The organism is Azospirillum sp. BE72, assembly GCF_031455875.1.
In the GTDB taxonomy this organism is placed as follows: domain Bacteria; phylum Pseudomonadota; class Alphaproteobacteria; order Azospirillales; family Azospirillaceae; genus Azospirillum.
The window spans coordinates 56364-168664 of the sequence record NZ_JAVDTO010000003.1; the positions used below are offsets into that span (position 1 = coordinate 56364).

Annotated in this window: 97 protein-coding genes and 3 tRNA genes (1 of these 100 only partly in view); 44 read left to right on the top strand and 56 right to left on the bottom strand. The window is 68.8% G+C overall.

Annotated features, from left to right (window positions below; all coding sequences use genetic code 11):
* Positions 1 to 47: 47 nt before the first annotated feature.
* From J2Y49_RS11800 to ftsE, 3 genes are read right to left on the bottom strand one after another with little or no spacing between them, the layout of a single operon-like run.
* Positions 48 to 686 (bottom strand): YdcF family protein, encoded by a 639-nt coding sequence (locus tag J2Y49_RS11800; RefSeq protein ID WP_310115037.1) that lies wholly within the window; start codon positions 684 to 686, stop codon positions 48 to 50.
* 13 nt (positions 687 to 699) lie between these two features.
* Positions 700 to 1593 carry a hypothetical protein gene (locus tag J2Y49_RS11805; protein WP_310115038.1) on the bottom strand — a complete coding sequence of 298 codons (894 nt, stop codon included), beginning with the start codon at positions 1591 to 1593 and terminating at the stop codon, positions 700 to 702.
* A gap of 4 nt (positions 1594 to 1597) precedes the next feature.
* The gene (ftsE, locus tag J2Y49_RS11810; protein WP_310115039.1) at positions 1598 to 2338 is read right to left on the bottom strand and encodes a cell division ATP-binding protein FtsE; all 741 of its coding nucleotides are present in this window, start codon (positions 2336 to 2338) and stop codon (positions 1598 to 1600) included.
* A 147-nt stretch (positions 2339 to 2485) separates the two neighbouring features.
* On the opposite strand from ftsE, the gene J2Y49_RS11815 reads away from it, so the two are divergent.
* From J2Y49_RS11815 to J2Y49_RS11830, 4 genes are all read left to right on the top strand, one after another.
* A complete protein-coding gene (locus J2Y49_RS11815; RefSeq protein ID WP_310115040.1) occupies positions 2486 to 3268 on the top strand; it encodes a lysophospholipid acyltransferase family protein in 783 nt (260 codons plus the stop codon).
* 129 nt (positions 3269 to 3397) lie between these two features.
* Positions 3398 to 5239 carry a DUF2491 family protein gene (locus tag J2Y49_RS11820; protein ID WP_310115041.1) on the top strand — a complete coding sequence of 614 codons (1842 nt, stop codon included), beginning with the start codon at positions 3398 to 3400 and terminating at the stop codon, positions 5237 to 5239.
* A gap of 25 nt (positions 5240 to 5264) precedes the next feature.
* Positions 5265 to 5690, top strand: coding sequence for a DUF350 domain-containing protein (locus J2Y49_RS11825; RefSeq protein ID WP_310115042.1), 426 nt, complete (start codon positions 5265 to 5267; stop codon positions 5688 to 5690).
* 118 nt (positions 5691 to 5808) lie between these two features.
* The gene (locus J2Y49_RS11830; RefSeq protein ID WP_310115043.1) at positions 5809 to 6579 is read left to right on the top strand and encodes a hypothetical protein; all 771 of its coding nucleotides are present in this window, start codon (positions 5809 to 5811) and stop codon (positions 6577 to 6579) included.
* A gap of 125 nt (positions 6580 to 6704) precedes the next feature.
* Here the strand turns inward: J2Y49_RS11830 and J2Y49_RS11835 are convergent, their stop codons facing one another.
* Positions 6705 to 7424, bottom strand: a complete 720-nt coding sequence (locus J2Y49_RS11835; protein ID WP_310115044.1) for a hypothetical protein — start codon at positions 7422 to 7424, stop codon at positions 6705 to 6707.
* 288 nt (positions 7425 to 7712) lie between these two features.
* Between J2Y49_RS11835 and J2Y49_RS11840 the strand changes: the two genes are divergently transcribed.
* Both J2Y49_RS11840 and J2Y49_RS11845 read left to right on the top strand, forming a co-directional pair.
* The gene (locus J2Y49_RS11840) at positions 7713 to 7955 is read left to right on the top strand and encodes a DUF4160 domain-containing protein (RefSeq protein ID WP_310115045.1); all 243 of its coding nucleotides are present in this window, start codon (positions 7713 to 7715) and stop codon (positions 7953 to 7955) included.
* Positions 7956 to 7969: 14 nt separating this feature from the next.
* The gene (locus tag J2Y49_RS11845) at positions 7970 to 8488 is read left to right on the top strand and encodes a DUF2442 domain-containing protein (protein WP_310115046.1); all 519 of its coding nucleotides are present in this window, start codon (positions 7970 to 7972) and stop codon (positions 8486 to 8488) included.
* 173 nt (positions 8489 to 8661) lie between these two features.
* Here the strand turns inward: J2Y49_RS11845 and J2Y49_RS11850 are convergent, their stop codons facing one another.
* Both J2Y49_RS11850 and J2Y49_RS11855 read right to left on the bottom strand, forming a co-directional pair.
* Positions 8662 to 10050, bottom strand: a complete 1389-nt coding sequence (locus J2Y49_RS11850) for a replication initiation protein (RefSeq protein ID WP_310115047.1) — start codon at positions 10048 to 10050, stop codon at positions 8662 to 8664.
* A 713-nt stretch (positions 10051 to 10763) separates the two neighbouring features.
* Positions 10764 to 11516, bottom strand: coding sequence for a TSUP family transporter (locus J2Y49_RS11855; protein ID WP_310115048.1), 753 nt, complete (start codon positions 11514 to 11516; stop codon positions 10764 to 10766).
* 118 nt (positions 11517 to 11634) lie between these two features.
* On the opposite strand from J2Y49_RS11855, the gene J2Y49_RS11860 reads away from it, so the two are divergent.
* The 3 genes from J2Y49_RS11860 to J2Y49_RS11870 all read left to right on the top strand — a co-directional run bounded on the left by J2Y49_RS11860 (position 11635) and on the right by J2Y49_RS11870 (position 14874).
* Positions 11635 to 12525 (top strand): LysR substrate-binding domain-containing protein, encoded by an 891-nt coding sequence (locus J2Y49_RS11860; protein WP_310115049.1) that lies wholly within the window; start codon positions 11635 to 11637, stop codon positions 12523 to 12525.
* Positions 12526 to 12654: 129 nt separating this feature from the next.
* Positions 12655 to 13878 carry an MFS transporter gene (locus J2Y49_RS11865; protein ID WP_310115050.1) on the top strand — a complete coding sequence of 408 codons (1224 nt, stop codon included), beginning with the start codon at positions 12655 to 12657 and terminating at the stop codon, positions 13876 to 13878.
* Positions 13879 to 13905: 27 nt separating this feature from the next.
* Positions 13906 to 14874: an aldo/keto reductase gene (locus J2Y49_RS11870; protein WP_310115051.1), complete on the top strand. Its 969-nt coding sequence runs from the start codon at positions 13906 to 13908 to the stop codon at positions 14872 to 14874.
* Positions 14875 to 14930: 56 nt separating this feature from the next.
* Here J2Y49_RS11870 and J2Y49_RS11875 read toward each other — a convergent pair whose 3' ends face one another.
* Together J2Y49_RS11875 and J2Y49_RS11880 are read right to left on the bottom strand one after the other, a co-directional pair.
* Entirely contained in the window at positions 14931 to 15125 is a 195-nt protein-coding gene (locus J2Y49_RS11875) for a hypothetical protein (RefSeq protein WP_310115052.1), read from the bottom strand.
* Positions 15126 to 15436: 311 nt separating this feature from the next.
* A complete protein-coding gene (locus tag J2Y49_RS11880) occupies positions 15437 to 17698 on the bottom strand; it encodes a carbohydrate-binding domain-containing protein (RefSeq protein ID WP_310115053.1) in 2262 nt (753 codons plus the stop codon).
* A gap of 410 nt (positions 17699 to 18108) precedes the next feature.
* Here J2Y49_RS11880 and J2Y49_RS11885 point away from each other — a divergent pair, with 410 nt between their 5' ends.
* Positions 18109 to 18594: a thioesterase family protein gene (locus tag J2Y49_RS11885; protein ID WP_310115054.1), complete on the top strand. Its 486-nt coding sequence runs from the start codon at positions 18109 to 18111 to the stop codon at positions 18592 to 18594.
* 80 nt (positions 18595 to 18674) lie between these two features.
* Positions 18675 to 19100, top strand: a complete 426-nt coding sequence (locus tag J2Y49_RS11890) for an Lrp/AsnC family transcriptional regulator (protein ID WP_149222766.1) — start codon at positions 18675 to 18677, stop codon at positions 19098 to 19100.
* 42 nt (positions 19101 to 19142) lie between these two features.
* Here the strand turns inward: J2Y49_RS11890 and pyk are convergent, their stop codons facing one another.
* Positions 19143 to 20567 carry a pyruvate kinase gene (pyk, locus tag J2Y49_RS11895; RefSeq protein WP_310115055.1) on the bottom strand — a complete coding sequence of 475 codons (1425 nt, stop codon included), beginning with the start codon at positions 20565 to 20567 and terminating at the stop codon, positions 19143 to 19145.
* Positions 20568 to 21415: 848 nt separating this feature from the next.
* Between pyk and J2Y49_RS11900 the strand changes: the two genes are divergently transcribed.
* Complete coding sequence (locus J2Y49_RS11900) at positions 21416 to 23836, top strand: cellulase family glycosylhydrolase (RefSeq protein ID WP_310115056.1); 2421 nt, start codon at positions 21416 to 21418, stop codon at positions 23834 to 23836.
* A 77-nt stretch (positions 23837 to 23913) separates the two neighbouring features.
* On the opposite strand, the gene J2Y49_RS11905 is transcribed toward J2Y49_RS11900, so the two are convergent.
* The 14 genes from J2Y49_RS11905 to J2Y49_RS11970 form a co-directional block, all read right to left on the bottom strand.
* Positions 23914 to 24684, bottom strand: coding sequence for a polysaccharide deacetylase family protein (locus J2Y49_RS11905; protein WP_310115057.1), 771 nt, complete (start codon positions 24682 to 24684; stop codon positions 23914 to 23916).
* Positions 24681 to 25826 (bottom strand): glycosyltransferase, encoded by a 1146-nt coding sequence (locus J2Y49_RS11910; protein WP_310115058.1) that lies wholly within the window; start codon positions 25824 to 25826, stop codon positions 24681 to 24683. The genes J2Y49_RS11905 and J2Y49_RS11910 overlap by 4 nt, the downstream gene beginning before the upstream one ends.
* Entirely contained in the window at positions 25823 to 26536 is a 714-nt protein-coding gene (locus tag J2Y49_RS11915; RefSeq protein ID WP_310115059.1) for a histidine phosphatase family protein, read from the bottom strand. Before J2Y49_RS11915 ends, J2Y49_RS11910 begins: the two co-directional genes overlap by 4 nt.
* On the bottom strand, positions 26533 to 27663 hold the full coding sequence (locus J2Y49_RS11920; protein WP_310115060.1) for a glycosyltransferase family 4 protein: 1131 nt from the start codon (positions 27661 to 27663) through the stop codon (positions 26533 to 26535). The genes J2Y49_RS11915 and J2Y49_RS11920 overlap by 4 nt, the downstream gene beginning before the upstream one ends.
* A complete protein-coding gene (locus tag J2Y49_RS11925; protein WP_310115061.1) occupies positions 27660 to 28970 on the bottom strand; it encodes a glycosyltransferase in 1311 nt (436 codons plus the stop codon). Before J2Y49_RS11925 ends, J2Y49_RS11920 begins: the two co-directional genes overlap by 4 nt.
* Positions 28967 to 30280, bottom strand: a complete 1314-nt coding sequence (locus J2Y49_RS11930) for a hypothetical protein (protein WP_310115062.1) — start codon at positions 30278 to 30280, stop codon at positions 28967 to 28969. The genes J2Y49_RS11925 and J2Y49_RS11930 overlap by 4 nt, the downstream gene beginning before the upstream one ends.
* Positions 30281 to 30548: 268 nt before the next feature.
* Positions 30549 to 31751: an ABC transporter permease gene (locus J2Y49_RS11935; RefSeq protein ID WP_310115063.1), complete on the bottom strand. Its 1203-nt coding sequence runs from the start codon at positions 31749 to 31751 to the stop codon at positions 30549 to 30551.
* Positions 31748 to 32779 (bottom strand): ABC transporter permease, encoded by a 1032-nt coding sequence (locus J2Y49_RS11940; protein WP_310115064.1) that lies wholly within the window; start codon positions 32777 to 32779, stop codon positions 31748 to 31750. The genes J2Y49_RS11935 and J2Y49_RS11940 overlap by 4 nt, the downstream gene beginning before the upstream one ends.
* A gap of 6 nt (positions 32780 to 32785) precedes the next feature.
* Complete coding sequence (locus J2Y49_RS11945; RefSeq protein ID WP_310115065.1) at positions 32786 to 34720, bottom strand: ABC transporter substrate-binding protein; 1935 nt, start codon at positions 34718 to 34720, stop codon at positions 32786 to 32788.
* A gap of 176 nt (positions 34721 to 34896) precedes the next feature.
* Positions 34897 to 36666, bottom strand: coding sequence for an ABC transporter ATP-binding protein (locus J2Y49_RS11950; RefSeq protein WP_310115066.1), 1770 nt, complete (start codon positions 36664 to 36666; stop codon positions 34897 to 34899).
* 270 nt (positions 36667 to 36936) lie between these two features.
* Positions 36937 to 40047, bottom strand: a complete 3111-nt coding sequence (locus J2Y49_RS11955; protein ID WP_310115067.1) for an ABC transporter transmembrane domain-containing protein — start codon at positions 40045 to 40047, stop codon at positions 36937 to 36939.
* A 169-nt stretch (positions 40048 to 40216) separates the two neighbouring features.
* A complete protein-coding gene (locus J2Y49_RS11960) occupies positions 40217 to 40714 on the bottom strand; it encodes a class I SAM-dependent methyltransferase (RefSeq protein ID WP_310115068.1) in 498 nt (165 codons plus the stop codon).
* 139 nt (positions 40715 to 40853) lie between these two features.
* On the bottom strand, positions 40854 to 42158 hold the full coding sequence (gene hmgA, locus J2Y49_RS11965; RefSeq protein ID WP_310115069.1) for a homogentisate 1,2-dioxygenase: 1305 nt from the start codon (positions 42156 to 42158) through the stop codon (positions 40854 to 40856).
* A 127-nt stretch (positions 42159 to 42285) separates the two neighbouring features.
* The gene (locus J2Y49_RS11970; RefSeq protein ID WP_310115070.1) at positions 42286 to 47697 is read right to left on the bottom strand and encodes a filamentous hemagglutinin N-terminal domain-containing protein; all 5412 of its coding nucleotides are present in this window, start codon (positions 47695 to 47697) and stop codon (positions 42286 to 42288) included.
* Between the two features lie 340 nt (positions 47698 to 48037).
* Between J2Y49_RS11970 and J2Y49_RS11975 the strand changes: the two genes are divergently transcribed.
* Both J2Y49_RS11975 and J2Y49_RS11980 read left to right on the top strand, forming a co-directional pair.
* On the top strand, positions 48038 to 48790 hold the full coding sequence (locus J2Y49_RS11975; protein ID WP_310115071.1) for a ParA family protein: 753 nt from the start codon (positions 48038 to 48040) through the stop codon (positions 48788 to 48790).
* A gap of 17 nt (positions 48791 to 48807) precedes the next feature.
* Positions 48808 to 49545, top strand: coding sequence for a DUF3102 domain-containing protein (locus tag J2Y49_RS11980; RefSeq protein WP_310115072.1), 738 nt, complete (start codon positions 48808 to 48810; stop codon positions 49543 to 49545).
* 21 nt (positions 49546 to 49566) lie between these two features.
* Here the strand turns inward: J2Y49_RS11980 and J2Y49_RS11985 are convergent, their stop codons facing one another.
* Positions 49567 to 50235, bottom strand: coding sequence for a hypothetical protein (locus J2Y49_RS11985; protein WP_310115073.1), 669 nt, complete (start codon positions 50233 to 50235; stop codon positions 49567 to 49569).
* Positions 50236 to 50500: 265 nt separating this feature from the next.
* Here J2Y49_RS11985 and J2Y49_RS11990 point away from each other — a divergent pair, with 265 nt between their 5' ends.
* On the top strand, positions 50501 to 51406 hold the full coding sequence (locus tag J2Y49_RS11990; RefSeq protein ID WP_310115074.1) for a LysR family transcriptional regulator: 906 nt from the start codon (positions 50501 to 50503) through the stop codon (positions 51404 to 51406).
* A gap of 1 nt (position 51407) precedes the next feature.
* Here J2Y49_RS11990 and mmsB read toward each other — a convergent pair whose 3' ends face one another.
* The 8 genes from mmsB to J2Y49_RS12030 form a co-directional block, all read right to left on the bottom strand.
* Positions 51408 to 52298 (bottom strand): 3-hydroxyisobutyrate dehydrogenase, encoded by an 891-nt coding sequence (gene mmsB / locus J2Y49_RS11995; RefSeq protein WP_310115075.1) that lies wholly within the window; start codon positions 52296 to 52298, stop codon positions 51408 to 51410.
* A gap of 36 nt (positions 52299 to 52334) precedes the next feature.
* Positions 52335 to 53480 carry an isobutyryl-CoA dehydrogenase gene (locus J2Y49_RS12000; RefSeq protein WP_310115076.1) on the bottom strand — a complete coding sequence of 382 codons (1146 nt, stop codon included), beginning with the start codon at positions 53478 to 53480 and terminating at the stop codon, positions 52335 to 52337.
* A gap of 184 nt (positions 53481 to 53664) precedes the next feature.
* Complete coding sequence (locus J2Y49_RS12005) at positions 53665 to 55164, bottom strand: CoA-acylating methylmalonate-semialdehyde dehydrogenase (protein WP_310115077.1); 1500 nt, start codon at positions 55162 to 55164, stop codon at positions 53665 to 53667.
* Positions 55165 to 55302: 138 nt separating this feature from the next.
* Positions 55303 to 56079: an arsenical resistance protein ArsH gene (gene arsH, locus J2Y49_RS12010; RefSeq protein WP_310115078.1), complete on the bottom strand. Its 777-nt coding sequence runs from the start codon at positions 56077 to 56079 to the stop codon at positions 55303 to 55305.
* Positions 56072 to 57103 carry an ACR3 family arsenite efflux transporter gene (gene arsB, locus J2Y49_RS12015; protein ID WP_310115518.1) on the bottom strand — a complete coding sequence of 344 codons (1032 nt, stop codon included), beginning with the start codon at positions 57101 to 57103 and terminating at the stop codon, positions 56072 to 56074. The genes arsH and arsB overlap by 8 nt, the downstream gene beginning before the upstream one ends.
* Positions 57104 to 57157: 54 nt before the next feature.
* Positions 57158 to 57592, bottom strand: a complete 435-nt coding sequence (arsC, locus tag J2Y49_RS12020; protein WP_310115079.1) for an arsenate reductase (glutaredoxin) — start codon at positions 57590 to 57592, stop codon at positions 57158 to 57160.
* Entirely contained in the window at positions 57589 to 58119 is a 531-nt protein-coding gene (locus tag J2Y49_RS12025; protein ID WP_310115080.1) for an arsenate reductase ArsC, read from the bottom strand. Before J2Y49_RS12025 ends, arsC begins: the two co-directional genes overlap by 4 nt.
* A 52-nt stretch (positions 58120 to 58171) precedes the next feature.
* Positions 58172 to 58522 (bottom strand): ArsR/SmtB family transcription factor, encoded by a 351-nt coding sequence (locus tag J2Y49_RS12030; protein ID WP_409017834.1) that lies wholly within the window; start codon positions 58520 to 58522, stop codon positions 58172 to 58174.
* A 210-nt stretch (positions 58523 to 58732) separates the two neighbouring features.
* On the opposite strand from J2Y49_RS12030, the gene J2Y49_RS12035 reads away from it, so the two are divergent.
* The gene (locus J2Y49_RS12035) at positions 58733 to 59818 is read left to right on the top strand and encodes an AAA family ATPase (protein WP_310115082.1); all 1086 of its coding nucleotides are present in this window, start codon (positions 58733 to 58735) and stop codon (positions 59816 to 59818) included.
* A 180-nt stretch (positions 59819 to 59998) separates the two neighbouring features.
* Positions 59999 to 61399, top strand: coding sequence for a M20/M25/M40 family metallo-hydrolase (locus J2Y49_RS12040; RefSeq protein WP_310115083.1), 1401 nt, complete (start codon positions 59999 to 60001; stop codon positions 61397 to 61399).
* 63 nt (positions 61400 to 61462) lie between these two features.
* On the opposite strand, the gene mgrA is transcribed toward J2Y49_RS12040, so the two are convergent.
* Positions 61463 to 62506 (bottom strand): L-glyceraldehyde 3-phosphate reductase, encoded by a 1044-nt coding sequence (gene mgrA / locus J2Y49_RS12045; protein ID WP_310115084.1) that lies wholly within the window; start codon positions 62504 to 62506, stop codon positions 61463 to 61465.
* A gap of 86 nt (positions 62507 to 62592) precedes the next feature.
* Positions 62593 to 63513, bottom strand: a complete 921-nt coding sequence (locus J2Y49_RS12050; protein WP_310115085.1) for a LysR family transcriptional regulator — start codon at positions 63511 to 63513, stop codon at positions 62593 to 62595.
* 143 nt (positions 63514 to 63656) lie between these two features.
* On the opposite strand from J2Y49_RS12050, the gene J2Y49_RS12055 reads away from it, so the two are divergent.
* The 6 genes from J2Y49_RS12055 (at position 63657) to J2Y49_RS12080 (ending at position 68376) form a co-directional block, all read left to right on the top strand.
* The gene (locus tag J2Y49_RS12055; RefSeq protein WP_310115086.1) at positions 63657 to 65072 is read left to right on the top strand and encodes an MFS transporter; all 1416 of its coding nucleotides are present in this window, start codon (positions 63657 to 63659) and stop codon (positions 65070 to 65072) included.
* A gap of 303 nt (positions 65073 to 65375) precedes the next feature.
* Positions 65376 to 65627 carry a DUF1127 domain-containing protein gene (locus J2Y49_RS12060; RefSeq protein ID WP_310115087.1) on the top strand — a complete coding sequence of 84 codons (252 nt, stop codon included), beginning with the start codon at positions 65376 to 65378 and terminating at the stop codon, positions 65625 to 65627.
* A 4-nt stretch (positions 65628 to 65631) separates the two neighbouring features.
* Positions 65632 to 66066, top strand: coding sequence for a GNAT family N-acetyltransferase (locus tag J2Y49_RS12065; protein WP_310115088.1), 435 nt, complete (start codon positions 65632 to 65634; stop codon positions 66064 to 66066).
* Between the two features lie 48 nt (positions 66067 to 66114).
* On the top strand, positions 66115 to 67131 hold the full coding sequence (locus J2Y49_RS12070) for a threo-3-hydroxy-L-aspartate ammonia-lyase (protein ID WP_310115089.1): 1017 nt from the start codon (positions 66115 to 66117) through the stop codon (positions 67129 to 67131).
* 75 nt (positions 67132 to 67206) lie between these two features.
* Complete coding sequence (locus tag J2Y49_RS12075; protein ID WP_310115090.1) at positions 67207 to 68013, top strand: PhzF family phenazine biosynthesis protein; 807 nt, start codon at positions 67207 to 67209, stop codon at positions 68011 to 68013.
* A gap of 18 nt (positions 68014 to 68031) precedes the next feature.
* A complete protein-coding gene (locus J2Y49_RS12080) occupies positions 68032 to 68376 on the top strand; it encodes a gamma-glutamylcyclotransferase family protein (RefSeq protein ID WP_310115091.1) in 345 nt (114 codons plus the stop codon).
* Between the two features lie 29 nt (positions 68377 to 68405).
* Here J2Y49_RS12080 and J2Y49_RS12085 read toward each other — a convergent pair whose 3' ends face one another.
* The 3 genes from J2Y49_RS12085 to J2Y49_RS12095 form a co-directional block, all read right to left on the bottom strand.
* The gene (locus J2Y49_RS12085) at positions 68406 to 68552 is read right to left on the bottom strand and encodes a hypothetical protein (RefSeq protein ID WP_310115092.1); all 147 of its coding nucleotides are present in this window, start codon (positions 68550 to 68552) and stop codon (positions 68406 to 68408) included.
* Between the two features lie 29 nt (positions 68553 to 68581).
* Positions 68582 to 69472: an RNA polymerase sigma factor RpoH gene (gene rpoH / locus J2Y49_RS12090; RefSeq protein ID WP_310115093.1), complete on the bottom strand. Its 891-nt coding sequence runs from the start codon at positions 69470 to 69472 to the stop codon at positions 68582 to 68584.
* Between the two features lie 163 nt (positions 69473 to 69635).
* Positions 69636 to 70676 carry an RluA family pseudouridine synthase gene (locus J2Y49_RS12095; protein WP_310115094.1) on the bottom strand — a complete coding sequence of 347 codons (1041 nt, stop codon included), beginning with the start codon at positions 70674 to 70676 and terminating at the stop codon, positions 69636 to 69638.
* 76 nt (positions 70677 to 70752) lie between these two features.
* On the opposite strand from J2Y49_RS12095, the gene J2Y49_RS12100 reads away from it, so the two are divergent.
* The 5 genes from J2Y49_RS12100 (at position 70753) to J2Y49_RS12120 (ending at position 72521) form a co-directional block, all read left to right on the top strand.
* Positions 70753 to 71085 (top strand): hypothetical protein, encoded by a 333-nt coding sequence (locus J2Y49_RS12100; protein ID WP_310115095.1) that lies wholly within the window; start codon positions 70753 to 70755, stop codon positions 71083 to 71085.
* 18 nt (positions 71086 to 71103) lie between these two features.
* Positions 71104 to 72138, top strand: a complete 1035-nt coding sequence (locus J2Y49_RS12105; RefSeq protein ID WP_310115096.1) for a low specificity L-threonine aldolase — start codon at positions 71104 to 71106, stop codon at positions 72136 to 72138.
* Positions 72139 to 72181: 43 nt separating this feature from the next.
* Positions 72182 to 72257: transfer RNA gene (locus tag J2Y49_RS12110), tRNA-Glu, on the top strand.
* Positions 72258 to 72324: 67 nt separating this feature from the next.
* Positions 72325 to 72400: transfer RNA gene (locus J2Y49_RS12115), tRNA-Glu, on the top strand.
* A gap of 45 nt (positions 72401 to 72445) precedes the next feature.
* Positions 72446 to 72521 (top strand) — tRNA-Glu (locus J2Y49_RS12120).
* 81 nt (positions 72522 to 72602) lie between these two features.
* Here the strand turns inward: J2Y49_RS12120 and J2Y49_RS12125 are convergent.
* Entirely contained in the window at positions 72603 to 73544 is a 942-nt protein-coding gene (locus J2Y49_RS12125) for a hypothetical protein (protein ID WP_310115097.1), read from the bottom strand.
* Positions 73545 to 73630: 86 nt separating this feature from the next.
* Between J2Y49_RS12125 and J2Y49_RS12130 the strand changes: the two genes are divergently transcribed.
* On the top strand, positions 73631 to 75091 hold the full coding sequence (locus tag J2Y49_RS12130) for a cytochrome P450 (protein ID WP_310115098.1): 1461 nt from the start codon (positions 73631 to 73633) through the stop codon (positions 75089 to 75091).
* Between the two features lie 4 nt (positions 75092 to 75095).
* Here the strand turns inward: J2Y49_RS12130 and J2Y49_RS12135 are convergent, their stop codons facing one another.
* Both J2Y49_RS12135 and J2Y49_RS12140 read right to left on the bottom strand, forming a co-directional pair.
* A complete protein-coding gene (locus tag J2Y49_RS12135; RefSeq protein ID WP_310115099.1) occupies positions 75096 to 76325 on the bottom strand; it encodes a class I SAM-dependent RNA methyltransferase in 1230 nt (409 codons plus the stop codon).
* A 178-nt stretch (positions 76326 to 76503) separates the two neighbouring features.
* Positions 76504 to 76896 (bottom strand): hypothetical protein, encoded by a 393-nt coding sequence (locus tag J2Y49_RS12140; RefSeq protein WP_310115100.1) that lies wholly within the window; start codon positions 76894 to 76896, stop codon positions 76504 to 76506.
* Positions 76897 to 77231: 335 nt separating this feature from the next.
* Between J2Y49_RS12140 and J2Y49_RS12145 the strand changes: the two genes are divergently transcribed.
* On the top strand, positions 77232 to 78020 hold the full coding sequence (locus J2Y49_RS12145; protein ID WP_310115101.1) for an SDR family oxidoreductase: 789 nt from the start codon (positions 77232 to 77234) through the stop codon (positions 78018 to 78020).
* Between the two features lie 238 nt (positions 78021 to 78258).
* Positions 78259 to 80307, top strand: coding sequence for a methyl-accepting chemotaxis protein (locus J2Y49_RS12150; protein ID WP_310115102.1), 2049 nt, complete (start codon positions 78259 to 78261; stop codon positions 80305 to 80307).
* A 40-nt stretch (positions 80308 to 80347) separates the two neighbouring features.
* On the opposite strand, the gene J2Y49_RS12155 is transcribed toward J2Y49_RS12150, so the two are convergent.
* Positions 80348 to 81412: a LacI family DNA-binding transcriptional regulator gene (locus J2Y49_RS12155; protein ID WP_310115103.1), complete on the bottom strand. Its 1065-nt coding sequence runs from the start codon at positions 81410 to 81412 to the stop codon at positions 80348 to 80350.
* A 347-nt stretch (positions 81413 to 81759) separates the two neighbouring features.
* Between J2Y49_RS12155 and J2Y49_RS12160 the strand changes: the two genes are divergently transcribed.
* From J2Y49_RS12160 to J2Y49_RS12180, 5 genes are all read left to right on the top strand, one after another.
* Positions 81760 to 82350 (top strand): gluconokinase, encoded by a 591-nt coding sequence (locus J2Y49_RS12160; RefSeq protein WP_310115104.1) that lies wholly within the window; start codon positions 81760 to 81762, stop codon positions 82348 to 82350.
* Complete coding sequence (locus J2Y49_RS12165) at positions 82347 to 82922, top strand: TRAP transporter small permease (RefSeq protein ID WP_310115105.1); 576 nt, start codon at positions 82347 to 82349, stop codon at positions 82920 to 82922. Before J2Y49_RS12160 ends, J2Y49_RS12165 begins: the two co-directional genes overlap by 4 nt.
* A gap of 34 nt (positions 82923 to 82956) precedes the next feature.
* A complete protein-coding gene (locus J2Y49_RS12170; protein ID WP_310115106.1) occupies positions 82957 to 84234 on the top strand; it encodes a TRAP transporter large permease subunit in 1278 nt (425 codons plus the stop codon).
* 65 nt (positions 84235 to 84299) lie between these two features.
* Positions 84300 to 85319, top strand: a complete 1020-nt coding sequence (locus J2Y49_RS12175; protein ID WP_310115107.1) for a TRAP transporter substrate-binding protein — start codon at positions 84300 to 84302, stop codon at positions 85317 to 85319.
* 326 nt (positions 85320 to 85645) lie between these two features.
* Complete coding sequence (locus J2Y49_RS12180) at positions 85646 to 87730, top strand: methyl-accepting chemotaxis protein (RefSeq protein ID WP_310115108.1); 2085 nt, start codon at positions 85646 to 85648, stop codon at positions 87728 to 87730.
* A gap of 157 nt (positions 87731 to 87887) precedes the next feature.
* On the opposite strand, the gene pcaG is transcribed toward J2Y49_RS12180, so the two are convergent.
* The 8 genes from pcaG to J2Y49_RS12220 all read right to left on the bottom strand — a co-directional run bounded on the left by pcaG (position 87888) and on the right by J2Y49_RS12220 (position 94858).
* Positions 87888 to 88445: a protocatechuate 3,4-dioxygenase subunit alpha gene (gene pcaG, locus J2Y49_RS12185; protein WP_310115109.1), complete on the bottom strand. Its 558-nt coding sequence runs from the start codon at positions 88443 to 88445 to the stop codon at positions 87888 to 87890.
* Between the two features lie 5 nt (positions 88446 to 88450).
* Positions 88451 to 89173 (bottom strand): protocatechuate 3,4-dioxygenase subunit beta, encoded by a 723-nt coding sequence (pcaH, locus tag J2Y49_RS12190; RefSeq protein ID WP_310115110.1) that lies wholly within the window; start codon positions 89171 to 89173, stop codon positions 88451 to 88453.
* A gap of 25 nt (positions 89174 to 89198) precedes the next feature.
* Positions 89199 to 90572, bottom strand: coding sequence for a 3-carboxy-cis,cis-muconate cycloisomerase (locus tag J2Y49_RS12195; protein ID WP_310115111.1), 1374 nt, complete (start codon positions 90570 to 90572; stop codon positions 89199 to 89201).
* Positions 90573 to 90591: 19 nt separating this feature from the next.
* Complete coding sequence (pcaC, locus tag J2Y49_RS12200; protein ID WP_310115519.1) at positions 90592 to 90990, bottom strand: 4-carboxymuconolactone decarboxylase; 399 nt, start codon at positions 90988 to 90990, stop codon at positions 90592 to 90594.
* Between the two features lie 14 nt (positions 90991 to 91004).
* Positions 91005 to 91802: a 3-oxoadipate enol-lactonase gene (gene pcaD, locus J2Y49_RS12205; protein WP_310115112.1), complete on the bottom strand. Its 798-nt coding sequence runs from the start codon at positions 91800 to 91802 to the stop codon at positions 91005 to 91007.
* A gap of 167 nt (positions 91803 to 91969) precedes the next feature.
* Positions 91970 to 93169: a 3-oxoadipyl-CoA thiolase gene (pcaF, locus tag J2Y49_RS12210; protein WP_310115113.1), complete on the bottom strand. Its 1200-nt coding sequence runs from the start codon at positions 93167 to 93169 to the stop codon at positions 91970 to 91972.
* A gap of 4 nt (positions 93170 to 93173) precedes the next feature.
* Positions 93174 to 93998: a CoA-transferase subunit beta gene (locus tag J2Y49_RS12215; protein ID WP_310115114.1), complete on the bottom strand. Its 825-nt coding sequence runs from the start codon at positions 93996 to 93998 to the stop codon at positions 93174 to 93176.
* Complete coding sequence (locus J2Y49_RS12220) at positions 93998 to 94858, bottom strand: CoA transferase subunit A (protein ID WP_310115115.1); 861 nt, start codon at positions 94856 to 94858, stop codon at positions 93998 to 94000. The genes J2Y49_RS12215 and J2Y49_RS12220 overlap by 1 nt, the downstream gene beginning before the upstream one ends.
* A gap of 340 nt (positions 94859 to 95198) precedes the next feature.
* Between J2Y49_RS12220 and J2Y49_RS12225 the strand changes: the two genes are divergently transcribed.
* From J2Y49_RS12225 to J2Y49_RS12245, 5 genes are all read left to right on the top strand, one after another.
* The gene (locus J2Y49_RS12225; RefSeq protein WP_310115116.1) at positions 95199 to 96383 is read left to right on the top strand and encodes an ABC transporter substrate-binding protein; all 1185 of its coding nucleotides are present in this window, start codon (positions 95199 to 95201) and stop codon (positions 96381 to 96383) included.
* Positions 96384 to 96584: 201 nt separating this feature from the next.
* Positions 96585 to 97454: a branched-chain amino acid ABC transporter permease gene (locus J2Y49_RS12230; protein ID WP_194912487.1), complete on the top strand. Its 870-nt coding sequence runs from the start codon at positions 96585 to 96587 to the stop codon at positions 97452 to 97454.
* Positions 97451 to 98473, top strand: a complete 1023-nt coding sequence (locus J2Y49_RS12235; protein ID WP_310115117.1) for a branched-chain amino acid ABC transporter permease — start codon at positions 97451 to 97453, stop codon at positions 98471 to 98473. The genes J2Y49_RS12230 and J2Y49_RS12235 overlap by 4 nt, the downstream gene beginning before the upstream one ends.
* On the top strand, positions 98470 to 99225 hold the full coding sequence (locus J2Y49_RS12240; RefSeq protein WP_310115118.1) for an ABC transporter ATP-binding protein: 756 nt from the start codon (positions 98470 to 98472) through the stop codon (positions 99223 to 99225). The genes J2Y49_RS12235 and J2Y49_RS12240 overlap by 4 nt, the downstream gene beginning before the upstream one ends.
* A complete protein-coding gene (locus tag J2Y49_RS12245) occupies positions 99215 to 99928 on the top strand; it encodes an ABC transporter ATP-binding protein (RefSeq protein WP_310115119.1) in 714 nt (237 codons plus the stop codon). The genes J2Y49_RS12240 and J2Y49_RS12245 overlap by 11 nt, the downstream gene beginning before the upstream one ends.
* Positions 99929 to 100103: 175 nt before the next feature.
* Here J2Y49_RS12245 and J2Y49_RS12250 read toward each other — a convergent pair whose 3' ends face one another.
* The 7 genes from J2Y49_RS12250 to J2Y49_RS12280 form a co-directional block, all read right to left on the bottom strand.
* The gene (locus J2Y49_RS12250; RefSeq protein ID WP_310115120.1) at positions 100104 to 101159 is read right to left on the bottom strand and encodes an amino acid ABC transporter substrate-binding protein; all 1056 of its coding nucleotides are present in this window, start codon (positions 101157 to 101159) and stop codon (positions 100104 to 100106) included.
* 53 nt (positions 101160 to 101212) lie between these two features.
* Positions 101213 to 103441: a HAMP domain-containing methyl-accepting chemotaxis protein gene (locus tag J2Y49_RS12255; protein ID WP_310115121.1), complete on the bottom strand. Its 2229-nt coding sequence runs from the start codon at positions 103439 to 103441 to the stop codon at positions 101213 to 101215.
* A 437-nt stretch (positions 103442 to 103878) separates the two neighbouring features.
* Positions 103879 to 104586 (bottom strand): response regulator, encoded by a 708-nt coding sequence (locus tag J2Y49_RS12260; RefSeq protein WP_310115122.1) that lies wholly within the window; start codon positions 104584 to 104586, stop codon positions 103879 to 103881.
* Between the two features lie 35 nt (positions 104587 to 104621).
* The gene (locus J2Y49_RS12265) at positions 104622 to 105365 is read right to left on the bottom strand and encodes an amino acid ABC transporter ATP-binding protein (protein WP_310115123.1); all 744 of its coding nucleotides are present in this window, start codon (positions 105363 to 105365) and stop codon (positions 104622 to 104624) included.
* A 22-nt stretch (positions 105366 to 105387) separates the two neighbouring features.
* Positions 105388 to 106551, bottom strand: a complete 1164-nt coding sequence (locus tag J2Y49_RS12270; protein WP_310115124.1) for an amino acid ABC transporter permease — start codon at positions 106549 to 106551, stop codon at positions 105388 to 105390.
* Entirely contained in the window at positions 106548 to 107705 is a 1158-nt protein-coding gene (locus J2Y49_RS12275) for an amino acid ABC transporter permease (protein ID WP_310115125.1), read from the bottom strand. The genes J2Y49_RS12270 and J2Y49_RS12275 overlap by 4 nt, the downstream gene beginning before the upstream one ends.
* A gap of 195 nt (positions 107706 to 107900) precedes the next feature.
* Positions 107901 to 108935 carry an amino acid ABC transporter substrate-binding protein gene (locus J2Y49_RS12280; protein ID WP_310115126.1) on the bottom strand — a complete coding sequence of 345 codons (1035 nt, stop codon included), beginning with the start codon at positions 108933 to 108935 and terminating at the stop codon, positions 107901 to 107903.
* Between the two features lie 309 nt (positions 108936 to 109244).
* Here J2Y49_RS12280 and J2Y49_RS12285 point away from each other — a divergent pair, with 309 nt between their 5' ends.
* From J2Y49_RS12285 to J2Y49_RS12295, 3 genes are all read left to right on the top strand, one after another.
* Positions 109245 to 110270 (top strand): DUF4118 domain-containing protein, encoded by a 1026-nt coding sequence (locus J2Y49_RS12285; RefSeq protein ID WP_310115127.1) that lies wholly within the window; start codon positions 109245 to 109247, stop codon positions 110268 to 110270.
* Positions 110271 to 110422: 152 nt separating this feature from the next.
* Positions 110423 to 111118 carry a hypothetical protein gene (locus tag J2Y49_RS12290; protein WP_310115128.1) on the top strand — a complete coding sequence of 232 codons (696 nt, stop codon included), beginning with the start codon at positions 110423 to 110425 and terminating at the stop codon, positions 111116 to 111118.
* Between the two features lie 400 nt (positions 111119 to 111518).
* Positions 111519 to 112301, top strand: the 5' portion of a protein-coding gene (locus tag J2Y49_RS12295) for an MFS transporter (protein WP_310115129.1). The gene runs 477 nt beyond the window's last position; only the first 783 of its 1260 coding nucleotides appear in the window; the start codon lies at positions 111519 to 111521; the stop codon falls past the right edge of the window.

Genomic DNA, 112301 nt, shown 5'->3' on the forward strand with positions numbered 1-112301 from the left:
GCAAGTCATTCTCATTCGCTGTTCTGGCTCAACTGCGGTTCCAGCCGTCAGCCCTTGACCGCCCGATGCACCATCCAGCGCAGGCCGACCACCAGCAGCTTGTTGTACTCGTTGATAAGCAGGTTCGCCGTGCCCGGCCACATCCACCACTCCTCCAGATGGACGGTGGGGGCGACGACAGGATGGGGCACGAGCTCCACGTCGGGCATCGCCATCGTCAGTTCCAGCAGGCTGCGGCGCATGTGGTAGTTGGCGGTCACCAGACGCAGCGACCGGAACCCCTGGTCGCGCATCCAGTCCGCCGTCTCATAGGCGTTGCCGATGGTGCTGTCCGCCGAATAGCCGAGCGTGATGCAGCATTCCATCTCGGTCGGGGAACGGCGGGACAGCTTCAGCAGTTCCTGCACGTCCACCCCGTCATAGACGCCGGACACGAACAGCTTCCTCGCCCGTCCGGCGGCCAGCAGCTCCAGCCCGGTCCCCAGCCGGTTGCTGCCGCCGGTCAGCACGACGATGGCATCGGTCGGCCTTTCGGCATCGGCGCCGGCGGGAGATGCGCGCGGCACGTCGGCGGCGTACCAGACCAGCCCGCCCAGCCAGAGGACGGCCGCCACCAGCGAGCCGGCCAGCAGATAGACCACCGCCCGCGCCACCACCCCGCCGCGCCGCCGGTGCACGGTTCTCATCGCGCCCCCCGGCTCACGGCATGGACTCCAGCGTGCGCAGCACGGTCCAGCGTGCGGTCGCCAACGCCAGCAGGGCCAGCATTCCCGGCACCAGAAGCAAAACCACCCACTGCCATGGCTGCAGCGACAGGTCGGCCAGCAGGCTGGCCCGCAGCCCCTGGGACGCCCGGTACAGCCCGTACAGTGTGCCGCCGGCCAGCAGCAGACCGATGGCGCCGCCGCGCAGGCTCAAGGACACCACATGCCGTTCGAACTGGCGGGACACATAGCGGTCGGTCGCACCCATCAGGTGCAGCAACTCCACCACCGGGCGGTGGATGGCCAGGCCGGTGCGCACGGCGAAGACCACAGTCATCACCGCCGCCGCCCCGATCAGCACCACCACCCCCAGGGCCGCCAGCCGCACCGCCCCGGCGAAGGAGCGCAGGTCGGCCAGCCACACCGCATGGTCGTCCAGCGTCGCCCCCGGCGCCGCCGACGTCAGGCGAAGCCGCAAGGCCGCGACGTCGACCGGCCCGTCGGCGGCGACGTCGATCAGCCGCGGCATCGGCAGCAGCGGGTCCGACGCCCCCGACCCCAGCCAGGGTTCCAGCAGCCGGGCGATCTCGCCGCCGCCCAGCACGGTGGCCGACCGGATTCCGGGGAAGGCGCGCAGGACGGTCACCGCCGCCTCCACCCGCTCATCCAGCGGCGCGACCGGAGCGCCCGGCATCGGCGCCACCTGGACGGTCAGCCCGCCGGCGAGGCCGCTGTCCCAGCGTTGCGCCATGTCCGACACCAGCATGGCGCCGGCCAGCGCCAGCGCCGCCAGGAAAGCCATCAGCGCGGTGATCCAGCCGAGGAAGCGCGAGGAAGGATCGACCGCCAGCGGCAGGTCGGAGCGGGGACGGACCGGACGAAGCGCCATGCCGCTACTCCCACCGCGACTCTTGCGGGCGCGTGTCGCCGGCACGGCTGTCGGACGCACGGCCATCATGAACCCGGCTTCCGCGCGCAGGCAGCACCATCAACCGGCCATTGTCGAGATGCAGGCGCGGGTGGTCGAAACGGCGGATCAGCGCCTCGTTGTGGGTGGCGATCACCACGGTGGTTCCCAGCTTGTACAGTTCCTCGAAAAGATAGAGCAGGCGCATGCCGATGCCGTCGTCGACGTTGCCGGTCGGCTCGTCGGCCAGCAGAAGCCGCGGCCGGTTGATGACCGAGCGCGCGATGGCCACCCGCTGCTTTTGCCCGCCCGACAGGGTGGACGGTTTGGCGTGCAGGTGGTTGCCCAGCCCCACCCAGCGCAGGATTTCGGTGCAGTGGGCAACCACGTCGACCTCCGGCGTGCCGGCCATGCGCAGCGGCAGCGCCACATTGTCCAGCGCCGACAGATGGTCGAGCAGCGCGAAGTCCTGGAACACGACGCCGATCTGGCGGCGCAGCTCCGGCAGGTCGCGGCGGGTCACCATCGCCATGTCGCGGCCGAACAGGGTGACCAGCCCGCGCGACGGCCGGTGGGCAAGATACATCAGCTTCAGCAGCGACGATTTGCCCGCCCCGCTGGCACCGGTCAGGAAATGGAAGGACCCCGGCAGCAGGGTGAAGCTGATGTCGCGCAGCACCTCCGCTTCCGTGCCGTACCGCAAGCCGACATTTTCGAAACGAATCACGGTCCCACCACAGCCACGACACCCCTCCACGTCCGGGACAATGCACCCGGCGGGGGGCGGAGTCCACCCCGCCCCGCGCCGCGGAACCATCTCCGCAACAGCGCTGAATACTTGAGAAGTCGGCGAAGACCTGACAAGTTGCCGGCCATGATCTGGATCCGGTCCCTTGCCTTCAACATCGCGTTCCACCTCTGGACCGCGCTGATGTGCTTCGCCCTGCTGTGGATGCTGCTGCTGCCGCGTCCGCAGATGGTCGCGGTTGTGAAATGGTATCTCAGCACCGTCGGCTGGCTGGAGCGAACGCTCGTCGGCATCCGCTACGAGGTGCGCGGGCGCGAGAACCTGCCCGACGGTCCCTTCCTGCTGGCGGCCAAGCACCAGTCGGCCTGGGAGACGATGAAGCTCCACCTTCTGTTGAAGGACCCGGCGATCATCCTGAAACGGGAGCTGATGTGGATCCCGATCTGGGGCTGGTACGCCGCCAAGGCGAAGATGATCCCGGTCGACCGCGGCGCCGGCGGGGCGGCGATCAAGTCGCTGATCCGCAATTCCCGCCCGGTGCGCGACGAAGGCCGGCCCATCGTGATCTTCCCGCAGGGAACCCGTGTCGCCCCCGGCACATACCGCCCCTACCGGATCGGCGTGGGCGTGCTCTATGACAGCCTGAAGATCCCCATCGTGCCGATGGCGCTGAACGCCGGCCTCTATTGGCCGCGCCACAGCTTCCTGAAGCGCCCCGGCACCGTGGTGGTGGAGTTCCTGCCGCCGATCCTCCCCGGCCGCCCGCGCGCCGAGGCGATGCGCGAGTTGGAGGAACAGCTGGAATCCGCCAGCGACCGCCTCGTCACCGCTGCCGGCGGCCCGCCCACCGTCCGCCCGCCGCTGGCCGAGCCGGAGCGGAACAAGCAGGCGGCGACCGCCGTCTCGTGACGCTTCGGCCGTAACCGGCGGGCCGCGGCGGTTAATCCCTTGAGCACCGTCGCGTATCTGCCTACGCTCGCGCAACGAATCGCCGGGAGGGCCGGTTGAACCGGCTCCGGATGACGCGCGAGAGGACGGATGACGCAGACCGCGAAGCCCCGGTGTCCCACCCGGTCGCTGGACCTCTGGAAACAGCGATGGCGCGCCGCCGCCGTCGCCCTTCTGATGACGGCACAGCCGCTGGCGGTCCCCGTCGGCGCCATCCTGACCGCCCCGGCGGCGCCTGCTCCGCTCGCCATCGCCGCCGCGGCGGCGGTCTCCGTGGCGCTCGCTCCGGACGAGGCCCACGCCCGCGCCGGTTCCCGCAGCAGCCGCTCCTCGTCCTCGGGCGGCTATTCCCGGCCGTCGCGCACCCCGTCCGTCGGCAGCAGCGGCGGCTATGCCCGCCCGTCCTCCCCGCGCACGCCCTCGACCGGAAGCAGCGGCGGCGGCTGGTTCTCCGGCGGCTCCTCCAGTTCCAGCGGCGGCTATGCCCGGCCGGGCAACAGCGCCCCCTCTGTCGCCGCCCCGCCGACCTCCGCCGGTGACCGAACCTTCAGCCAGCAGGGCTCGGCTGACGCGCTGAACCGCTACCGCACCCGCCAGGAGGCCGACCGTACGCCGCCGGCAGCACCACCGCCCGCCGCTTCCACCCAGGGGCGCACCAGCAGTTCCAGCAGCTCCGGCGGATCGGGCTGGGGCTGGGGATCGGGAGGCTCGTCCTACCGCACCCCGTCCACGCGCCCGGCGCCCGTCAATCCCTATGGCCGTTACGGCTGGAACCCGCCGCCCTACGCCTACAGCGCGCCGCGCCGCTTCGGCATCTGGGACGGGCTGTTCCTGTGGTTCATGCTCGACACGCTGACCCGGCCGGGCCACGCCGCCTTCTTCCACAACAACGCCGACGACCCCGGCTATCGCGAATGGCGGCAGGAGGCCGACCGGCTGGCCCGCGAAAACGCGGAGCTGCGTGGCAAGCTGGACCAGCTCGACCAGTCGGTCGCCGCCCAGTCCGGCACCCCGCGCGAGGCGGGACAGCTGCCGCCCGACGTGCCGGCGGAACTTGCCCGCGCCGACTCCTCCAGTTCGGTGGACAGCGCCAGCGCCGTGCAGGCGTCCCAACCATCCCAGGGCTCCGGCCGCGGCTTCTGGTGGTGGGGCATCCTGCTGCTCGGCGTGGCGGTGCTGTTCCTGCTGTGGCGCGCGCGGCGCCGGATGGACGCCCCGGCGGCGAAACCCAGCCCAGTCTCCAATGGCCCAGTCTCCAAGGGAGGATCGGACGTGCCCCTGTTCGGAACGCTCGGCAACTACGTGAACCAGAAGCTCGGCGGCAAGGCCTACAGCCCGTCGCTGTTCCGGCTGGGCATGGCGGTCACCATCGACCCCACCCCCTTCCTGCTGGCGGAGAGCGCCACCAAGGTGAAGGCGCCGGACACCGGCAGCGACCGGCTGGTGTCGATCGAGGCGGTCGGCACCGTCACCTCCGGCCCGGCCACCGTCTACCGGCTGCACCTGCCGGGAGGCGGCTTCTTCCAGATCCATCTCGGCCCCGACGGGCAGCCGGACGAATGCCGCTACTTCACGCCCATCGACAGCGTGGCGCCGTCCGACGAGGGCGAGTGGGGCTTCTGGCTGGACGATGCCGAGGGGATGATCGGCTGGCCGGAGTTCCAGACCAAGGACGGCAAACTCTATCCCCGCATCTGGCAGCCGGGCGTCAGCCGCATCCAACCCTTCACCCTCAGCGAGGCACGCCAGACCGTGCGCGGCACCGAGACGGTGGTCAGCCAGTCCATGCTGTACGGCGCCCCCACCGGTGCCGCAGCCCCCGCCCCCACCACCGAATACATCCTGGTGGAGGCGGTGGAGCGCTCCGGCCGCGCCTCCGTCGAGATCGCCGCCGGCATCGACGTGAACCCCGCCTCCCTCTCCCTGTCCTAACCCACACGACAAGAGTGCCGGCCCCATGGAAAGCACCTTCGGTTCCATCCTGACCGCGCTCGGCACCGGGCTTCCGGTGCTGCTGGTCCAGCTCGCCGTCACGCTGGCGCTGCTGGCGGTCGGCGTCGCCGTCTACACCCGCATCACCCCCTTCAACGAACGCCGGCTGGTGTCGGAAGGGAACGCCGCCGGCGGCCTGACGCTGGCCGGCTCCATCGTCGCGCTCGCCATCCCGCTGGCGGCGACGCTGGCGACCAGCGCCTTCCTGCTGGACATCCTGCTGTGGGGCGTGGTGGCGGTGATCCTGCAGCTGGTCGCCTTCGCGGTCGCGACCCTGCTGATCCGCGACCTGCGCGGCCAGATCGAATCCGGCAACGTCGCGTCGGCGGCGACCCTGGTCGGCGTCCAGCTGGGGGTGGCGCTGATCAACGCGGCGGCCATGGCCGGCTAAGCCAGCCCCCGAGAGGTAAGGATAAGGGGTCTGGTCGCCGGATCGTCCCCTCCCCATCTGTGCAGGCGAGGCGCCTTCCGGGGCGCCTCCAACAACCCTCATCGACAGGATTCAAGCCATGCTTGCCTTCATCCGCAACCTTATGGGTGTCAAGACCGACCAGGCCGTCCAGGGCGCCATGGAGGCGCTGGTGCGCTGGGATCCGAAATCCGCGACCGAGGCGGAACTGCGGACCATGGAGCAGCATCTGGACGGCCTGGGCCGGCAGGTGGCGGAAGCCCGCGCCATCTACGACCGCGAGCAGCGCGAAGCCGACGAGATCAAGGCGCTGTCGACCCAGCGCATGGCGGCGGCCGAACACCTGCAGCGCCAGATCGACGCCGAGACCGATCCCGCCCGCAAGGCCGGCCTGGAAAAGAGCCTGGAGACCATCGTCGCCATGCTGGAGGAGATGGCTCCGGAGATCGACCGCGAGGTCCGCGATGCGGTGGATGCCCGCGAGTTCCTGGAGATGCTGGAAAAGAACTATGCCGAGGCCGGCGCCAAGCTGAAGGCCGCCCGCGCCGAACTGACCCGCGCCCAGCGCGACATGGGCCGCGCCGACCAGCAGCGCGCCATGGCCGAGCGTCAGGCCGAAGCCGCCCGCCAGGCCGCCGGCCTCGCCGGCGCCACCAGCGGCCTGTCGGTCGCGCTGAAGGCGATGCAGGACACCGCCGCCAAGGATCTGGCCGCCGCCGAGGCGGCGAACGCCAAGGCCAAGCTGCTGCGCCCGTCGGCTCCGGAAAAGGACGACCCCAACATCGCCGCCGCCCTCGCCGCCGCGTCGGGCAAGACCTCGCCCACCAGCCTGTCGGACCGTCTGGCGGCGCTGAAGGCCAAGCAGGGCTGACGATTTGAGGGGATCGGCGGGGGAGACCCTGCCGATCCTTACCTCCTGGGGGAATGGAACAGCGTGGAACGGTTTCCGGCGGCTGTTCCATTCCGTCCGCTGGCCCGTCCGCTAACCTGTCCGCCTCACAGACGGCCGAAGGCGGCCTGTCCGCCCCGCCGTTCCAGCGCCGAGCCGAGGTTGGGATAGAGATCGTCGGGATTGAAGGTCCAGGGATAGACGCCCTTCGGTCCCTCCGATTCCGGGCGGGCGAGGATCGCGGCCACGGCGCGCGGATCGGGCGGCCTGCGCTCACGCAGGGCGCCGGGGATGTCGTCGTCGTCCAGTTCGGGGACGATGACGGCGGGAGCGTCCTCAAACGGGGGCGGCTGGGGGGTGGCGGAGTCGGCCGGTTGCCGGATTGCCGATTGCGGGGCCGGCCGCTGATCAGGCCGCTGGGCCGGTTGGTCTCCGAGCCCGTCGAGGAGGCCGAGCCGGTCGGCCAGCCAACGCACGGTCGACGGATCGCCGGAGGAGACCAGCCGTTCGATCTGCTCGACAACCAGGATGCGCAGCGAGGAGAGGCGCAGGTCGGCTTCCCGTTTCAGGGCCTGCCGTTCCCACCAGACCCTGTGACGGAAATCCTTGGATCCGTAATAGGCCCGCCACAGGGTGGTGCGGCTGCATCCCATGGCGCGGGCGACATAGAGAAAGCTGCTGCCGCGCGCCAGCATGCCGGCGGCCATGATCCATTGTTCCTCATGGAATTGCGAACCGGGGACCAGCGAGCCGTCGGCGGGCACCGGCGGTTCCTCCGCCCAGCAGGGGAAATGGTCGTCGGCGAGGGTACGGCTGTCGAGGGGCATGGCGTCGCTCCGCGGGGTGATGGGACGGGTGCGGAGAGGGTATAGGAAAATTGTCCCTTCATGGCGCGTTTTTGTGAAATCCGCTGCCAGCGATGCGTTGGGCTGTTGCGCTGGGACATAGCAGTCTCAGGATGAACATCCCCGACCAGCTGTTCCGGATCCGCGCCAGAGCGTGGCAAAACCTGTATTCATCGCGCGATCAATCACCGCTTTTGCAGCATCACACAAATTTTGTGTTTCCCATACCCAATATTTGGGGCAGATTTAGCCGTCACCGATGGGGGCACGATGGGGAAGCTGGCGACAATCGGAAAGGCGACAATCCGGGTCTTCGGCAACGACCACCTTCCCCCGCATTTCCACGTCAAGAGTACCGATTTCGAAGCCCTGGTCTCGATCGAGACCTTCGAGGTCATCGCCGGCGACCTGCCCACCGCCACCCGCAAGGAGGTCCAGACCTGGGCCGCCGCCAACAAGGACCGGCTGGTGAGCGAATGGAACGCCTGGAACCCCAACATCCCCTTCGCCTGAAAGGAGGCGCGCCCATGATCCCCCCCGTCCTGCCGCAAGGCCCCCGCCCAATCCCGCGGCTCGCCGCGGTGGTGCCGGCCGCGGGCGCCGTCCTGGCGCTGACCTGGGACGACGGCCGCGCCGACCGCGTCGACCTGACCGGCTGGCTGGAGTCCGGGCACCCCTATTTCCACCAGTTGCGCGACCCCACCGTCTTCGCCTCCGCCCACCTGGTCGACGCCACCACGGTGGAGTGGAACTGCGACGAGGATCTGGCCATCGACAGCATGCACTTGGCCCTGCTGGCCGAACAGCAACGCCCTTTCGGCCAGCCCGAGCTGATCGCTTGGCAGGATCGCCACGACTTGTCGAATCAGGAGGCGGCCGATCTGGTGGGGGTGCACGTCAACACCTGGTCGAACTGGCGCACCGGCGCCACCGCCGTGCCGGCGATGCTCGGCATCGTCTGCCGCGCCTTCAGCCGCGACCCGCTGCTGTTCGCCGCCCGGTACCGCCCCCGCCGGCCCGGCCGTCCGCCGGCAGCGGCTGAATAAGGGAGGGCATCCTGCCGGCGGTCGGCTTCGTCCGCCGTGATGCTGTAGCGAAAGGCGGAGATAGAGCGCGGCTCGATCCATGGTCATGTGCCCTGTGCAGCCGGATCGGCTATCGGCGAACCGGCGTCACGGCTGACCGACACTCCGCCTCTCCTGCAGCCACTCCCCAATCCTTACGTCTCGGGGGAGGCCACCTTCGCCGCCTTCGGCTTGCGGGCCGCGACCTCGAACGCCACGTCCTCGATCATCCCGGCGGTGAGCGAGGACAGGGCCGACTTCAGGCTCGGCCAGTGATTCATGCGGGCGGTGTCGGCAACGGCGGCGTTCCTGGCCTTCAGGACGAGGCGACGGCCACCCTGCGGCGCTTCCTCCACCCGGTCCGGCTCCAGTTCGGCCAGCAGCGGGGCGGGCACCTTGCCCTTCAGGGCGTGCAGGACGGCGGCCCACAGCGCCGTCACGTCGTCGGCATCGGGCAGCGGGCCGAGGTCGGCGAGGCCGGATTCCACCGGATCTGGGGGGGCGACGGTGTCGACCTTGCCGATGCGACGGGCGCGGCGGCCGGCGCTGTGGCGTTCGCGCTCCAGATAGGTCTCGGCCGCCTCCTCCTCGTCCTTGGCGTGGAAATCCAGCGTCACCGCCTCGATCTTGCGGCCTTTCCGCTTCATCTTGTCTTCCGGCATGCTGACACGGAAGGGGGCGAGTTGGTTCACCTCGGCGATGGCGCGGTCGATGGTGCGGGTGCGCAGGATGCCGAAGTCCTTGTAGGCGCCCTCCGGGACGTTCATCAGCTTGCGCAGCGTGTCGATGTCCAGTTCCAGCGACGGATAGTCCATCTGGTAGCGCTGCATGCCGATCTCGTAGAGCTTCAGCGCGTAGGTGCTGGTGACCTTGACCATCGCCGGCCCGGACAGCTTGGCCCACAGCTGGGACGAGCGTTGGATTTCCAGGAAGGCGTCGGTGAACTGGAAATGGATGTCGGCGGCGTCGCTGTCCTCCTCCTCCTCCGGCCGGACATAGCTGGAGAGGATGCGCAGCTCGGCGCGCGACCGGCGGCCGCGGAAGGGGCCGATGACCACCAGGCTGGAGTCGAAGATTTCCTTCAGCGCGTCGAAGATCCGCTCGTTGCCCTTGTGGTTGCCGCGCACCACGCGCTTGGGCATGCGGTAGAGCTTGTTGGCGAAGTTCTGGCTGCCGGCCAGATGGATCATGAAGTTCAGCATCTTCTGCGCCGGCAGCGACAGGCGCGTGCCATTGGCCGGATAGCTGTAGACCGCCTCCGCCGCCTTGATCAGATGCTTGTAGCCGTCGCGCTCGAAGGTGGCGCTGGCGACGCGGGCGGTCAGCCCGGCGACCGGGGCCGCGGATTCGGCGGCAACAGACGGCAGGGTGGCGGTGGCGCCGTCGCCGTCGATCACCGCGCCGCCGGCCAGATCCTCCGGCCCCAGCACGACAAGGCCGGGGGCTGCCTTTGCCGAACCGGCCGTAACGGGCGCAGCCGCGTCCGACGGGACGGACTCTTCCGCCACCGCACCGCGCGCCTTCCTGCGCCCCGTCCCCGCCATCGCCGTCCTCCGCCAGAATCGCGCGAGGCTAAATCAATCCTTACCCCAAAAACAAGTAAGGAAAGGGTCGCGGCGCAGAATCCTGTTCATCCTTACATCCTGGGGGCGGAACCCTTACGCCCCGGGGGGTGTGCGACTCGCCCCCACCCGGTAAGGCTGTTTCCCCCACCCTGTAAGGAAGATTCGATGCGACTCGCGGACTCCTCTGGCTTTTCACGCCGACGAATCCTCTTAAAAGGGAAAGGGAGTCGCGAACGCCTGCTAAGTGCCGGATCCGCCAACGCTTCCGAAGTGCGAATCTCACCCGAAGTCCCCCTCCGGCATCCTTACACGACCCGAATCGGCCCGACTCGATTCCGGAAAGTCTCCGTGTGGAGCGTACTCTATCCTTACTCCCTGGGGGCGTTCGGCCATTTTTGCTGTTCGGGGGTCTATGGACAAGCGCCATCCTTACGGCTTGGGGGCACACAGGGCCAGATCCGGGCCCCCGAGAGGTAAGGATCCGCAGATTCCGGAGATCCGCGGGGTCTTTTCCAGAGGCATGTAAGAATCCACAAGGGCTTGAGAGCCCCCAGGATGTAAGGAAGCCCCCCCCCAAGCCGTAAGGATCGAGAGACGGGCCGGTCGGTCGCGGGAGGCCGGGATCCAGCCCCCAGGCGGTAAGGATAGCGAATCACGGTAAAGTTAAATAGCTGATATAAAACAATTTTCCTTCAGTGAGCCGCCAGAAGGAACAGCCCCTGCCCCAGATAAACGCTGGCCGTGCCCATCACCAGATAGCGGCTCCACAGGCGGAACTGCGCGTCGCTCATGCGGTCCAGTACGCGGCGGGAGAGATTCGTGCCGAGCAGCGCCATGGCGACCGACATCAGGATCACCGTCGATTCCACGGTCCCATCCACGCCGCCGGCGACCAGCGGGGCGAAGTAAGCGATCTTCACCAGATGGCCGACCGACTGGATCGCCGCCTTGGTGGCCACCACGCTCTGCCGGGTCATGGCGCTGCGGATGAAGAAGACGTCCAGCAGCGGGCCGGAGATGCCGGCGACCAGCTGCACCCCCATGCACAGGAAGCCGCCCACGAGGCCATGCAGCGGCTTCTGGGCATCCAGGGCCCAGCGCGCGGGCACCGCCAGCGCAAGAAAGGGCGTCAGCCCCAGAATCAGCAGCGACACCGCCCGGTCCGGAATGGCGCCGACCAGGGCGAACAGCAACCCGGCCCCGGATCCGCCCAGCGCGAATCGCAGGATGACCGGCCAGACCACATGGTGCCGCCACAGCCATGCCCGCCAGCCGTTGGAGGCGAACTGGGTGACGCCATGCAGCAGCATCGCCGACGGAACCGGCAGCAGGATCAGCAGCAGGCCCATCAGCACCATGCCGCCTGCCATGCCGAACAGGCCCGACAGAAACGAGGTCACGAGAACGGTAAGGCCAAGCCCCACCATCAGCGGAAGCGTCAGCATGAATCGGTCCAAATGTGGGAGATCAGGCTGAAAATCTCGCACGCGCGCGGTTGCGCCGCAAACGGCATTGTTCGATGCTTAGCCTCAGGAAAAGTTTGGGTCAGGTAAGGATGGACCGATGCGCCGCCTCCCCTCGCTGAACGGCCTGCGCGCTTTCGAGGCGGCGGCCCGCCATGGCAGCTTCACCGCTGCGGCGGCGGAACTGCACGTCTCGCAGGCGGCGATCAGCCGGATGGTCAAGCTGCTGGAGGAGCGGCTGGGTTTTCCCCTGTTCGACAGAAGGGCGAACGCGCTGGTGCTGACCGAGCGCGGCCGGGCGCTTCAGCCGGCGCTGACCGAGGCGTTCGACGGCATCGCCCGGCGGGTGGAGCAGGTATCTTCGATGCGGGCCGGGCCGGTGCTGACGGTGGGCATGGGGGCGACGGTGGCGGTGCGCTGGCTGATCCCGCGCCTGTCCGGCTTCCACCTTGCCCATCCGGAGATCGAGGTACGGATCGCCACCGGCGGGGCAGGCGCGCCGATGAACCATGACTGGACCTGCGCCGTCCTGCTGGGCGACGGCCAATGGCCGGGCTACGAGGCGGAGCGGCTGTTCTCCTCTACCCTGCAGCCGGTCTGCGCGCCGCGGCTGGCGGCGGAACTGCGCCAGCCGGCGGATCTGGCAGGCGCCACCCTTTTGCATGTGTCCCATTGGGCGGAGGACTGGCCGCGCTGGCTCGCCGCCGCCGGGGTGGCGGAGTTGTCGTCCAAGGGGCCGTCGTCGAAGGGGCTGTCCTTCGGCAGTTATGCCATGACGCTGCAGGCGGCCATCGACGGCGTCGGGGTGGCGCTGGCGCCGCGGCTCTACATCCTGGACGATATCGCCGCCGGGCGCCTTGCCACGCCCTTCGGGCTGGCGGTGCCGATGGTCCATGCCTGGTACCTGGTCTATCGCGCCTCCCGCCGCGAGGATACCGGCTTCGCGCCCTTCCGCGACTGGCTCTATGCGCTGTGTGCCGAGGTGGAGTGAGCCCCTTTGTCCTTTTGGCGCATGGCCGGGCGGCACAATTCACCGATGCGTCGCCTGCGGGGGCCGACATAGGGTGGCTGCTGTTTTCCGTGTCCATTCCCAGCAGTCATGACCCTACAGGACCGCGCGATGCCGCCCACCGCTGTTCCCCATCCGGCTGAAGACGCCGCCCATCCGGCCCTGTCCCGTTCGCTCGTCATGCTGATGGCGCTGGCCTGCGGGGTGGTGGTCGCCAACATCTATTATGCCCAGCCGCTGGTCGGGCTGATCGGCCCGGCGGTCGGGCTGTCGCCGGAGACCGCAAGCCTCGTCGTCACCCTGACCCAGGTCGGCTATGGTGCCGGGCTGGTGCTGCTGGTCCCGCTGGGCGATCTGCTGGAGAACCGCCGGCTGGTGGTGGCGACTCTGTGCAGCACGGTGGCGGCGCTGCTGGTGGCGGCCGTCGCCCCCACCGCTTCGCTGTTCCTGGCGGCGGCCTTCCTGATCGGCGTCACCTCCGTCGCCGTGCAGATGCTGGTGCCGCTCGCCGCCCACATGGCGCCGGAGGCCTCGCGCGGGCAGGTGGTGGGCAATGTGATGAGCGGCCTGCTGCTGGGCATCCTGCTGGCCCGCCCGGTGTCGAGCCTGATCGCCGACAGTTTCGGCTGGCGGGCGGTGTTCGGCCTGTCGGCAGTGGCGATGGTCGGTTTCGCCGTGCTGCTGTGGCGCGTGCTGCCGCAGCGGCGGCCCAATGGGCAGTCCAGCTATGGCGCGCTGATCGGCTCGCTCGGGCGGCTGCTGGTGCGGACACCGGTGCTGCAGCGGCGGACCGTCTACCAGACCATGATGTTCGCCTCCTTCAGCCTCTATTGGACCTCCGTGCCGCTTCTGCTGGCCGGGGCGCCCTTCCATCTCAGCCAGCGGGGGATCGCGCTGTTCGCCCTGTCGGGTGCGGCGGGAGCGCTGGTTGCGCCGCTCGCCGGGCGGATCGCCGACCGCGGCTGGACCCGGCCGGCCACCGGCTTCGCCCTGGCGATGGCGGCCTTGTCCTTCTTCGTGGCGCGGGCCGGCGTGGGGGCCGGCGAAGGATCGATCGCCCTGCTGGTGCTGGCCGGGCTGCTGCTCGACATGGGCGTGCAGATGAACATGGTGCTGGGGCAGCGCGCGATCTATTCGCTGGGGGCGGAGACTCGCAGCCGGATGAACGCCATCTATATGGCGATCTTCTTCCTGGGCGGCGCGGCGGGTTCGGCGCTGGCCGGCTACGCCTTCGCCATCGGCGGGTGGGAGCCGGTGACCTGGATCGGCTTCGCCTTCCCCGCCATCGGCCTGCTGTTCTACCTGACCGAATTCCGTGGGCGGTCGGCCGCCTGACCGGTGATCTTCAAAGGAGACGATGCAATGGATCAACGTCAACTTGATCAACGTCCGCTAGGGCATAGCGGCCTGACGGTGTCCCCGCTCTGCTTCGGCGGCAACGTGTTCGGCTGGACCGCCGACGAGGCGACCTCCTTCCGGCTGCTCGACGCCTTCGTCGATGCCGGATTCAACTTCGTCGACACCGCCGATGTCTATTCGGCCTGGGCGCCCGGCAACCAGGGCGGCGAGTCCGAGACCATCATCGGCAACTGGATGAAGAGCCGCGGCAACCGCGACCGCATCGTGCTCGCGACCAAGGTCGGGTCGGAGATGGGGCCGGGCAAGAAGGGCCTGTCGCCGGCCTGGATCCGCACCGCGGTGGAGGATTCGCTGCGCCGTCTCCAGACCGACCGCATCGACCTCTACCAGTCCCACTGGGACGACCCGTCGACGCCGTTCGAGGACACGCTGGGCGCCTACAAGGAGCTGATCGACCAGGGCAAGGTCCGCGCCATCGGCGCCTCCAACCTGACGGCATCCCGCCTGCGCGAGGCGCTGGAGGTCAGCGCCCGCACCGGTCTGCCCCGCTACGAAACCCTGCAGCCGGAATACAACCTCTACAGCCGCGAGGGCTACGAGGCGGAGCTGGAGGGCATTTGCCGGGAGAACGGCCTCGGCGTCATCAATTACTATTCGCTGGCCGCCGGCTTCCTGACCGGCAAGTACCGCTCCACCGAGGATGCCGGCAAGAGCGCGCGCGGCAACGGGGTGGTGTCGAAATACCTGAACGACCGCGGCCGGACGATCCTGGCGGCGCTGGACGAGGTCGCCGGCCGGCATGGCGCGACGCCGGGACAGGTTGCCATCGCCTGGCTGATCGCACGCCCCGGCCTGACCGCCCCCATCGCGAGCGCGTCGAAGCCCGAACAGATGGGCGACCTGATCGCCGCGGCGACGCTGCGCCTGGATGCCGAGGACATCGGACGGCTGGACCGGGCGAGCGCTTGGTAGCACGGATCGGCCGGGCGAGACTAAGCGCGGAGCGAAAATCCCGTGCAGGGAGACCGTCAGCGGCGGACGACGCTGACCGAATGGGCTTTGGGAGCGGAGCGGCCGGTGCGGGCGGCGATGGCGGCACCCTGCAGCGGGCGCTGATTGCGGCGCTGCTGCGCCATCTCCACCTCACGGCGGAAATTGGGGCCGAGCGCCTCGTAGGCGGCCTTCAGATCCGGGTCCTGCATCCAGAATTCACGACGTTCCATGGTTTCCTCTTGAATTGGCTGGCCCTTGGCGGAACACCGAACAAGCCTGCGGCATGCCGCCCGTGTCGAACACGGTTCGGTGACGAGACATCCGATGCGTTTCACAGGATGACTCCCGATGCCCTTATTTCAAGGCGGGGGCGGCATGACGAAGTGACAGGTTGGGGTGGTGAGTCTTGACTTCAAGATCCCTCCGGCGTCAGGCCGGGTGACTTTTCAAAAGCCTTAACGTCCTGCCTACCCCAAGGTTCCAGCCAACCCTTCCCCGGCCGCGGGTTCTAGTACCCGCGTCCGGGGAAGGATCGAGAGGATCAGCCCAGCAGGCCGATATCGCCGTAGGAGATGTGGTCGAAGCCCAGCCCATAGACCGGCGAGTTCGCCGACAGGCTGAAATCGTCCGCACCCGGATTGACGAAGCCCGGGTTCAGGATCACGGAACCCTTGTCGTAGCCGGCGGCCTGCCAGTTCGACAGGGTGCCCCAGGCGCCGCTCGACATCACCTGCGGCCAGGCGTCGAACTCCTTCTCGGCGGTGTTCAGGCTGCTGTAGAAGTTGTTGTGGAGGTTGCCGACACCGGCCGGGCCGTAGATGTGGACGGCGGTGCCCTCGCGCACGTCGATGACGTTGCCGGAGATGTCGTTGCCGCTCATCACCTTGCCCTTCCAGCCGCCCCAGGCGACGTCCTGCTGGAGGCCGATCTGGGCGCCGCTGTTGCCGGCGATCACGTTCTCGGTGACCGTGTTGTTCCAGCCGCCATGCAGGAAGACGCCGCCGATGTTGTCATGGACGACGTTGCCCTTCACCGTGGCGCCGCTGGTCCAGTCGTCGAGATAGATGCCCCAGCTCGCCACCTGGCTCGACGGGTTGGTCGCCGTGGTGCCGGACACGTCGTTGTTGACGATGGTGTGACCGGTCAGGTCCTGCTGGCGGTTGATCAGGTAGATGCCGCCGCCGTCGTTCGATTCCAGGTTGGCGTCGATCACCTTGTTGAAGGCGATGGTCGCGCGGTAGGTCGCGTCGCTGCCGTCCGTCTGGACCGAGCCGACGGCGATGGCCTTCTCCGGCGAGTCTTCGATCTGGTTGTGGGTGATCTTGACGTCGGAGCTGCCGTTGACCCAGATCCCGGCGTCGCCGCGGTCGGCGGCGTTCGGATTCCTGATCAGGTTGTCGGACACCACCGTGGCATTGGAGCCGGCCTTGACGAAGACCGCCTCGGCGCCGGTGCGGTCGAACTGGTTGCCGACGACCTTGCTGTTGGCGCTGTTCTGCACCGTGATGCCGTAACCGCCGCCGGTAACGGTGTTGTTGGCGAAGGTCAGGCCGGCGGCGTTGTCGGCGAAGACATAGTGGCCGCTCGCGACGCCGTCGGTGAAGGTCAGGCCTTCGATGGTCACGTTCTTGGCGCCGCCGAGGCCGAACGACACGGACGCCTGCGCGCTGCCGTGGATCACCGCCTTCTCGTTGCCGTAGCCGGAGAAGGTCACGCCGGAGTCCTGGCCGTCCAGCCAGACCACGTTCTTCAGGTAATAGTCACCGCCGCGCACATAGGTCGTGTCGATGTTGGGATCGGCGCGCATCGCGGCCTGCGCCTTCTGCAGCGAGGCGAAGGGACCGTCGGTGCCGGCGGCGTTGGGAGCCGCCAGCTTGCCCGACCAGCTGTCGTTGCCGTTCTTGGCGACGTAGAAGCCGGGTTCGGTCGGCGACGGCACCGTGGGGGTGGGCGTCGGGGTGGGCGTCGGAGTGGGGGCCGGCGTCGGCGTGGTCGTGCCGGCCGGGAAGTCGGAGGCCGGGGCGTTCACCACCAGCGTGCCGTTCCACCACATCCCCTTCTGGCCGGCGATCACGTCCTTGCCGTCAAGCGCGCCCTTGTCATAGGAGACGGCGCTGCTGGTCGGGGCGTAGCTGTGGCCGTTGATGGAGATGCTGTTGACGTTCAGGCTGCGGTCCTGGCCGTTGACCACCGCGTCGTTGTCGTACTGGATCTGCACCTTGTGCGCCACACGGTCGGCGGCGTCGGTGGTGAAGGTGAAGTTCTTCGCGGTGGTGCCGGCGGTCCCCTCGCCGATCTGCTTGCCGTCGACCAGCACCTTGAAATGGGCGTTCACGCCGCCCGCCGGGGTGCCGGACGCGTTCACGACGATGGTGTCCTTGCCCCCGGTGCTTGCCACGGGTGCGGCGGCGACAGGGAAATAGCTCTTGTCGGCATTGACGACCAGCGTGCCGTTCCACCACATGTTCGACTGGCCGGCGACGACGTCCTTGCCGTCGAGCGCGCCCTTGTCATAGCTGACGATGCCGGCGGTCGGGGCGATCGTCTTGCCGCCGATGCTGATGCTGTTGACGGTCAGGCTGCGGTCCTGCCCGTTGATGACGGCGTCGTTGTCGTAGCGGATCTGCACCTTGTGCGCGGCGTCGGCCGTCAGCACGGGCGTGAAGACGAAATCCTTCGCCGTCGTGCCGGCGGTGCCCTCACCCACCTTCTGGCCGTCGACCAGCAGGGTGAAATGGGCGTTCACGCCGCCAGCGGCCTTGCCCTGGGCGTTCACGACGATCTTGGAAGCGGATGTGGCCATCGGTTCGGTGTCCTCGCCTGATGGGCCCGACGGCTCCTTCGCGGATCTGTCGGGCCTGATGTCCGTTTTGGGCCTGAACCCGGGATGTGCGCGGAGGATGGCGAGGTGCTGGGGGATCTTTGTGTGATGTTTGCCCTAAAAGTCACGGAATATGCGACAAATTGCGGGCAGTGACATTGAACGCGGATTCCCGGTATCGTAGTGATTGCACTGCAGCATTTCCGCAACAGCATGCGGAGCGAATATTGCGGCTTTCCCCTATTTCTGCAGGAAGCCGTTGAACGGAAGGTGCTTTTCCCGGATTGTTTGGGATAGACACAACTATTCGCCGCCGGAAGAGACGCGGCTACCGCAGCGGCCCGGCCACCCCATATGTCCGGAGCCTGAGCGGAACAAGGATTGATCGAGAGATGCACGAGTACAGCGAGCGGTCGCGCCGCACAGACGAGAACCCCGGCCCCCGGCCTCTGCCGCCGGGCTGCTTCCGGATGCAGCGGCCCATTCGCTTCTCCCACTGCGATCCCGCCGGAATCGTCTATTTCCCGGTCTATTTCGACATGTTCAACGGGACGGTGGAGGACTGGTTCACCCAGGGCCTGGACATCGACTATGCGACGATGATCCTGCAGCGGCGGCTGGGGCTGCCGATCGTGCATGCCGAATGCGATTTCGTGATTCCCAGCCGCATGGGCGACACCCTGACGCTGGGCGTCCTGCTGGAGCGGCTCGGCCGCAGTTCCGTCAAGCTGCGCATCAACGGCGAGCATGAGGGGCAGGTCCGGCTGTCGGGCAGCCTGACGCTGGTCACCACTTCGCTTGACGATTTCGCCGCGGTGCCGATCCCCGACGACATCCGCGCCGCGATGGAGCGCTATCAGGCGGGCTGCGAGGGGTAAGGGGGGCGTTTGCGTTTACCTCCCTCTCCCGGGGCGGGAGAGGGCTTTGCATGCGCCCTGCCCCCCTGTGACGGACTTCCATGGACGACCTCGACCGCCGGCTGATCGACCTGTTGACGGTGAACGCGCGCACCAGCACGGCGGCGCTGGGCCGGGCGCTGGGGCTGTCGCGCTCCACCGTGCAGGACCGCATCGCCCGGCTGGAGCGGCAGGGGGTGATCGCCGGCTATACGGTGAAGCTGGGCGACCCGGCGCCGCGCCGCGGCGTGTCGGCCCTGGTGATGATCAGCGTGAACGCCAAGCTGGCCGACCGCGCCGTCCACGCCCTGCGCAAGATGCCTGAGGTGATCCGGCTGCACAGCATCAGCGGCCAATACGACCTGTGCGCCACCGTCGGCACCGAAACCCATGACGCGATGGACGCGGCGCTCGACACCATCGGCCGCCTGCCGGGGGTGGAGCGGACGATGTCGTCGATCGTGCTGTCGACGAAGATGGAGCGGTAGAAGACGGCGGAGCGGCGGCAGTGCCACCGCTCCACAATGGCCTCAGGCCTTCCCTTCCATCTGGATGACGCGCAGGTTGTTGGTGGTGCCGGCCTGGGCGAAGGGGATGCCGGCGACGACCACCATGGTGCCGGTCTTGCCGGCGAACTCCTCCGCCCGCGCGGTGGCGATGGCGCGGTCGACCATCTCCTCGTAGGTGCGGATGTCGTCCGACAGGATGCTGTGGGCCCCCCACAGCAGGCAGAGCCGGCGCGACACCGCCTTGTCCGGGGTGATCGCCAGGATCGGCACCTCCGGCCGCTTGCGGGCGATGCGGGCCGCGGTGGTGCCGCTGGAGGTGAAGGCGACGATGGCCGAGGAATGCAGGCTGTTGGCCAGATCGGCGGCGGCGGCGGCCACGGCGTGGGGCGGGCTGTGCTCCTCGCCCGGATGGGTCGCCTGGATCAGCGAATGGTAGAGCTTGTGCTGCTCGGTGGAGCGGATGATGCGGTCCATCATCGTCACTGCTTCGACCGGATACTGGCCGGACGCCGATTCGGCCGACAGCATCACCGCGTCGGCGCCGTCATAGATGGCGGTCGCCACGTCCGACGCCTCGGCCCGCGTCGGGGTCGGGGCGGAGACCATCGAGTCCAGCATCTGCGTCGCGACGATCACCGGCTTCACCGCCAGACGGCAGGCGCGCACCAGCTCCTTCTGCCGGCCGGGCACGTCCTCGTGCGGGATTTCGACGCCGAGGTCGCCGCGCGCCACCATCACCGCGTCGGACAGGCGGATGATGTCGTCGATCCGGTCCAGCGCCTGCGGCTTCTCGATCTTCGCCATGATGCCGGCGCGGTCGCCGATCAGGCTGCGCCCCTCGATGATGTCGCCCGGCTTCTGGACGAAGGACATGGCGACCCAGTCCACCCCCAACTCCAGCCCGAAGGCGAGGTCGGCGCGGTCCTTGGCGGTCAGGGGCGACAGGTCGAGCACGGTGCCCGGCAGGTTGACGCCCTTGCGGTTGGAGATGGTGCCGCCGACGACGACACGGGCCTCGATCCAGTCGTCGCCCAGCTCAACCACCTCGACGCGGACCCGGCCGTCGTCGATCAGCAGGTGATGGCCCGGCATGATGGCGGCGAAGATTTCCGGGTGCGGCAGCGGGATGGAGCGCTTGTCGCCCTCGCTGCCCTGCAGGACGAAGCGGATCTGCTCGCCGGTGGCGACGGCGATCTTGCCGTCGCGGATGGTGCCGACGCGGATCTTCGGCCCCTGCAGGTCCTGCAGGATGCCGATGGGACGGCCGACCTCCGCCTCCAGTTCGCGGATGGCGCGGTGGACCTTGGCGTGGTCGTCGTGGGTGCCATGGCTGAAGTTCAGCCGGAAGGTGTCGACGCCGGCCAGGAACAGGGTCTTCAGCATCTCGGGCGAGTTGCTGGCCGGTCCGACGGTGGCGACGATCTTGGCGCGGCGATGACGGCGCATATGGTTCCGGCCGCGGGGGCCGTCCTCTGTTGGCTGGGCCGTCCGGTGCGCCGGCACAAGCGGCGGCCACCTTGGGAGGACGGCGGGGTGACTGGTCCGCAATGCAACAGCCGGGGCGGGCAACCGTTCGGGTGGCGCCTGACGACCGTTCGCGTGCCATACCAAGGTGTCGCCATTGCCGTCGAAAAGCAAGGCGGCTCACGGAGTTAGAGTTCTTCCAATCGTTCGTGGAGGTCCTCGATGGAGCCGATGGGGGCGGGACCGGCCTCTCCGGCCGGCACGTCGGCCGGCATGTCGGTCGGCGATGCGGCAGCCACATGAAGAAAAGGAATATAATCAGTGAACAAATCCCTTAACGCCTTGATTGTCGGCGGCTGAGTCCTCACAGATTTTAACTTTTTCGCATGGGATAAAGGCTGTTTGCAAAATTGTCTTACCCCTTTGGCTGTAATTCCGACCGCCCCATTTGGGACAATCAAGAGTACGGAGCGGTGAGTATATGTGGAGCACAATCGGCATAATCTCGGGAAAATTTTGAAATTATGATACACGCATGCGGAGATCGTGCCATGTGATCGCGTCTATGTCTTTCGAGATCATCTTTCCAAAATCAGAGAAGAGGAAGCATATATTGGCGCTATCAAAGGAAGACTGTTGTATGCGCCGGGAAGCTTGTGACCATGATGGGATATAGTTGCCGAACGTAGCCCATCCCCCTTGACCACCCCTGTGACCGGCCGAGCCAAATTTGCCACAAGCTTCGAGAAAACTTAACCGGATTTGGAAAGGTTTCGTTAACCATTGGAACGCCAGCATGGCTTCAACGAAACGGACATAGGATCGAAGTCATGATCACGACCACCACGCCGAGCAAGATCGTCGTCAACGCCTACGGCCAGTCCGCGGACGGTGTCGCGCCGAATTTCAAGCTGCTGGTGGATGGTCAGGAGGTCGGGACGGCCAATGCGGCGACCGCCTCGTCGAAGGCCTACAGCTTCACTGCCGACCTTGCGGCCAACACGGCGCACAGCGTCCAGGTCGTTTACGACAACGACACCGTGACCGGCGCAAATCGCGACCTCTACGTCCAGTCGATCGAGGTGAACGGCCACACGCTGCAGCCGACCGACGCCATCTACGAACGCTATGACGATGCTGCCCCGGCGCCGACCCAGGCCGGCCAGGAAGCCATGTGGTGGGACGGCGCGCTGACCTTCAGCACCCCCGCCAGCTACTACACCACGGCCCAGAGCGCCGCCCCGGCCGCTCCGACCACCGCCCCGGCCGCCCCGGCCGCCGGCATCGCGCAGAACGTCATCGCCGTGAATGCCGCCGGCACCGCCGCGGCCGGCGAGGGCGCGCACTTCACCGTGCTGGTCGACGGCAAGGAGATCGGCAAGGGGATCGCCGACAGCGCCGACCCCAAGGAATTCAAGTTCACCGCCGATCTGGCCCAGGGCGCGGCCCATTCGGTCGAGGTGAAGTACGACAACGACGCCATGGTCGACGGTGCCGACCGCAATCTGTACGTCCACAGCGTCAGCGTCGACGGCAAGTCCGTTGCGGCGACCGACGATGCCGTGTCGGTCCTGCGTGAAGCCGACGGTGCCGACCTCGGCGCCACCGCCGACCTCTATTGGAACGCCACGCTGACCGCGAAGCTGGATGCCAGCCACTTCAACGCCTCCACCGGCGATGCCGGCGGCGATACCGGCAGCAGCGACGGCGGCAGCACCGACGGCGGCAGCACCGACGGCGGCGGCACCGACAGCGGCAAGGGCGGCAGCGCGGGGGGCAACACGGGCGGCTCCACCGGCAACGGCAGCACGCCGTCGGTCAAGGTGGGCAACGTCACCGTCTCCGATCCGGGCATGGTGCAGAGCCAGAGCAGCGGGTCGATCAACGGCTTCCTGAGCACCAAGGGCAACCAGATCGTCGACGAAAGCGGCAACAACGTCCGCCTGACCGGCGTCAACTGGTTCGGCGGCGAAGGCTACAACTACGTGCCCGCCGGCCTGTGGGCCGACAGCTACCAGGGCCACATCGACAGCATGAAGGGCCTGGGCTTCAACGTCATCCGCCTGACCTGGGCGGACGACATGTTCGACAGCGAGGCCGTCACCAACGGCATCGACTATTCGAAGAACCCGGACCTGAAGGGCCTGACCCGGCTGGAGGTCTATGACAAGGTCATCGATTATGCCGGCAAGGTCGGCATGAAGGTGATCCTCGACCACCACCGCAACGACGGCGGCGCCGGCACCAACGAACACGGGCTGTGGTACACCGACAAGAACCCGGAATCGAAGGTCATCGAAAACTGGAAGATGCTGGCCAAGCACTATGCCGGCAACGAGGCGGTGGTCGGCGCCGACCTGCACAACGAGCCGAGCGTGTCCGCCACCTGGGGCGGCAACGCCGCCACCGACTGGGCCTCGGCCGCCGAGCGCATCGGCAACGCCATCCAGTCCGTCAACAAGGACTGGCTGATGCTGGTCGAAGGCACGGAGTGGAGCAGCACGCTGGCCGGCGTGAAGGATCGTCCCATCGAGTTCGACGTCCCGAACAAGCTGGTCTATTCGCCGCACGCCTACGGCCACAGCGTCGGCAACTTCAGCTGGCTGCAGGACTCCAACTTCCCCAACAACCTGCCGGCCCAGTACGACAGCATGTGGGGCTACATCTACAAGAACAACATCGCGCCCGTGCTGATCGGCGAGTTCGGCGGTCAGATGAACAGCGCCGCCGAGCAGACCTGGGCCAACGCCTTCGTCAAGTACATGAACGGCGACTGGGATCTGGACGGCAAGAGCGACCTGCCGGCCGGCCAGCAGGGCATGAACTGGACCTACTGGGCCTGGACGCCGGAATCGCATGACGTCGGCGGCCTGCTGCAGGACGACTACAAGACCATCGACTCGAGCAAGATGAACATCATCAAGGCGGGTCTGGCGTCCGGCACCGGCAGCTCCGGCACCGTGGCGGGCAGCGACGAGGCGGTCTTCACCGTGCAGCTGGCCAACGCGGTCACCACCGCAACCACCATCGACTATTCGACCGAGGACGGCACGGCCAAGGCCGGGTCGGACTACACCGCCGCCAGCGGCAGCCTGACCTTCCAGCCGGGCGAGACCACCAAGACCGTCACCGTCCACATCAACGGCGACAATTCCGGCAATGAAGGAACGGAGAACTTCCTGCTGAACCTGACCCACGGCAACACCAGCATCGGCGCCGCCACGGGCTACATCACCGACCTAGCGGCGTAAGCTCTCCCACGAGGACAGCACTGCAGCATGGGGCCGATCCACGTCGCCAAAGGCGCGGGTCGGCCCCCGTTGCGTTTTCAGGACTGGCACAATGTGCCGACAGCCGGCCATTCCAGCGCCGGATGGCCGGCCAGCCGGTCGAGCAGGCGGTCCAGCAGGTCCCAGATCGCCTGATCATGGACCCGATGGTGCGTCAGCAGGCCGATGGGCTCATGCGGGTCGCGCCGGCCCTCCCGCCGCTCGCGCAGTTCGCGGCACAGCGTGTCGAGCAAGGCGTCGAGCGGCACCGCCGAGCGGCTGCCGCGCCAGTCGATCAGGTCGAGGTGGGTGTTGATCCAGGCGATGCCACCCCGTTCCCGCGGCGGCGCGCCGAAGGCGGAGACGGCACGGTAGCCGGCGGCGGCCAGCCGGCCGGGCATGTCGGCGGCCATCCGGTTCCAGGGCGGGACGAACAGCGGGAAAAGCCGGTCGCCGAACAGGCCGCGCAGGGCGGACAGGCCGCGTTCGGCCTCCGCCTGCCGGATGTCGGCGGAGCGCTCCGGGCCGAATTCGCATTTCTTGGCTCCCGGGGCGGCATGGTCGGCATGAGCCCAACCATGGACCAGAACGGTCGCATCGGGCTGCTCCGCCAGCGCGTCGACGAGCGAGCGCTCGGCCTCCGCCGGGATGACGGCAAGGCCGAGCGGGATGCCGGACCGCGCGCAGCGGTTCAGCAGCCGGTCGAGCTGCGGGCTGGCGGCCACCGCGTCGTCGTCGCGCAGCCACAGGGCGCAGCGCCGGCCGAGACCGGTCCAGCGGGCCAGTTCGTCGTCCACCGCGCTCCAGTTCGTGGGGCTCCAGCCGCTCATGGTCTTTTCTCCGCCAGCATGGCCTCGACGATCTCCACGCTGCGCGCCGCTCCGGCCAGCGATGCCGGGTCGAGCGGCGGGATGCGCACGCCCAGGATGGACCGCAGGGCGTCTGCGAGGCTGTCGGGGGTGAGGTCCGCCTCGCGCAGCATGGCGATGCCGGGGCGGCGGGCCAGGATGGCGGCGCGGATGGTCTGCTCGACCTCCTTGCCGTCCTCGAACGGGCAGAAAACGCTGGGCACCCCCACCGTCAGGCAGTCGAGCGCGGTGTTGTAGCCGCAGCGCCCGACCGAGGCGGCTGCCCGGCCCAACAGGGCGCGGAAATCGGGGCGCACCGGCTCTACCACCAGCCGTTCCGCCGGGGCAATCGCGCGCAGCCTGTCGGCCAGCGCTGCGTCGCCCTTCGCCACCAGCAGGCGCCAGCGCTGCGGCAGGGCGGCGGATGCGGCGCAAAAGGCGGCGGCCTCGAAGACCGGGCGGCCGACCGGGCCGCCGCCTGCCGTGACCAGGATCTCGCCCTGCCCGTCCGCTCCGCCATCGGCAGCGGCCGGCGGCGGGACAGCGAAGCCGGTGTAGCGCAGCAGCGGACGCATCGCCGGGGTCAGCGGCCAACTGTCCTCCAGCGGCACCACGGCGGGGTCGGAATGGACCAGCACGCCATCGTAGAAGCCGAGCAGGCGGCGCTCCGTCTCCGCCACCCGCGCCGGCTTGGAGGGCGGGGCCAGGATGTCGCGGACGGAGGCGAGCGTCAGCGGCGGGGCCGGCAGGCTGCGGGCGCTCTCCAGCAGGGCGTCGAACTCGGCGGCGAGCGCGCGGCGGCCGAACGGGAACAGTTCGGTGAGCAGCACGTCGGGGCGGAGGCTGTCGAGCAGGCCGGTCAGCATCGCCCGCCTTGCGGCAAAGGTTTCGGCATCGGCGGGACGCCCGCCGGCGGTCAGCAGCGTGGCGAAATCGGCGCCGTCGCTCGCCAGAGCCGGCAGTTGGTGCAGGGTGGCTCCGCCGCTGCCGAGATGGGGGGCCGGGCGCCCGCCGCTGACGACATCGACGCTCCAGCCGCGGGCGGCGAAGGCCTCCGCCAGGGCCAGCGCGCGGCTGAGATGACCGGTGCCGAGAAGGTGGGTGACGGCGATCAGGAGCTTCACGACAGGCGCTCCCCCTCGCGGTTGCCGGTCGGGCGCAGGGTGCCGTCATTGGCGAGCGTCATGGTGTAGAGGCGGTCGCGCTTCACCGGCACCGGCGGCGGTCCGCGGAAGTCCCAGCCCCAGGCGAGCGCCAGGGCGACGCGCATCACGCCGATGTGGGTGACGACGAGGTGGGGGGGATGGTTGGCGTCGGAAACGTTCTGAAACTCCTTCTCCCCCCCGGGGAGAAGGTTGGGATGAGGGGGTTCGGCGGAGCCGAAGAGATCCTCGCCGTGCGTCCCCCTCACCCTAACCCTCTCCCCGGGGGGGAGAGGGGATTTCAGCCATCCCGTCAGGCGCTCGCGCACGTCGGCCGGGCTTTCGCCGCCGGGTGGGCGGAAGTCCCAGCCCCAACCTTCGATGTCGCGATAGCCGCTGTCGGGATCGGCGCGCAGGTCGTGGCCGCGCTGGCCTTCCCAGGCGCCCCAGTCCATTTCGATCAGGCGGGAATCGGTTCGGACGGGGCGGCCCTTGCCGAGGAGGCTTGCGGTTTCGACGGCGCGCGAGAGGGGGCTGGCGTGCAGGGTGGCGTCGCGCCAAGCCTCGGGCAAGGTCAGGTCGGCGAGGCGGGCGCGGCCTTCGGGGTCGAGGGGGATGTCGGTGCGGCCCTGGATGCGGCCTTCACGGTTCCAGGCGGTGACGCCGTGGCGCAGGAAGGCGAGGCGGATCATGCCGGCACCTGTTTGGGCAGCGCGGTCAGCAGGCCGCGCAGACGCGCGGCGGCCGCGGTCAGGCCGTGATGCGCCTCGACGTAAGCGCGGGCGGTTCGGCCGAGGGATCGCAGGGCTGGCAGATCGGCCAGAAGCTGGGCCAGCGCGGCGGCGAAGTCCTGTGGCATCGGGCCGGTCAGCCGTCCGCCGACGCCGTCGCGGATGACGGTGCCGGTGCCGGCATTGTCGATGGCGAGCACGGGGAGCCCATGGGCCTGCGCCTCCAGATAGACCATGCCGAAGGCCTCGTTCAGGCCGGGCCAGACCAGCAGGTCGGCAGCGCGGTAATGGCCGGCGAGATCCGCGGAAGCGCTGGCGCCGAGGAGCCGCACGCGCGGACCGAAGGGGGCGAACAGGGCCGACACCTCCGCCGCCGCCGGGCCGTCGCCGACGATGTCGAGCGCCCAGGGATGGGCGGCGACGATGCCGAGGGACTCGGCCAGCAGCCGGTAGGAGGCGAGCTTGTCGCCCGGCCGCATCATGGCGACGGTCAGCAGGCGGGGCGGCGAGCCCGGCGCCCTGCGGTCGGCGGTGTTTGGTTCCGGGGTGGGCGGCAGGTCGAGGAAGGGAGCCAGCATCGCCACGCGCTGGCCGGGCGGGCCATAGGCCTCCACCGCCTGGCGGTCGCGGGCGCTGACGCAGAGCACGAGGTCCGCCGCCTCGATGGCGGCTTCGGCGGCGGCGGCGAAAGCGGCCCAGGGGCCGGTCAGGCGCTTGCGGGCGCGGGTCGCCTCCACGACGACATAGGGGATGCCAAGGCTGCGGGCGATGTGCGGCCCGATCAGGTCGGGCGCCTTGTAATAGACATGGTAGCTCAGCCACAGCGACGGACGCCGTTCCGGTGCAGCGGCGTAGAGGGACAGCAGGCGCTCGCGCTCGGCGCCGGCGGCGGCCTGAAGATGTGCCTGTAGCGCGGCATCGCCGCTGCCGTCATAGACGCGCAGGCTGCTCGCCACCTCCACCGGGCCGGTCGCCTCCAGCGCGCGCAGGATCAGCCGCGCCATCTGGCGGTCGCCGGAGGGGATTGGGTGGTCGACCGGCTTCAGCGGGGCATGGAAGGCGATGCGCGGCAGGGATGGGGCGCTCACGCCGCGGCCTCCTCCAGCCGGCGGACGAGGCGGTCGATGCCGGCGGTCATGCCGAACTCGGCGCGCAGGCGGTCATGGGCGGCATCGCCCAGCCGCAGGCGCAGCGCCGGGCCGGTGGCCAGCCGTTCCAGCGCGGCGGCGATGGCGGGCGGGGTGCCGTCGGTCAGCAGGCCGTGGGTGCCGTCGGCGATGAATTCGGGGATGGCCGACACTGCGGTGGACAGGATGGCAAGGCGCTGGCTCGCCGCCTCCATCAGCACGTTGGGCAGGCCGTCGCGGTCGCCGTCGCCGGCCACCACGCTGGTCAGCACGAACAGGTCGGCGCGGCGCAGCGCCTCGATCACCGTCGCCTGGTCCTGCGCGCCGCGCCAATCGATGCGGTCCGACAGCCCCAGACGGTCGGCCTGCGCGCGCAGAGACTGCTTCAGGTCGCCGGAGCCGATATGGACCAGCCGCCAGTGCAGATCGTCCGGCAGCGTCGCCAGGGCGTCGAGCAGCCGGTCGTAGCCCTTCTTCTCCACCAGCCGGCCGACCGACAGGATCTCCACGGCGCGGTCGGGGGCGGAGCCGTCGCGATCCAGTGCATCCGTGCGGTCCGGCGGGGCGGGAAAGCGGCCGAGGTCCAGCCCGTGATAGACGAGGTCGATGCGCGCGGGATCGGCCGCCAGCCCGCGCAGATGCGCCGCCCCCACTGCGGTGCAGGTGACGCCGAAGCGGGCGTCGGCCAGCTTTTCGCGCTTCTCCCACTCCGGCGTGGTCCAGATATCCTTGGCGTGGGCGGAAAAGCCCCAGCCGATGCCGCGGATCGCCGCGGCATAGCGTCCGACCGAAGCCGGGGTGTGCAGGAAATGGACGTAGACGAAGGGGACATCCGCCGGCAGCTCCGCCGCCAGCACCAGCGCCTGCCCGAAGCGGCGGCCCCGGTTGGCGGTGCGGTCGCGCCCCAGGTCGCGCAGCCAGCCCAGCGCCGTGCGGGCCAGCCCGGCCGGATGGCGGAGGATCAGCCGGCCGAGCGCGCGCAGCACCCGCCGCGGCTCGTCGCGCAGATATTCCGGCAGGTAATGGACCGGTGCGGTGATGCGGTCGTGCAGGGCGTGGCGGCGGCTGTCGGTGGGATGGCGCAGCGACCAGATCGCCAGATCGACGCCGCGCTCCTGCAGGGCGAGGATTTCCTGCGCTATGAAGGTTTCCGACAGGCGGGGGTATCCCTTCACCACCACGGCGATCTTCAACGGCGAACGGGTCGGCACGGCATTCGGAAGCACGCCGGACGGCGCGCGGCCGTCCTTCTCCACTCCATTGGTCATGCGCGCTTGCCCATCGCCGCGCGGGACAGGCGTTGCGCCGCCCGGCGGATCGGGGTGACGGGGGTGGCGCGGGCCGCCACCGAGTCCGCCTCCAGCACCTCGCGCGTCAACTCGACGATGCGGTCCAGCCCGCCGAGCAGGCCCGGCAGCGGGCTGGCGGAGGGCGGCGGCTGGGCGGGCAGCGCGCGGATGGCGTCGGCCATCGCCCGCGGGTCGCCGCAGTCGCGGTCGCTGTCCAGCGTGCGCAGCAGGCCCAGCGCTTCCGCCGCCTCGGCCCGGATGCGCTGTTCCAGCCGCGGGCGGGTGCGCGGGGCCAGGACCGACGGCTTGTCGAAGGACAGGATCTCGCAGAAGGTGTTGTAGCCGCCCATCGCCACCACGCCGACGGCGCCGGCATAGAGGTCTTCCATGCGGGAATGGAAGTTGATGGTCTGCACCCTGCCCTTCAGCCGGCGGATGCGGGTGGCGAACTCCTGGCGGCGGGCATCCTCCAGGAAGGGGCCGTAGACGATCAGGGCGTTGGGGGCGAGATCCGGATCGCTCTCGTAGGCGGCGATGGTCCAGTCGACCAGGGCCGCCCCGTCGCCGCCGCCGCCGGGCGTCACCAGCACATAGGGCGCCGCCATCAGGCTGTCCCCGGCCTGGGCGGCACCGCCGCCCTCCGACGGCTCCCGCCGCAGGTAGCCGGTGTAGCGCACCCGCGCCGCCACCTCCGGCGGCAGGTCGAGGCCGTCGAGCGGACGGTAGACCTGCGGCAGGCCGTAGACCCAGAGCTGGTCGTAATAGCGCTCCACGGCGGCCACCGCCTCCTTGCGCTCCCACTCCGGCTGCAGCGCCTCGGGCGCGTCCAGCACGTCGCGCAGGCCCAGCACCACGCGGGTGTTGCCGCCGGCCCGCATCTCCTCCAGCGCCGGCAGGAATTCGCCGTGCAGGCCGGTCGGCTCCTTGTCGACGATGGCCAGCGTCGGGCGGAAGGCGCGGGCGGTGGCGCGGATGATCTCCGCCCGGATGGCGGCGGTCTCCTCGATCGGCAGGCCCAGGTTGCGGGCGGTGTAGCCGCCGTCCGGCTGCTTCACCACGCCCGGCAGGCGCACATGGTCGACCCGCTCCGGGAAATCGAAGCGGCCGGCGACGGGCGAACCGGTGAGAATCAGCGCGGAGGCGTCGGGAAAGGCCGACACCAGGGCTTGGGCAATCGTCCGCGATCGCCGCAGATGCCCCAGCCCGAAGGTGTCGTGGCTGTACAGCAGGATGCGCGGCGATGTCCGGTCGGGGTGGATGGACCGAAAGGGGGCCAGGGGCTGGTGCATGCTCGGACACTCCGCTTCAGCAAGGAGTCGGAACCGAAAAGCCGTAGCAGATCAAATCGTTATGCTCGTCTGAGGACCGGCTTGGCCCCGTTGGTTGCGCGTCTGGTCCAGATGCCGGCGGCAGCGCTCCAGCCTGGATAGAACCCCTCACATGGATTTCGCCGCGCATCAAGCCGACTTCCGGCCGAGCGGCGACAACCCACCTATGCGGTATGACATAGGAATAACGGCGGCGCCTGAGGCGTCCCGCGGCCGCCGGGGAAAGGGCTCAATCGCCATGATACGGATCCAGGGCGTCACGCAGTCCGTCGCCGAAGAAGTTGAAGGACAAGACTACCAGGATCACCGGCAGCATCGGCAATGACACCCATGGATAGGTTTCCACGGCCATCAAATTCTGGGCGTCGTTCAGCATCACCCCCCAGCTGGTCGCCGGCGGGCGCAGGCCCAGCCCCAGGAAGGACAGCGCCGTCTCGCCCAGGATCATCGCGGGAATCGACAGGGTGGCGCTGGCCAGAAGATGGCTGGCGAAGTTTGGCAGCAGGTGGCGGCGGATGATCCGCGCCGGGCTTGCCCCCATCAGCTCCGCCGCCATGACGAAATCCTCCTCGCGCAGCGCCAGGAAGCGGGAGCGCACGGCGCGGGCCAGCGACGGCCAGTCGAGCAGGCCGAGGATGACGGAGATGCAGAGGAACACCGTCACCGGGCTCCATTGCGCCGGCACCGCGGCGGAGAGCGCCAGCCACAGCGGCAGCTCCGGCAGGGATTTCAGGATTTCCGACAGGCGCTGCACCCCGGCATCGATCCAGCCGCCGAAATACCCCGCCATGCCGCCCAGCGTGACGCCGATGGCGAAGGACACGGCGATGCCCAGCAGGCCGACGGTCAGCGACAGCTGCGCCCCGATGGCCAGCCGCGACAGCATGTCCCGGCCCAGCCGGTCGGTGCCCAGCAGATGCAGCGTCGCCCCCGGCGGCGGGCAGACCAGCCGCATCTGCATCTCCACCAGCCCCAGGAAGCGGTAGGGCTTGCCGGGGCAGAAGAACGCCAGCGGCATCGGCCGGCTTTCGTCCGCCTCGTAGCGCCAGCGATAGTCCTTCAGATCGGGCTGTCCGGTGGTCGGGTAGACGAAGGGGCCGATGAAGCGGCCCTCGTGGAACAGGTGGACGCCCTGAGGCGGGGCGTAGAGATGTTCCACGTCGCGTTCGTTGGCGCCGTAGGGAACCAGGAAATCGACGAAGGGCAGGCTGAGATAGGACAGCCCGAGGAACAGCGCGCCCAGCACCGCCAGCCGGTGGCGCAGGAACCGCCGCAGCATCAGCCGCCCGGTCGAGGCGCCCGGATCGAAGCGGGTCGCCGGTCCGTCCGGCGCCGCCGGATCGGGATAGGGCCGGCTGTCGACGTAATGGTCCCAGCCGCCGTTCTTGCCAGGGTCTTCGGCGCCCGGATCTTTCATATCCGGGCCCTTCATGATTGCGCCTTCCTTGCCTTGCCCAGCCTGATGCGGGGATCGAGCAGCGCCAGCGCGATGTCGGAGATCAGCATGCCGACCAGCACCAGCAGCGAGATGAACATCAGGATGAAGCCCGACAGGAAGATGTCCTGCGCCCGCAGCGCCTCCAGCAGCGCCGGGCCGATGGTGGGCAGGCTGAGCACCACCGAGATCAGCACCGACCCCGACACCAGAGACGGCAGCAGCGAGCCGATGTCGGAGACGAAGGGGTTCAGCGCCATGCGCAGCGGATAGCGGGTCAGCCGGCGCAGCGGCGGCACGCCCTTGGCCTTGGCGGTGACGACATAGGGCTTGCCCAGCTCGTCCAGCAGGTTGGCGCGCAGGCGCCGCACCATGGCGGCGGTGCCGGACAGGCCGATGACGACGGTGGGCACGATCAGGTGCTGCAGGACCGAGCCGGCCTTGGCCCAGCTCATCGGCTGGTTCTCGTATTGGGCGTCCACCAGCCCGCCGATCGGCAGGCCCAGCCATTTCTGGCCGTAATAGAGCAGGATCAGCGCCAGCAGGAAGTTCGGCGTCGCCAAGCCGATATAGCCGATGGTCGCGGCCAGGTAATCGACCCAGCTGTTGGCCCGGATCGCCGCCAGCGCCCCCAGCGGGAAGGAGACCAGATAGACGAACAGCACGGCGGCGACGTTGAGGATGACGGTGAACCACAGGGTCTCGCCCACCACCTCCGCCACCGGCTTGTTGAACTCGAACGACCAGCCGAGGTCGCCCTGCAGCAGGCCGTTGAAGCCGTTAGGTCCCGGCCAGACGCCGATCCAGACCAGATATTGCTCGGGCAGCGGCCGGTCCAGCGCGTATTCGCGGCGCAGGAACTCAGCCTTCGCCAGACCGGCCTCCTGGCCGGTGGCGCGCAGCTCGGCGATCTGGTTGGACAGATAGTCGCCGGGCGGCAGGTTGATGACGATGAAGATCACGATCGACACCACGATCAGCGTCGGGATCATCACCAGCAGCCGGTGCAGGATGAAGCGCAGCATGGGCGGTCATTCCCCCCTGCGGTGGATGCCGGCCGGCTCCGGATCGGCCGGGCGGGCGTCGGCGAAATAGAACTCGTCGGGCCGGTAGATGCCGAGATAGGCGCCGGGATCCCACAGCCACAGCCCCTTGTCCGGCACGTTGCGCAGGCGGTTGGCCACGGCGATCGGCTGCGGCGTCTTCGACACCACGCCGATGGCGAAGATCTGGTCGGCATGGATGTCGAGCATCGCCGACCACAGGGCGCGCCGTTCGATCTCGTCGGTGGTGTGGCGCCAGCGGCGGGCGAAGTCCATCAGCTCCTGCGCGACCGGCATGTCGATGGGCTCGCCGGCGCTGCCGGAGGTCTGGTAATGCTGCCCCCATTTCGGCCAGCTGAAATTCTCCTGGGTCATCGGGGCCAGTTCCTCCGGACTGCTGTCGGGATCGGGGACGCCGTTGTCCCAGCCGCCCCACACCGCCATCATCGTCTGTCCGGCATAGACGCGGTTGCGCAGCACGTCGCGGTCCACCGTGCGCACCAGCAGCCGGACGCCGATGTCGCGCCAGGTCTCCGCGATGATCTGCAGGGCATCGGCGACCTCCGACTTCTCTCCCGCCGATTCGACGATCACTTCCAGCGGGCGGCCGTCGGGCAGGTCGCGGTACAGCTCGCCGCGCTGGCGCTTCAGCCCGATCTCGTCGAGCAGCGCCGCGGCCCGTTTGGGGTCGTAGCCGGTCCAGACGCCGGTGCGTTCCGGCTTGTAGAGCGGGCTTCCCGGCAGCACGTCCACGCCGCTTTCGCGTGCCAGCCCGAAGAAGAGCGAGCGGTTGATGATCCGCCGGTCGATGCCCATCGACAGGGCGCGGCGGAAGCGGGGATCGCGCAGCAGGCCGCGCCAGACCGGGTCGTTGTAGTTCAGGTTGGGATAGAGCGCGATCTCCGCCGCCTTGCCCTCCGGCCACAGCAGGGTGCGGTAGTTGCCGCCCCCCTCCCCCGCCACCAGCACCGGCACCTGGGAGAAGGTCAGCCCTTCGGCCTGGAGGTCGGCCTTGCCGGTGGCGACCTGCGCCGGGATCAGCCCGCCGGCCATCACCGTCACGTCCAGCCCGTCGGCGTAGGGCAGCTGCATGCCGCGCGTGTCGAAGCGGTGGTAATAGGGGTTGCGCTGGAACAGCAGATGGCTGCCGGTCCCCTTCGACATCGCCATCCAGGGCTGGAGGGTCGGTTCGTCCGGATTCTCCATGCGGAACATGTCGTCGCGGGCGTTGTGCAGGGCCGCCCAGTTGCGGACCTTGTACTTGGCGATCAGCGGCGCCAGCTCCGCCTCGCCGGTGTAGCGGGCGTGGAAGCGCTTCAGGTAATGGGCCGGCCGGTAGATGAAGGGCGGCCGGGCGGCGGCGAGCGTGGGCAGGAAATAGGGGTTCGGCTCCTCCCAGCGGAAGCGGGCGGTGACCGCGTCGGGGAAGCTGACCTGCGGCGGCTTGCCGTCCACCAGCATGAAGCGCGGCGGGCCGGACGGCGACAGCATCGGATCGTTGGCGATGTCCTCCCACCAGTAGCGGATGTCGTCGCTGGTGAAGGGGGCGCCGTCGGACCAGCGGTGGCCGGCCCGCAGGGTCAGGGTGAAGTCTCGCCCGTCGACGACGGTCACGTCCTTCAGGATGTCGGGCACCAGCTCCCGCTTCTCGTTGTAGCCGACCAGCCGGGCATAGCCGTAGAGCACGGCGATGCGGCTGTTGCGCCGCTGGGTGATGAAGGTGCGGATCCAGCCGCCGGAACGGCCGAGGTCGCGTCCCTTCGCTGTCGGATCGACGATCAGCGGCTCTTCCGGCATGCGCTGGCGGACGGGGGGAAGCAGGCCGTAGGTGACCTCGTCGCGCAGGAGCGCCGGTTCCTGCGGGGTGAAGGCGGCGGCGGGAACGGCGAGCAGGAGGGTGAGGAGGAGACCTGCGAAGCCCACGGGCTTTTTCCCTCTCCCCCCCGGGGAGAGGGTCAGGGTGAGGGGGATGCATTGCAGGATCTTTGCAAGCATACCGCCGCGCGTCCCCCTCACCCACCCCGCCGCAAAGCGGCGGGGCCCCCCCCTCTCCCCGGGGGGGAGAGGATGAAAGTCTCCGGTGATGGGAAAGCGCTTGATCATGCCGCCCGCCTCGCGAGATGGCCCCTCACGAAATGGCCGGGCGCGGCTTCCACCAGCGGGGGCGGGGCGCCGTCGGGGGTGGGGCGGAAGGGTTCGGGCCACAGGTCGGGGGTGCCGGCGCCGAGCGCCACGGTGGCGATGTCGATCGGACGGCTGACGTCCGGTTCGGGCGAGGCGGCGATCAGCGCGCGGGTGTAGGGATGCAGCGGGGCGGAGAACAGGACGGCGGGCGGCGCCTGCTCCATCACCCGGCCGGCGCGCATCACCGCGACCCGGTCGGCCAGCCGCGCCACCACCGCCAGATCGTGCGAGATGAACATCAGGCTGAGGCCGAGCCGCCGCTTGATCGATTCCAGCAGGTCGAGAACCTGCGCCTGAACCGACACGTCGAGTGCCGAGGTCGGTTCGTCGCAGATCAGCAGCTGCGGATCGAGGGCGAGCGCGCGGGCGATGCCGATGCGCTGGCGCTGGCCGCCGGAGAAGGCGTGGGGATAGCGGCAGGCCCAGGCGGGGTCGAGCCCGACCTGCGCCATCAGCGCCCGCACCCGCTCGCGCCCCTCGCCGCGGCCGCAGACGCCGTGGATCGCCAGCGGCTCCGCGATGATCTCGCCGACGCTCATGCGGGGACTGAGGGAGGCATAGGGATCCTGGAACACCATCTGGGCACGGCGGCGGTAGGCGGTCAGCTCCGGCCCCGCGGCGGAAAGGAGGTCGAGCGGCGGCTCCCCGGCGGTCGGCCGGAACAGCAGGCGGCCGCCGGGGTCGGGCCGCTCCGCCAGCATCGCAAGCCGCGCCATCGTCGTCTTGCCTGATCCTGACTCGCCGACGATGGCCAGCGTCTCCCCCCGGCGCACGGACAGGTCGATGCCGGCCAGCGCCCGCACGCGGGTGGAGCCGCGTTCATAGGTCTTGGCGACGCCGTGGAACTCAAGGATGGCGTCCTCCACGCCCGAGGCGGGAAGCGCGCAGGTCATCTCGGGAATCGAGGGGGCGGCGGCCATCAGCTTGCGGGTGTAGCCGTGCAGCGGACGGCCCAGCACGTCGGCGCAGCAGCCGGACTCCATCACCCGGCCGGCGCGCATCACCACCACGGCGTCGGCCATGTTGGCGACCACGCCCAAGTCGTGGGTGACCAGCAGCACGGCCATGCCGGTCTCGGCCTGCAGTTCCTTGATCAGCGCCAGCACCTGGGCCTGCAGCGTGACGTCCAGCGCCGTGGTGGGCTCGTCGGCGATCAGCAGTTGCGGACGCGCCACCATCGCCATGGCGATCATCGCCCGCTGGCGCAGGCCGCCCGACAGCTGGAACGGATAGGAGCGGAAGGCGCGCAGCGGATCGGGGAAGCCCACCCGCTCGAACATGGCGAGGCACTGGTCGCGGGCGCTCCGGCGGTTGCAGTGGCCATGCAGCCGCAGCACCTCCATCGTCTGGTCGCCGATGCTGTGGAGCGGCGACAGCGCGCTCATCGGTTCCTGGAAGATCATCGAGATGCGGCTGCCGCGGATGTCGCGCAGGCCCGATCGCGGCAGGCGCAGCAGATCGACCGCCTCCGGCTCCCGGCCGAACAGGATGGAGCCGCCGGTCACCTCCGCCCCGCGCGGCAGGATGTCCAGGATGCTGCGGCAGGTCAGCGTCTTGCCGGACCCGGATTCGCCGACCAGCGCCACGCTCTGCCCCGCCCCGACCGAGAAGCCGACGCCGTCGACGACCGGACGGTCGACCGGCGCATTGCGGAAACGGATCGTCAGGCCCTCGACCTTCAGCATCGTGCCGGCCCCATTTCAGCTGTTCTCAAGGCAATTGCGCTTGGGAGTGAGGGCGCTGTCCTCCCTCTCCCCCCCGCTCTCGCGCAAACTTCGTTTGCGCTGACGCGACAGGCGGACCAGAGGTCCGCCGAAAGCGGGGAGAGGGTCGGGGTGAGGGGGGAGCAGTGCGTGGCTCCGCAGGAATCCTCGCGGCGCTTCCCCCTCACCCTAACCCTCTCCCCGGGGGGGAGAGGGGATTCCTCTCGCCCCTGCCTCATCGCGTTCATTCCATCATGGTTGCGTTGCGGATTGACTGTTGTCGGCCGTCGCTGGCGTCGAGCCGGCCGGTCCCTCGCTGGTCAGGCGCTTGCCGATCTGCTGGATCACCCGCATCGGCAGGTCCGGCACCGAGGGCAGAAGCCGCAGCATCGCCGCGCCGTCGAGCCGCAGCAGCCGCAGGTCGGTGCGCGCCCGGATGGTGGAGAAGCGGCGGACGCCGGCCAGCAACTCCACCTCGCCGATCACCTCCGGCGGCTTGATGTAGGCGATGTGCAGCGGCGGCTGGTTGTCGGGCATAAGCCGCACCAGCTCCGCCTCCCCTTCCGCCAGGACGAAGACGAATTCCGACTGCTCGCCGCTGCGGTAGATGAAGTCGCCGGCCGATACCGCCCGCCATTCCGACGCCGCCAGCATGCGGCGCAGCACCGTTTCCGGCAGGTCGGAGAAGACGGGGGAGCGCGACAGCAGGCGCAGGGCCGGCTCGTCGGTCCCCTCCCCTTCCCCAGGCATCGTGTCCTCCTGCTGGTCGGCGCCGTTCTGGCCACGCCGGACCAGCCGGCCGTCCTCCAGGTCGTAGATCGCATCGAAGGCCGGGTTGTCGGTGATCCGTTCCTCCAGCACGATCATCGTCATGGTCGGCAGGAGTTCCTTCATGCGCAGGAAGATGCGCAGCCTCTCATCCGGGTCGTAGCTGTTGAGCGCCTGATAGATCACGAAGATGTCGGGCTTCTTCATCAGGCCGCGGATCAGCTGCACCCGCTGGCGCACGCTGATCGGCAGCAGCGAGCCGCCGATGCCGACCTCGCCCAGCGCCACCAGGATCAGCACGAAGGCCCGCGCGTCGGTCCGCTCCAGCGCCTCGTCCACCAAGGCCCGCAGCTGGGTGATCGCGCGGGGATCCTCCGTGGTGATGCGGCCGAACAGCAGGTTGTCCATCACGTTCAGGCGCGGGTGGTAGAGGTCCGGGTCGAAGATGGCGACCTTGTCGCGCAGGTCTTGCGGCATGTCGTCCAGCAAGCGGCGGCGGATCGCCATGATCGCCTCGCGCTCCGGCTGCGGGGCGAAGTCCATGCCGTCGCGCTTGGGCACGATCATCAGGAACATGGTGGCGAACAGCAGCGTGTCCGCCTCCTGGTGGCGGCGCTGGGGCCGCTCGGACCGGCGCTTCAGGCGGGTGACCGCCTCCACCAGCTCCTCGAACAGGGAGTCGTCGATGTGCGGGTAGCGCATGATCATGACGTCGCCGTCGTCGCTGTCGCGATAGACGCTCACCACCCGCATGGCGAAGCGCCGGCCCAGACGCACCGCGGAGTCCCACAGCCCGTGCGCCTCCATCAGGGCGCGGATGGTGGGGTCGCTCACCATGCGGGCGACGGTCAGCCGCTTGCCGTCCGGCAGGCCGAACAGCAGGTTCTCCGCCAGGCTGGCATAGGGGTTGAAGCGGTCGCGGTCGAAGCGGGCCAGAAGCTTGTCCATCCCGCGTTCGCCGATGGCGTCGCGCAGCCAGTGGCGGGCGCGCAGAAGCGGTTGGGCGACGAAGGGATAATCGTCGGGGTCGAACACCTCGCGCAGGCCGCGCTGGTAGACGGCGCTCTCGCCGCCGGTCGCCGCCAGACACTGCATGAACCAGGGCCGCAGGCTGGCCCAGTCGGTCGCGCCGATCATGGCGAAATCGGTCCAGATGCCCTCCATGCTGTCGGCGGAGTTGCCGGACGCCTCGGCCTCCACGATCTCGCGCCGGCGGGCGGGGCTCATCGTTTCCGGATCGTCGGGCGGCGGGCGATGGCGCAGTCCATAGGTGATGTTCTGCATCATGCTGCCGGTGAACATGCGCGGTTCCGGACTGGCATAGGCCATGCGGCGCCCCAGCAGGTCGAGCGGCAGCTGGTCCAGCGTCTGGTCGCCGATGGTGATGCGGCCGGAGGTCGGCGGCGACAGGCGCACCAGCACCTCGGCCAGACGGCGCAGCGCCAGCGCGTTGGTGCCGGCGATGCCGACCAGCGCGCCCGGCGGCACTTCCAGCGACAGCCGCTGCAGCATGCGGTCGCCGTATTCGTTGGCCCAGGTCACCGCCTCCAGCCGCATCGGGGCCTTCAGGTCGGCAGGCGTGGCGGGCGTCGACGGGGTCCACTCGAACAGGAAGGGCGGAGAGAACTGGTCGGCGATCTGCTCGTACTTGATCTGGGCGTCGATCATGTTCTGGTAATAGTCGAGCAGCTCCTTCCAGGGGGCGGTCAGGTCCTTGAAGGCCGACAGCGCCGCGACCAGCGCGCCGATGGTCAGGTCGCCGTGCAGGACCAGGTAACCGCCGATCGAGAACAGGAAGAAGGGGGTGATCTGGTTGATGAAGTTGTTCAGGAATTTTACGAAATACTTGCGCTTGTAGATCTCCAGCCTGATCCAGTAGATGCTGCCGAGATACTGCGAGAATTCGGCCAGCACGTAGCGGATGGTGCCGTTGACGCGGACCTCGCGGACATTCTCCACGCTTTCGCCGATGCGTTCGGACAGCTGCCGGACCTTGCGCACCCGCTCCTTCCCCAGCAGCTTCACCTTGATCTGCAATTTGGGGATGATGTAGGCCTGCACCGGAATCAGCGCGATGGACACCAGCCCGATGGTCGGCTGCTGGATGAACAGGAACAGCAGGATCGTCAGCATCGTGCCGCCCTGGTAGAGCGGCTGGGCGAAGGAGTCGCCGATGAATCCCGCCAGCGGTTCGGTTTCCGACGCGACGGTGGAGATCAGCTCTCCCTGGCTGACCTTGGAGAAATGCGGCAGCGGGAAGCGCAGCATGCGGTCCAGCAGCATGAAGCGCAGCCGCCGCACCTGCCGTTCGCCGACCACCCCCTTGAAGGTGTTGATGCGCATCTTGAAGGCGCCGTTGGCGAGCACCAGCGCCAGGAAGGTGAAGCACAGCACCAGCAGGTAGGTCACCGGACCCATGGTGACGCCCAGGATCTCGCGCACCGGCTGGGGATCGGACAAGGCCCGGTTGATGATGATCTTCGGCAGTTCCAGCGATGCGTAGAGCACCGGGAACGAGGCGATCGTCAACAGGGCGAGCAGGATCTGCTGTCGGCCGCTGTGCTTCCAAATGAACTGAAAAATATTGCGGTCCATCAAAGGCCTTCAGCGTCGCGACCGTCATCCGTCCCGGCGAAGCCCGGCATGGGTGCCGGGAGCCTTGCGGGCGGAAGGGACTGAAGATTGGCGTGAGCCGGGCCGTTTTCCACTGCCGGCCCCCCGCCTTCCCCCGGCATGCCCGCCCCCGGCATGGGCGCCGCTCCGCTCAGCTTTCCACCCGCCATGCATGGTAGGGCCAGCGTTCGTCGGCCGGCAGGTCAAGCGGCGTCCAGTTGGGGCGCTCCATCGGCCGGTCGGACAGCACGACGCCGCCCGGCAGCATCAGCGCGTCGATCAGCGGCGCCAGCCAAGCCGCCTGGCGGGCGTCGTGGCTGCGGTCGGTGCTGCCGAAATCGGCATGGGCCAGCCGGGCGCAGCGGCCGAAGCGGTCCGCCGCCGCCGCCATGGTTTCCTGGAAATCGCCGACGAACAGGCGGTCCTCCTCCGGCGTCAGTTCCGGCGGCACGCGGACCCACATGTCGAAGACCAGGATGTCGCGCGGCGGGAACAGGTGGCGCAGATGGTCGAAGGTGCGGCCCTTGCCCAGCCCCACCTCCAGAACCATGCCGTCGCGCCCGGCGACGGCACGCTCGGCCCAGGCCAGCGCGTCGCGCTGCACGGTCAGCCGGTCGATCATGCGGTCGAGCAGCGACCGGGATTCCATCTCTTTGCCCATAGCGGCCCCCATCGGCCCCTCCCCTGCGCTTCACGGATCGGCAAGGCGCAGTGTGAAAGGCCGCGCGCGCGCCGTCGAGACAAATTGTCGCATGGTCGGAGCCGACGGGCGCAGCCGCCCTGCCCGCTTACGGGCGGTGCGGGTCGAAGCGCTTCGCCAGCCCCTGCCAGCAGCGGTAATAATCGTGCTGAAGCTCGGCAGTTTCCAGTGCGTGCCGCGTCGGTCGAATGACGGCGCGCGTTTCGAACATGAAGGCCATGGTGTCGCCGACCCGCTGCGGCCGGGTCGTATCGGCGGCGGTGGCCTTGGCGAAGGTCTCCGCATCCGGCCCGTGGCCGCTCATGCAGTTGTGCAGGCTTGCCCCGCCCGGCAGGAACCCTTCCTCCTTGGCGTCATAGACGCCATGGATCAGGCCCATGAACTCGCTGGCGATGTTGCGGTGGAACCAGGGCGGACGGAAGCTGTCCTCCTGCACCAGCCAGCGCGGCGGGAAGATGACGAAGTCGATGCTGTCGACGCCGGGCGTGTCGCTGGGCGATTGCAGCACCAGGAAGATCGACGGGTCCGGGTGGTCGAAGCTGATCGAACCGATGGTGTTGAAGCGGCGCAGGTCGTATTTGCAGGGTGCGTGGTTGCCGTGCCACGCCACCACGTCCAGCGGCGAGTGGCCGATGGGGGCGCTCCAGAGTGCGCCGTCGAACTTCGCCACCAGTTCGAAGGTGCCTTCGACATCCTCGTACCAGGCATCGGGGGTCAGGAAGTCGCGCGGGTTGGCCAGCCCGTTGGAGCCGATGGGGCCGAGGTCCGGCAGGCGGAAGGGCGCGCCGAAATTCTCGCAGACATAGCCGCGCGCCGTTCCATCCGGCAGTTCGACGCGGAAGCGCAGGCCGCGGGGGATGAGGGCGATCTCCTGCGGTTCGACCTCCAGCACGCCCAGCTCGGTGAACAGGCGCAGGCTGCCCTGCTGCGGCACGATCAGCAGCTCGCCGTCGGCATCGTAGAAGAAGCGCCCCTCCATCGACCGGTTGGCGGCGTAGAGATGGATGCCGCAGCCGGCCTGCGCCTGAGGTCCGCCGTTGCCGCCCATGGTGACGAGCCCGGCGACGAAGTCGGTCGGCGCGTCCGGCATCGGCGGCGGGTTCCAGCGCAGCTGCGTCGGCGGGGCCGGCACCTCGTCGAAGCGGCTGGTCAGCCGGCCGGACTCCATCGGGCGGAACGGCTCATGCACCACCGCCGGGCGGATGCGGTAGAGCCAGGAGCGGCGGTTGTGCGCACGGGGGGCCGTGAAGGCGGTTCCGCTGATCTGTTCGGCATAGAGTCCGTAGGGCGGGCGCTGCGGCGAGTTGCGGCCGACGGGCAGCGCGCCCGGCAGCGCCTCCGTCGCGAACTCGTTGCCGAAGCCGGACTGATAGGTGAAGGCGGGGGACGTCATGCGGGCTGCTCCCTAATCCGGGGGATGCGGCCGGCGTGGGGCCGGGCGCGACCATTTGTCGCTCATATAGTTTCTTCTGAAACTATATGCCAGGGGAAAATGGGGGGGTGCGGTGGGTGCCCCCCCCTCAGTTCATGGCGGCGTTCGGCAGGTCCAGCAGGAAGTCGCCACCTTCGTCGTAGCCGGCGGTGCGGATCACGCCGTATTGCGGGGTCTGCGGAGCGTCGTGGGTCACGTCCTCGCGGACCTGCTGGTACAGCGCGAAACCGTTGCTGTCCTTCGGCAGCGCCAGCACCCGCTTTCTCAGCGCGGTGGCGAAGGGGGAGTTCACCTCGCCGTCGGCCACCGGTTCGTCGCCGCCCGACGACAGCGCCATCACCGACCGGCGCTGACGGATCTCCTGCTCGTTGGCGAGGCGGGCGGCGTCGACCTTCTGTTCCTTGGTAAAGGCACCGGAATAGCAGCTGTCCGACACCAGCATCACATGCTTGGCCGGCATGCGGCTGAGGAATCGGCCGATGTCGTTGTTCGACACCCAGTTGCGGGCGCTTGTCGTCTCCGCATCGGCCGGCAGCCAATAGCCGGCACCGGTCTCCGCCAGTTCATAACCGTGGCCGGCGTAATAGACCATCACCTGGTCCTGTTCGCCCACCTCGCGGCCGAGCTTGCGCAGCGCCTCGCCGATCTGCGCCTTGGTCGGGTTGCGCAGCACCCGCGTCTCGTAGCCGAGATGGTCGTTCAGCGCCTTGCCCACCGCCTTGATGTCGGCGTCGGGCGTGGCCAGGGCGGGAATGCCGGTGTCGCGGTAGCTGTCGACCGCGATCATCAGGGCGATCTTGCGCGGCTTCGGCGGAGCGGCCGCGTCGGGTGTGGCGGCGGTGGCGTCGATGGCGATGCGCTGCTCGGTCGTCTTGCCCGCCTCGTCGGTCATGGTCAGTGTGGCTTCGGTCGCGCCCGGGTCGACCGGAATGCTGGTGCGGAACTGCCCCTGCTCGTCGATGAAGACCCAGCGGCCGTTCACCCGCGCTTCGGCCAGATTGGCGCTGTCGGCGACGATGCCGCGCAGGGTCATGCTGCCGCCGCGGGTACGGCCGCCGCGTGCCTGTTGCAGACTGGGCGGAGCCGAGGCGGCGTTCGGCCGGCCGAACATGTCCGCTGCCGCCGGGTTCGCCGCCAGTTGGCGGAGCGCGCCGGAGAAGGCCTGGGTGCGCTGTTCGCGCTCCACCCGCTGCACCATGGCGAGGTAGGTGCGGGCGACCTGGGGCGGCAGGTTGGCCTGTGTCACCGTGGCGCGCACCTGGGCATAGCCGCCGGGCTGGCCGGCCGCGCTGTTCTGCAGGATGCCGCCGACGCGCACCGCCACCGGATCGCTGCTGGCGGTCAGGCCGCCGATCAGGGTGGGAACGGGAACGCTGGCCAGCACGGCGCGCTGTTCCGGCAGCGACAGCGTGCCGGTCGAAAGATTCGTCACCGCCTGCGCCATGCCGCCGCCGCCGGCAGCCTGGATGATGGAGCCGGCCGCCGCCTGGACCTGGGGCGAGGCGAGCAGCTGCGGGCCCGGTTGCGACAGGGTGGCACCGGAGGCGTAGGCCTGCGTCGCCTCCGCCGTGAAGGTGACGGAGCGGCCGGACGGCAGCACCACCGTCGACGGGCCGGGGGGAGGCGGTGGCGGAGAGGTCGGACCGCTGCCGGAGGACGAACTGCCGCCCGCCGCCTGGGTGCCCTGCCCTTCCCCGGTCTGGGGAGCGGTGTTCTGGCTGCCTGTGCCTTGGCTGGCCGTGCCCTGTTCCAGCGCCGACAGGAAGGTCTGCGGAGTGGTTGCGGTGGTCGAGGCCCCGGTTGCCGGAGTGGTCGTGCCGGTGGTCGTGGTGCCGGTGGTGGTCGTACTGGCGGCCGAGCCGGTGGTCGTGGCCGCGGTTGTGCCCGTCACCGGGTTCGCTGCGATCTGCGCCACCGTTTGCAGCGCCGCCTGTACGGAGCTGTTGCCGGCCGCGGCGGATTGGCTGCTGGAAGACGATGTGTCCGAAGGGGGGCTGTCCGTCGACCCGGTTCCGGTTCCTTCCGGGCTGGTGCCGGACGTATCCGTCCCGGACGTGCCGGTGGACGGCGTGCCGGTGGACGGCGTGCCGGTTCCGCCCCCGTCTCCACCGTCGGTTCCCGGCGTGGTGGGGGTGGTCGGTGTCGTGGGGGTGGTCGGCGTGGTTGGAACCGCCGGCACCGTCGGCGTCACCGGCGGCACCACCGGCGGCACCACCGGCGGAGGTGGGGGCGGTGGGGGCGGTGGCGGCGGCGGTGCCGGCGTGCTGCTGATCACCACATCGCCGTTCCTGTACACGTCCAATGCCATTTCGCCGGTTCCGGCGGTTCCCCGCAGGGCCACCTCGCCGGCGGCGGCCACGATCTGGATGTTGCCATCGCTTTCGGCATCCAGACCGATGCCGGCGACTTCATAGGTAACCGCGGATGCGCCGCCCTTGCCGGTGATGGCAACGCCACCTGACGACGTGATCTGCGCCGAACCCCGGATTTTGACGCCCCAGGCCTCCTCTGCGTCCGCCTCGGAGGCGTCGCCGTCGATCAGGATGGCATCGGCGGCCGTGGAGGCGGATTGGAGGATCGGCCTGCCGTTGTCATCGGACGCGATCATGACGCCGGCACCCCATCCGTAATAGGGCACGGCCTTGCCATGAACGGCGATCTTCCCGGTACCGGAGTCGATCCTGCTTTGTCCGGTGATGGCCACGCCATGGCCGTCGTCGCCATAGTGCGATCCCTGCCCGGTGATGGCGATCGTACCCCCGCCGGAATGCAGCTCGCTCGAGTCGATGGTGACGCCGGCGGGGCTTTCTTCGTTGCCTGTCGCCGGCAAACTCCCGGGATCGTTCCCGCCCCCTAAGGTGATGGCGCCGCCGTAGGTGTGAATGGTGCTGCCGGCAATCAGGATCGGGCCGCCGGAGTCCGCGCCGCTGTTTACGACCACCGGAGTTCCGGAGGAGCGGATGGTGGTGGACATCAGCGATACGCTGTTCCCGGCCTTGAGCGTCGTCGCGCCACCGCCGGTCAGGGCCAGGTTCGACGCTTTCAGGTCACGCGCCGCGCCGACATGGATGGCTCCCGATTGGGTGGACACGGTCGATGCGTTCAGCACGATGTCGTCGTTCCACCCGCCGCCGCTTGTCAGGGTGATCGATGTGCTGCCCAGCCCGATCAATCGGGAGGACGCCTCGACCAGGATTGCCTCGTTGCCGGAGCCAAACTCGTCTCGGTCGGTTCCTCCCGAACCGGAGACGATGATTGCGCCATTGTCGCTCTCGATCCTCGAATCCCTCAGTCGAACGCCGAAGGAATTCCCCGACGAGCAGCCATAGTAGCATTCCTGATCGTTGTGTCCGGCGGCGCCCGTGACCGTGACGATCCCGCTCAGGCTGTGCACCGTCGCCCCGTCGAGCAGAACACCGAGGTTGTCGCCGGTGTACAGGTCGGGATCGCAGCCCGGCTCAGAGCAGGAACTGGTTCCACCTGCGCCGGTGAGCGTGATGGCCCCACTGCTGGTCAGCAGCTGGCTGTTGCGCAGCGCGATGCCGTGGTTTCCGCCACCGTCATAGCGCCCACCTTGCCCATGGATGGTGATGGAGCCGGCACCGGTATCGACCGTGGCGTTGAGGAAATTGACGCCTGACGCGTAGCCGGCGAGCGACAGTCCCGTTGCCGAGTAGGTCGAGGGATTGATGCCGCCGCCCACCAGAAACGAGCCGCCCCGGGTGGCGATCGAAACGGTATCGCCTTCCTTGCCGATCTGGACGGCGCCGTCGTGCTTATCCACGTTTCCGGTGTATCCGGCGTTCAGGACGAGGGTGAGCGCCCCGGAATCCGACCGGATATCGTCATTGACGATGATGTTCCGGTAGGCATTCAACGTCAGAGAGGCGTCCCCGCCGAACGACTTCACGATCGCTTCGTCGACGGTGATGTCCCCGTTTCCATTGACGAGACTGTCGGTCTGCAGCGTTACGGCGGTGCCGGTATTCAGCGACGCTTCGATCGTACCGGCGCTGATGGTCCCATTGGTCGATGACACCCTGATGTCGGTCGGATCGAGCAGCCAGGACCCGCCCTTCCCCGCCGCCGCCCCGGCATCGACCCGGCCGCGCACCTGCAGCGACAGCTTGCCGGACGTCTCCACGAAGCCGCCGTTGCCGCCTGCCGCACCGCCGCGCGCGGAGATGGCGCCGTCGAAGCGGGTGCTGCCATCGGCCCACACCACGACCTTGCCGCCCTTGCCGTTCCCGGTGGCGTCGGCGGCGATGGTCGCCCCCTGCGCCACCACCGTCTCGGTCGACGGCGGAACCGGCTTGCGCGCCGGGCGGATGTTGTAGCCGGCCAGCGCGGCGGCGGATGCCTTGCCGCCCTGCACGTCGCCGCCGATCATCACCTCCCCTCCCCCGGCGGGACCGGAGGCGGTGATGCGCGCCGATGCCGCCAGTGCCGTGCGGTTGCCCGACACGGTGACGGAGCCGCCCGTGGAGCCGGCGCCGCTGCCGCCGGCATCCAGCGTGCCGGAGACCTCCACCTCGCCGCCGTCGCCGAGCAGGACGATGTCGCCGCCCTGCTGTTCCACGCGGCGGGCCTGGACGGTGCCGGACATGTTGACGACGCGGTCGACCAGCCCCTTGGCGGCCGACGCCGTCATCTGCACCCGGCCGCCATCGGCGAAGATCTTGCCGCTGTTGCTGACCAGGGCGTCCACCGGCTTGCCGTCGGCGCCGATGGGCCGCGCATCGGTCTTCGTGTCGGATTGGGCATCCACCGCGATGTTGATCTTCTGGTCGCCGAACAGGTCGACGACGAAGCGCCGGCCGGAGGCCAGCGTCACCTCGCCCATGCGGGCGTTGATGGTGCCGCGGTTGGCGACGCCGGGCGCGACCAGCGCCGCCAGCCCGGCCTGTGCCACTGTGATGGTGCCCTCATTCTCCACCGTCGCGGTGGAGCCGGCGCGGCCTTCGAACTTGTGGCGGCCGGCCATGAAGTCTTCGTTGCGGATGTCGTGGGTGGTGGCGACCAGCCCACCGACATCGACGTTGGCGTTCGGGCCGAAAAGGATGCCGTTCGGGTTGACGAGCCAGATCTGCCCGTTGGCGGTCAGCCGCCCCATGATGGCGGAGGGGTCGGGGCCGGTGACGCGGTTCAGCGTGATGGAGCCGGCGTCGGGTTGCCGGAAGTTGGTGTGCTCGCCCTCCCTGATGCCGAAGCGTTGCCAGTCGATCACCGCCTTCGAGGTGGATTGGATGACGTCGAGCCGGCCGGGTCCTGTGGACTGGATGGTGGCGGCGCCGTCGGTGACCACGCCGCCTTCGGGGTTGGCGAAGGCGGGCAGGGCCGGCAGGCCGAGGGCGGCCACGGCGGCGATGACCGCCAGGCGCGCCGCTCCCGCCAATGCGGTGGTGCGGCACAGGGCGTGCCTCAGCCGGGTTCCGATGCGTTCCTCTCGGGCGTCCACAGCCTGTCCCACCGATCCGTCCTTCACACCCGATCCCCGCATCACCGATCCACTCCCCAGCCCAAGCCCCGATGCTCGCGGGAAGGCGATATCCTGTCCGGCTTCTTGGAATGCGAAACATTTTAGCGACGTGAGGCCAAGGCGGAAATGCCGAAAGTGGTGACGGAATGTTTCGTTGCCGCAATGCGGGAGGGTGCGTGTGTCGTGCCGGAAGCGTTACCGGTAACGGAACTGCTTCGGAAAGCGTTACCGGTAATGCGTTTTCGGTACAGAAACTCTCTATTTCAATGGTTCAGGTCCCGCCTTTGCCCTTTCGACCCGACTGCCGATCCGCTAATAAGAAGGCCATCCAGAAGACGGGCATGCGATGCAGGGGGAACAGATGGCCGATCCGACCGCCGTCGCCACACGGAAATCTGCAGGCAAACCGGCAGGTAAACCGACCGGTAGCCAAGCGGACCGGAATGCCGTTGAACCGGTACAGGCGGCTGCGCAAAAGCGCGCCCGCTGGGTGGTTTACAGCGCGCCGAAGGGCGGTACCGGAAAGACCACCAGCTGCAAGAACACCGCGGTGGCGGCCGCCAAAGACGGCATGCGCGTCGCGACGCTGGATTTCGATCCGCAGCGCACGCTGGGCCAATGGCATGAACTGCGCCGTCCGCACGACGTCGCCGCCATCGACCATTATGAAGGCACGCTGGAGGAGATCGACGCGGCGCTGTCCCAGATCGACCCCGCCCGCTACGACGTGGTCTTCATCGACACGCCGCCGTCGGTGGAGCTCTATCCCGAAGCGACCAAGATCCTGCTGCGGCGCGCCGACCTCGTTCTGGTGCCGACCGGCGTGGGGCGTTTCGACAAGATGAGCGTCATCCCCTGGATGGAGTTCCTGCGCGATTACGGCCGCCCCGCCGCCTTCCTGCTGAACCGGGTCAAGCGCCGCTCTGTCAGCCTGCGGGAAGCAAAGCTTGAACTGGGCCGGGTCGGGCGGCTGGTCCCGCACGAGGTGCCGGACATCGAGGACATGCACCGGGTCGACGACATCGGCTGCTCCATTGTCGATGTCGGTGCGGTGAACGGCGCCGACGAATGCCTGGGCGCCTGGTACTTCATCCGGCACGAGTTGGGGATTTGAACCCGGGGGATTTGAATATGGCCAACGTGAAGTCCTTCATGAAGAAGGTGGCGGAGCAGGGCAAGGCCGCTCCCCAGCCAGCTGCCCAGCCCGCGGCGCCCACCGTGCCCGCCCGGACCGGCGCGGCGGTGGCGCCGTCCAAGGCCGACCGCCGGGCGTCGGACATCAGCGACGCCATCGTGCCCTGCCACACCCGGCAGGAATTCGCGCAGGAGATCCGCTATCACTGGAACCGCAGCCGCAAGGAATTCCTGTCGATCGGCCGCTATCTGAACCGCGCCAAGGAAATCCTGCCCCACGGCGATTTCGAGGCGATGATCGAGAGCGACATGCCGTTTTCGGTCGAGACCGCCTTCCGCTTCCGCGCGGTGGCGGAGGCGGTGGACACCGGGCGGCTATCGCTGGAGGTGCTGCCGGGGGCGGAAAGCGTCGCCTACCAGATCGTCACCATGACACCGGACGAGCTGGAGCGCGCGAAGGCCGAGGGGCTGGTCCGGCCCGACGTGACCCGCCGCCAGCTGATCGACTTCAAACGCTCACTGCGCCCGCCGAAGGACGTGACGCCGAACGACCGGCGCCGCCAGCTTCTGGCCGAATATGCCCGGCTGCGCGCCCGCATGGCGGAGGTTCGCGCCGAGTTGCGGCGCGACCACGGCATCGACCCGGAGCATGACCACGGCCGGCCGGGGCGAACCGGCGTCACCATCGACGTAGAGGCGGAGGATGTCGGCACGGAGCCGGACGACGCACCGTAAGGCGCCTCAGTTCCGGTGCCGTCAGTTTCGGTGAGACGTGTGGGAACCAGGGGCGCCGCCGCCGTCGCCCCGGCGTGGTGACGATCCGCCGCCCAGCAGGTCGCCCAGCGCCCGGAAATCGCGTTGGAAGTTGCTGAAGAAGTCGCCGTTGCCGCTGCCACCGCCACTGGTGCGGGAAGCCCGCGCGGCCGATGTCTCCATCGCATGGGTTTCGCTGTGGCTGGAGCCGCGGTTGGATGCGCGGATCCGCCGTTCCGGGATCTTCGGCTTCCGTGGCGGCGTCATTGCGGGCATGGGAGGGGCGTCGGGCAGGGAGGCGATCTCTGGCGCGCGGGCGAAGGCATCGCCGCACAGGCCCTGGTCGGCCGCCTGCTCCAGCCGGTTCGGATCAAGAAGCCAGCAGTCGAAGGCGTCGGTCTGGGGTTTTGCCGGGGCCTGAACCGCTACCGCTTCCGCTGCCGCTGCCGGGACCATTGCCGGCACGGGGGGCGCCACGGGAAGTGACGGAGCGGGGGAGGGCAGGGGGGCATCGGCCTCCGGCGCGGACAGCAGCGGTTCCGCGGCAGCCGGCAGCGCCGCAGCCGCGACAAGGACGGCGAGTGCCGCTGCCGCGATCATCGCCGTCGGCATCGCCATCGCCATCGCCATCGCCGACCCGCTCCAGTTCCCAGTCCGGCCCTCGCCCGGCATCGCCCGTCCTTTTGTTCTTCGCAGTCGTCAGGAACGCCGCATCCCTGAACAGATAAACGCAACAGGCGGGCGCTTCGTCCACGCGAAATGGGGGCGGACCCCGAAAGATGCGGTACCCCTTCGGGGCATGCTCTTCCGGTGCTTGCATTCGCACCGGGTGCGGCGTTGTCGCCGGGGCGGCTTGGCGCTCTTGTCAGGGGGGCGGGTTGATGGGACAGTTCGGCCCCTGATTCACCAGAGAGAACGGACGGCGGCGCCGGCGGATATGGCCGATTTCAACTGGAACGACCTGCGATTCTTCCTGGCGGTGGCCCGCGCCGGCACACTGACCACGGCGGCCCAGCGCCTGCGTGCCGACCACACCACGGTCAGCCGCCGCATCTCGGCGCTGGAGGATGCGTTGCGCGTCACCCTGTTTGAACGGCGTCCCAGCGGATTCACGCTGACGCCGCAGGGCGAGCGGCTGAAACAGACCGCCGAGGTGATGGAAAGTGCGGCGCTTCTGGCACAGGGCATGGTGGCCGACGGCGATCTGGCGCTTGCCGGCGCGGTGCGCATCGGGGCACCGGACGGCTTCGGCAGCTGTTTCCTGGCGCCGCGCATCGGGAGCCTGTGCGAACGCCATCCGGAGCTGGAGGTGCAACTGGTCGCCATGCCGCGCGTCTTCAGCCTGTCCAAGCGCGAGGCCGACATCGCCATCAGCCTGTCCCGCCCGCAGGAAGGGCGGCTCTATGCCCGCAAGCTGACCGATTACCGGCTGGGCCTGTACGGCACCGCCGCCTATCTGAACAGCCGGCAAGATATCCGCAGCCGCGCCGACCTGCGCGGCCATTCCTTCATCGGCTATATCGACGACCTGATCTTCGCCCCCGAACTGGACTATGTCGAGACGATCGGGGAGGTGGCGCCGCGCATCAAGAGCAGCAGCCTCGTCGCCCAGCTGAAGGCGACGCTGGCCGGCGCCGGCCTGTGCATGCTGCCGGCCTTCATCGCCGGCGGTGAGCCCGAGCTGGTGCCGGTCCTGCCGGATGAGCTGACGATCACCCGGTCCTTCTGGCTGATCGTGCACGAGGATCTGCGGTCGCTGGCGCGGATATCCATGACCGCGGACTACATCGCCGATCTGGTCCGGCGGGAGCAGGCGCTGTTCCTGCCCCCGCCGCCGGCATGAGTTACCCTTCGCCGCGCAGCATGCGGATGATGCCGGAGAAGTCGGTGCCGCCCTCGCCTTGCGCGTTCATCATGGCGTAGAGCTGCGCCGCAGCGGCACCCAGCGGGGTGGGGGCGCCGGCGCTCTGCGCCGCTTCCTGGGCCAGCTTCAGGTCCTTAAGCATCAGCGCCGCCGCGAAACCGGGCTGGTAGTCGCGGTTGGCCGGGCTGGCCGGGACCGGGCCGGGCACCGGGCAATAGCTGGTCAGCGACCAGCACTGGCCCGACGAGGTGGACGACACGTCGAACAGCGCCTGATGCGACAGGCCGAGCTTTTCCGCGAGCACGAAGGCCTCGCAGACGCCGATCATCGAGATGCCGAGGATCATGTTGTTGCAGATCTTCGCGGCCTGACCGGCACCGGCGCCGCCGCAATGGACGATCTTCTTGCCCATCGCCTCCAGGATCGGGCGGGCGCGTTCGAAGGCATCCGCCTCGCCACCGGCCATGAAGGTCAGCGTGCCGGCCGCAGCCCCGCCGACGCCGCCCGACACCGGCGCGTCGAGCGAGGCCGCACCCTTGGCGGCGGCCAGCGCATGCGCCTTGCGGGCGGAGTCCACGTCGATGGTGGAGCAGTCGATCAGCAGCGTTCCCGGCCGCGCCACCGCGACGATGCCCGTGTCGCCGTCATAGACGCCCAGAACATGCTTGCCGCCCGGCAGCATGGTGATGACCACCTCCGCCGCGGCGGCGATTGCCGCGGGGGACTCGCCGATGGTGACGCCGGCCGCCTTGGCCGCGTCGATGGCGGCAGGCACGAGGTCGTAGCCAACCACCTGATGCCCCGCCTTCACGAGGTTCGCAGCCATCGGGCCGCCCATGTTGCCCAATCCGATGAAACCGATCACCGCCATCGTCGCGTCTCCCGTCGTTTGTTTTTTGGTTTGCTCTTACGCCATCCGCCCGATCTCGCTGCGCGAGACGATCAGGCGCATGATCTCGTTGGTGCCTTCCAGGATCTGGTGGACCCGGAGGTCGCGGACGATCTTCTCCACGCCGTAATCAGCCAGATAGCCGTAGCCGCCGAACAGCTGCAGGGCGTTGTTCGCCACCTCGAAGCCGGTGTCGGTGGCGAAGCGCTTCGCCATGGCGCAGAGGCGGGTGGCGTCCTTGCTCTTGGCGTCCAGCGCCGAGGCGGCGCGGTGGACGAAGGTGCGGGCGGCCTCAAGCTCCGTCGCCATGTCGGCGATGCGGAACTGCAGGGCCTGGAAGCGGTCGAGCGACTGGCCGAAGGCCTTGCGCTCGCTCATGTAGGTCAGCGCCTTGTCGAGCGCGGCCTGGGCGCCGCCGATGGAGCAGGCGGCGATGTTGATGCGGCCACCGTCCAGCCCCTTCATGGCGAACTTGAAGCCCATCCCCTCCTGCCCCAGCAGGGCGGAGGCGGGGACGCGGGCGTCCTCCATGATGACGGCGCGGGTCGGCTGGGCGTTCCAGCCCATCTTGTGCTCGTTGGCGCCGAAGGACAGGCCGGGAGTGTCCTTGGGCAGCAGGAAGGCGCTGATGCCGCCGGGGCCGTCCTCGCCGGTGCGCGCCATGACGAGATAGAGGTCGGAACTGCCGGCGCCGGAGATGAACTGCTTGGCGCCGTTCAGGACGTAGCTGTCGCCGTCGCGCACCGCCCTGGTGCGCAGGGCCGCGGCGTCGGAACCGGCATTGGCCTCGGTCAGGCAATAGCTGGCCAGCCATTCCATGGTGCAGAGCTTGGGCAGCCAATGGGCCTTCTGCTCGTCGCTGCCGAAATTGTCCACCATCCCCGCCACCATGTTGTGGATGGAGATGTAGGAGGCGATGGTCGGGCAGCCCTGGCTCAACGCCTCGAAGATCACCACGGCGTCGAAGCGGCTCAAGGCCGAGCCGCCATGGTCCTCCGACACATAGATGCCGCCCATGCCGAGCTCGCCGGCGGCGCGCAGGGTGTCGACGGGGAAATGCTTCTTCTGGTCCCACTCGACGGCATTCGGCGCCAGTTCGTCGCGGGCGAAGGACAGCGCCATGTCGCGGATGGCGACCTGGTCTTCGGTCAGTTCAAAGGACATGCGTCACCTCCTCGAAGTTCCCCTCTCCCGCCCCGGGAGAGGGAAGGGGCCCGCCGCGAAGCGGTGGGAAGGGTGAGGGGTAGTGCAAGGAACCAAGCGCTTCTGGTTTCTTGGACTACCCCTCACCCTCCCCACTTCGTGGGTCCCCTCCCTCTCCCGGGGCGGGAGAGGGAAGGATACTTCATCAATCCATGGTCGGAATGACGAAGCTGGCGCCTTCCTTGACGCCCGAGGGCCAGCGCGAGGTGACGGTCTTGGTCTTGGTGTAGAAGCGCACCGCGTCGGGGCCGTGCTGGTTCAGGTCGCCGAAGCCCGAACGCTTCCAGCCGCCGAAGGTGTAGTAGGCGAGCGGAACCGGGATCGGAACGTTGATGCCGACCATGCCGACATCGACGCGCGACGCGAAGTCGCGGGCGGCGTCGCCGTCGCGGGTGAAGATGGCGACGCCGTTGCCGTACTCGTGATCGTTCGGCAGGGCCAGCGCTTCTTCATAGCTGTCGGCGCGGACGACGGAGAGCACCGGGCCGAAGATCTCCTCCTTGTAGATGCGCATGTCCGGCTTCACCTCGTCGAACAGGCAGCCGCCCATGTAGAAGCCGTTCTCGTAGCCCTGCATGCTGAACTCGCGGCCATCGACCGCCAGCTTGGCGCCTTCCTTGACGCCGATGTCGACGTAGGACTTCACGCGCTCCAGATGTTCGCGCGTCACCAGCGGGCCGAAATCTGCGCTGCTGTCGGTGGAGGGGCCGACCTTCAGGCCTTCCACCCGCGGGATCAGCCGCTCCATCAGGGCATCGGCGGTCTTCTTGCCGACCGGCACGACGACGGAGATCGCCATGCAGCGCTCGCCAGCCGCACCGTAGCCGGCGCCGATCAGCGCGTCGGTCGCCTGGTCGAGGTCGGCGTCCGGCATCACCAGCGCGTGGTTCTTGGCGCCGCCGAAGCACTGCACGCGCTTACCGTTGGCGCAGCCGCGGTTGTAGATGTATTCGGCGATCGGGGTGGAACCGACGAAGCCAACCGCCTTGATGTCGCGGTCGTCGAGGATGGCGTCCACCGCCACCTTGTCGCCATGGACGACGTTGAGGACGCCCGCCGGCAGGCCGGCTTCCAGCATCAGCTCGGCCAGCTTGACCGGCACGCCCGGCGTGCGCTCCGACGGCTTCAGGATGAAGGCGTTGCCGCAGGCGATGGCCGGGGCGAACTTCCACATCGGGATCATGGCCGGGAAGTTGAACGGCGTGATGCCGGCGACCACGCCCAGCGGCTGGCGCATCGAATAGATGTCGATGCCGGGGCCGGCGCCGTCGGTGAACTCGCCCTTCAGCAGGTGCGGGATGCCGCAGGCGAACTCCACCACCTCCAGGCCGCGCTGGATGTCGCCCTTGGCGTCGACGATGGTCTTGCCATGCTCCAGCGACAGCAGCAGCGCCAGCTCGTCATAATCGCGCTGGACCAGATCGAGGAAGCGCATCAGCACGCGGGCGCGGCGCTGCGGGTTGGTGGCGGCCCAGCCGCGCTGCGCCTCCTTGGCGTTCTCCACCGCGGCGCGCATCTCCTCCACGCTCGCCAGCGGCACGCGGGCGCGCACCTCGCCGGTCATCGGGGAGTAGACGTCGGCGAACCGCCCCGACTTTCCGGAAACCAGCTTGCCGCCGATCAGGTGCTGAAGTTCGGTGGTCATCCTATTGTCCTCCCATGGGATTGTTTGTCACCATGTGGACCTGAGCGGCCTCGCGGATCGACCCGAAACTTTGCGCAACGGTTGTGCAGGAATGCGGCAAGGGTCCCGGCGGCGGGCCGGGACCGCAGTGCCATCGGATTAGTCCGCCGTGCCCCCACCGGACTTTTGCCCGCTCATCGCCGCGGCGGCGAGTGCCTGCGCCTCGCTCGCCTCCTTCAGCCCGGCCTCGCGGCGTTCGCTGTAGCGGCTGGTCAGATAGTCGCTGCGGTCGCGCACCAGCAGGGTGAACTTGACCAGCTCCTCCATCACGTCGACCACCCGGTCGTAATAGGGCGACGGCTTCATCCGCCCGGCCTCGTCGAACTCCTGATAGGCCTTGGCGACGGAGGACTGGTTGGGGATGGTCACCATCCGCATCCAGCGGCCGAGAACGCGCATTGCGTTGACCGCGTTGAAGGACTGCGAGCCGCCGGACACCTGCATCACCGCCAACGTCCGCCCCTGCGTCGGCCGGACGCCGCCGCTTTCCAGCGGCAACCAGTCGATCTGGCACTTCAAGATGCCGGTGATGGTACCGTGCCTCTCCGGACTGACCCACACCTGGCCTTCCGACCATTGCGACAGGGCGCGCAGTTCGGCCACCTTGGGATGGTCGGCCGGCACGCTGTCCGGCAGCGGCAGGTCGCGCGGGTCGAAGATGCGCGTCTCGGCCCCCATGCGCTGAAGCAGCCGGGCGGCTTCCTCGGCCAGGAAACGGCTGTAGGACCGCTCCCGTAGCGAACCGTAGAGCAGCAGGATGCGCGGCGGGTGGGTCGATGGCCGCTCTGGTGTCAGCCTGTCGAGGTCGGGCACATCGAAATAAGGCTCGTCCAGGCTCGGCAAGGAGTCGCGTCCGGTCGTCTCGATATCATGCATGGGTGCGTCCCTCGTACCACGGCTTGGTCGCCTTGACGATCTTCACCACCGACAGCATCACCGGCACCTCGACCAACACGCCGACCACGGTGGCGAGCGCGGCACCCGAACCGAGGCCGAACAGGCTGATGGCGGCGGCGACCGCCAGCTCGAAGAAGTTGGAGGCGCCGATCAGCGCCGCCGGCGCCGCCACGCACCACGCCACGCCGAAGCGGCGCGACAGCCAATAGGCGAGGCCGGCGTTGAAATAGACCTGGATCAGGATCGGCACCGCCAGCAGCAGGATGACCAGCGGCTGGGCCAGGATCTGCTCGCCCTGGAAGCCGAACAGCAGCACCAGCGTGGTCAGCAGCGCCACCAGCGACACCGGCTGGATCAGGTCCAGCGTCCGCTTCAGCGCGGGCTCGCCGCCGGTCGCCAGCAGGCTGCGGCGCCAGAGCTGGGCGGCGACCACGGGGATGACGATGTAGAGCAGCACCGACAGCAGCAGCGTGTCCCACGGCACGGTGATCGACGCCACGCCGAGCAGAAGCCCGACCAGCGGCGCGAAGGCGAAGACCATGATGATGTCGTTCAGCGCCACCTGGCTCAGCGTGTAGTGCGGCTCCCCCTCGCACAGGTTCGACCAGACGAACACCATGGCGGTGCAGGGGGCGGCGGCCAGCAGGATCAGCCCGGCGATGTAGGAGGAAATCTGGTCCTGCGGCAGCAGCGGGGCGAACAGGTTGCCGATGAACAGCGTGCCGAGCAGCGCCATCGAGAAGGGCTTGACCGCCCAGTTGATGAACAGCGTCACGCCGACGCCCCGCCAATGCTCACGAACCCGTCCCAGCGCGCCGAGGTCGATCTTCAGCAGCATCGGCACGATCATCAGCCAGATCAGCACCGCCACCGGCAGGTTGACCTTGGCGACCTCCGCCGCGGCGATGGCCTGGAAGACGCCGGGCACCAGATGGCCGAGCGCGATGCCGGCGACGATGCACAGAGCGACCCAGACGCTGAGATAGCGCTCGAAAAGCCCCATGGCGGGGCGGGCCGCCGGGGCGGCGTGGATGTCGGTTGTCATGATCGGTGTCCGTCAGGAGGCTTTGTCGATGCGCTGTCCGGCGGCGTCGACGACCTGCTCGCCGTCTTCCTTGGCGAAGGCGCCGCGCTGGGCATCGGGGAGGATGTCGAGCACCGCCTCGGACGGGCGGCACAGCCGCACGCCGAGCGGCGTCACCACGATCGGCCGGTTGATCAGGATCGGGTGGGCCATCATGGCGTCGAGCAATTGGTCGTCGCTCAGCGCCGGGTCGCCGAGCCCGAGTTCGGCAAAGGGCGTGCCCTTCTCGCGCAGCACGGCGCGCACCGGCACGCCCATGCGGCGGATCAGGTCGGCCAGTTCGTCGCGCGACGGCGGAGTCTTCAGATATTCGATCACCGTCGGCTCGACGCCGCTGTTGCGGATCAGCGCCAGCGTGTTGCGCGAGGTGCCGCAGGCCGGGTTGTGGTAGATGGTGACGGACGTCATCGCGTCGCCTCCGGGGTGGCGGACGCCGCCCCCATGTCGTCCAGCTTGCGCTTCAGCGCCAGACGGTCGAGCGAGGCGATGGGCAGGCTGACGAAGGCCTGGATGCGGCGTTGAATCTGCCCGAACACCGTGGCGGTGAAGGCGGCCTTCTCCGCGTCGGTGCCCTGGGCGCTCGACGGGTCGGGGAAGCCCCAATGGGCGGTCATCGGCTGGCCGGGCCAGACCGGGCAGACTTCGCCGGCGGCGTTGTCGCAGACGGTGAAGACGAAATCCATGTGCGGGGCGTCCGCCGTCGCGAACTCGTCCCAGGTCTTGGAGCGGAGTTCCGCGGTCGGGAAGCCCAGCCGTTCCAGCAGGTCGTGGACATAGGGGTTGATACGCCCGGAGGGCTGGCTGCCGGCGCTGAAGCCGCGGAAGCGGCCGCTTCCGTCCTTGCGGCCCTCCCGGTTCAGCAGGCATTCCGCCATGACGCTACGGGCGCTGTTGTGGGTGCACAGGAACAGGACATTGTAGATGCGGTCGGTCATCGCTGTGTCGCCTTTCCAGGCCGCTTGTGTCGCGGCGGTTGGGGTCGGGGTGTCAGGCGTCGTGGTCGCATCCGGCCGGACCGCAAGAAACCGCCTGGGTCAGGTCGGTGGAGCAGAGTTCCGGGCGGCCCTGGCAGCAGTCCTCCATCAGGAAGGCGATCAGCCGGCGGGTGCCCTCATAGTCGGATGCGTAGAAGATCTGCCGCTGCACCCGCCGGGAGCGGAGCAGGCCGGCGCGTTCCAGCGTCGCCAGATGATGGGACAGGGTGGAGGCGGGGACCCCCACCTGCTGGGCAACCTCGCCGGCCGTCAGCCCGTTCGGCCCCACCGTGATCAGCAGGCGGAACACGGCCAGACGGGTTTCCTGGGCGAGAGCGGCGAAGGCGTTGGTGGCTGCTTTCATTTCCATGATTCGACGATAGTCGAAATATAAAGGGCGGGCAAGTGACGGTCCTGTGAAGGCCACGGTTTCGCGCCGGGGGGCGCTTGGGAAACACCCGAACGTGTGGGAAGACTTGAGACGCCGCGGCGCTTATAGTGCGCCCTCGCTTCCGGTCCGGGCCCTTCGGTCCGGGGCGGGAGGATTGCCGCAGAACGGCGAAGCGGAACAAACATGACCAGTCACGAAGACGTCTTCGACACGCCGCAGGCTCGGCAGCCGACCATCCTGTCGGTGTACAACCAGAAGGGCGGCGTCGGCAAAACGACCACCTCGGTCAACCTCGCCCTCTCGCTGGCCGCGCTGGGCAAGAGCGTCGTCCTGATCGATTTCGATCCGCAGAGCAGCGCCACCAGCAACTTCCTGCTGCGCGACAAGGCGAAGGTCGGCATCAACGACCTGCTGCGGCAGGAGACCTTCGTCGAGGACGCCATCACCCCGACCGCCTTCGACGGGCTGTCGATGATCGTCGGCGCGCGCAAGCTCTACTCGCTGGAACATGCGCTGGACAGCCGCGGCGGGTCGCAGCGCGGCCTGCGCAAGGCGCTGCATTTCTCGCGCAATCCGCCGGATTATGTCGTCATCGACTGTCCGCCGGCCTTGGGTCATCTGGCAGCCGGCGCGCTCGCCGCGTCGGACCGGCTGGTCGTGCCGGTGTTCCCCGGCCGCTACGCGCTGGACGGGCTGCGGCGCACCCTGCAGGTGGTGGAGCATATCCAGAACGGGCTGAACCCCAACCTGTCGCTGGCGGGCATCCTGATGCTGTCGATCACCAACGACGAGGTGGGACGCGAATCGCTGACCCAGCTGCGCAACGAATTCCCCGAGCAGATGTTCCGCACCGCCTTCCCCTATGACGTGGACGTGGTGAAGGCCACCTACCGCCGCATGCCGGCGGCGATCTTCACGCCGGAGGGGCGGACCACCGCCCGTTTCGCGGCGCTGGCCTGGGAGATCATCCACGGCCGCGGCACCACGCCCGACGACGCACAGCTGAAGCCGGCGCTGGAGCGTATCCAGTCGTGGCACGAGGCGACCGACACCTCCTACAGCGCGCGGCGCGCCTCCTCCATCGACGAGGCGGACGAGCCGTCGGGCGGGGGCAGCGGCGCCCGGCAGGCGGAGCGCGCGCAGTCCGGCCGCGGCGGAATGGGGGCCGGCATCGTGGGTCTGGTGATCGGGCTGATCGCCGGCTTCGCGCTGGGTGCCGTCGTGGGGCAGCCGGTTCTGGGCAAGCTGCTGGCGGGCTTGGGGGGCTAGGAATCCCCTCTCCCCCCGGGAGAGGGTTAGGGTGAGGGGGAGGCGCTGCGAGGATTTTCAAGCATCGCGCACTCCCCGATCCCCACATAATCCGACATGTGCATCCCCCTCACCCCGACCCTCTCCCCGGGGGGAGAGGGGGGGGGGACAGGCAGACCCCACGTTCAAGAAGAGGCCATCATGCTTCCTGTCGATGCCGTGCTGCGCAAGGTGGACGAAACCTTCGAGGAGTCGGTCGGCCGGCTTTGCGAGCTTCTGCGCATTCCTTCGGTCAGCACCGACCCCGCCTATGCCGGCGATGTCCGCCGTGCCGCCCAATGGTGCGCAGACAGGCTGGCGGCGATGGGCTTCACGGTGACGATCAACGAGACGCCGGGCCACCCCATCCTGGTCGCGCACCATCCTGGGCCGGCGGGGGTGGAGACGCCCCATGTGCTCTATTACGGCCATTACGACGTCCAGCCCGCCGATCCGGTCGAGCTGTGGAACAGCCCGCCCTTCGAGCCGGTGATCGTCGAGGCCGAGCGGGGCCGCCGCGTCGTCGCCCGCGGCGCCGCCGACGACAAGGGCCAGACCATGACCTTCATGGAAGCCTTCGAGGCCTGGCACGCCGTCCACGGCTCCATCCCCATCCGCGCCACCGTGCTGCTGGAGGGCGAGGAGGAGACCGGCAGCCCCTCGCTGCCGCGCTTCCTGAAGGAGCATGCGGACGAGCTGCGCGCCGACTTCTGCCTCGTCACCGACACCAACGCCTGGGACGTCGACACCCCGGCGATCACCACGCGGCTGCGCGGCCTGCTCTATCTGGAGGCCACCGTCACGGGCCCCAGCCACGACCTGCATTCCGGCCTGTTCGGCGGCGCCGTGCCCAACCCGATCAATGTGCTGACCGGCATCCTGGGCCAGATCCACGACGCCGACGGGCGGGTGCGCTTCGACGGATTCTATGACGGTGTGCGCGAGTTGCCGGACGACCTGCTGGCGCAGATCCGCGGCCTGCCGCTGGACGAGACGCAGTTTCTCGGCGCGCTCGGCCTGACCCGCAGCCATGGCGAGGCGGGGCGGACCCTGCTGGAACGCATCTGGACCCGGCCGACCTGCGACATCAACGGCATTTGGGGCGGCTACACCGGCGAGGGATCGAAGACGGTCATCCCGGCCAAGGCATCGTGCAAGCTCAGCTGCCGGCTGGTGCCCGGCCAGGACCCGGCGGCGATCGAGGCGTCGGTCCACCGCTTCTTCGAGGACCGGCTGCCGGCCGACTGCACGGTCGGCTTCCGCCGCTTCAGCTCCTCTCCCGGCATCGAGGTGCCGACCGACACGCCGTGGATGCAGGCGGTGCGCGGCGGGCTGAAGGAGGCGACGGAGCGCGACGGCGTGCTGATCGGCGGCGGCGGGTCGATCCCCATCGTCGGCTGGTTCCGCGAGCATCTGGGGCTGGACACCATCCTGGTCGGCTTCGGCCTGGACGACGACCGCATCCATTCGCCGAACGAGAAGTTCGAGCTGAAATGCCTGCGCAACGGCATCCGCAGCCATGCGGCGATCCTGGCACGTCTGGCCGCCGGCCGGGTTGGCTGACACCGGTCGAAAAAAGTGGGGGAGGGCGGCGCGTGATGCCGCCCTCCCTTGGAGAGGCCTGCTTTAGCCGGCTTCGGCGGCGGAGGAGGCGCTCCACAGGTTGATGCCGGCGTCGGCGACGGCGTGGGTGTCGATCTCCGCCAGTTCCTCCGGCGTGAAGGACAAGTTGTTCAGCGCGTCCAGCGAGTTGTCGAGCTGCTCGACGTTGCGCGCCCCGATCAGGGCGGAGGTCACGCGCGGGTCGCGCAGCACCCAGGCGACGGCCATCTGCGCCAGCGTCTGGCCCCGCCGCTGGGCGATGGCGTCGAGCGCGCGGATGCGCTCCAGGTTCTCCGCCGACAGGAAATGCGCCCGCAGGGTGCCGCCCTTGGCGGCGCGTGCGTCTGTCGGCTGGCCGCCCAGATACTTGTTGGTCAGCATGCCCTGGGCCATCGGCGAGAAGGCGATGCAGCCCATGCCGAGATCGTCCAGCGTGTCGAGCAGCCCACCTTCAACCCAGCGGTTCAGCATGGAATAGGAGGGCTGGTGGATCAGGCAGGGGGTGCCCAGCTCCTTCAGGATCCCGGCCGCCCGCCGCGTCATCTCCGGCGAGTAGGAGGAGATGCCGACATAGAGCGCCTTGCCCTGGCGGACGATGTGGTCCAGCGCGCCCATCGTCTCCTCCAGCGGGGTGCGCGGATCGACGCGGTGCGAATAGAAGATGTCGACGTAATCGAGGCCCATCCGCTTCAGGCTCTGGTCCAGGCTGGAGACCAGATACTTGCGGGAGCCCCAGTTGCCGTAGGGGCCGGGCCACATCTCGTAACCGGCCTTGGTCGAGATCACCATCTGGTCGCGGTAGGGACGGAAATCGGTGGCGAGGATGCGGCCGAAATTCTCCTCCGCCGAGCCCGGCGGCGGGCCGTAGTTGTTGGCGAGGTCGAAATGGGTGACGCCGCGGTCGAAGGCCCGGCGCAGCACGGCGCGTCCGGTGGCGAACACGTCGGTGCCGCCGAAATTCTGCCACAGCCCCAGCGAAATGGCCGGCAGGTCGAGCCCGCTGCGGCCGGTGCGGCGATAGCTCATGCCCTCGTAGCGCTGGTCGGCGGCAAGGTAGGGCGGCTGCATGGCGTTCTCCCGATCTGAGTCCAAGTGATATATCAGCATAGGGCGCCGGTGGGACGCCGCGCAATGGCGCGGCGGGTCATATGCGTTTATCGCGGTTGCTTCCCTTTCCCGCCGCGGGAGAGGGCGGTTACGTCCCTGACGCAGTTGCGCAGCCAGCGGTGGGCCGGGTCGGCGTCCAGCCGCGGGTGCCAAATCAGCGAGACGGTGACCTCCGGGGCGGGGAAGGGCAGGGCGAAGCTGTCGAGGCCGCTGCGCAGGCCGGCGCTGTGCCGTTCGGGCACGCTGACGATCAGGTCGGTGCCGCGCACCAGCGCCAGCGCCGCGGCGAAGCCACCGACAATCGCGACCACGCGGCGCCGCAGGCCCAGCCGGTCCAGCGCCTCGTCCACCAGCCCGCGGTCGTCGCCGCGCCGCGACACCAGCACATGCCGTCCGGCGGCATAGCGGGCGGCGGTGACCCCGCCCGTGGTCAGCGGGTGGCCGGGGCGCACGACGCCGATGAAGCGGTCGTGGAACAGCGCCTGGGCGCGCAGCTCCGGTCCGCTGTCCTTGACGACGACCCCGGTTTCCAGATCGACCGAGCCGTCGCGCAAGGGGCCGCTGTCCTTGTCCGGCTTCGACAGGAAGCGGATGCGGACGCCGGGAGCCTCGCGCACGACTCGGGTGAGCAGGGCGGCGCCGTAGCTTTCCACGAAGCCGTCGCTGGTCCGCAGGGTGAAGGTCCGGGTGAGTTGGCTAAGGTCGAGATTCTCGGCCGGGCGCAGCGCCGCCTCCGCCTCCTGCACCAACTGGCGCACGCGGTCGCGCAGGTCGAGCGCGCGCGGCGTGGGGACGAGGCCGCGCCCGGCGCGGACCAGCAGCGGGTCTCCGGTCGCCGCGCGCAGCCGCGCCAGCGCCCGGCTCATCGCCGACGGGCTGAGCCGCAGCCGCCGCGCGGCACCGGCGACGCTGCCCTCCGCCAGCAGGGCGTCCAGGGTGATGAGCATGTTCAGGTCGGGTGCGGTCATGCCCCGGACTGTACCACGACCCGTCGCGATCGCCGCTGCCGGGACATGGCGTCCTGTGCACGAATACAATGCGGATGCTGCGCGTTCCGCCATGTCACCCCGCGCCCTAGCCTTGGCGTCTGTCCTGGATGAAGGAGGGTGTCATGAGACAAGCGCTTGCGCAGGGGGAGGAGGTCGCCGCAACAGGCGGGACGATGCGTTGGGGGCTGGCCGGTCTGGCGCTGGCGACGCTGCTGTCCTCGCTCGGCACCAGTATCGCCAATGTCGGTCTGCCGGCGCTGGCGTTGGCGTTCGAAGTGCCGTTCCGCGAGGTGCAGTGGGTGGTGCTGGCTTATCTGCTGTCGATCACCACGCTGATCGTCGGGGTGGGACGGCTGGGGGATCTGGTCGGCCGGCGGCGCCTGCTGCTGGCGGGCATCGCCCTGTTCACGGCGTCGTCGTCCGTGGCGGGTGCGGCGTCCGGCCTGTGGATGCTGGTCGCCGCAAGGGCGGTGCAGGGGCTGGGGGCGGCGGTGATGATGGCACTCGCCACCGCCTTCGTCGGCGACACGGTGCCCAAGGCGCGCATCGGCCGGGCCATGGGGCTGATGGGAACCATGTCGGCGCTCGGCACCGCACTCGGCCCGTCGCTGGGCGGTGTGCTGATCGCGGCGTTCGGCTGGCCGGCGATCTTCCTCGCCACCGTGCCGCCGGGGGTGGCGGCCTTCCTGCTGGTGCGGCGCCACCTGCCGGCCGACCGGGTGGAGACGGGAGGCGGGCAGGGGAGGTTCGACATCGCCGGCACGCTGATCCTCGCGCTGACGCTCGCGGCCTATGCGCTGGCGATGACCGGCGGGCGCGGCTGGCTCGATTCCGTGCTGCTGCTGGCGGCGGCCGGTGGGGTGGCGCTGTTCCTGGCGGTGGAAAGGGCGGTGGAGGCACGGACGGCATCGCCGCTGCTGCGGATCGGCATGCTGCGCGACCGGGCGCTGTGCGGCCGTCTGCTGATCAGCATGCTGGTGGCGACCGTGCTGATGGCGACGCTGGTGGTGGGGCCGTTCCACCTCGCCCGTGCCCTGGGGTTGGGAGCGGCGGCGGTGGGGATCGTCATGTCGGCGGGACCGCTGGTGGCGGCGCTGACCGGTGTGCCCGCCGGGCGGCTGGTCGACCGGTTCGGCGTGGAGAGGATGACGATCCTGGGACTGAGTGCGGTGGCGGCTGGCTGCATCCTGCTGGCGCTGCTGCCGGCGACGCTCGGCGTGGCCGGGTATGGTGTACCGATTGCCGTAGTCACCGCCGGCTATGCGCTGTTCCAGACCGCCAACAACACGGCGGTGATGGCGGATGTGGAGAAGGACCGGCGCGGCGTGGTGTCGGGGCTGCTCAATCTCTCGCGCAATCTGGGGCTCGTCACCGGCGCCTCGGCGATGGGGGCGGTGTTCACGCTGGGGGTGGGGGCGGAGGTGGCGGTCGCGGCGCCGTACGCCGTCGCGGCGGGAACCCGGACGACCTTCGCCGTCGCGGGCGGGCTGATCGCCGTGGCGTTCGTCATTGCCATCGGGGTGGCGCGGCGGCGGTAAGCGCCGGTTCGGGAGCCTGATGACCGTGACAATGCCACCATGACAATCCCGCTGGTTGCCCGTGGCTTGTCATGCAGACCATCCGCGGGTGCGAACCAATCCCGGCCGGACCGATGAAATCCTTCGTATCTCAAGGGTTTCTTCGGTCAGGTGGGAGGCCGATTCCCTCCTGTGGCCGAAAAGATACATCCGATATCGGAAATGTAATGGTGACAATGTTCCGTTTGACCCCGCCGATTACGTCTCCATAATCCCGATTGTCTCGATTGTTCGAGCAATGTGCGCCTGATTATGGAGGATCCGATGCGCCACACCGACGTGACCCGCAGTTCCGGCACTTTCACGGCAGCCCCGGGCGCCGTCCCGGCCGCCGACCGCGTCACCCGTGTCGCCTCGCGCCCCCTCTGGCGGCTGCTCGATGTGTTGTTTTCCGCGCTGGAACGGCGCAAACAACGCCATGCGTTGATGAGCCTCGACGACCATCTGCTGAAGGACATCGGCGTCAGCCGGGCCGAGGTGGAACAGGAAGTGTCGAAGCCGTTCTGGCGGGGATGAGACGATGGCCAATGAATCCATTCACGGCGACGCCATTCGGATCGACTACGCGGTCGAACCGGATCTGACTGCGGACGATTTCATCGACGTTCTGGAACGCTCCGGGCTGGCCGAGCGCCGGCCCGTGGGCGACCGCCCGCGGGTGGAGGCGATGCTGCGCAACGCCGGCCTGATCGTCACCGCAAGGGACCAGGGCCGGCTGGTTGGCGTTGCCCGGTCGATCACCGACTTCGTCTATTGCTGCTACCTGTCCGACCTCGCCGTCGACCGCGCCCTGCAGGGGCGCGGCATCGGCAAGGAGCTGATGCGCCGCACCCGCGACGCGATGGGGGAGGGCACCATGTGCCTGCTGCTGTCGGCGCCCAAGGCCATCAGCTTCTACGAGCAGGCCGGGCTGAAGCGGCACGAGCAGGCCTTCCTGTTCACCGACCTGGAATAAGGCCTGGACTAAGACCTTGGAATAGGACAAGGGGGGAGCATCGCCGCCATGCCCGACATCATGAGCAACCGCGTGGCCGACACCACGGGCCTCGCCATCTCCTACGCCGACGTGGCGAGCGCGGCGGAGCGGATCGCCGGCGTCGCCCACCGTACTCCGGTGCTGACCAGCCGCACCGCCGACACGCTGACCGGCGGCGAGCTGCTGTTCAAGTGCGAGAATTTCCAGCGCACCGGCGCTTTCAAAATCCGCGGCGCCTACAATGCCATCGCCCGCTTCACGGCCGTCCAGCGCGCGGTCGGCGTCGTCGCCTATTCGTCCGGCAACCACGCCCAGGCCATCGCGCTTGCGGCGTCGATGCTGCGGGTGAAGGCCACCATCGTCATGCCCCAGGACGCCCCGGCGGCCAAGCTGGCGGCGACGCGCGGCTATGGCGCCGACGTGGTGCTGTACGACCGCTATGCCGAGCCGCCCGACGCCGCCGTCGCCCGCGTGCTGGAGGAGCGGGGCGGCACCTACATCCCGCCCTTCGACCACCCGCATGTGATGGCCGGCCAGGGCACCGTCGCCAAGGAACTGATCGAGGAGGTTCTGGCGGGGGGCGGGGCACCGCTGGACCTGCTGGTGGTGCCGACCAGCGGCGGCGGGCTGCTGGCTGGCTGCGCGGTGGCGGCGAAGACGCTGAGCCCCGGCTGCCGCGTCATCGGCATCGAGCCGGAGGCCGGCAACGACGCCCAGCAGAGCCTGCGCAGCGGCGGCATCGTCCGCATCGAACCGCCGAAGACCATCGCCGACGGCGCCCAGAGCCGTGCGGTCGGCCAGCTGACCTTCCCCGTGATGCAGCGGCTGGTCGACGACATCGACACGGTCACCGACGACCAGCTGGTCGACGCCATGCGTTTCTTCGCCAGCCGGATGAAGATGCTGGTGGAGCCGACCGGTTGCCTCGCCGCCGCCGCTGTGCTGTCCGGCAAGCTGGATGTGCGCGGCAAGCGCGTCGGGATCGTCATCACCGGCGGCAACGTCGACCTCTCCCGCTTCGCATCGCTGGTGCAGGCTGGCTGACCTCCCTCTCCCGCGCCGGGAGATGGAATTGGCACCTCATCGACTTATTCCCCCAAGACGTAAGGGATTCATCCCATGACCGGGAAAGCCACGCGCCTGCCCATCTATCAGGTCGATGCCTTCACCGACCGCGTCTTCGCCGGCAACCCGGCGGCGGTCGTGCCGCTGGAATCCTGGCTGCCCGATTCGCAGCTCCAGGCCATCGCGGCGGAGAACAATCTGGCGGAGACCGCCTTCTTCATCCGTGCTGGAGATGGCTACGAGCTGCGCTGGTTCACCCCGGCGGTGGAGGTCGATCTGTGCGGCCACGCGACGCTGGCGACCGCCTTCGTCATCTCCACGATTCTGGAGCCCGGCCGCGCCCATATGGACTTCGCCACCCGGCAGGCCGGCACGCTGACCGTCACCCGCGACGGCGACCGCTACACGCTGGACTTCCCCAACCGGCCCGCCAGCCCGGCGGAGCGCCCCGACCCCAACCTGCTGGCGGCGCTGGGAGGCCCGGCGCCGGTCGCGATCCTGAGCGGGCGCGATTATCTGGTGGTCTACGAATCGGCCAACGCGGTGCGGGCGCTGGCGCCGGACATGGCGCTGCTGTCGAAGCTGGATATGTGGGCCGTCTGCGTCACCGCACCGGGCGAGGACGGGGTCGATTTCGTCTCGCGCCTGTTCGCCCCGGCCCAGGGCATCCCGGAAGACCCGGTCACCGGCTCCACCCACTGCATGCTGACCCCCTATTGGGCGGAGCGGCTGGGCAAGACGGTGCTGAAGGCGCGTCAGGTCTCGGCCCGCGGCGGCGACCTGCTGTGCGAACTGGCCGGCGACCGGGTGAAGATCGGCGGGCGGGCGGTGCTGTATCTGGAAGGCTCGATCCTGGTGTGAGGCGGGGGAGAAGCAGCCATGTCCGACAATTCCGTGCTTCTCTTCTCCTACGGCACCTTGCAGCAGGAGAACGTGCAGATGGCGTCCTTCGGCCGGCTGTTGGCCGGGCGGGCGGACGCCATGCCGGGATACCGCTGCGACATGCTGGAGATCACCGATCCGGAAGTGATCCGCACCAGCGGCAAACGTTTTCACCCCGTGGTCAGCGAAAGCGGCGACCCGACGGACGAGGTGGCCGGCACCCTGTTCGAGATCACCGCGGCGGAGTTGGCCGCCGCCGATTCCTATGAGGTCGCGGAATACAGGCGCGTCATGGTCCGCCTGAAGTCGGGGGCGGAGGCCTGGGTGTATGTGAAGGCGTAAGGGCGCCGTCCGTCACCGCTTGGCCGCCGCTATCGCATCACCTTTTCGAAGCGGAACCCGAACTCCTCGATGACGGCGACCGCGAAGGACGCCTCCATATCCGCCTTGAAGGCCGGCAGATCGCCGGGATCGACGGTCGCGAGGGTAACCTCGCCGTCCTGCTTGGTCCTGGTCATAACGCGCTGTCGGCGGCCGGGTTTGCCCCTTACGCCTCCGTCTCCATCTTCTGCTCGACCGCGGCGGCCTTGATCGCCTTCTGCAGCTTTTCGAAGGCGCGGACCTCGATCTGGCGGACGCGCTCGCGGCTGATGCCGTATTTCTGCGACAGGTCTTCCAGCGTCGTCGGCGCCTCGCGCAGGCGGCGTTCGGTCAGGATGTCGCGTTCGCGGTCGTTCAGCGCGGTCATGGCGTTCGCCAGCAGCTTGCGGCGCTTGCCCAACTCCTCGCGGTCGGCCAGCGTGATTTCCTGGCTGGCGGTCTCGTCGACCAGGAAATCCTGCCATTCGCCCTCGCTTTCCGCCCGCAAGGGCGCATTCAGCGAATGGTCGGGGCTGGCGAGGCGCCGGTTCATGTTGACGACGTCCTGTTCCGGCACGTCCAGCTTGGTGGCGATGGCGTGGACCTGCTCCGGCGACAGGTCGCCCTCCTCGATCGCCTGCATCTGGCCCTTCAGCCGGCGCAGGTTGAAGAACAGCTTCTTCTGGGCGGCGGTGGTGCCCATCTTCACCAGCGACCAGCTGTGCAGGATGTATTCCTGGATCGCCGCGCGAATCCACCACATGGCGTAGGTCGCCAGCCGGAATCCGCGGTCGGGATCGAAGCGCTTCACCGCCTGCATCATGCCGACATTGCCTTCGGAGATCAGTTCCGACAGAGGCAGGCCGTAGCCGCGGTATCCCATGGCGATCTTGGCGACCAACCGCAGATGGCTGGTGACGAGCTGGTGGGCGGCGCCGGAATCCTCATGCTGCTGCCACCGCTTGGCCAGCATGTATTCCCGCTCCGGTTCCAGCATCGGGAACTTGCGGATCTCCTGGAGATAGCGGGACAGATTGCTTTCGGACCCGATCGCCGGAAGGTTGGACGCCGTCGCCATGGTTCTAAAACTCCCTTTATGACGGCCGGTGCGCGCCGACATGAATTCATGCGCACACTGCCGTTCTTCAGCGCGGGTTCCATAGGCCCCTCTCAATGAGCGGGCGGCGGAACCTCGCCATTGACCGGGAGTCTAACCAAGAAAGATTTCCCGGTGTATCGTTTTAAACCGTCTCCAAGGTGACAATTAGTTCATGAATATCCGCCGGGATTGGGGAGCGGAAGGTCACGATCTCGCCACTGACCGGATGACGGAAGGTCAGCGCCGCGGCATGCAGCGCCTGTCGCGAAAACCCAACAAGTCCGCTCCGCACCGGTTCCGGCAGCAGCGAGGCGAATTTGCCTCCCGGCCGTCCCGACCGCCCGCGGCCATAGAGCGGGTCGCCGACCAGCGGATGGCCGATGTGGGTCAGGTGGACGCGGATCTGGTGGGTGCGCCCGGTCTCCAGCACGCATTCCACCAGCGAGGCCGCCATGCCGAAGCTCTTCAGCACGCGGTACTTGGTGGCGGCGTGTTTTCCGCCGCCGGTCACCACCGCCATCTTCTTGCGGTCGGCGCTGCTGCGGCCGATGTTGCCCTCGATCCGGCCCTGCGTCGGGTTGGGCACGCCCCAGACCAGCGCCATATAGGTGCGGCTCAGCGTGCGGTCGGAGAATTGCTCCGACAGGCCATGGTGGGCGCGGTCGTTCTTGGCGACCACCATCAGGCCGCTGGTGTCCTTGTCCAGCCGATGGACGATGCCCGGCCGCTTCACCCCGCCGATGCCGGACAGGCTGTCGCCGCAATGGGCCAGCAGGGCGTTGACCAGCGTGCCGTCCGGGTTGCCGGCGGCGGGATGCACGACGAGGCCGGCCGGCTTGTCGATCACCAGCACGTCGGCATCCTCGTACACCACGTCGATCGGGATGTCCTGCGGCACCGGTTCGGCGGTTTCCGCCCCCGGCACCTGCACCTCGAAGGTCTGGCCGGGTTTGACCCTCAGGGACGGGTCCGTTATCGTCCGGCCGTCGCCGCGCACGCAGCCCTGTTCCAGCAGGGCCTGGACGCGCGACCGCGACAGGTCCGGCAGACCGGCGGCCAGCGCCTTGTCCAGCCGTTGGCCGGCCGCCTCGTCGGGAATCGTATAGGCCAGCGGCCCGGCGGTTCCGGCGGGCGAACCGCCGTCCTCCGGATCGAAGAAGTCGTCCGACATGTCGTCAGGCATTTCGGCGGGTGTTTTGGCGGCCATCGGGCGTGCGTGTCGCGTCCTGTTTCAATCGTCCGGGAGTGGACCCCAAACCGTGCAGATCCTCAAGGCACTCATCGTCATCATGGGCGTTCTGATCGTCGCCGGCTTCACCTTTTTGGGGGTGGAGCTCTACAAGCGGATGTCGGACCCCAACCGCGCCTCGCTGACCGCCATCGCCCCCGCTCCGGCAGAGGCCGCCGTCGACGTGACGCTGGACGTCCCGGCCGGCTCCCGCATCGGCGAGCTCGTGGTGGTCGGCAACCGCGTCCTGTTCAAGGTGAGCCTGCCGCAGGGGCCGGACCGCCTTTACCTGATGGACCCGCGCAGCGGCGCCGTCACCGCCACCATCACCGCCGGCCCCGTTTCCAGCAGGGCGGCTCCTTGAAGAACGGGGTTCCCGATCATGCATGACTTCCGCAGCGACAACGTCGCCGGTGCCGCTCCGCAGGTGATGACGGCGCTGGCAGCAGCATCGTCCGGCACCGCTTCCCCCTACGGCAACGACGCCTGGACCGCGCGGGTGACGGAGCGGCTGTGCGCGATCTTCGAGACCGAGGTCGCAGTCTTCCCGGTCGCCACCGGCACCGCAGCCAACTCGCTGGCGCTGTCGGCGCTGGTGCCGCCCTTTGGCGCCGTGCTGTGCCATGACGAGGCCCACATCACCATCGACGAGTGCGGCGCGCCGGAGTTCTTCACCGGCGGCGCCAAGCTGGTCCCCCTGGCCGGCGCGCACGGCAAGTTGACGCCCGACGCGGTGTCGCGCCACATCGCCAAGGCCGGCGTCGGCGTGGTCCACCGCGTCCAGCCCGCCGCGCTCAGCCTGACCCAGGCGACGGAGGCCGGCACCGTCTATACCCCGGCGGAGGTCGAGGCGCTGGTCGAGACCGCCCATTCCAACGGCATGGCCGTGCATATGGACGGCGCCCGCTTCGCCAACGCCATCGCCCGTCTGGGCTGCGCCCCGGCCGACGTGACATGGCGCGCCGGGGTCGACGTGCTGACGTTGGGCGGCACCAAGGGCGGCTGCCTCGCCGCCGAGGCGGTAGTGTTCTTCAACCCGGCGATGGCCGAGGATTTCGGCTTCGGCCGCAAGCGCGGCGGCCATCTGGTGTCGAAGATGCGCTTCCTGTCGGCGCAGCTCGACGCCTGGCTGGCCGACGGCCTGTGGCTGACCCTCGCCGCCCACGCCAACGCCATGGCCGACCGCTTGGCCGCCGGCCTGACCGCGCTTCCCGGCGTCGAGCTGGCCCATCCGGTGGAGGCCAACGAGCTGTTCGTCCGCCTGCCGGCGCCTTATGCCGAGGCGCTGGAGGGGGCCGGCTACGGCTTCTACCGCTGGGACGACGGCACCGCGCGGTTCGTGACGGCGTTCGACACGCCGGCGGCGGCGGTGGACGGTTTGCTGGGTATTTTGCGCAGCCTGCAAGAAAAGGCTTGATCGGCGGGGCGGGCTTGGTTAGAAACCCGCCCACGCCGATGACGTCCCCTTCGTCTAGAGGCCTAGGACACCGCCCTCTCACGGCGGTAACAGGGGTTCGACTCCCCTAGGGGACGCCAACCTTCCAAGGTTGGGTCGAGCGGCCGGTGGCAGCCTCCACCGCCGCTTCATACATCGGGACCAGACGTCCCCTTCGTCTAGAGGCCTAGGACACCGCCCTCTCACGGCGGTAACAGGGGTTCGACTCCCCTAGGGGACGCCATCCACGCGCTGGATGCGTTATTGAGCGCGGGCTTGAAGGTACAACGTCCCCGTCGTCTAGAGGCCTAGGACACCGCCCTTTCACGGCGGCGACACGGGTTCGACTCCCGTCGGGGACGCCACTTCGGCCTGTTTTACTTCGGAATGCCATAGCCTCGCGGATTTGCGGGGCTTTTTTATTTTCATTCCAACAATCCCCACTTTCAAACCCACACCCGGTAAAGCCAAAACGCCTCGTCCTCCGCGAACCGCCGGGCGAAGTCGGTCGGTGAAAAGCCGGTGATGCGCTTGGTGGCGCGGCACATGTGGGCTTGGTCGGCGAAGCCCTCCTCCTGGGCCAGATCGGCCCAATCCAGCGGATGGCCCGCCTCGTGGCGGTCGCGGGCGGTGAAGAAGACGCCTTCGGTTCGGACCAGGGTCTGCCAGTGCCGCAGGGACCGGCCGCTGTGCGCCATGATGCGGCGTTCGACCTGACGGGAGCCGTGGGTGCGTCGCCACTGGTGGGCCTGCCACGCAAGCCGCTCCACCCAATGACGGCCGAAGCGGCGCAGCGCGGGAACCGGCGACCGCCCATCCTGAAGCGTCCGCCAGCGCTCGGCCAGATGACTCTCCAGCGCCGAAAGCGTGGCTGCGTCGCTGTCGGCGTCGAGCAGCGCGTCCAGCAGCGGGTGCCAGCCGGCGGCCAGCACCCCGCGTGCGTCGACGAAGCGGTCGTGGACCATGGCCGGATCGATGCCGAACAGGGCGCGCGCCACGTCGGCCGGGAAGCACAGCATCCCGGCGCGGCCGGTCGTCGGCGACCAGCTGACGAACGGGTGCGACTGGCTGCCGGACAGCACCGTTGCCGTTCCGAACGGACGCCAGCGTGGGCCGCCGGCCGCGCGCTCGACGATGCCCGATTCCATGCCCTGGAACCAGGACAGGCAGAGCAGCGGCGATGCGGGGAAATGCGACAGCCGCTGCCAGTCGTCCAAGCCGATCCCGCGGGTGTCGCGGCAGATGATCGCCGTCGCCGCCCCCTGCAGCGTCAGCGGCGCAAGATACAGCTGCGCGCGGTCCAAACCTGCGCAGACGCGGGGAGCGCGCGCCAGCGGATCGGGGCAGGGGACGGCCGGCGGCGCTGGTGGGGGTGACAGCGAAAGCATGGCGGGATCATAGCCGCAGGGATCCTGCGGCGTCGATGTCGGTTGCGTTCAATACGGGCGGCTCGCTTGCGTGGACACTGGCGGCCATGACCACATCATCGTCCTCGACCTGCCCGTTCCACGGGGATGCGCCGTCCCCCGTGCCGGCATCGCAACTGCCCGAAACCCCGTCTCCCGGACACTGGCCGCCGGGGCCGCCGTCCCGCCCGACCGGCTGGAGCCATCTGGCGCGCATGCGCCGCGACCTGCCCGCCGCGCTCGACGGGTGGCATCGCGCGTATGGCGATCTGGTGCACCTGCGCATCTGGCCGGAGCATCAGGTCATCGTCGGCCATCCGGACCTCGCCCGCGAGCTTCTAGTCGCGCATCATGACGCGCTGATCCGCTGGGAGCGCGGCATCGGCGTGTTCAGGCGCCTGCAGGGCCGCAGCCTGTTCGTCGCGGAAGGGGAGGAGTGGCGCGCCCGGCGTCAGGCCCTGCAGCCGGCTTTCCAGCACAGGGCGGTGCAGGGCTTCGTTCCCGCCATCGTCGAGGCGACCGGCCGGCTGCTCTCCCACTGGCCTTCCGGCGACAGGGAGGAGGGCGAAATTCGCGAGATCGGAAGCGACTTCACCGCCCTTGCCATGGACGTGATCGCCCGGATGCTGTTCTCGCACCCGATCGGCGGGGAGGCCCGCATGGCGGAGGAGGCGGTGCACACCGTCCTTCGCGCCGCCAATGCCGAACTGTACTGGCCGGCGAGTTGGCCGGACTGGGTGCCCTGGAAGCGGGCCAAGCGGCGTGGCTTGGCCGCGCTTCGCAGCCTGATCGACCGCCATGTGCGGGCGCGGCTGGCCCTTTCGCCCGAAAGCTGGCCCGACGATCTGCTGACCCGTCTGCTGCATGCGCATCGGGGGGACGGGACGGAGTGGCGTCTGGACGGCGTGCGGGACGAGTGCATGACGATCTTCCTGGCCGGTCACGAAACCACGGCGGCCACGCTGATCTGGTGGGCGTGGTGCATGGCCGCGAACCCGTCGGCGCAGACCGCGGCGCGGGACGAGGTGTGCCGCGTGCTGATGGGGCGGGAGCCGACGGCCGAAAGGCTGGCGGAGCTGCCGTACCTGACGCAGACGATCCAGGAGACCATGCGCCTCTATCCGGCGGCACCGGTGCTCAGTACCCGCCGCTCCACCCGGCCGATCACGCTGGGCGGCTGGCAATTCCCGGCCCGCACCCTGTTCCTGCTGCCGGTGCAGGCAATTCAGCACGATCCGCGCTGGTTCCCCGATCCGCTCGCCTTCCGGCCGGAGCGCTTCGCACCCGGTGCGCCGCCGGGTTCACCGTCCATCCCGCGCGGGGCCTATCTGCCGTTCGGGGCCGGTCCGCGCGTCTGCCTGGGCCAGCATCTGGCGATGACCGAGATGACGGTGATGGCAGCGATGATGCTGCAACGCTTCGCCTTCTCGGTCCCCTCAGGCACGACGACGCCGCAGCCGGTCATGCGGGTGTCGCTGCGGCCGGACGAGCCGCTGCGCCTGCGGGTGTCGGCGGTGACCGGCGGGTGAGCGATCAGGGCAGGGGATCGGTCTGGTACAGCGTGACCCGGATGCCGCCGTTCGACACCGACACCCCGCCCTCCTTGAAGGGCAGTTCCGTCGCCTTCGCTAGGGCCGCTTCGTTGGTGACGATGCCCACCCGCCAGCCGGCGAAGCGCGTTTTCAGCGTCTGCCCCATGGCGTGGTAGAGCGGGATCAGGGACTTGCCCTCGCCGATGCGGGCGCCGTAGGGCGGGTTGACGATGACGAGGCCGGGGGGACCCTCCGGCGGGGTTAGGTCGCTGATGGCGTGGTGGGCGAAGTCGGTCCAGGCGGAGACGCCGGCGCGTTCGGCGTTGGCGCGGCTCATGGCAATGGCGCCGGCATCGCGGTCGCTGCCGTAAAAGCGGACGGCGGGCGCGGTGGCCGTGCCGTCGCCGCGCAGGCTCCGCCAGACGGCGGGGTCGAAATTGGCAAGCTGTTCGAAGGCGAAGGAACGGGAACGGCCGGGCTTCAGGCCGGCGGCGATCTCGGCGGCCTCGATGACGAAGGTGCCGGAGCCGCACATGGGATCCACCACGGGGACCGGCTCGCGCCCGTCATAGCCGCACTGGCGCAGGAACAGGGCCGCCAGCGTTTCGCGCATCGGCGCCTTGTTGACCGCTTCCTTGTGGCCGCGCTTGTGCAGCGACTCGCCGGAGCTGTCGACGCTGATGGTGCAGAGGTCGTCGTCGATGCGCGCCTTGATCTGGACGGCGATCTGGACGGCGCGGGTGTCCTCCTCCGGCGCGTCCTTGGCGGCGGACTTGGCGGCGTTCTTGCCGGTGGGCTTGGGAGCGGCCTTGACGATGGGGGCGCCGAGTTCCTCGGCGATGGCGCGTTCGATGCGCTGGGCGGCGGCGCCGGCATGGTAGATGCGCGAGCCCTTGCAGGAGGCCTCGACCCGCACCGGCACGTCGGCGCGCAGGATTTGCGCCCAGGGAACGCGGCGCGCCCGCTTGTCCAGCTGCGCCAGATGGAAGGCGCGGAAGGAGGCGATGCGCGCCAGCACGCGGGTGGCGCCGCGCAGTTCCAGGTTCGCCCGCCAGACCTCCGGCCAGCCGCCGGTGACCGTCACGCCGCCCTTCACCGCGGTGGGGTTCGCGAAGCCGCGGTCGACGGCCTCCGCGCACAGCACGGATTCCAGGCCGGGGGCGGCCACCAGGAAAATCTCGAAATCTTGGCCGGCGTGATCTTGGCCGGTGTGGTCTGGCTCGGTGTTCATCCCGCCTACATAGCCCGAAGGCCGGCCGTCTACGACAGGATTCTCGCGAAACGGCGGGTGGGCGGGAGGTGGTCCCGATCGCCGCGCGGCGCCGCCGCTCATGCCAGTCGGCGGAGGGGCAGTCGGCGGACGTCCGCGGCAGGTTCGGGAACGTCAGCTACGCGTTACCGGTAAAAGGTTACCGGTAGGAGCTGTGCGAGGCGATGGCGTTGCCGCGGACGGCGTCGGTACGGACGGTGGAGTCGCCCGAGGCGGACAGGCCGACGACAGTGTCCTGAGCCGTGCTGCCGAGGCCGAGCTTGGCGCGGGCGAAGTTCAGGTAGGCGCTGGCACCCTTGGTGTCGCCCTGGGCGGCGAGCGAGCGGGCGACCGACAGGGCGGTGCGGGCGGCGTCGCGCTCGGTGCGCTCGGCGGTCAGGGCATCGGCCTGGACGACGGCGGCGGAGGTGGAGGCCAGCAGGCTGTCGAAGCCGGCATCCTGGGCGGCATTGGCGCTGCCGGCGGCAAAGGTCAGGGCCGACAGCGACAGGGCGGCGGCAACGGCGGCGGTGGCGAACTTCTGCGTGAACATGATGATGTCCTTATTCGAAGACTGCCCTGCCGGGGGATGCGCCCGGCGACGGGGGATTCGTCGCCGGGCGCGGGGCGGGGCTGGAGGTTGACGTCCGGTCGGCGCCGGGGAGCGTCGGCCGTGAACACAGAGTTAACCGTCTGCCGCCGCCGGATAAATCCAGCAGTTCCGACAACACTATTCGCCTGGAAACAACAATCGTCCCCTCGCCGCCCAGCCCTGGATTGACGGGGTGGAGGGCCGCCCCCTATGATCGGATTGCAACACGAACAATCAGGCCGCCTTTCGATTTCGAACATATGCCAAGGCGGCCTGCCATCAGGGAGCATGCGTTCATGACCGCGACCGAATTTGCCGACTGGCCCGCCGACCTGCTGGCGCAGGAGTTCCGCGGCAAGCGGGTTCTGGTGACCGGCAGCAGCCGCGGCATCGGCGCCGCGGTGGCGGCGGCGTTCGCCCAACTCGGCGCCCGTGTCGCCATCCACGGCCGCGACGCGGCGGCGCTGGAGGCTGCGGCGGCGGGGATGGGGACGGGAGTGGTCCCGCTGGCCGGCGACTTCGCCGACAAGGCGGAGGTCCGCCGGGTGGTGGAAGGCGCGGTGGACCGGCTCGGCGGGCTGGATGTGCTGGTCAACAATGCTGGCACCATGCTGGGCCGGGTGGCGCTGGGCGACATCGACGACGAGTTCCTGCAGCGGCAGTTCGACCTGAACGCGGCCTCCGCCGTCATCGCCAGCCGGACGGCGCTGCCGGCGCTGATCGCGTCGAAGGGGGCCATCGTCAACACCGGCTCCATCTCCGGCCGGACCGGGGGCAGCGCGGGGTCGTCGCTCTACAGCGCCGCCAAGGCCTTCCAGGCCAGCCTCGCCCGCTCGCTGGCGACGGAACTGGCGCCGCACGGCATCCGTGTCAACGCCGTGTCCCCCGGCACCATCGACACCGATTTCCACCAGCGCTACTCGACCCCGGACAAATTGACGCAGACCGCGGCGCGCATCCCGCTGAAGCGGCTGGGCACGGCGCAGGATTGCGTCGGCGCCTACCTGTTCCTCGCCTCCGGCCGGCTTGCCGGCTACATCACCGGGCAGGTTATCGAGGTGAATGGAGGACAGTTCTATAACTAATGGCTGAAGCTTCGCAGTTTCGGAGCGGTGAAGCTGGCAAATTGCAAAGCATTATCAGGAGCTTTGGCAAATTGCGACAGGCCGTCGAGGCGCGCGCAGTCAACCAATGGCGTTTTCGTAGGGTAGAAAAGCGTCTTGGGCGTTAATGGTCCTTTGGCATTGATCTTGTAACGTGACTGCCCAATCAGCGGCCTAACCAAAGACCGCTCCATCGCCAGTGGAAGCCGGGGTCACCATCATGAACGCCACCAGCCAGAACCAGCCTGCCAAAGCCGGACCCTTCGCCAACCTGCATACGGCGACCAAGATCTACACCGGGTTCGGCGTCACGCTGGCGCTTCTGGTCGGGCTGGGGGCGGTATCCTGGACCGGCTTGCGGTCGAGCGACGACGCGCTCCGCCAATATGCGGGGCAGTCGCACGTCGCCATGACGGTGGCGGAGGCGGACACCAACATGGCCGACGCCCTGGGCTCGGCGGAGGAGTTCGTATCCAGCGGCTCCCCCGCGGTGGCCGACCGGTTCCGCAGCGACGTGGAGAAGTTCAGCCAGAAGCTGGACGCCGCCACCGCGCGGATGACCCGTTCGTCCGACCTTCAGGCGGCGCAGGAGATCGCCACGCTACGCCAGACGCTGACCGGCGGTTTCGACCGTCTCGTCGCCGCGCGGACGGAACGCGACCAGATCGTCGCGTCGGTGGTGAACACGCTGGGCGCCGACATCCGCCGCACGCTGAGCGACACCGTGAAGGCGGAGAAGGACGGCGGCAACCTGGACCGCACCGTGCGCGCGGCCGAGGTCAGCGAACAGTTCCTGCTGGTCCGCGTGCTGGTCGCCCGCTTCGTGGCGGAAACCAAGGCCGAGGATCTGGAGCGCATCCGCAAGGATCTGGCCGACCTGACCGCGAAGGCCGAGGCGTTGCGCGGCGGGATGGAGGAGGGGCCGGTCAAGGCCAAGCTGGCCGCAGCCGTCGCCAAGCTGCCCGCCTACCGCACGGGAATCGATCGCATCGCGGTGCTGAGCGGCGAGCTGAAGTCGCTGAACGAAGAGACGTTGGGCAAGGCCGGCAAGCAGATCGGCGAGAAGATCGGCGTTATCCGCACCCAGTCCGCAGACATCCTGGCGCAGCTGGAGCGCACCGCCGCCAAGGAGGTCGCGGCAGCCGAATCGCGGGGCACGGCGGTGACCGTGGTCGCCGTGCTGGCCGGCCTGCTGCTGGCCTGGGCGATCTCGCGCGCCATCACCCGGCCGCTCGGCGCCATCACCGGGGCGATGGGGCGTCTGGCCCAGGGCGACCTCGGCGTGGCCGTCACCGACGACGAGCGCCGGGACGAGATCGGCGCGCTGGCCCGCTCGCTCCAGGTCTTCAAGACGAACGCGCTGGAGATGGAGCGCATGCGCAAGGCGCAGGAGGAGAGCGAGCGCAAGGCCGCCGAGCACCGCCGCCAGACCATGATGCAGATGGCCGACACCTTCGAAAGCACGGTGAAGGGCATCGTCGACACCGTCGCCAACGCCGCCACCGGGATGCGCGACGCCGCCACCGCTCTGACCGCCACCGCGCAGGAGGCGAGCGAGCGCTCGCTGCTGGTCGCCAGCGCGTCGGAACAGGCATCGGCCAACGTGCAGACCGTCGCCACCGCGACGGAGGAGCTGTCGGCCTCCATCGCCGAGATCGGCCAGCAGGTGGAGAACTCTACCCGCATCGCCACCCAGGCGGTGGCCGACGCCGACGGCGCCGACCGCACCATGCGCGAACTGGTGACCGCCGCCGAGCAGATCGGCGCGGTGGTGGAGCTGATCAGCGGCATCGCAGCGCAAACCAACCTGCTGGCGCTGAACGCCACCATCGAGGCGGCGCGGGCAGGGGAGGCCGGCAAGGGCTTCGCCGTCGTGGCGAGCGAGGTGAAGGCGCTGGCCACCCAGACCGCCAAGGCGACGGACGAGATCCAGGCCAAGGTGCAGGAAATCCAGCAGACGACCGGCGGCGCCCAGAAGGCGATTGGCGGCATCGGCCGGACCATCGGCCGCATGAGCGAGATCACCACCGCCATCGCCGCCGCCATCGAGGAACAGGCGGCCGCCACGCGGGAAATCGCCAGCAGCGTCACCCAGGCCGCCCAGGGCACCGAGGAGGTGTCGAGCAACATCGCCGGCGTCAGCACCGCCGTTCACGAGACCGGCGACGCCGCCGGCCGCGTCCGCGGCACCTCGCAGGAACTGGCCGCCGAGGCGGAACGGCTGCGCCGGGAGGTCGGGACCTTCATCGCGACGGTGCGCGCGGCGTAAGGCGCCTGCGGGGGGCGGGAGCTCCCTGGGCAAGCTCCGCTCAGGTGCTCTCCCGCGCGATGAAGGTCAGCCCCAGATCGACGCGCCGCCGCGGCGGCTCCTTGCCGTCCATCAGGTCGAGCAGCATGGCGGCGGCATGGCGGCCGATGGCGTAGCGGGGCGTGGCGATGGTGGTCAGGGTCGGGGTGGTCCAGGCCGACGCCGGCAGGTCGTTGAAGCCGGCGATGGCGAGCTGGTCCGGCACCCGGATGCCACGGCGCTGGCATTGGAACAGGGCGCCCTGCGCCAGATCGTCGTTGCAGAAGAAGACGGCGTCGCAGTCGGTGTTCTCGGCCATCAGCCGGTCGATCATCGCCGCGCCCAGATGGATGGAGGACGGGTCGGGCAGGCGCCACACCCGCTTCTCGTCGTACAGCCCGGCCTCCTCCAGCGCGTGGCGGTAGCCGTCCAGGCGGGAGAGCGTGCGCGGGTCGAGCTGCACGGCGACGAAGCCGATGCGGCGGTAGCCGCGCTCCAGCAGATGGGTGGTCATCAGCCGCCCGCCTTCCTCCTGCGAGCAGCCGACGCTGAGGCTTCCGGGCTCGTCCAGCAGTTCCATCATGTGGACGGTCGGGCTGCTCAGCGCCGACAGGTAGGTTCGGGTGACGTCGGTGTGGTCGGTGCCGGTCAGCAGGATGCCGTCGGGCTGGAACTGCAGGTAGGTGCGGATCAGCCGCTCCTCCTCCTCCGGGGAATAGTGGGTGACGCCGATCAGGGCGCGGTAGCCGCGCGGCAGCAGCATGTCGTGGATGCCGGCCAGCGTTTCCACGAAGACCATGTTGGTCATCGACGGGATCAGCACGGCCACCGTCATCGACCGCGCCGACGCCAGCGCGCTGGCCGCCTGGTTCGGCACGTAGCCCATCGACTGGGCGGTGTCGAGGATGCGCTGGCGAAGCTCCGGCCCGACCAGCTCCGGCCGCTTGAAGGCGCGCGACACGGTGATGGCGCTGACGCCGACCCGCTCCGCCACGTCCGCCATCGTCGCCCGGCCGGTGCGCGAGGAGCGCGGCTTGCGCGTCTTGACCGTCGGGGATGCAGGCCGATCACCGCCACGTGTCGTCACAGGGCTCCATCCTTCCAATCGTCTCTATGAAGAGGCCGGCGCGACGAAGCGCCGCGCTGGATCGCTGATTACCGTTGTGTAGCATGGCGGGCAAGCGGCACCTGCAACCCGCGGCTCCCGCCAACCGGTTCGTACGCAACTCAAACAAAACTCTTTACGCCCGTCAAGGTTAGCGCTAACAGTATCGTCATCTCGTGCCGGCGTCATCCGTCCATTCGGGCCACAGGGCCGCGGATGTACCTTTGGTCCGCACATGATAGCGCTAACACGTTTTTGTAGTGCGTGGCCGCCGTGACCTGCGAGGGCGCGGATGCCGCCTTGCACCGGGAATTGGGAACACGAGCCTCATGAACGGTCCCTCCATCGCGCCGTCTCCCGCCGCCAGCCCGCGCCCGCCGGACAGCCTGTCCGCGGCACCGCCGATCGTCGTGGTGATGGGCGTCGCCGGCTGCGGCAAGTCCAGCGTCGGCCAGAGCCTTGCCGCGGCGCTGGGCCATGCCTTCATCGAAGGCGATGCGCACCATCCGCCCGCCAACATCGCGAAGATGTCGGCCGGCATCCCGCTGACCGACGACGACCGCGACGGCTGGCTGGCCACGCTGGCCGGCTTCATCGCCGATGCGCATCGTGAGGAGCGCGGGCTGGTGGTCGCCTGCTCGGCGCTGAAGCGGCGTTACCGCGACCGGCTGCGCGGCGATTGCGAGCGGGTCGTCTTCCTGCATCTGCACGGCGACAAGGCGCTGATCGCCTCTCGCATGGGGGCGCGAACCGCCCATTTCATGCCCACCGCCCTGGTCGACAGCCAGTTCGCCGACCTTGAGATGCCTGCCGCCGACGAGGCGGTGCTGTCCTATGAGGTGACGCTGCCGGCGGACGCCATCGTCGCCGACGCCTGCGCCCGCCTGACCGGCGGGGAGAATATTGGGAGGACCGCATGAAACGCGTGGCGGATCTGCTGGAGCGGATCACCGAATGGATCATGGCGCTGATGCTGGCGATCATGGTCGGTCTCGTCTTCGGCAACGTCGTCCTGCGCTACATCTTCAACAGCGGCATCGTCGCGGCGGAGGAGATCGCGCGGCTGATGTTCGTCTGGCTGGTGTTCCTGGGCGCCACCGTGGCGCTGCGGCACCAGCGGCACCTGGGCCTGGAGATCGTGCAGAGCCGCCTGCCGGCCAAGGTCCGCCGCGTCTGCGCGGTGATCGCCCACCTGATGATGCTCTATGCCCTGTGGCTGTTCGTGCAGGGCAGCTGGATCCAGCTGCTGATCGGCATGGAGACCTTCTCCACCGTCCTGCGCTTCCCCATGGCCTTCTATGCGGCAGCGGGCTTCTTCCCGGCCATCGCCATGGCGCTGATCGTGCTGGCGAATCTGGTGCGGATCGTCACCAACCAGCCGGGCGCCCGTGTTCCCGGCGATCCCGACACGATGATGGACCATCCGGACTCGCACGGCCCCGCCGTGGCGCCCCCGGCCCCGCACGGCAGCGCCGCCGTCGCCAAGCACTGAGCCCAGAAGACCTCCTGCGGACGGAGTTTCCGCCATGACCCTCACCATTTTCCTGGGCTCGCTGTTCGGCTTGATGCTGCTCGGCATGCCCATCGCCTTCGCGCTGATGCTGACCGGCGTCGCGCTGATGGTCCATCTGGACTTCTTCGACGCCCAGCTGGTCGCCCAGAACATGCTGAGCGGCGCCGACAACTACCCGCTGATGGCGGTGCCCTTCTTCATCCTGGCCGGCGAGCTGATGAACGCGGGCGGCATTTCCCAGCGCATCATCAATCTCGCGGTCAGCCTTGTCGGCCACATCAAGGGCGGGCTGGGCTACGTCACCATCGGCGCCTCGGTGATGCTGGCCAGCCTGTCGGGATCGGCCATCGCCGACACCGCGGCGCTCGCCACGCTGCTGATCCCGATGATGCGCGACCATGGCTACCCGGTGCCGCGTTCGGCCGGCCTCATCGCGTCGGGCGGCATCATCGCCCCGATCATTCCGCCCAGCATGCCCTTCATCATCTTCGGCGTGACCACCAACACCTCGATCAGCGCGCTGTTCATGGCCGGCATCGTGCCCGGCCTGCTGATGGGCATCGGCCTGGTCTGCGCCTGGACCTTCGTCGTCCGCGACATGACGGTGAAGCTGCAGCCGAAGGCGAGCGGGCGGGAGCGGCTGAAGGCGCTGGGCGACGGCATCTGGGCGCTGGCCCTGCCGGTCATCATCATCGGCGGCCTGCGCGGCGGCATCTTCACGCCGACCGAGGCCGCGGTGGTCGCCGCCGTCTATTCGCTGTTCGTCGCGCTGTTCGTCTACCGTCAGGTCACTCTGGCGCAGCTGGTCCCGCTGCTGGTCCAGGCGGCGCGCACCACCAGCACGGTGATGTTCCTGTGCGCCGCGGCGCTGGTGTCGTCCTACATGGTGACGCTGGCCGACCTGCCGCAGCAGATGACGGAGCTGCTGGCCCCGCTGATGGACAATCCGAAGCTGCTGATGCTGGCCATCGCCTGCCTGCTGCTGGCCGTCGGCACGGTGATGGACCTGACGCCGACCATCCTGGTGCTGGGTCCGGTGCTGACCCCGCTGGCGATCAAGGCCGGCATCGACCCCGCCTATTTCGGCGTGATGTTCGTCCTGGTCGGCACGCTGGGCCTGATCCATCCGCCGGTCTGCACGGTGCTGAACGTGGTGTGCGGCGTCGCCCGCATCTCGCTGGAAAGCGCCACCAAGGGCATCTGGCCCTTCCTGCTGACCTACATCGTCCTGCTCGGCCTGTTGATCGCCGTGCCGGAGATCGTCACCGCGCCGCTGCATTTCTTCCACTGACGCCTGAACACCAAACGCCCGAACGCCAAACACAACGAAACGCCCAAGGAAGGAAGACCGACACCATGTTCCGCAAACTGCTTCTCGCCACCGGCATCGCCGCCGCCCTGCTCGCCCCGGTCGCCGCCGTCACCAGCGCTTCCGCCCAGGAGGTGAAGACCCGCATCATCCGCTTCGGCTACGGCCTGTCGGAAAGCAGCAACCAGGGCCGCGCCGTCAAGTATTTCGCCGAGGAACTGTCCAAGCGCAGCGGCGGCAAGTTCAAGATGAAGGGCTTCGGCGACGCCAGCCTGGGCAACGACATCCAGATGCAGAACGCCCTGATCGGCGGCGCGCAGGAGATGATGGTGGGCTCCACCGCCACGCTCGTCGGCATCGTCAAGGATTTCGGCGTCTACGACCTGCCCTTCCTGTTCAACAACGAACGGGAAGCCGACGCCGTCCTGGACGGTCCGTTCGGCGAGAAGCTGCTCAAGTCGCTGAACGACAAGGGGCTGGTCGGGCTGGTCTATTGGGAGAACGGCTTCCGCAACCTGACCAACAGCAAGCGGCCGATCACCAAGCTGGAGGACATGGGCGGCATCAAGCTGCGCGTGATGCAGAACCCGGTCTACATCGACATGTTCAACCGCTTCGGCGCCAACGCGGTGCCGCTGGCCTTCTCCGAACTGTTCACCGCGCTGGAGACCGGCACGGTCGACGGCCAGGAGAACCCGGTCACGACCATCCAGTCGTCCAAGTTCTATGAAGTGCAGAAGTTCCTGACCATTTCCCGCCACGTCTACAGCCCGTGGATCGTGCTGGCCAGCAAGCGCTGGTACGACGGCCTGTCGGCCGACGAGAAGAAGATCCTGAACGAGGCCGCCGTCGCCTCGCGCGAGTTCGAGCGCAAGGACAGCCGCGAGGCCTCGGCCCAGAGCATCGCGTACCTGAAGGAAAAGGGCATGCAGATCAACGAGCTGAGCCCGGCCGAACTGGACCGCATGCGCGAGATGGTCAAGCCCGCCTTCGACAAGTACGCCGCCGACGGCGGAGCGGAGGTCCTGAAGGAGATTCAGGCCGCCATCGTCGCCGCCCGGAAGTAACGCTGCATCGCGCACACGCCCTGTGACGGGGCGAAGGGGATGGGGGCGGATCGGGGAAGCCGGTCCGCCCCCTTCGTCTTTCGGGATGACGGAACCGAGAATTTACCGCACGCAAGTTGTTTGTGTTCGAACAAGCTGTGGTATTGGTCCCAAAGTGTGGTTTGGAGATGCGAGTTCGATTGTCTTTGTTCTAAATTTGCGAACGGTTCTCAATGTATTTGGGGCCAACGAATATCTTAGACCGCAATTTACGCGAATTTAACTGAACCGCGGGACAGTCGGCGTGGGTGTCGTGCCTTCATTCGGATGTGTCGCGGGGAATGTCGATGTTCAAGAAGTTGCCGTTGGTGACAAAGCTGGTATTGGCGATCGGGTTGGTCCTGGCGATCGGGCTGGGGGGCGGGTCGTTCGTGATCTCCGTCAAGAGCGGGGCGGACACCGACGAGCTGTCCTTCCAGGTCGGGGAGGAGTTGGGCAAGTACCATGCGGCGACCGTCGAGCGGCGGCTGAACGACGCCATGGACGTCAGCCGCCTGATGGGCACCACCCTGCTCAGCCTGAAGCGGAGCGGCATCGTCGACCGCGACAAGCTGAACGACTGGCTGAAAAGCCTGCTGGAGGCCAACACCGGGCTGATCGGCATCTGGGTCGGCATGGAGCCCAACGCGCTGGACGGCAAGGACGCCGCCTTCGCCAACAAGCCCGGCAGCGACGCCAGCGGCCGCTTCATCTCCTATTGGAACCGCGGCGGCGGCAAGGTCCAGCTGGAAGCGCTGACCGGCTATGACGATCCCGGACCGGACGGCGTCTACTACCAGCAGGCCAAGCGCACCGGCCGGGAGGTGATCGTCGAGCCCTACAGCTACACGGTCGCCGGCAAGAACGTGCTGATGGTGTCGCTGGTGGTTCCGGTCATGGACGCCGGCAAGTTCATCGGCGTCGCCGGCGTGGACATCGCCACCGACGACATCTGGAACGAGTTGAAGACGGTCAAGCCGTTCGAAACGGGATCGGTCTTCCTGATCTCCAACGGCGGGGCATGGGCGGCCTACAGCAACCCCGACCATCTGGGCAAGCCGATCCTGCAGACCAACGAGCGGCTGAAGGATGCCATGCCCGCCATCCGCGAGGGCAAGCCCTTCTCCCATTTCTCGGTGTCGGCCAGCCTGAAGACCGACGTCAAGCAGCTGTTCCGGCCGGTCGTCATCGGCAGCACCGGCACGCCCTGGTCGATCCTGGTCAACCTGCCGATCAACAAGATCGAGGTGCCGAAGCAGGAACTGCGGGCCTTCATCGCCGTGGGTGCGGTGCTGCTGACCGCCGGGCTCCTGCTGGCGCTGTGGCTGACCAGCCGCATGGTCGTCGGCCAGCCACTGCGCCGGATCATCGCCACCATCCAGGCGCTGACCGCCGGCCGGCGCGACGTGGAGGTCACCGACCGCGACCGCGCGGACGAGATCGGCGCCATCAACCAGGCGCTCCAGCTGTTCAAGGAGAATGCCGGCCGGGTCGCCGAGATGGAGGAACAGCGCCGCCTGGACGAGCAGCGCGCCGCCGAGCAGCGCAAGCAGGAACTGGCCCGGATGGCCGACCGGTTCGAGGGCACGGTCGGCGGCGTGGTCGCCAGCGTGACCGAGCAGGCCGAACTGATCCGCACCGACTCCGAAGGGCTGTCGGCAATCGCCGAGCAGACCAACGCCCAGGCCGCGGCCGTCGCCAGCGCCGCCGACGTCGCCAGCAGCAACGTGCAGACGGTGGCTGCCGCCGCGGAGGAACTGGCCCACTCCATCGAGGAGATCAACCAGCGCATCGCGGCCTCGTCCCGCATGGCCAACGACGCGGTGGGGGAGGTCGAGAAGACCAACGGCACCGTCGCCGGTCTGGCCCAGGCGGCGCAGAAGATCGGCGACGTGGTGAACCTGATCCAGTCCATCGCCGGCCAGACCAACCTGCTGGCGCTGAACGCCACCATCGAGGCGGCGCGTGCCGGGGAGGCCGGCAAGGGCTTCGCCGTCGTGGCGCAGGAGGTGAAGAACCTCGCCAGCCAGACCGCCAAGGCGACGGAGGAGATCGCCGCCCAGATCGCAGAGATCCAGGCGGTCAGCGGCAGCGCCGTCGGCGCCATCCAGGCCATCGGCCACACCATCCTCGGCATCAGCGAGACGGTCACCGCCGTCGCCGCCGCGGCGGAGGAGCAGGGGGCGGCGACCCGCGAGATCAGCCGCAACGTCCAGCAGGCCGCCGCCGGCACCCGCGAGGTGTCGACCAACATCGACGGCGTCACCCGCGCCGCCGGCGAGACCGGCAGCATGGCCGCCCAGGCCCGCGCGGCGGCCGACACGCTGTCGCACCAGTCGGCCCAACTGCGCACCGAAGTGCAGCGCTTCGTGGCGACGATCCGCGAGGGGTGAGGAGGTGTGTGTGGGGGTCGGCTGACGATGCCCCCACCCTAACCCTCCCCCGCTGGGCGGGGGAGGGGATAAGTGCTTGATTGGGAAGGCAGCGGCAGTCCCTCCCCCGCCCAGCGGGGGAGGTTAGGTGGGGGCAATCGAAGCCGACACCCCACCCTCAGCAGTCGAAAAACACCGTCTCCCCCTCGCCCTGCAGACGGATGTCGAAGCGGTAGACCACCCCGCCCGGCAGCTCGGCACGCCGCGCGATCAGGGTGTCGCGGCGGTCGGCGGGGACGCTCGCCAGAACCGGGTCCGCCGCATTCGCCGCGGCCTCGTCGGAGAAGTGCAGGCGGGTGAAGGCGTGGCTCAGCATGCCGCGGGCGAACACGGTCACCGCGATGTGCGGGGCGTGCCCCTGGTCGCAAACGCCCGGCTTCACCGTGTCGAAGACATAATAGCCTTCGTCGTTGGTGCCGCAGCGGCCGAAGCCGGCCGCACCGGGAGCGTGGCGGCCGTCGGCGCCGGCCTGCCAGATCTCCACCACGCAGTCGCGGATCGGGGCGCCATCGCCATCGTAAACCACGCCCTCGATGCGGATTTGCTCGCCGGCCATGTCGCGGGTCGCCAGCCGGTTGGTCGCCAGCGGGCGGCGGCCGTAGAGTTCCGGCGTCCAGGCATAGGCGAAATAGGGGCCGACGGTCTGGGATGGGGTCTGTTTCAGCGTCTGGCTCATGGCGGTTAGCCCTCCATCGGCGTGGCCTGGCGTCCGCGCAGGACGATGTCGAACTCATAGCCGAGCGCCCACACCGGCTCGGTCACGTCGATGGAGAAGCGGGAGATCAGCAGCTCGCGCGCACCCTCCGGCACCCCGTTGTAGATGGGGTCGAGCGGCAGCAGCGGATCGCCCGGGAAATACATCTGGGTGACCAGCCGGGTCAGGAAGGACGGCCCGAACAGCGAGAAATGGATGTGGGCCGGGCGCCACGCATTGTGGTGGTTGCCCCAGGGATAGGCGCCGGGCTTGATCGTGGTGAAGCGGTAGCGGCCTTCCTGGTCGGTGATGCAGCGGCCGGCTCCGAAGAAGTTGGGGTCGAGCGGCGCGTCATGCTGGTCCCAGCGGTGGACGTAGCGGCCGCAGGCGTTGGCCTGCCAGATCTCCAGCAGCGTGTGCGGCACCGGCCGGCCGCACTCGTCCAGCACGCGGCCGGTGACGATGATGCGCTCGCCGATCGGGTCGCCGTTGACGCGGCCGTTCTTCGTCAGGTCGTTGTCCAGCGGATCGACGCTGTCATGGCCGAAGACCGGGCCGCTGCGCACCGACAGGCACTGCTTCATCGGGATCAGCGGCTTACGAGGCGAGCGCAGGACCGTCGATTTGTAGAGCGGCGACAGGTAGGGCGGATGTTGTGACCAATCACGGGGGCCAAAATCGCCCTCGGTCTCCTGAACGGCTGTGTCCATCTCGGTAGTCCCTCCTTGGGAGCGGTCAGCTTTGCCGACCTTTTGCTTGCCTATGGGTATCCAGCACGCGGTCGATGAAGTGGGATGCTGCGCCGGTGTAGCGCAGCGGGTCGAACAGGCGGTCGAGGCCGTCCATGCCCAGCGCCTGCACCACCTCGGCATCCTCGGCCAGGACATCGCGCAGCGGGCGGGCGGAATCCGCGGCGCGGCGGCTGGCGTCGGCCACGCGGGAATGGGCGGCCATGCGGCCCATGCGGTCGCCCAGCGCCATGGTCACCGCCTCGGCCAGGATCAGGCCGCGGGTCAGGTCGAGGTTGGCGCGCATGCGTTCGGCGTCGACGGTCAGGCCGGCGATGGTCTCGCGGGCATGGCGGGCGGCGCCGGCGACGAGGCGGCAAAGGTCGGGCAACGCCTGCCATTCGGCATGCCAGCCGCCGAGGCCGCGTTCGTGTTCCTGCACCTGGGCCGCCAGCAGCCCGCCGACCAGGGCGGGAGCGCGGATGGCGGTGGAGAGCAGCACGGCGCAGGACACCGGGTTGCGCTTGTGCGGCATAGTGGAGGAGCCGCCGCGGCCGGGGCCGGCGGGCTCGAACGCCTCGGCGACCTCCATCTGCATCATCAGCGAGATGTCGCGGCCCAGCGTGCCGAGCGTGCCGGCGAGAATGCCGAGGGATGATGCCAGTTCAGTGATGCGGTCGCGGCTGGCGTGCCAGGGCAGGGCGGGCAGGGGGAGGTCCAGCTCCTTCGACAGCGCTTCCGCCACTGCCGGGCCGGCATCGCCCAATGCCGCCAGCGTCCCGGCGGCGCCGCCGAATTGCAGGGCGAGGCGGCCTCTCGCCGCGGCGATCCGCTGCCGGTCGCGGCCCAGCGTGTCGAGCCAGCCGGCGGCCTTCAGCCCGAAGGTGGTCGGCAGGGCATGCTGCAACCAGGTGCGGGCGACCATCGGCGTGGCGCGGTGGCGGTCGGCGAGTTCGGCCAGACCGTCGGCGAGCGCCGCCAGATCGGCGTCGAGGCCGTCGAGGAAGCGGCGCAGCTGCAGCATCAGGCCGCTGTCCATCGCATCCTGGCTGGTGGCGCCCCAATGGACGTAGCGGGACGACTCCTCGTCGGCGGCCATCACGGCGCGTGTCAGCTGCTTGACCATCGGGATGGCGGTGTTGCCGGCCAGCGCCGCCTCCGCCCCCAGCGCGTCGAGGTCGTAGAGGTCGGCGTGGCAGGCCGTTTCGATGGCCGGAACGGCGTGGGCCGGGATCACGCCCACCGCCGCCTCGGCCCGCGCCAGCGCCGCCTCGAACGCCAGCATGCCCTGCAGCCTTGCGGTGGGCGAGAAGGCGTCGGCTGCCGCATCCGTGGTGAAGAGCGGGTCGAGCAGCGGGTCGGCGTGGCGGAGGAAGGTCATGGTTGTCAGCCTTTGCGTGTCAGCCTTGTTGGGCGTCCTCTTCATCCATCTCCGCGTACACCGCGCGGGCCAGCGCGATGGCGTGGTTTCCGGCGGGGACGCCGGCATAGACGGCGGCCTGCATCAGGATTTCCTTAACCTCGTCGCGGGTGACCCCGGTGTTGCGGGTGGCGCGGATGTGCAGCTTCAGTTCGCCGTCCTTGCCCAGCGCCGCCAGCATGGCGATGGTCAGCATGCTGCGCGTCCGGATGTCCAGGCCCGGTCGGGTCCAGATCTGGCCCCAGGCGGTCTTGGTGATGAACTCCTGGAAATCGGCGTCGAAGTCGGTGGCGCGCTCCAGCGAGCGGTCGACATGGGCGTCGCCGAGGACCGAGCGGCGCACCGCCATGCCGCGGTCGTACAGATTCTTGTCCTTTATTTCACGGTCGGCCATCACAAATCCCTCAGGAAGCCGTCGATCAGGGCGGCCAGTTCCGCCGGTTTCTCGACGCCGGGGATGTGGGCGGCGCCGGGCAGCAGTTCGAACCGCGCGCCGGGGATGCCGGTCGCCAGCTCGCGGGCGGCGTCGGGCGGGGTCGCCACGTCGTCCTCGCCGCAGATCACCAGGGTCGGGGCTTTGATGGCGGCGTTGGCGGTGCGCAGGTCGGCGTCGCGGATCGCCATGGCGCAGCCGACATAGCCGTCCTCGGTGGTGCGGGCGACCATGGCGGTGTAGCCGCGGATCTGGTCGGGCCGGCCGTCGCGGAAGGCCTGCGTGAACCAGCGGGCCATCACCCCGTCGGAGATCGCGGCCATGCCGCGGGCGCGGATGGCGGCGATGCGGTCGGTCCAGACCGATTGCGGGCCGATGACGCCGGCGGTGTCGCACAGGATCAGGCCATGCACGCGGGCTGGCGCCTTGACGGCGAGGCGCTGCGCCATCATGCCGCCGATGGACAGGCCGCAGACATGGGCACGCGCGATGCCCAGCGCGTCGAGCAGGCCGGCGGCGTCGTCGGCCAGCAGGTCCATGCTGTAGCCGGCATCCTCGCTGACCGGCGTCACCTGGGTCAGGCCGTGGCCGCGCATGTCGTAGCGCAGGATGCGGTAGCGGTCCGACAGGTGCGGCACCACGGCGTCCCAGATGTGAAGGCTGGTGCCGATGGAGTTGGCGAACAGCAGCACCGGCGCGTCGGCCGGGCCGGTCAGGTCGTAGTGCTGGGTGATGCCGGCGGCTTCGATGAAGGGCATGGGGGTCCGCCTGTGGTGGTTGTTCTGGTGGGGTGTCGGCTTGACGGTGCCCCCACCCTAACCCTCCCCCGCTGGGCGGGGGAGGGGACTGGTGCTGATGTGGGAGGGGAGCGGCAGTCCCTCCCCCACTCAGTGGGGGAGGTTAGGTGGGGGTCTAACGTTGACGGCTACACCCGCTCGATCATCACCGCGATGCCCTGGCCGACGCCGATGCACATGGTGCAGAGCGCCGTCCGGCCGCCGGACTGCTCAAGTTGGTGCACCGCGGTGGTCGCCAGACGGGCGCCGCTCATGCCGAGCGGATGGCCGAGCGCGATGCCGCCGCCGTTCGGGTTCACATGCGCGGCATCGTCCGGCAGGCCCAGTTCGCGCAGGACGGCCAGAGCCTGGGCGGCGAAGGCCTCGTTCAGCTCGATCAGGTCGATGTCGGCGATGGTCCGGCCGAGCCGCTCCAGCAGCTTGCGCGTCGCGGGGACCGGACCGATTCCCATGACGCGCGGCGGTACGCCGGCGGTGGCACCGCCGACGATGCGGGCGCGCGGGGTCAGGCCATGGCGCTTCACCGCCGCTTCGGATGCGATCAGCAGGGCGGCGGCGCCGTCGTTGACGCCGGACGCATTGCCGGCGGTGATCGTGCCGCCGGGTCGGACGATCGGCTTCAGGGCCGACAGCGCCTCGATGGTCGTGGCGCGGGGATGTTCGTCGGTGGCGACCACCGTTTCGCCCTTGCGGGCCTTGATGGTGACGGGGACGATCTCGCGGGCGAGACTGCCGTCGGCGATGGCGCGGGCGGCGCGTTCCTGGCTGCGGAGCGCGAAGGCGTCCTGGTCGGCGCGGGCGATCTTCCAGTCGTCGGCGACGTTCTCCGCGGTTTCCGGCATCGAATCGGTGCCGTAGGCCGCTTTCATCGCCGGGTTGACGAAGCGCCAGCCGATGGTGGTGTCGAAGATCTCGGCTTGGCGGGAGAAGGGTGCATCGGCCTTGCCCATGACGAAGGGGGCGCGGCTCATGCTCTCCACCCCGCCGGCGATCATCAGATCGGCCTCGCCCGCCTTGATGGCGCGGGCGGCGGTGGCGAGCGCGTCGAGGCCGGAGCCGCAGAGCCGGTTCATCGTCGTGCCCGGCACCGCCTCGGGCAATCCTGCCAGCAGGGCGGCCATGCGGGCGACGTTGCGGTTGTCCTCGCCGGCCTGGTTGGCGCAGCCATAGATGACATCGTCCACCGCGGCCCAGTCGACCGACGGGTTGCGCTGCATCAGGGCGCGGATCGGCACGGCGCCGAGATCGTCGGCGCGCACCGACGACAGGGATCCTGCATAGCGGCCAATGGGGGTGCGGATGGCGTCGCAGATATAGGCGTCACGCATGGTCTTATCCTTCTCCGCCGCCGGCTTGCCCCTGGGAGATGCCGTGCGCGGCGGCGGTGCGGGCCTGGAGATCGCGGAGCGCCGTCAGGGTTTCGGCATCCGGGAACTCGGTGGGCTTCAGGTCGGGCGAAATCTTCAGGTCCCAGCCGGTGGCCGCCTTCACCTGCTCCACCGTCACGCCGGGATGGATGCCGGTCAGGGTCAGTTCCTTGGTCACCGGATCGGGGGTGAGGATCCCGAGATCGGTGATGACCGCGGTCGGCCCGGCGCCGGGGATGCCGGCCCTGGCGCGCGCATCGCCACCGTCGAGATGGCCGGCGGAGGTGACGAAGGGCAGCTTGGCAACGAAGGCCTTCGGGCTTTGCTTCAGCACGATGAACACTTCCTTGGCCTGGGAGGCGATCTCCGGCGCGCCGCCGGCACCGGGCAGCCGCACCTTGGGGGCGTCATAGGGGCCGATGACGGTGGTGTTGATGTTGGCGAAGCGGTCGACCTGGGCGGCGCCGAGGAAGCCGACGTCGATCCGTCCGCCCTGCAGCCAGTAGCGGAAGATCTCCGGCGTGCCGACCACGGTGTCGGCGGTCAGCGCAAGGTCGCCGTCGCCGATCGACAGCGGCAGCACCGACGGCTTGGCGCCGATGGGGCCCGATTCATAGATCAGCACCACGTCCGGCGCATGGGTCAGCCGGGCGAGGTTGGCGGCGGTCGAGGGCAGGCCGATGCCGACGAAGCAGACGGTGCCGTTCTGCAGCAGGCGGCTGGCCGCGACCGTCATGATCTCGGTCGCGGTGAAGTCGAGAGTTTCGCCATTGATCTTAGGGCTGCTCATCACGCGACCTCCTTCATGCTTTCGGCCAGCACGCGGCGGAAGCCGGCGAAATCGTCGGTATCCAGGACATGGCGCTGCATCCAGGCGCGGAACTCCTCGCGCGAGCGGGCGATGGGATCCCAGGCCTTGTAGAAACGGTTGTCGCGCTCCGAATAGCCCTGCGCGTAGGACGGATAGGCGCCGCCGGGGACAGGACAGACGGCGGAGAGCGCCCAGGCCGGCAGCACGCAGGCGTTCGGCGGCGCCTCCAGATCGTCGACGATCTCCTCCACCGTGATGATGGAGCGCTTGGCGGCCAGAACGGCTTCCTTCTGGACGCCGAGGATGCCCCACAGCAGGACGTTGCCGCGGCGGTCGGCCTTCTGGGCGTGGATCACCGTCACGTCGGGACGGACGGAGGGGATGGCGGCCAGCTTCTCCCCCGTAAAGGGGCACTCGACGAAGCGGATGTTCGGGTTGACCTTCGGCAGGTCGGAGCCGGTGTAGCCGCGCAGCAGGGCGAAGGGCAGGTTGGAGGCGCCGGCGACATAGGCGTTCGCCATGCCGGCATGGCTGTGCTCCTCGATCTCCAGCCGGTGCGGCCAGCCCTGTTCGACGGCGTCGCGGAAGCGGTGGAGCGAGCCGACGCCGGGGTTGCCGCCCCAGGAGAAGATCAGCTTGGCAGCACAGCCCATGCCGATCATCTGGTCGTAGATCAGGTCCGGCGTCATGCGGACCAGGGTCAGGCCGCGCCGGCCCTGCCGGATGATCTCGTGCCCGGCGGCATGGGGAATGAGATGGGTGAACCCTTCCAGGGCGACCGTGTCGCCGTCGCGCACGAGGCTCGCCACCGCCTCGCGCAGGGGCGTGATCTTGGCCATATGACCTCCCGGTTGTGCGAAAACCGCACGCGTATTCATCTTTACGCACAGATTGACCGTCGAGCGTTTCGGCTGTCAAGGTCGAATATAGGCGTATTTGTACGATAAACGCACATATTGCGCCGCAGCATTAGAGAGTTGCGGTGAAAAGGTCTTGTCGTTTTTTCTTTTGTAATGTCAAACAAAGGCTTAGGGGAAAACCGCGTTATGGGCGTTTATCGCACTTAATGTCAAATATCGCACTTGACGGTTCGGTTGCCCCTCAGTACGCTGGGCGGAACAGTCAACGATCGGGGCCGCGAGTTCCGGCGCCGGCATATGGTCACATGTGGGAGGGACGATGACGAGGACTCTGCGCAACGCGCTGCTGGGTGCGGCGTTCGGTCTGGCGCTGACGGCCGGTTCGGCCGGTGCCGCCACCATCAAGGTCGGCGTCGTCGCGCCTTTCTCCGGACCCTACGGCGTGGTCGGCAAGACCTTCCGGGAAGCCATCGAGATCTACCAGGCCGAACATGGCAAGACCGTCGGCAACGACACGGTGGAATTCATCTACAAGGACCTCGACCAGGCCAACCCGGCACAAAGCAAGGCGCTGTCGCAGGAGCTGATCGTCAAGGAGAAGGTGTCCTTCCTCGCCGGCTATTTCTTCACGCCCGACGCGCTGGCCGTCGCCCCGCTGATCGACGAGGCGAACATTCCCTGCGTGATCTTCAACGCCGCGACCTCCGCCATCACGGAAAAGTCGCCGCGCTATGTCCGCACCTCCTTCACCCTGTGGCAGAACACGGTGCCGCTGGCCGAATACATGGCCAAGCAGGGGATCAGGAAGGCGGTGTCGGCGGTCAGCGACTATGGCCCCGGCATCGACGGCGAGAGCGCTTTCAAGACCACCTTCGAAAAGAATGGCGGCACGGTGGTGGACACCATCCGCATGCCGATGAAGTCCAACGACTTCGCCCCCTTCATGCAACGCATCAAGGATTCGGGCGCGGAGGCGGTCTATGCCTTCCTGCCCGCCGGCCCGTCGACGCTGGCCTTCGCCAAGGCCTTCAACGACACCGGGCTGAAGGCGGCCGGCATCAAGTTCTTCGGTCCCGGCGACCTGACCCAGGAACCGGACCTGCCGGCTCTGGGCGACGCCGCGCTGGGCATCACCACCAGCTTCAACTACAGCCGCGCCCATGATTCGGCGAAGAACAAGGCCTTCGTCGCAAAGCACAAGGAGATGTTCGGGTCCTACGACACCGTCACCTTCAGCTCTGTCGGCGCCTATGACGGCGTGCATGTCATCTACCAGATGATCAAGAACGGCGGCGGCAAGATCGACGGCGCCAAGGCGGTGGAATCGGTGAAGGGCATGAGCTGGGAAAGCCCGCGCGGGCCCCTGACCATCGATCCCAACAGCCGCCACGTCACCCAGACGATCTACCTGCGCACGGTGGAGAAGGTCGACGGCAAATTGGAGAACGTCGAGAAGGAGGCGTTCCCGAACCAGCCGGACTATGGGTACAAGTTGGGGAAATGAGGGGGGCTTTTTGAAGCTGGCGTGGCGGTGAGTTAGACCCCCACCCTAACCCTCCCCCGCTCTCGGCCGGCTGAAGGCCGGTCCGATCGCGGGGGAGGGAACTCCGCTGCTTCGACACTGACTCCCTCCCCCGCCCAGCGGGGGAGGGTCGGGGTGGGGGTAAGAGGCGGCAACAGGCATCAGCGCAGACGGACGCACATCATGGAAACCATGTTCGGGATCGCCGTCGACGGGGTCGCCTACGGCATGATCCTCTTCATCATCTCCGTCGGGCTGTCGGTGACGCTGGGGCTGATGCGGGTGGTCAATCTGGCGCATGGCGCCTTCGCCATGGTCGGCGGCTATGTCGCGTCCTATGCGGCGCAGAGCGTCGGGCTGCCCTACGGGGTGGCGCTGGTGGCGGCGGTGGCGCTGACGGTGCTGGCGACGCTGCCGCTGGAACGGCTGCTGTACCGGCGGATCTACGGCTCGGCGAACGAGTTGGCGCAGGTGCTTCTGACCATCGGCCTGACCTTCGTCATCGTCGCCGGCATCAACTATCTGTTCGGCCCGACGCTGAAGCGCATCCCGCTGCCGGAACTGCTGACCGGCACGGTGGAGCTGGGGCCGAAGGCGATCCCGACCCACCGCGCCTTCGTGATCGGCGCCGGGGCGGCGACGCTGCTGGGGCTATGGTGGCTGCTGGAGCGCACCGATTTCGGCATCCGGCTGCGCGCGGCGGTGGATGACCCGGCGATGGCGGCGGCGCTGGGCATCCGGACCGAGCGGCTCTATCTGGCGACCTTCGCGCTCGGCACCGGGCTGGCGGCGCTGGGCGGCGTGCTGGGGGCCGAACTGCTGCCGCTGGAGCCCTATTACGCCATCCGCTACATCGTGCTGTTCCTGGCGGTGGTGGCGGTCGGCGGCGCGGGCAGCATCTTCGGCTCGGCCGCGGCGGCGCTGGCGCTGGGCATCGTCGACACCGCCGGCAAATACCTGATCCCGAATTTCGGCGAGTTCTTCTTCTACGCTGCCCTGATCCTGATCCTGTTCCGCTGGCCCCACGGCTTCTTCAAAGGGAGGACGGCATGACGAGCGTCGCCGAGCGAGACGGCAAGGCCGGCACCATGACGCGACCCATCCCGCTCGGCAGGCGCCGCGATCTCGACTGGATCGGCATTCCGCTGATCGCGGCGGTGGGGCTGGCCGCCTATTGGCTGCTGCCGGACGATCTGGCGCTGCTGACCCGCATCGCCGCCTCGGCGCTGTTCGTGCTGTCGCTCGACCTCGTGCTCGGCTATGGCGGGATCGCCACGCTGGGGCAGGCGGCGATGTTCGGCACCGGCGCCTATGCCGCCGGCATCCTCGCGGTCAACTGGAACAACGACCCCTTCGCGATGCTGGCGGTCGGCGGGCTGGCCGGCGGTCTGCTCGCGCTGGTCACCGGCGCCCTGATCCTGCATGCCCGCGGGCTGACCCTGCTGATGCTGACCATCGCGGTCGGGCAGATCGTGCAGGAGGTCGCCAACAAGGCGCGCGACTGGACCGGCGGCAGCGACGGGCTGTCGGGCATCGATCCGGCGCCGGTGCTGGGGATGTTCCGCTTCGACATGTTCGGCCACACCTCCTACCTGTTCGCGCTGGCGGTTCTGGTGGTCGGGCTGGTGGTGGCACGGCGCATCGTGCGCTCGCCCTTCGGGCTGGCCTGCCGCGGGGTTAAAGAGGATCCCCTGCGGATCTCCGCCATCGGCGGCTCGCCGAAATCCTATCTGGTGGCGCTCTATGCGGTGGCCGGCGTGTTCGCGGGAGTGGCGGGGGCGCTGACCGCGGTGACCAGCGGCATCGTCGGGCTGGACAGCACCGGCTTCTCCTGGTCGGCGGAGGCGCTGGTCATGCTGGTGCTGGGCGGCACCGGGCGGCTCTATGGCGCGGTGATCGGCACGGCAGCCTTCATGGGCGTCCACCACATCCTGGCCGCCAACGACCCTTATCACTGGATGGCCTTCATTGGCCTGTTCCTGATCGGCATCGTCCTGTTCCTGCCCGGCGGCATCGTGTCGGTGGTGGAGCGGCTGGGCGGGCTGCGGCGCGGAAAGGAGGGCGAGGCATGACGGTGCTGCTGGAGGTGGAGGGGCTGGCCAAGAATTTCGGCGGCCTCCAGGTGGCGTCCGACATCTCCATGACGCTGAAGGCGGGCGACCGCTGCGCCCTGATCGGGCCGAATGGCGCCGGCAAGACCACCTTCGTCAACCTCGTCACCGGGGTGATTCCGCCCAGCGCCGGCACCATCCGGCTGGACGGCCGCGACGTGACCAAGCTGTCGGCGGCGGAGCGGGTGCGGCAGGGGCTGATCCGCAGCTTCCAGGTGGCACGGCTGTTCAAGTCGATGACGGTGCGCGAGCATTTGGAACTGGCTGTCCTGCAGCGCGACCGCCGCACCTTCCGCCTGTTCGCCAACGTCGCCAAGGTCGCCGGTCTGGCCGACGAGGTGGCGGAGCTGCTTGGCAGCATGGGGCTGACCCATGCTGCGCACACGGCGGTCGGCTCGCTCGCCTACGGGCAGCAGCGGCTGCTGGAGATCGCGCTGGCGCTGGCCATGAAGCCGAAGGTGCTGATTCTGGACGAACCGGCGGCCGGCGTGCCGCATTCGGAAAGCCAGCGCATCCTCGACGCCATCGACCGGCTGCCCAAGGATCTGGCGGTGCTGATGATCGAGCACGACATGGACCTCGTCTTCCGCTTCGCCAGTTCGATCATCGTGTTGGCGCAGGGGCGGCTGCTGTGCAGCGGCACCGCCAAGGAGATCGCCGCCGACCCGCGCGTGCGCGAGGTCTATCTGGGGAGCCGGACCAATGCCCACTGAATCCGCCGGATCGCTCGACGTCACCGATCTGCGCGCCGGCTACGGCAAGACGCTGATCCTCGACGGCATCTCCTTCAGCGTGCCGGCGGGCGGGCGGCTGGCCCTGCTCGGCCGCAACGGGGTGGGCAAGACGACGACGCTGGCGACGCTGGTCGGCCAGACCACCCGCCATGGCGGCGCCATCCGACTGGACGGGGTGGACCTTGCTGGCATGAACAGTTCGGCGCGGGCGGCGGCTGGGCTGGGCTATGTCCCGCAGACGCGCGACATCTTCAAGTCGCTGACGGTGGAGGAGAACCTCGTCACCGGGCTGAAGGGGCGTCCGCGCTGCGCCCTGGAGGAGGCGTACGCGCTGTTCCCGCGGCTGGGCGAGCGGCGGCGCAACGGCGGCGGCGAACTGTCCGGCGGCGAGCAGCAGATGCTGTCGGTCGCCCGCGCGCTGCTGGGCAAGCCGACGGTGCTCCTGCTGGACGAGCCGCTGGAGGGGCTGGCCCCGGTGATCTGCGACACGCTGATGGCGGCGCTGTCGAATCTCGACATGACCATCGTGCTGGTGGAGCAGCAGGTCGACCGCGCGCTGGAGTTCGCCGACCGTGTGGTCTTCCTCGACCGCGGCCGGGTGGTGCATGCCGGACCGGCCGCGCAGGCAAAGGCGGATGCGGCGCTGCTGGAACGGCATCTGGGCGTGGCGCTGGCGGCGTAGGGATATACCCTCTCCCGCCCCGGGAGAGGGTGGGACCCGCCGCAGGCGGGAGGGTGAGGGGTGATCCGAGCATTTCGAACCGCATGGTTCCTTGGATGACCCCTCACCCTTCCCAAGCTCCGCTTGGGCCCCTTCCCTCTCCCGGGGCGGGAGAGGGAGTTTTCATGTCGGCGCATCACCGGAACGGCGGCGCATACAGCAGCCCGCCCTGGGTCCAGGGCTTGTTCTGCCCGCGGTCCATGCCGTAGGGGACGCCGAGGTTGCGGTCGAAGATCTCGCCGTAGTTCCCGACCTGCGCCAGCACCTGCAGGGCCCAGTCGTCGGGCAGGCCCAGCGTGCGGGCGGCGGTGCCGGCATGGCCCAGCATGCGGTGCAGTTCGGGGTCGTCGGGGATGCGGCCGGCCTGCACGTCGGCGGCAGTGACGCCCCTGGCGTCGGCCAGCACGATGGCGTGAAGGACCCAGCGGGCGATGTCGTACCAGTTGCGGTCGCCCCGCGCGACATAGGGGGTCAGCGGCTCGCGCGAGATCACGTCGGGGTAGATGTGGATGGCCATCCCCGCCTTGCGGTAGCCGGCGAGCGAGGTGACCAGCACCGTGCGGTCGGTGGTCAGCAGGTCGCATTCATGGGCGAGGAAGGCCTGCAGCGCCTCGTCCAGCGTCTGGAAGGTGCGGATCGACCAGGGCAGGTCGGACTTGCGGATATGGTCTTCCAGATTGCGGACGGTGGTGGTCGCGGTCTTGACGCAGACCGTGCGCGGCCCCAGCCGGTCGAGCGGCGGCGCGGTGCCGTCGCCATGGATGGCGAAGCCCTGGCCGTCATGCAGCAGCGGCATCAGGAACTCGATGTCGTGCGACAGTTCGCGGCTGAAGGTCCAGGTCGTGGTGGTCAGCGCGATGTCGACGTCATGCTTCTCCACCGCCTGGAATTCCTGCGGCTTTTCCGGCAGGCGGACGACGCGGATCGCCTGGGCGTTGCCGAGGGTCGCCGCGGCGAAGACGCGGCAGACATCGACCAGGAAGCCGTCCAGATGCCCCTGTGGGTCGGAGAAGGAAATCCCGCTGACCCCGCTGCGCAGCCCGCAGACCAGGAATCCGCGGCCGTGGATGCGTTCCAGCGTTTCGCCGTCGCCGGCGAGAGCCTGTGCCGGCGGCAGCACCGCGCCCAATGCCAGCAGCATCCCGGCAGCGAAACGCCGGAGGGTCCCGACCAGCCCCATCGCGAAATCCATCTCCCGAACCGTCCCGGCGCCGCCGCCTGATCGCCGCGCCCGGCGGGCCGCGGTCAGGCCGCCTGCTGGGCGCGCAGCGTGCCGAGCAGACTATGCAGCGACGCGGCCTCCTCTGCCAGCGTGTTCGCCGTCACGGTCAGGGAGCCGGCGATGTCGCCGGTGCGGGCGGCCTGGGCGCTCACCCCGTCGATCAGCGCCGCCACCTCGCCGGTGTTGCCGGCGATCACGCCGACCCGGCTGCGGATGTCGGTGGAGGAGTCGGTCTGGCGCGCCACCGCCTCGCCGATCAGCTCCTGCACCTCGTTGATGCGCTCGACCGAGCCGGAGATGCGGGCGAAGGTGCCGACGGTGTTCTGGATGCTGCCGTTGATGGCGTTGACCGAGCCGGCGATCTGCACCGTGGCCTTGGCGGTCTCCTCCGCCAGCTTCTTCACCTCCGCCGCCACCACGGCGAAGCCGCGCCCCGCGGTGCCGGCCGCCGCCGCCTCGATGGTGGCGTTCAGCGCCAGCAGCTTGGTCTGGTGGGCGATGCCGGTGATCACGTCGACGATGCGGCGGATCTGCTCGGTGTTCTCGCCCAGCTGGCCGACCACGCCGCGGGCGGCGGTCAATTCGCCCAGCGTGGCGCCGACCATCCCCGCCGCCTCGGTCGCGAGGCTGGAGACGCTGCCGATGGTGTCCATCAGCACTTCCGCGCTGTCGTTGCAGGTGGTGGCGTTGCGGTTGCTCTCGGCGACGAAGCTGCCGGCGCTGACCGTGCTGTCGATGGTGCCGGCCGACTCCCGGCGCAGCGCGTCGGCCAACTCGCGCAGCTGGCCCGACTGGGTGGCGACGCCCGACGCCACCTGATGCACCTCCTCCATCAACTGGCGGGCGAGAGCCGCCGAGCGCATCTGCTCCGTCACGTCGGTCCAGGACAGCGTCTTGCCCAGGACGTTGCCCTGGTCGTCGAACACGGTGTCGACATGCGCCTCCACCGTCGTCTCGTCCACGGTCAGGGTGCGGCGCGGGATCGGCGGACGGGCCGGGTCGGTGCAGTCGGCGGTGAAGTCCGGCCCCTGTGCCAGCAGGTCGGGGCTGGTCGGGTCGATGCCGTGCGCCTCGCAGAAGGTCCGGGCGGCCGGGTTGACGAAGCCGACCTGTCCTTCTCCATTCGGGCCGTTGGTGCGGAGCAAGGCGGTGGGCACCGGGCTGCTGTCGACCATCCGCTTCATCAGCAGCACCTGCTCCACGCTGCCGCGCAGGCCGCGCAGCGCCGTTCCCATGACCGCCAGCTCGTCGCGGCCGGTGCGGGGCACTTCGATGGACAGGTCGCCGGCGGCGATCTGCTCCATGGCGCGGGCGAACTTGCGCAGGTTGGCGAAGACGGCGATGCGCAGAAGCAGGGCGGCTGCGATGGCGACGGCCAGCGCGAAGGCGGCGACCATCTTGAGGGCGTCGTTGCGCAGCTCCTCGGTGGCGCCGACGAACTCGGCGACGTCGCGCGAGATCTCCGCCGTCGCCCAGGGCAGCCCGCCGTCGCCGCCGAGCGCCACCGTGGTGCTGGAGATCTGCGCGTGGTCGGACGGCGCGCTGCCCTTCGATTCGAACAGCACGGCGCCCTTGGCGTCGGTGAAGCGGATGTCGGCGTCCAGCACGGCGCCAAGGCTGGACAGGGCGGGCAGCGGATCGGTCACCACCTCCAGGAAGCCCAGGACGCGGAAGCCGCCGATCGGCACGATCATGCTGTAGAGCGGCCGGCCCTGGCCGTCGCGCCATAGCAGGCTGGCCGGGCGGCGCTTGTCGGCGAGGTCGCGGGACTTCAACCCTTCGAACAGCGGGGCGACGGTGGCGACGCTGTCCTGCTCGCCGCCGGTCGCGGCGATCCGCTTCATGTCGGGGTCGAACACGGCGACCGAGACCAGCCGGACCTCGCGGTCGACCACCACCGGGCGGGAATTGATGTTCTTCAATGCCAGCGTCGTCTTGGCCGGATCGTTCTGGTTGATGCTGTCGACCAGGAAGGAATCGCGGCTCCATTCATTGGCGTGGCCCTGCAGCCATTCCGTGTAGTTCTTGCGGATGCGGTCGTTGGACAGCACCCGAAGGGTCGCCGCGGCGCTGCTGTTGAAGGTGGCGAGCGCGAAGTCGGTGTAGCGTTGCGACACCCAGGCCTGGCTGGCGATCAGCGCCGCCACCAGGACGCCGACCACCGACACCATGGCGCGGCGCAGGGTCCAGAACCGGTAACGGGCTCCGGTGTCGTCCAGGGTGCCGCCCGCCGTCTTCGAGATTGTCGTCATGCCCAAACCCCCGCCGCCACAAAAACGGTTTCACGGATTGCTACACGCACATCGTCGCAGGGCCCTTTGAACGATTTAGCGTCTAATTGTGAACAGCTCGTGTCTTTTCTTTTGCATTTGAGACAAGCGGAGAATCGGTTGCTAAAGGATCGAGCAAGTTTTTCGCTGGCCCGAAGGACTATGACTTTCCTGCGAGAGAGCGGTGCAATACGAGACTCAACCATCTGTGGTGGGTTGACTTTGAAATAGGCTGGCTGCCTGGGGAAATGCATAAAAATGGGGCCACGGGACCGTGCGAATTTTTTCGCATGTCCCGTGGCCCAGGTTGCCGAGCGCGTGGCCGCCGCGAGACTGCTGCGACGGGGGAGTTTGCTCGGGGTTGATGGCTTCTCCCTCTCCCTGGGGGGAGAGGGGAACCAGGGTAGGAGAGGGAGTTTTCACCCGTCCTGCGTGACGTCGCCGGCGAACAGATAGCCGGTGCCGTGGACGGTCACGATCAGCCGGGGATCGGCCGGGTCGGTCTCGATCAGGCGGCGCAGGCGGCGGACCAGGCTGTCGATGGTGCGGTCGGTCGCGTCAGTCTTCCGCCGGGTCGTCGCCGTCAGCAGATAGTCGCGGTTCATCACCCGGCCAGGGTTGCAGACGAAGGTCGACAGCAGCTCGAACTCCGCCCCGGTCAGCCGCACCGGATTGCCCTGCGGATCGGTCAGGCGCATGCGGTCCAGCCACAGGGTCCAGCCGGAGAAGCGGCGCTGGCGGTCGTCGCGCTGGTCGCCCGGCGCCTTCAGCCGGCGCAGCAGGTTCCGCACCCGGGCCAGGATCTCGCGCGGCTCGAACGGCTTCGCGATGTAGTCGTCGGCCCCCATCTCCAGCCCGATGATACGGTCCAGCTTCTCCGCCCGGCTGCTGACCAGGATGATGCCGATCTCCGACGCCGCGCGAAGCTCGCGGGTCAGGGTCAGCCCGTCCTGGCGCGGCAGCCGGATGTCGAGCAGAACGACGTCCACCGCGGCGGTCGTCAGCAGCTCCTTCAGCTCTTCCGCGCTTCGGGCCAGCAGGACGTCGAAGCCCTCGTCCGTCAGGTAGGACTTCAGCGTCTCGCGCGTCACCGCGTCGTCGTCGGTGATGGCAATGGTCGCCGGCATGGCCCTCTCGTCCGCTTTCCAGCGTCCCTATCGCCTCAATGTTCCAGGATCTGGCCCAGGAACTGGCGGGTGCGCTCGCTTTTCGGGTTCTCGAAGAATTCGGCCGGCGACCCGCTCTCGATGATCGAGCCATCGGCCATGAAGACAATAGAGTCGGCGACCTGCCGGGCGAAGCCCATTTCGTGGGTGACGCAGACCATGGTCATACCCTCGCCCGCCAGCTCGGTCATGACGTCCAGCACCTCCTTGACCATCTCGGGGTCGAGGGCCGAGGTCGGCTCGTCGAACAGCATGATCTCGGGGCGCATGCACAGCGCGCGGGCGATGGCGACGCGCTGCTGCTGGCCGCCGGACAGCTGGCCGGGGAACTTGTGCGCCTGATCGGGGATGCGCACCCGCTTCAGGTACATCATGGCGATTTCCTCGATCTCGGACTTCGCCATGCCGCGGACCCAGATCGGGGCCAGCGTCAGGTTCTGCAGCACGGTAAGGTGCGGGAACAGGTTGAAGTTCTGGAACACCATGCCGACCTTGCGGCGGATCTTCTCCACCGCCTTCACGTCGTCGGTCAACTCGATGCCGTCGACGACGATGTGGCCGGTCTGGTGCGCCTCCAGGCGGTTGATGCAGCGGATCATCGTCGACTTGCCGGAGCCCGAGGGGCCGCAGACGACGACCTTCTCGCCCTTGCCGATGCTGAGGCTGACGTCGCGGAGCGCGTGGTAGCTGTTGTACCACTTGCCGACCTTGCGGAGTTCGATGATGGCGTTCTCGGTCATGTGTCGGTCTCCAGAAGGCCGGTCAGCGGCGGGTGTAGCGGTTGGCCAGACGCTCCAGCCACTGGCTGTAGCGGGACATGCTGAAGCAGAAGAGCCAGAAGATCATGCCGGCGAAGACATAGACCTCGGCGAAGTAGGGGCGCCATTCGGGGTCGGTCGTCGCCACGGTGGCGGCGGTCAGCAGGTCGTACAGGCCGACGATGGTGACCAGCGAGGTGTCCTTGAAACAGCTGATGAACTGGTTGACGATCGGCGGGATGACGATGCGCAGCGCCTGCGGCAGGACGATCAGCCGGGTCTTCTGCCAATAGGACAGGCCGAGCGCGTCGGCGGCCTCGTACTGGCCCTTGGGGATCGCCTGCAGGCCGCCGCGCACGGCTTCCGCCAGATAGGCCGCGGTGAACAGGGTCAGGCCGGCCAGCGCCCGCAGCAGCTTGTCCACCGTCACGCCTTCCGGCAGGAACAGCGGGAACATGACGGACGCCATGAACAGCACGCTGACCAGCGGCACGCCGCGCATCAGCTCGATGAAGCCGATGCAGAAGGTGCGGATGGCCGGCAGCGACGACTGGCGGCCCAGCGCCAGCAGGATCGACAGCGGGAAGGCGAGAGCGATGGCGAAGACCGACAGCATCAGCGTGATCGGCAGTCCGCCCCAGCGGTCGTTGGCGACATAGGTCAGGCCGAGGATGCCGCCCCACATCAGCACGCCCATGGCGACCAGAACCAGCGCCCAGGCGACGGCTAATGCGGGCCGCCAGAAGGCGCGCACGCCGCTTACGCCCAGCATTGCCACGAACAGGCCGCAGGCCAGGAAGGGGCGCCACTGTTCCTCGTAGGGGTAGGTGCCGAAGAAGATCAGCCGGTGCTTGACCGCGATGATCGACCAGCAGGCGCCGGCCGCCTCGCGGCAGGCCTCCGAGGACCCGCTCCACACCGCGTTCAGCAGCAGCCAGTTCACCATCGGCGGCACGGTGAACCACAGGATGGCGAGGCAGAGGACGGTCAGGCCCGTGTTCAGCGGGGTGTCGAACAGGTTGGCCTTGGCCCAGTTGACCGGCGCCCAGCCCAGCGGCTTCAGCGCGGTGACGCCGTTGGGTTGCGGCGGGACGGAGGCCTGCGACGGCTCCTCTTCATAGGAGGCGGCCCAGGCGGTGGTGGTGTTGGTCGGGACTTCCTTGCTCATCGCGTCACCAGGGCCACTCGGCGGTTGTACCAGTTCATGAAGCCGGCGATGCACAGGCTGATGACGAGATAGACCGCCATCATCATCGCCACCGCCTCCACCACCTGGCCGGTCTGGTTGGCCGAGGTGTTGGTGACGCTGACCAGATCGGGATAGCCGATGGCGACGGCCAGCGAGCTGTTCTTGGTCAGGTTCAGGTATTGGCTGGTCAGCGGCGGCACGATCACCCGCAGCGCCTGCGGCAGGATGACGAGGCGCAGGATCTGCACCGGCGACAGGCCCAGCGCCAGCCCGGCCTCGGTCTGGCCATGCGGCACGGCGAGGATGCCGGAGCGCACGATCTCGGCGATGAAGCCGGCGGTGTAGACCGACAGGCCGATCAGCAGCGCGGTGAATTCCGGGGTGACCGACCCGCCGCCCTCGAAGTTGAAGCCGGCCAGCGCCGGCACGTCGAAGGCCAGCGGTGCGCCGGTGGCGACGAACACCGCGACTGGGGGCAGCACCACCGCGGCGACGGCCGCCGGCAGGGTGGGGAAGGGCTTGCCGGTCGCCTCGCGATGGCGGCGGGCGTAGCGGACGATGGCGACCGCTGCGGCGATGCCCGCCAGCAGGGCCAGGAAGGCCCAGCCATGGCCGGGATGCTCGGCCAGCACCGGGAACTTCATGCCGCGGTTGCTGAGGAAGACGTGAGGAACCACCTCCAGCGCCTCGCGCGGGCTCGGCAGCCGGTTCATGATGGTGTACCAGACCACCAGCTGCAGCAGCAGCGGCACGTTGCGCACCGTCTCGACGAAGACGGCGGCGAAGCGGCCGACCATCCAGTTCGACGACAGCCGCGCCACGCCGATGGCCACGCCCAGCACGGTGGCCAGCACCACGGCGGCGGCCGACACCGACAGCGTGTTCAAGAGGCCGACGACCAGCGCCCGCAGATAGGTGTCCGACGCGGCGTAGCTCATCAGGCTTTCGCCGATCTCGAATCCGGCCTCGCGTTCGAGAAAGCCGAAGCCGGTGGCGACGCCGCGGTTGGCGAGATTGGTCAGCGTGTTGGAGACGAGATACCCGGCGACGGCGAGGGCGCCGGCCAGGAACAGCCCCTGGTACAGCCACCCCCGCACGCGCGCGGAGTTCAGCGCCTGGATCAGGTTGGTCATGGTGATGCTCCGTGCGGGGGAGTGAAGGCGGGCGAACACTTGCCCCCACCCCGACCCTCCCCCGCTCTCAGCGGACCTACGGTCCGCCTGCCGCGTCAGCACAAAGCGGAGCTATGTGCGTGAGCTGGGCGGGGGAGGGAGAGATCCCCTCCCCTGCGGAGCGGGGGAGGGTTAGGGTGGGGGCAATGCGCGGCCTTACTTCATCGGCGGGGCGTACATCATGCCGCCATCGGTGTAGAGGGCGTTCTGGCCGCGCGGCATCTTCAGCTTGGAGCCGGCGCCGACGTTGCGCTCGTAGCTCTGGGCGTAGTTGCCGACCTGCTTGATGATGTTGAAGGCCCAGTTCTCTTCCACGCCCAGAGCCTTGCCGTTGCCGGCGGTGACGCCCAGCAGGCGCTTCACGTCCGGATCGGGGGAGGTCATGGCGGCGTCGACGGTCTCCGACGTGATGCCCTTCTCCTCGGCCTGGACCATGGCGTAGAAGGCCCAGGTCACCAGGTTCGCCCATTCCTCGTCGCCCTGGCGGATGGCCGGGGACAGCGGCTCCTTGGAGATCAGCTCCGGCAGGATGACGTAGTCGTTGGGGTTCGGCGTCTCGGCGGCGCGGATGGCGGCCAGCTGCGAGGCGTCGGAGGTCAGGGCGTCGCAGCGGCCGCTGAAGAAGGCCTTGTGCAGCTCCTCGTTCTTCTCGATGACGACCGGCTTGAAGGTCATCTTGTTGGCGCGGAAGAAGTCGGCGACGTTCTGCTCGGTCGTGGTGCCGGGCAGGACGCAGACGGTGGCGCCGTTCAGCTGCTTGGCGCTCTTCAGCCCCAGCTTGGCCGACACCATGAAGCCCTGGCCGTCATAGTAGTTGGTCGGCGCGAAGTTCAGGCCGTTGGCGGTGTCGCGGGTCAGGGTGCGGGTGGTGTTGCGGGCGAGGATGTCGATCTCGCCGGACTGCAGGGCCGGCAGGCGCTGCTGCGCCGACAGCGGCGTGTACTTCACCTTTTCGGCATCGCCGAACATGGCGGCGGCGACGGCGCGGCAGACGTCGACGTCCAGGCCCGACCACTTGCCCTTGTCGTCCGGCGAGGAGAAGCCGTAGAGGCCCAGATTGACGCCGCACTGGACGTAGCCCTTCTGCTTCACGCCGTCGAAGGTGGCGCCGGCCTGGGCGGTGCCGGACAGGGCGAGAGCGGAGACGGACAGGGTGGCCGCGATGGCGAGCGCGTTCAGACGGGTCTTCACGGGGCGTGGCTCCTTCAGCCTTGTTCATTTTAAGGGCGCCGGGGCGGGGCATGGTCCCCGGCCGCCGCGCAAGGCCGACAATCGCTCAGCGGATTGAACAAAGTGCCCCGCGGTCTTGAACGGATGTGGCGGAGATGTGAACAGCTTTGAACAAATCCCCTCTCCCACGGCGAAACCGCCGGTTGCGCTTCGCCCGATACTGGTCACGGGGCTGGCCAGAGAAATTCCGTGCGTCATCGGCAGACTGACCCTACAAGCGCCGGATGCCGGTGATATGTTAGCGTCGGCAATTGCGGGAACGGGATGTCGATGGGGTCGGTTCGGACGGTCTGGCAGCGGGTGGCGCGCTTTTCGCTGCTGCGGCGCGGTCCAGCATTGCGCTATGGCGCGGGGCTGCTGACATTCGCCGTTGCATTGGTGCTGCGTTGGGCCGTCGATGGCGTTCTGCCCTCCGGCTTCCCCTATCTCACCTTCTTCCCCGCGGTGATCCTGACCACCTTCGTCGTCGGGCTGGGGCCGGGGGTGGTGACGGCGGTGCTCTCCGGGCTGGCCGCCTGGTACTTCTTCATTCCGCCTTACGACACTTTTACGCTGAATGCCTCCAGCGGGCTGGCGCTGGCCTTCTATGCGGTGATCGTCACGGTGGACATCGCGCTGATCCACGGCATGCAGGTGACGCTGGCCCGCCTGCACGAGGAACGCGGCCGCACCGCGTCCCTGCTGGCCGCGCAGACCACCATGTTCCACGAGCTGCAGCACCGGGTCGCCAACAACATGCAGTTCGTCTCGTCGGTCCTCGACCTGCAGAGGCGGTCGGTCGGCCGATCGCCGGAAGGGGCGATGGCGGCGCTGGAGGAGGCCGGGCGGCGGCTGGACACCATGGCGCGGGTGCACCGGCGTCTGCACGACCCCCGGTCCGGCGACGATTTCGGCCGCCACATCGAAGCGCTGTGCCAGGATATGCTGGAGGCCGCCGGCAAGCCCCACGTCACCTGCCGCGTCTCGGTCGGGGCGGCGCCGCAGTCGCCCGAACGGCTGCTGGCCCTGGCCCTGCTGATCGTGGAGGCGTTGACCAACGCCCTGAAGCACGCCTTCGTTGGCCGCGAGGGCGGGATCGTCGCCATCGAACTGCATGCCGTGCCGGACCATCCCGGCCATCTGCACCTGCGGGTGACCGACGACGGCGTCGGCCTGCCGGTGGGGATCGACGTATTGCGCCTGCCGAGTCTGGGCTGGAAGATCATCCAGAGCCTGGCCGGCCAACTGTCCGGCCAGTTGAGCTATGGCCCCGCCGACGGCGCCGGCACGCGCATCGACCTGCGCTTTCCCGCCTGAGCCGGTGCTTGTCCCGCCAGCGCTTGTCCCGCCAGCGCTTATCCCAATGTCCATTGCGGCTTTTCCGTCGCCATGGGACGAACTATCTGTGATCCTGCCGGTTGCAGCGGGGACCGGCCGGCGAATGGCCGGCGACAGGGGGAGGGAAGCTTATGGCGACGCTGAAGGAATTCGAGGATGCGCTGAAGGCGGCGGGCAACACGGCGGCGCTGGAGATCCTGGAATCCCTGAGGGCGCGCGACCGCAGCCAGCGCTCCATCCGCCCGGCGCGGCGCCTGACCGGACGCAAGATGACGCCCGAACTGGCCGCCGAGATCCTGCATCTGCACGAAACCACCAACATGACCCAGCAGGAGATCGCCTTCCAGCTGGGTGTGAACCAGGGCCGGGTGAACGAGGTCATCAAGCGCCGCAAATGGCTGACCGACGATCCCGCCGCGCCGGAAGCCCAGGCGCGCGACATGGGCAAGCAGCGCGCCAAGGACGGCGTCGGCGTCGCGCCGAGCCGACCCTCCAGGAAAAAGGCCGCGAAACCGGCCGCCGAAACGGAGGCCGCGCCGGAAGCCGTGCCCGAGCTTGCGCCGGGGCTGACCCCGGAGGCTGTGCCGCCAGCGGAGCCGGTGGCGGAAGCGGTGCCGGAAGTCGCCGCCACGCCGGAGCCTGAGTCCGCTCCGCCGCAGGAGGCGCCGGAACCGGCGGCCGAACTGCCCATGCCGATGGCAGCCCCCGAACTGCCGGTGGAACAGCCCGCCAAGGCCGAGGACAAGCTGAAACGCAAGTCCGCCCCACGCAAGCAGGGCAAGACCCCGAAAGCGCCGGAAATGCCGCTGTTCAAGGATCTGCTGTAGGATTTCCGAGGGGCGCATGAAAGCCCTCTCTCCCCCGGGGAGAAGGAGGGGACCCGCGCCGCAGGCGTGGGGAGGGTGAGGGGGATGCACCGCGTGCCTTTGCGGGAATCCTCGCCATGCATCCCCCTCACCCTGACCCTCTCCCCGCTTTTGGCGGACCGGAGGTCCGCCTGTCGCGTCAGCGCAAACGAAGTTTGCGCGTGAGCGGGGGAGAGGGGAATGTCCTCCACCCCCCGAGCCATGCCTGTCGCTCATCTCGCATCTGCGAAATTGGCGGCCTGCGGCGGATTGCCTCAGCGGGGGTGGGGCAAATATCCTGACCCTGTCCCGGTCGTTTTCCGCCCCCTGACCGCCGGGTTCCAGAATTCCCTCATCAAGCGGCGACAGCGGAGAAACGACCATGGCTTCTGCCGGCCATCACGGCGACATGCGTGCCGGGGCACAGGCGGCCCCGGCCCATCCCGGGCTGGTGCTTCTGGCGCTCGCCATGGGCGGTTTCGCCATCGGAACGACCGAATTCGCGACGATGAGCCTGCTGCCCTATTTCGCCCAGGGCCTCGGCATCGACGAGCCGACCGCCGGGCACGTCATCAGCGCCTATGCGCTGGGCGTGGTGGTGGGCGCGCCGGTGATCGCGGTGCTGGCGGCCCGGCTGTCGCGCCGGACCCTGCTGATCGGGCTGATGGCGGTCTTCGCCGCCGCCAATGTGGCCAGCGCCTTTTCGCCGTCCTATGGCTGGATGCTGGTCTTCCGTTTCATGAGCGGCCTGCCGCACGGCGCCTATTTCGGGGTGGCCGCCCTTGTCGCGGCGTCGCTGGTGCCGCCGCAGCGCCGGGCGCAGGCGGTGTCGCGGACCATGCTGGGGCTGACGGTGGCGACCATCGTCGGCGTGCCGATGGCGAACTGGATCGGGCAGGCGATGGGCTGGCGCTGGGGCTTCGGCGTCGTCGGGCTGCTGGCCCTGCTGACCGTGCTTCTGGTCTGGATCTTCGCCCCCAACGACCGCCCGCACCCGGACGCCAGCCCGCTGCGCGAACTGGGCGCGCTGAAGCGGCGGCAGGTCTGGCTGACGCTGGGCATCGGCGCCATCGGCTTCGGCGGCATGTTCGCCGTCTATACCTATGTCGCCTCGACCCTGATGGAGGTGACGCAGGTCTCGCCGTCGGCGGTGCCGGTGGTGCTG

What these genes read in the sequence shown, in the direction of transcription:
- J2Y49_RS12215 (WP_310115114.1), bottom strand. Translation starts at nt 93,998, where the DNA reads ATGAGCAGCCCTAAGATCAATGGCGAAACTCTCGACTTCACCGCGACC.
- J2Y49_RS12060 (WP_310115087.1), top strand. Translation starts at nt 65,376, where the DNA reads ATGCGCCACACCGACGTGACCCGCAGTTCCGGCACTTTCACGGCAGCC.
- J2Y49_RS11935 (WP_310115063.1), bottom strand. Translation starts at nt 31,751, where the DNA reads ATGAAGGGCCCGGATATGAAAGATCCGGGCGCCGAAGACCCTGGCAAG.
- J2Y49_RS11950 (WP_310115066.1), bottom strand. Translation starts at nt 36,666, where the DNA reads ATGCTGAAGGTCGAGGGCCTGACGATCCGTTTCCGCAATGCGCCGGTC.
- J2Y49_RS12025 (WP_310115080.1), bottom strand. Translation starts at nt 58,119, where the DNA reads ATGACCGACCGCATCTACAATGTCCTGTTCCTGTGCACCCACAACAGC.
- J2Y49_RS11885 (WP_310115054.1), top strand. Translation starts at nt 18,109, where the DNA reads ATGCACGAGTACAGCGAGCGGTCGCGCCGCACAGACGAGAACCCCGGC.
- J2Y49_RS11925 (WP_310115061.1), bottom strand. Translation starts at nt 28,970, where the DNA reads ATGACCAATGGAGTGGAGAAGGACGGCCGCGCGCCGTCCGGCGTGCTT.
- J2Y49_RS12150 (WP_310115102.1), top strand. Translation starts at nt 78,259, where the DNA reads ATGAACGCCACCAGCCAGAACCAGCCTGCCAAAGCCGGACCCTTCGCC.
- J2Y49_RS12165 (WP_310115105.1), top strand. Translation starts at nt 82,347, where the DNA reads ATGAAACGCGTGGCGGATCTGCTGGAGCGGATCACCGAATGGATCATG.
- J2Y49_RS11845 (WP_310115046.1), top strand. Translation starts at nt 7,970, where the DNA reads ATGATCCCCCCCGTCCTGCCGCAAGGCCCCCGCCCAATCCCGCGGCTC.
- J2Y49_RS11905 (WP_310115057.1), bottom strand. Translation starts at nt 24,684, where the DNA reads ATGAGCGGCTGGAGCCCCACGAACTGGAGCGCGGTGGACGACGAACTG.
- J2Y49_RS11835 (WP_310115044.1), bottom strand. Translation starts at nt 7,424, where the DNA reads ATGCCCCTCGACAGCCGTACCCTCGCCGACGACCATTTCCCCTGCTGG.
- J2Y49_RS11825 (WP_310115042.1), top strand. Translation starts at nt 5,265, where the DNA reads ATGGAAAGCACCTTCGGTTCCATCCTGACCGCGCTCGGCACCGGGCTT.
- pyk (WP_310115055.1), bottom strand. Translation starts at nt 20,567, where the DNA reads ATGCGCCGTCATCGCCGCGCCAAGATCGTCGCCACCGTCGGACCGGCC.
- J2Y49_RS12275 (WP_310115125.1), bottom strand. Translation starts at nt 107,705, where the DNA reads ATGACCAACCTGATCCAGGCGCTGAACTCCGCGCGCGTGCGGGGGTGG.
- J2Y49_RS11815 (WP_310115040.1), top strand. Translation starts at nt 2,486, where the DNA reads ATGATCTGGATCCGGTCCCTTGCCTTCAACATCGCGTTCCACCTCTGG.
- J2Y49_RS12170 (WP_310115106.1), top strand. Translation starts at nt 82,957, where the DNA reads ATGACCCTCACCATTTTCCTGGGCTCGCTGTTCGGCTTGATGCTGCTC.
- J2Y49_RS12235 (WP_310115117.1), top strand. Translation starts at nt 97,451, where the DNA reads ATGACGAGCGTCGCCGAGCGAGACGGCAAGGCCGGCACCATGACGCGA.
- J2Y49_RS12285 (WP_310115127.1), top strand. Translation starts at nt 109,245, where the DNA reads ATGGGGTCGGTTCGGACGGTCTGGCAGCGGGTGGCGCGCTTTTCGCTG.
- arsC (WP_310115079.1), bottom strand. Translation starts at nt 57,592, where the DNA reads ATGACGTCCGTCACCATCTACCACAACCCGGCCTGCGGCACCTCGCGC.
- J2Y49_RS12230 (WP_194912487.1), top strand. Translation starts at nt 96,585, where the DNA reads ATGGAAACCATGTTCGGGATCGCCGTCGACGGGGTCGCCTACGGCATG.
- J2Y49_RS12255 (WP_310115121.1), bottom strand. Translation starts at nt 103,441, where the DNA reads ATGACGACAATCTCGAAGACGGCGGGCGGCACCCTGGACGACACCGGA.
- pcaF (WP_310115113.1), bottom strand. Translation starts at nt 93,169, where the DNA reads ATGCGTGACGCCTATATCTGCGACGCCATCCGCACCCCCATTGGCCGC.
- J2Y49_RS12070 (WP_310115089.1), top strand. Translation starts at nt 66,115, where the DNA reads ATGCCCGACATCATGAGCAACCGCGTGGCCGACACCACGGGCCTCGCC.
- J2Y49_RS12000 (WP_310115076.1), bottom strand. Translation starts at nt 53,480, where the DNA reads ATGTCCTTTGAACTGACCGAAGACCAGGTCGCCATCCGCGACATGGCG.
- pcaG (WP_310115109.1), bottom strand. Translation starts at nt 88,445, where the DNA reads ATGAGCCAGACGCTGAAACAGACCCCATCCCAGACCGTCGGCCCCTAT.
- mgrA (WP_310115084.1), bottom strand. Translation starts at nt 62,506, where the DNA reads ATGCAGCCGCCCTACCTTGCCGCCGACCAGCGCTACGAGGGCATGAGC.
- J2Y49_RS11930 (WP_310115062.1), bottom strand. Translation starts at nt 30,280, where the DNA reads ATGCACCAGCCCCTGGCCCCCTTTCGGTCCATCCACCCCGACCGGACA.
- J2Y49_RS11955 (WP_310115067.1), bottom strand. Translation starts at nt 40,047, where the DNA reads ATGGACCGCAATATTTTTCAGTTCATTTGGAAGCACAGCGGCCGACAG.
- J2Y49_RS12270 (WP_310115124.1), bottom strand. Translation starts at nt 106,551, where the DNA reads ATGAGCAAGGAAGTCCCGACCAACACCACCACCGCCTGGGCCGCCTCC.
- J2Y49_RS12225 (WP_310115116.1), top strand. Translation starts at nt 95,199, where the DNA reads ATGACGAGGACTCTGCGCAACGCGCTGCTGGGTGCGGCGTTCGGTCTG.
- rpoH (WP_310115093.1), bottom strand. Translation starts at nt 69,472, where the DNA reads ATGGCGACGGCGTCCAACCTTCCGGCGATCGGGTCCGAAAGCAATCTG.
- J2Y49_RS12055 (WP_310115086.1), top strand. Translation starts at nt 63,657, where the DNA reads ATGAGACAAGCGCTTGCGCAGGGGGAGGAGGTCGCCGCAACAGGCGGG.
- J2Y49_RS12180 (WP_310115108.1), top strand. Translation starts at nt 85,646, where the DNA reads ATGTTCAAGAAGTTGCCGTTGGTGACAAAGCTGGTATTGGCGATCGGG.
- J2Y49_RS12035 (WP_310115082.1), top strand. Translation starts at nt 58,733, where the DNA reads ATGACCAGTCACGAAGACGTCTTCGACACGCCGCAGGCTCGGCAGCCG.
- pcaH (WP_310115110.1), bottom strand. Translation starts at nt 89,173, where the DNA reads ATGGACACAGCCGTTCAGGAGACCGAGGGCGATTTTGGCCCCCGTGAT.
- J2Y49_RS12250 (WP_310115120.1), bottom strand. Translation starts at nt 101,159, where the DNA reads ATGGATTTCGCGATGGGGCTGGTCGGGACCCTCCGGCGTTTCGCTGCC.
- J2Y49_RS12050 (WP_310115085.1), bottom strand. Translation starts at nt 63,513, where the DNA reads ATGACCGCACCCGACCTGAACATGCTCATCACCCTGGACGCCCTGCTG.
- J2Y49_RS12075 (WP_310115090.1), top strand. Translation starts at nt 67,207, where the DNA reads ATGACCGGGAAAGCCACGCGCCTGCCCATCTATCAGGTCGATGCCTTC.
- J2Y49_RS11915 (WP_310115059.1), bottom strand. Translation starts at nt 26,536, where the DNA reads ATGATCCGCCTCGCCTTCCTGCGCCACGGCGTCACCGCCTGGAACCGT.
- J2Y49_RS11990 (WP_310115074.1), top strand. Translation starts at nt 50,501, where the DNA reads ATGGCCGATTTCAACTGGAACGACCTGCGATTCTTCCTGGCGGTGGCC.
- J2Y49_RS11960 (WP_310115068.1), bottom strand. Translation starts at nt 40,714, where the DNA reads ATGGAATCCCGGTCGCTGCTCGACCGCATGATCGACCGGCTGACCGTG.
- J2Y49_RS12240 (WP_310115118.1), top strand. Translation starts at nt 98,470, where the DNA reads ATGACGGTGCTGCTGGAGGTGGAGGGGCTGGCCAAGAATTTCGGCGGC.
- J2Y49_RS11855 (WP_310115048.1), bottom strand. Translation starts at nt 11,516, where the DNA reads ATGCTGACGCTTCCGCTGATGGTGGGGCTTGGCCTTACCGTTCTCGTG.
- J2Y49_RS12220 (WP_310115115.1), bottom strand. Translation starts at nt 94,858, where the DNA reads ATGGCCAAGATCACGCCCCTGCGCGAGGCGGTGGCGAGCCTCGTGCGC.
- J2Y49_RS12135 (WP_310115099.1), bottom strand. Translation starts at nt 76,325, where the DNA reads ATGAACACCGAGCCAGACCACACCGGCCAAGATCACGCCGGCCAAGAT.
- J2Y49_RS12095 (WP_310115094.1), bottom strand. Translation starts at nt 70,676, where the DNA reads ATGCCTGACGACATGTCGGACGACTTCTTCGATCCGGAGGACGGCGGT.
- J2Y49_RS11985 (WP_310115073.1), bottom strand. Translation starts at nt 50,235, where the DNA reads ATGCCGGGCGAGGGCCGGACTGGGAACTGGAGCGGGTCGGCGATGGCG.
- J2Y49_RS12030 (WP_409017834.1), bottom strand. Translation starts at nt 58,522, where the DNA reads ATGAAAGCAGCCACCAACGCCTTCGCCGCTCTCGCCCAGGAAACCCGT.
- J2Y49_RS11870 (WP_310115051.1), top strand. Translation starts at nt 13,906, where the DNA reads ATGGATCAACGTCAACTTGATCAACGTCCGCTAGGGCATAGCGGCCTG.
- hmgA (WP_310115069.1), bottom strand. Translation starts at nt 42,158, where the DNA reads ATGACGTCCCCCGCCTTCACCTATCAGTCCGGCTTCGGCAACGAGTTC.
- J2Y49_RS11820 (WP_310115041.1), top strand. Translation starts at nt 3,398, where the DNA reads ATGACGCAGACCGCGAAGCCCCGGTGTCCCACCCGGTCGCTGGACCTC.
- J2Y49_RS12290 (WP_310115128.1), top strand. Translation starts at nt 110,423, where the DNA reads ATGGCGACGCTGAAGGAATTCGAGGATGCGCTGAAGGCGGCGGGCAAC.
- J2Y49_RS12245 (WP_310115119.1), top strand. Translation starts at nt 99,215, where the DNA reads ATGCCCACTGAATCCGCCGGATCGCTCGACGTCACCGATCTGCGCGCC.
- J2Y49_RS12040 (WP_310115083.1), top strand. Translation starts at nt 59,999, where the DNA reads ATGCTTCCTGTCGATGCCGTGCTGCGCAAGGTGGACGAAACCTTCGAG.
- J2Y49_RS12140 (WP_310115100.1), bottom strand. Translation starts at nt 76,896, where the DNA reads ATGTTCACGCAGAAGTTCGCCACCGCCGCCGTTGCCGCCGCCCTGTCG.
- J2Y49_RS12175 (WP_310115107.1), top strand. Translation starts at nt 84,300, where the DNA reads ATGTTCCGCAAACTGCTTCTCGCCACCGGCATCGCCGCCGCCCTGCTC.
- J2Y49_RS12080 (WP_310115091.1), top strand. Translation starts at nt 68,032, where the DNA reads ATGTCCGACAATTCCGTGCTTCTCTTCTCCTACGGCACCTTGCAGCAG.
- J2Y49_RS11830 (WP_310115043.1), top strand. Translation starts at nt 5,809, where the DNA reads ATGCTTGCCTTCATCCGCAACCTTATGGGTGTCAAGACCGACCAGGCC.
- J2Y49_RS11860 (WP_310115049.1), top strand. Translation starts at nt 11,635, where the DNA reads ATGCGCCGCCTCCCCTCGCTGAACGGCCTGCGCGCTTTCGAGGCGGCG.
- J2Y49_RS11900 (WP_310115056.1), top strand. Translation starts at nt 21,416, where the DNA reads ATGATCACGACCACCACGCCGAGCAAGATCGTCGTCAACGCCTACGGC.
- J2Y49_RS12195 (WP_310115111.1), bottom strand. Translation starts at nt 90,572, where the DNA reads ATGACCTTCCTCCGCCACGCCGACCCGCTGCTCGACCCGCTCTTCACC.
- J2Y49_RS12260 (WP_310115122.1), bottom strand. Translation starts at nt 104,586, where the DNA reads ATGCCGGCGACCATTGCCATCACCGACGACGACGCGGTGACGCGCGAG.
- J2Y49_RS11805 (WP_310115038.1), bottom strand. Translation starts at nt 1,593, where the DNA reads ATGGCGCTTCGTCCGGTCCGTCCCCGCTCCGACCTGCCGCTGGCGGTC.
- J2Y49_RS12265 (WP_310115123.1), bottom strand. Translation starts at nt 105,365, where the DNA reads ATGACCGAGAACGCCATCATCGAACTCCGCAAGGTCGGCAAGTGGTAC.
- mmsB (WP_310115075.1), bottom strand. Translation starts at nt 52,298, where the DNA reads ATGGCGGTGATCGGTTTCATCGGATTGGGCAACATGGGCGGCCCGATG.
- J2Y49_RS11840 (WP_310115045.1), top strand. Translation starts at nt 7,713, where the DNA reads ATGGGGAAGCTGGCGACAATCGGAAAGGCGACAATCCGGGTCTTCGGC.
- arsH (WP_310115078.1), bottom strand. Translation starts at nt 56,079, where the DNA reads ATGCATGATATCGAGACGACCGGACGCGACTCCTTGCCGAGCCTGGAC.
- J2Y49_RS11890 (WP_149222766.1), top strand. Translation starts at nt 18,675, where the DNA reads ATGGACGACCTCGACCGCCGGCTGATCGACCTGTTGACGGTGAACGCG.
- pcaD (WP_310115112.1), bottom strand. Translation starts at nt 91,802, where the DNA reads ATGCCCTTCATCGAAGCCGCCGGCATCACCCAGCACTACGACCTGACC.
- J2Y49_RS11980 (WP_310115072.1), top strand. Translation starts at nt 48,808, where the DNA reads ATGGCCAACGTGAAGTCCTTCATGAAGAAGGTGGCGGAGCAGGGCAAG.
- J2Y49_RS12085 (WP_310115092.1), bottom strand. Translation starts at nt 68,552, where the DNA reads ATGACCAGGACCAAGCAGGACGGCGAGGTTACCCTCGCGACCGTCGAT.
- J2Y49_RS11850 (WP_310115047.1), bottom strand. Translation starts at nt 10,050, where the DNA reads ATGGCGGGGACGGGGCGCAGGAAGGCGCGCGGTGCGGTGGCGGAAGAG.
- J2Y49_RS11800 (WP_310115037.1), bottom strand. Translation starts at nt 686, where the DNA reads ATGAGAACCGTGCACCGGCGGCGCGGCGGGGTGGTGGCGCGGGCGGTG.
- J2Y49_RS11875 (WP_310115052.1), bottom strand. Translation starts at nt 15,125, where the DNA reads ATGGAACGTCGTGAATTCTGGATGCAGGACCCGGATCTGAAGGCCGCC.
- J2Y49_RS11975 (WP_310115071.1), top strand. Translation starts at nt 48,038, where the DNA reads ATGGCCGATCCGACCGCCGTCGCCACACGGAAATCTGCAGGCAAACCG.
- J2Y49_RS12145 (WP_310115101.1), top strand. Translation starts at nt 77,232, where the DNA reads ATGACCGCGACCGAATTTGCCGACTGGCCCGCCGACCTGCTGGCGCAG.
- arsB (WP_310115518.1), bottom strand. Translation starts at nt 57,103, where the DNA reads ATGGGGCTTTTCGAGCGCTATCTCAGCGTCTGGGTCGCTCTGTGCATC.
- J2Y49_RS11865 (WP_310115050.1), top strand. Translation starts at nt 12,655, where the DNA reads ATGCCGCCCACCGCTGTTCCCCATCCGGCTGAAGACGCCGCCCATCCG.
- J2Y49_RS12005 (WP_310115077.1), bottom strand. Translation starts at nt 55,164, where the DNA reads ATGACCACCGAACTTCAGCACCTGATCGGCGGCAAGCTGGTTTCCGGA.
- J2Y49_RS11970 (WP_310115070.1), bottom strand. Translation starts at nt 47,697, where the DNA reads ATGCGGGGATCGGGTGTGAAGGACGGATCGGTGGGACAGGCTGTGGAC.
- J2Y49_RS12160 (WP_310115104.1), top strand. Translation starts at nt 81,760, where the DNA reads ATGAACGGTCCCTCCATCGCGCCGTCTCCCGCCGCCAGCCCGCGCCCG.
- J2Y49_RS12065 (WP_310115088.1), top strand. Translation starts at nt 65,632, where the DNA reads ATGGCCAATGAATCCATTCACGGCGACGCCATTCGGATCGACTACGCG.
- J2Y49_RS12105 (WP_310115096.1), top strand. Translation starts at nt 71,104, where the DNA reads ATGCATGACTTCCGCAGCGACAACGTCGCCGGTGCCGCTCCGCAGGTG.
- J2Y49_RS12125 (WP_310115097.1), bottom strand. Translation starts at nt 73,544, where the DNA reads ATGCTTTCGCTGTCACCCCCACCAGCGCCGCCGGCCGTCCCCTGCCCC.
- J2Y49_RS11880 (WP_310115053.1), bottom strand. Translation starts at nt 17,698, where the DNA reads ATGGCCACATCCGCTTCCAAGATCGTCGTGAACGCCCAGGGCAAGGCC.
- J2Y49_RS11940 (WP_310115064.1), bottom strand. Translation starts at nt 32,779, where the DNA reads ATGCTGCGCTTCATCCTGCACCGGCTGCTGGTGATGATCCCGACGCTG.
- J2Y49_RS12130 (WP_310115098.1), top strand. Translation starts at nt 73,631, where the DNA reads ATGACCACATCATCGTCCTCGACCTGCCCGTTCCACGGGGATGCGCCG.